Here is a 111987-nt window from a genome sequence, read left to right on the forward strand (position 1 = left end):
CGGGCGCGGGTTCATCCTAACGAGCACGGGACCGCGCCGACCCGGTCGGAGGCGAGGGTTCGGGGGCGTACGGCGCCCGAGGCGCCCGGGCCCTACCGACCGTGGCCCGCCATCCGCTCCAGGCGGGCGATGCGCTCGGCCATCGGCGGGTGGGTGGAGAAGAGCTTCGCGCCGGCCTCGCCGGGGCGGAAGGGGCTGGCGATCATCATGTGGCTCGCGGTCTGGAGCTGCGGCTCGGGCGGGAGCGGCAGCTGCCGGGTGCCGGCGTCGAGCTTCCGCAGGGCGCTCGCGAGGGCGAGCGGGTCGCCGGTGATCCGGGCGCCGTCGGCGTCGGCCTGGTACTCGCGGGAGCGGCTGACCGCCAGCTGGATCAGCCCGGCCGCGAGCGGGCCGAGGATCATGATGGCGAGCATCCCGAACAGCCCCGGGCCGTCGTCGTCCTCGCTGCGCCCGAACGGGATCAGCCAGGCGAAGTTCACCAGGAACATCACCACCGAGGCGAGCGCCCCGGCCACCGAGGAGATCAGGATGTCCCGGTTGTAGACGTGGCTGAGCTCGTGCCCGAGCACGCCCCGCAGTTCGCGTTCGTCCAGGATCCGCAGGATGCCCTCGGTGCAGCAGACCGCCGCGTTGCGCGGGTTGCGGCCGGTGGCGAAGGCGTTCGGGGCCGGGGTCGGGGAGATGTAGAGGCGGGGCATCGGCTGGCGGGCCGAGGTGGAGAGTTCACGGACGATCCGGTACAGCCCGGGTGCCTCGAACTCGCTGACCGGCCGGGCGCGCATGGCCCGCAGCGCGAGCTTGTCGCTGTTCCAGTAGGCGTAGGCGTTGGTCCCGAGGGCGACCAGGAGGGCGATCACGAAGCCGGTCCGGCCGAAGAGGCTGCCGATCACCAGGATCAGCGCCGAGAGGCCTCCGAGCAGGACGGCGGTCCTCAGTCCGTTGTGCCTGCTGTGCACGTCAGGCCCTCCAATGGTGCGGTGGGGAAGCCCTTTCTGCCTCGTCCCTCTTGCCCGGTCAACGGGTGGGGCCGGGGACCTTGTTCCCTTGTGACCGACGCGACACCGCCGGGCCGCGCCCCCGACACCGCCGGACCGCACCCCCGACGGCGCCCCGGGACCGCCCCGCGGCACCGCGGCCCGGTCCCGGCCGGGGCTCAGAACAGCGAGCCGCCCGCCACCTGGAGGACCAGCTGCGGCGCCACCGAGAGGACCACGGCCGCCGAGGCGGTCAGCCCCAGGGTCGCGGTGAGGCTCACCGGCAGGCGGTACCCGGCGGCGGCCTCCCCGAGGGGCGCGTCACCCGCCGGGGCGAACAGCCGGGCCGTCCACAGCAGGTAGTAGTACAGGGCGACGACCACGTTGACGGCCATCACCACGGCCAGCCAGCCCAGCCCGGCGTCGACCGCCGCGCGGAACACCACGACCTTGCCGAACAGGCCGACCACGCCCGGCGGCAGCCCGGCCAGGCAGAGCAGGAAGAAGGCGAGCGCCAGCGCCGTCCAGCGGTTGCGGGAGAACAGGCCGCGGAAGTCGTCCACGCTGGTCCCGGCGCGGCGGCCGACGGCGGCGACCACCCCGAAGGCGCCGAGGTTCACCACGCCGTAGATCAGCGCGTACGCGGCGGTGGCGCCGAGCGGATCGACGCCGGTGGGCGCGTAGCCGGCGGCGGCGAGCGGCACCAGCAGGTACCCGGCCTGGCCGACCGAGGACCAGGCGAGCAGCCGCACCGCGCTGTACCGGGTGTCGAAGCGCTGCCGCAGTGCGCCGACGTTGCCGACGGTCATGGTGACGGCGGCCAGCACGGCGAGCACCAGGCCCCAGGTGTGGGCGTACGGGCGGAACGCGACGGTGGTGGCGAGGGCGAGCCCGGACAGGCCGGCCGCCTTGCCGACCACCGAGAGGTAGCCGGCCACCGGCAGCGGGGCGCCGGTGTAGGTGTCGGGCACCCAGAAGTGGAACGGGACGGCGGCGACCTTGAAGGCGAAGCCGACCAGGGTCAGCACCGCGCCCGCCTCGGCCAGCGGCTTGAGCTGCCCGGGGGCGTGCTCCAGGCCCTGGGCGACGGCGCCGAGGTGCAGGCTGCCGCTCGCCGCGTAGACGAAGCCGACGCCGAGCAGCATCACGGCGGTCGCGGTCACCGAGGAGACGAAGAACTTGAGGGCGGCCTCCGCGCCCCGGCCGTCCCGGCGCAGCGCCACCAGGGCGAAGGCGGGCAGCGAGGCGACCTCCAGGGCGATCACCATGGTGGCGAGGTCCCGGGAGGCGGGCAGCAGGGCGGCGCCGGTGGCGCTGGAGAGCAGCAGGAACCAGTACTCGCCGCGCGGCAGCTTCTCGGTCTCCACCGTGTGTGCCGACAGCAGCGCCGCGATCAGCGCGCCGCCGAGGGCGAGCAGCTGGAACACCAGGGCGAAGTGGTCGGCGACGTACGAGCAACCGCCGTTGTCAGACCCACCTGCTACGTTCTGCACACAGAAGGTCGCTCGGGGTGATCCACCGGTGAGGGGAAGGAGCGCGATGAGGGCGAGGGCGAGTCCGGCCGCGGTGAGGCGGCCGAGCCACCGCTTGTGCCGCTCGGGCAGGAACAGGTCCGTGAGCAGCACGGCGAGGGCGGCCACGGCGGCGATCAGCGGGGGCGCGATCGCCACCCAGTCCACGGACTGGATCAGGCTGCCCGGGTTGGCTACGGCGAGGGAGGTCACAGTGTGCTGCCCCGTGGAGTGAGGTCCGAGTGCGGCGGTCTGGGCTGCGAGCACGGTCAGCCACCCCCGAGGAGGTGCTTGACGGCGGGATCGGAGAGGCCGAGCAGCAGCGCGGGCCAGAGGCCGGCGAGCAGGGTGAGCGCGGCCAGGGGCGTCCAGCTGACGGCCTCGTACGGGCGCAGGTCGGCGAGCTCGGCCACCGGTGCGGGCTGCTCGGGGTCCCCCATGCAGACGCGCTTGACCACGATCAGGAGGTACGCGGCGGTGAGGAGGGTGCCGAGGCCGGCCAGGACCATGTAGGTGACGAACGCGGGGCGCGACAGGCCGTCGGCCGGGTCGAACGCGCCGAACATGGCGAGCAGCTCGCCCCAGAAGCCGGCCAGGCCGGGCAGGCCGAGGCTGGCGACGGCGGCGAAGGCGAGCAGCACGCCGAGCCGCGGGGCCCGGCCGTACAGGGCGGCGCCGGTGGCGCCGGCGAGGGTGTCGAGGTCGGCGGTGCCGTAGCGGTCCTTGAGCGCGCCGACGACGAAGAACAGCAGACCGGTGATCAGACCGTGGGCGATGTTGGCGAACAGCGCGCCGTTGACGCCCACCGGGGTGAGGGAGGCGATACCGAGCAGCACGAAGCCCATGTGGCCGACGGAGGAGTACGCGATCAGGCGCTTGAGGTCGCCCTTGGCGCCGGAATCAGAGGGCGCGGAGCGCTTCGAAAGAAGGGTGGTGGTGGGCGACGGGAGGGCAAGCGCCAGGCAGGCCAGTGAGCCGTAGACGATGCCGACGGCCGCGAAGGCGCCCAGGTAGGGGGCCAGCGTGGCGGCGCCGTCCGGCACGACCGGGAGGAGGACGCGGACCAGGCCGTAGGTGCCCATCTTCAGCAGCACGCCGGCGAGCAGCACCGAGCCCACCGTCGGGGCGGCGGTGTGGGCGTCGGGCAGCCAGCTGTGCAGCGGCCAGGCCGGGGCCTTGACCGCGAGCCCGACCAGGATGGCCAGCGCGGCGATCACCTGGGTGGTGTGGCTCAGGCCGCTGCCGTGCGCGGCGGCCAGGGCCTGCATGTCGAAGGTGCCCGCCTTGCTGCCGATCAGCAGGAAGCCGAGCAGCATCACGGCCGAGCCGAGCAGCGTGTAGAGGATGAAGCGGTTGGCGGCCGGCACCTTCGCCCCGCTCCCCCAGCGGGCGATCAGGAAGTACATCGGGATCAGCACGATCTCGAAGGCCACGAAGAAGAGCAGGAGGTCCAGCACCGCGAAGGTGGCGAGCATGCCGACTTCGAGCAGCAGGAACAGCCCGACGAAGGCCTGCGCCGACGGGACGCCCTCCCCGTTCGGCAGCCTCTTCTCCGAGTACAGCGCGCAGAGGAAGGTGAGCAGCGCGGTCAGCACGACCAGCGGCAGCGAGACGCCGTCCACCCCGAGGTGGAGGCGCACGTGCAGGGCCGGGATCCAGGACACGTCGGTGGCGGCCTGCATCCGGGCGGGTTCGTCGTGGTCGAAGCCGGCCGCGAGGGCGACGGTGAGCAGGAACACCGCGCCGGTGACGACGGTGTTCAGCCGCAGTGCCCGCCGGTCGGCCACGGCCCGGTCCCGCCCGAACACCGGCGCCAGGGTGAGTGCGGCACCGAGCAGCGGCAGCACCAGGAGGGCGATGAGGACTGCGTTCATCGGGGGCTCCCAGCAGCGGTCGAGGGGACGGAGGTGGAGGACAGCAGCACCGGCTACACCGCCACCAGGACGGTCAGCAGGACGACGGCGGCCAGCAGGGCGCTGAGGTACGTCTGGGCGTTGCCGGTCTGCGCGAGCCGGACGGCCCGGCCGAGCAGGTTGGCGCCCACCGCACTGCCGCGCACGTAGGTCTCGACGACCTCACGGTCGAGGAAGCGGACCAGCTTGGCGGCGGCGCCCACCGGGCGGACGAACAGCGCGTGGTACAGCCGGTCGACGCCGAAGCCGTGCCGGGCCGGGCCGAACAGCGGGCCGAGCAGGGTGCGCCCGGGGTCGGCGACGATCACCTCGGCGGCCGGGGCGGCGCCCTGCTCGGGTACCCGGCCGGTGACGGCCGGGGCCGGGCGGCCGGTGCCCAGTCGGGCGGTCGCCGAACGCCAGGCGCCGTACGCGGCGAGCGCGCCGACGACGGCGAGCCCGGTCCCGGTGACGGCGGTGACGGCGGAGGGCCGCAGCGAGCCGCCGTCCAGCAGCGCGGGCAGCCAGTCCGAGCGCAGGCCGGCGATGCCGAAGCCCATGGTCGGCACGGCCAGCACCCACAGCGGCCAGCGCATCGCAGGCGGCTCGGCGGCGGCCGGGTCGGCCTCGTCGAGCTCGGGCGAGTACGGCGCGTCGGCCTCGTGCTCGGCCGCGACGGTGCCCCGGTCGGCGGCGGACAGCACCCGCGGGGCGGCCGCGACGGCCCCGGCCGGGCTGTGGAACGCGACCAGGAAGAGCCTGGCCGCGTACGCGGCGGTGAGCAGCGCGGTGAGCCCGGCGGAGATCAGCACGATCCACCCGGCAGCCTGCGGCACCGCCGAGGCCGGGCCGAGCCCGTTGGTCAGCGCTTCGCCCTTGGCGGCGTGCTCGGCGGCGGTCAGCACCGCCTCCTTGCTGAAGAAGCCGGAGAACGGCGGCAGCCCGACCAGGGCGACCAGCGCGATGCCCATCGTCCAGTAGGCGTCCGGCACCCGTTTGCGCAGCCCCGGGATGCGGGACATCGCGGAGATCGAGTTGGTGTGCGCGGCGTGGATCACCACACCGGCGGCCAGGAAGAGCAGCGCCTTGAACGCGCCGTGGCTGACCAGGTGGAAGACCGAGGCCTCGCGGTCCCCGGTGGCCAGCGCGCCGGCCATGTAGCCGAGCTGGCCGACGGTGGAGTAGGCGAGCACCCGCTTGAGGTCGTCCTGGGCGAGCGCGCAGAGCGCCGAGCCGATCATCGTCACGGCGGCCATCACCGCGAGCACGACCAGCGCCGCACCCGACAGCAGGAACACCGGCAGCAGCCGGGCGACCAGGTAGATGCCGGCCGCGACCATGGTGGCGGCGTGGATCAGCGCGGAGACCGGGGTCGGGCCGGCCATCGCGTCCGGGAGCCAGGTGTGCAGCGGGAACTGCGCGCTCTTGCCGGCCACGCCGGCGAGCAGCAGCAGAGCGGTCAGCGTGGGGTGCCCGAGCCGGCCCTCCGTCGCGGCCGCCAGCACGTCCGGGACGCGGAAGCTGCCGGCGTCCGCGCCGAGCAGGAAGATCCCGAACAGGAACGGCACGTCACCGAGCTTGGTGACCAGGAAGGCCTTCAGCGAGGCCGAGCGGGCGTCCGCGGTCTCCCAGTGGTGGCCGATCAGGAAGTACGAGCACAGGCCCATGACCTCCCAGCCGACCAGCAGCACGATCAGGTCGCCCGAGTAGACCACCAGGAACATCGCCGCGGTGAACAGCGAGACCAGCGCCGCGTACGAGGGGTAGCGCGGGTCCTTCTTGAGGTACGCGGTCGAGTAGACCTGGACGCAGGTGGCGACCAGGCCGACCAGCACCGAGATCAGCGAGCTGAAGCCGTCCAGGTGGAGCGCGAGCGCGATGTCCGGGCCGCCGGTCGGGGTGAGCCGGGTGGCGGCGTCCAGCGTCTGGCCGGTGCCGAGCTGGAGGGCGACCACCAGAGCGAGCACCGCGGAGACGGCGACCGGGACGATCGCCAGCGGCCGGGCCAGCCCGGGCGCCTTCTTGCCGACGGCCAGGGTCGCGGCGGCGCCGAGCGCGGGCAGCGCCGGGACGAGTACGGGCAGGGCGAGGTTCATGCGGCGGCCTGGCCCTTCAGTGCCTCGGCTCCGACCGGCGCCTCGGCGTCGACCGGCGTCTCCTCGACGGCGAGCGCCTCGGCCGGGTCGCCGAGCGCGGTGGCCCGGTCGATGTCCGCGGTGCCCCGGGCCCGGAACAGCAGCAGGACGATGGCGAGCCCCAGCCCGATCTCGGCGGCGGCGACGGTGATGGTGAACAGGGTGAGCGCCTGCCCGGCGTGCAGCGAGTCCCGCAGCCAGGCGTCGAAGGCGACCAGGTTGAGGTTGACGGCGTTGAGCATCAGCTCGACGGACATCAGCACCAGGACGGCGTTGCGCCGGGCGAGCACGCCGTACACGCCGACGCTGAACAGCAGCGCGGCGAGGACGGCGGGGTAGGCGAGGTGCATCAGCCCTCCTGCTCAGAGGTCGACGGCTCGGCGGTCGGCTGCTCGGCGGTCGACGGCTCGGCGGCCGCCGGAACCGGCTTCGGCGCCGTCGCGGCGACCGTCCCGTTGGACCCGACCGGCCGCCCGGCACGCAGCTTGCCCGCCCGGGGCGCCGGCACCCGCCGCTTGGCGCCGCAGGACAGCACGATCGCGCCGACCAGCGCCGCCAGCAGCAGCACGGACAGCGCCTCGAAGGGCAGCACCCAGTGCCGGAACAGGCTGGCCCCGGTGACGGCGGCCGAGCCGCCGCCCTGGCCGAGGTCGATCCAGGAGGTCCGGAAGGCGTCGACCACCAGCGTGACCAGCGTCCCGGCCGAGGCCAGTGCCACGACCAGCGCCACCCAGCGGTTCTTGGAGTCGGCGTCCGGCGAGCGCCCGATCGGCGCCTTGGTGAGCATCAGCCCGAACAGCACCAGGACGACCACCGAGCCGAGGTAGATCAGCACCTGCACCCAGGCGATGAACTCGGCCGTGAGCAGCAGGAACTCCACCGCCAGCCCGCCGAGCGCGACCACCAGCCAGAGCGCGGCGTGCACCAGCTGCCTGGTGGTCACCGAGACCACGGCCGAGCCGAGCACGGCGATGCCGACCAGCAGGAAGACGATCTCCTGGCCGGTCGGGGACAGGAACGAACGGGCGGCCGGCTCCAGGGAGCCGGTCGCCGCGAGAAGCGTGGTGGCACCGATCACGCGTCGTCACCCTTCTCCTCGGTAGCCGCTGCCGCGGCAGCGGCAGCGGCAGCGGCCGCCAGCTTGTCCGCCGCCTTGCGCGCGGTGGCGATCTCCTTGGGCTCCTCGGCCGCCGGGTCCAGCGCCGGCGGCGCGGGGACGGTCCACATCCACTCGCGGAGCTTCTCCCGCTCGTGGGTCAGCTCGTGGATGTCGGTCTCCGCGTACTCGAACTCCGGCGACCAGAACAGCGCGTCGAACGGGCAGACCTCGATGCAGATCCCGCAGTACATGCAGAGCGAGAAGTCGATGGCGAACCGGTCCAGCACGTTGCGGGTGCGGGCCCGGGCGTTCGGCTCGGCGGCCGGCAGCGTCTCCTTGTGGGAGTCGATGTAGATGCACCAGTCCGGGCACTCGCGCGCGCAGAGCATGCAGACCGTGCAGTTCTCCTCCAGCAGCGCGATGACGCCGCGCGAACGCGGCGGCAGCACCGGCTGCACGTCGGGGTACTGCGCGGTGACGCTCTTCCTCGTCATCGTCCGCAGCGTCACGGCCAGGCCCTTCGCGAGCCCGACACCGGGAAAACTCATGCGCCCACCTCGCTACGCTCGGCAGGGGCATTCGCCCATACGCACCTTACGATGATTCGCTCGCTTCGCTCGCTCATGAGATCGCCACCTTGATGATGCCGGTGAGGGCCAGCTGGACCAGCGCGAGCGGGATCAGCACCGTCCACGCGAAGCGCATCAGCTGGTCCTCGCGCAGACGCGGGTAGGTGACCCGCAGCCAGATGACCACGAAGGCCAGCGCGAAGGTCTTGAGGATCATCCAGAGCCAGCCGAGCTGGTCCGGCAGCGGTCCGTGCCAGCCGCCCAGGAAGAGCACCGCGGTCAGCGCGGACACCACCAGGATGCCCACGTACTCGGACAGCAGGAACAGGGCGAACCGCAGGCCGGTGTACTCGGTGTACGCGCCGAAGATGATCTCCGAGTCGGCGATCGGCATGTCGAACGGCGGCCGCTGGAGTTCGGCCAGACCGGCCGTGAAGAAGACGAACGCGCCGATGATCTGCCAGGGCAGCCAGTACCACTCCCAGGCGTCCACGATCCCGGGCAGCGACAGCGTGCCGGCGGCCATCGCCACCGAGGCCGCCGCCAGCACCATCGGCAGCTCGTACGACATCAGCTGGGCGGCCGTGCGCAGCGCGCCGAGCAGCGAGAACTTGTTCGCCGAGGCCCAGCCGGCCATCAGCTTGCCGATCACGCCGACGCCCATCACGGCCAGCACGAAGAACAGGCCGGCGTCGACCGCCTGGCCGACGAAGCCGTTCGGGCCGACCGGGATCGCCAGCAGCACGAAGAGGTACGGCAGCAGCGAGACGGCGGGAGCCAGCTGGAAGATCCGGCGGTCCGCCCCGGCCGGGACGATGTCCTCCTTCTGCGCGAACTTCACGCCGTCGGCGACGAGCTGCGCCCAGCCGTGGAAGCCGCCCGCGTACATCGGGCCGAGCCGGCCCTGCATGTGCGCCATGACCTTGTGCTCGGTCTGGCCGATCACCAGCGGGAAGACCAGGAAGACGACGAGGGTGGCGACGCAGCGCAGCACCGTGTCGAGCAGGTTCACGCGCCGTCTCCGTCCTGGTCGGCCGCTCCGGCCGAGGTCTCGTCCTGCTGCCCGGCCTGCTCGCCCGACGGCTTCTCCTCGGACGGCTTCCCGTCCGAAGGCTTCTCGTCGTGGGCGGGCACCGGGTTGTGCCAGGGCGCGTCCGCGGACCGGGGCGCGTCGGAGGACCGGGGCCGTACCGGAGCCGCGGGCTCGGCCGTCGGCTCGGCGGCCGGCTGGTCGGTCCCCTGGCCCGCCGCCTGGCTGGCCGATCCCTCGGACACCGACCTGGTCCGCCGCGGCCGGTCCGCCCGCACCGGCGGGGCGCCCTCGGCCGGAACCGCCGCAGGGGCCTCGGCGGCCGCCTGGCTCGCCGACCCCTCCGACACCGACCTGGTCCGCCGCGGCCGGTCCGCCCGCACCGGCGGGGCGCCCTCGGCGGCGGCACCGGCAGCACCGGCAGCGGCACCGGCAGCACCGGCACCCGCGGCCGCCCGGGGCGTCCGCGCCGCCGCACCCGCCGCCCGCGCACCGCGCGCGGGCCGCTCGGCGACCGGCGGCAGGGTGCCCTTGAGCGGCCCCCACTCGTTCGGGTCCGGCACACCGGCCGGCTGCATCTTGCGCCGGGCCGGCCCGCCGCCGTGGTCGGACTCGCCCGGCTCCTTGGCGCCCGGCCAGTCCTTGGCGACCCGGGCCGCGAGCACGAACTCCTTGCGCAGCGGGTGCCCCTCGAAGCCGTCCGGCAGCAGCAGGGTGACCAGGTGGGGGTGCCCTGGGAAGTCGATGCCGAACATCTCGTGGGTCTCGCGCTCGTGCCAGGCGGCACCCGCGTACACCCCGACGGCGGTCGGCAGCGCCGCCCCGTCGCGCGGCAGCCGGGTGCGCAGCGCGAGGTGCCGCACGCCAGGAGCCTCGACGGCGGCCAGGTGCGCGACCACGCAGAAGCCGTCGGCGAGCTCGTCGACGGCGCTCAGCCAGTCGAAGAAGCCCAGGCCCAGGACGTCGCGGGCGTTGGTGAGCGCCTCGATCCAGTGCTCGGCCGGGACGTCGACGGTGGTCAGCCCGTACGCCTCGGCGCCGGTCGCCCACTCCCCGACCGACGCCGCGTACTGCTCGGCGGAAGTCACGAGGCCCCTCCCTCGGTCGAAGGGCCGGCGCCCGCGGTCGGAGTGCCGGCCCCGGAACCGGCCTGCGGCCCGGCCACCAGCGGGCGGCGCAGCGCCGCCGCGGGCGTGGTGTAGCGGTCCGGCAGGGACTCGGCGGCGATCTTCTCCTGGAGCTTGAGGATGCCCTGGAGCAGCGCCTCCGGCCGCGGCGGGCAGCCGGGCACGTAGACGTCCACCGGGATGATCTGGTCCACGCCCTTGGTGACCGAGTACGAGTCCCAGTAGGGGCCGCCGGAGTTGGAGCAGGCGCCGAAGGAGATGACGTACTTCGGCTCGGGCATCTGCTCGTAGAGGCGCTTGACGGCGGGCGCCATCTTGTCGGTGACGGTCCCGGAGACGATCATCAGATCAGCCTGACGGGGGCCGGGTGCAAACGGGATGACACCCATCCGGATGAAGTCGTGCTTGGCCATGGACGCGGCGATGAACTCGATCGCGCAGCAGGCCAGCCCGAAGTTGAAGCACCAGAGGCTGTAGCGGCGCCCCCAGTTGAGCACCACCTTGACCGGGTCCGGCGCGAGCCGGGCCAGCGGGCCTATGCCGCGGCGCTCGACGGCGCCGGGGCGCGCCGGGTCCGGCAGACCGAGCGGGACGGGACCGCCCTGCGCGCCGCCGTGGGAGTGGGAGTGCGTCACGTCCATTCCAGAACACCCTTCTTCCAGGCGTACAGCAGCCCGACCGCGAGGAAGCCGATGAACAGGAACATCTCGATCAGCGTTCCGGCGCCGTACCCGGCGGAGGCGAAGACCGTCGCCCAGGGGAACAGGTAGATCGCGTCCACCGCGAAGATCACGTACAGGAAGGCGTACACGTAGTAGCGGATCTGGGTGTGCGCCCAGTCCTCGCCCACCGGGTCCACCCCGCACTCGTAGGCGAGGAGCTTCTCGGGCGAGTACACCACGGGTCGCAGCAGCCGGTTGGCGGTGAACGCCACGGCGACGAAGAGCACCCCGACGACGGCCAGCAGGCCCATCGCGGCGTACGCGTCGAAGTAGCCGCTGCCGACCGCCGGGTCGGCCGCGACGGCAGCCGCGTGCTTCCCCTCCATGCCTTCGCCTCCACCTCGGCCGTGAATCCGCCCTCAGGACAGTTCTACGACGTTTGCTCTCACGGACCCAACCATGGCCAAAGCGTGAGTCTAAGGGGACCGCCGCGCTCCGCCCGAACCCTGCCCGCTTGGCAAGACGACCGCTGGACACCCCGGCGGACCTCCGGCACCCCCGCCCGGGGTGGGGTTAACCCCCGGCCGGGAAGATGTATCACCCCCATGGCCTCCGCCGCCCGGCGTTCGGGAAGCTTGGTCCACCCGCACGACGAAGAGGGACGGTAGATCCGGATGAAGCCGCTGCACCGCGCCGTGGACGCCATCAAGGAGCAGGACGCTCGGATGGAGCGCCCGCCGCTGTACGGCACGAGGATGTGGCACCAGGTCGGCCGGCTGCTGCTGAACCTGCCGCTCGGCATCTTCGGCTTCGTGCTGGCGGTGACCACCCTGTCGGTCGGCCTGGGGCTGTCGATCACCGTGATCGGCCTGCCGCTGCTGGCCGGCGGCCTGGCCGTCTCCCGCTCCCTGGGCGCGTTGGGCCGGCAGCGGGCCCGGGTGGCGTACGGCTCCGGGATCGACGAGCCGGAGCCGGTGAAGCCGCGCCGCCCGGGGATGGTCGGTTACACCATCGCCCAGCTCACCGACCTGCTGAACTGGCGCTCGGCGCTCTACAACGTGCTGATGCTGCCGTGGGGCGTGCTCAGCTTCGCGCTGACCCTGGTCTCGGTGATCGCGCTCTGGCCGGTGCTGCCCTGGGTGGTCCGCGGGCTGGCGGCGGTCGACCGCATCCTGATCGAGTCGCTGCTCTTCCCGGGCGCCCTGGCCGAGCGGGTGCGCGAGCTGGAGGACGACCGCGGCACCGTGGTCGACACCGCCGCCGCCGACCTGCGCCGGATCGAGCGCGACCTGCACGACGGCGCCCAGGCCCGGCTGGTCGCGCTGGCGATGGACCTCGGCATGGCCAAGGAGCGGCTGCGCGAGGTGGAGAGCGAGGACGACATGGCGGCCGCCACCAGGATGGTCGACAACGCCCACGGCGAGGTGAAGCTGGCCCTCCAGGAGCTGCGCGACCTGGCCCGCGGCATCCACCCGGCGGTGCTCACCGACCGCGGCCTGGACGCCGCGCTGTCCTCGGTCGCCGCCCGCTGCACCGTCCCCGGCGGGGTCCGGGTGAACGTCGACCTGACCGGCGCGGACGGGCAGCCCGAGCGCCCGGACTCGGCGGTCGAGGGCATCGCCTACTTCACCGTCAGCGAGCTGCTGACCAACGTCTCCAAGCACGCCGGCGCCCGCTCCGCCTCGGTCGAGGTCTGGCGCTCGGACGACCAGCTGATGGTGCTGGTCCAGGACGACGGCAAGGGCGGCGCGGCCCCCTACCCGGGCAGCGGACTGGCAGGACTGGCCGAGCGGATCCGCGCGGTGGACGGGGTCTTCCTGGTGGAGAGCCCGGAGGGCGGGCCGACCACCGCCACCGTCGAGCTCCCCTGGCGCACCCGCACCGCCCGCCGCTGACCGCCCCTCCCCCGGAACACGGCAAGGCGCCGGGACCCCGTCGTGGCAGAGACGGGGTCCCGGCGCCGGTCCGGTACGGCACCCGGCCCGCTGAACCCTTGCGCGGCGTGCGGCCCGGCGTCCCCGCACCGGGGCTCAGGGCGAGGTCTGGGCGGGTGCCAGTTCGCCGAGGGTGACGTCGGCGGTCCTGGTCTCGCCGTTCCGGATGTACGTGACGGTGGTCTTGCTGCCCGGGCTGAGCGCGGCGAGCGCGGTGGTGAGCGCGTTCAGCGAGTCCACCTGGGTGTCGCCGATCTTGGTGATGACGTCCCCGACCTGGAGCCCCGCCGAGGCGGCCGCGCCGCCCGGGGTGACCGCCACGATGACCGCGCCGGTGGGCTGGAACTGCTGGTTGAAGCTGGTCCGGGCGGTGATGCCGAGCGCGGCCCGGCCGGAGTTGGTGACCTTGCCCTGCTTGATCAGCTGGTCGGCGATGTTGGTGATGGTGCTCGCCGGGATGGCGAAGCCGATGCCGGGGGCGGCCGCGCCGTTGGTCTGCGGCTCGGTCGCGGCGAGCGTGTTGATCCCGATCACCTTGCTGTCCAGGTCGGCCAGCGCGCCGCCGCTGTTGCCCGGGTTGATCGCCGCCGAGGTCTGCACCATGTTGCTGATCGTGGAGCCTGGCGACCCCGGCCCCTGCGGCTCGGAGACGGTCCGCCCGATGGCCGAGACGATGCCCTGGGTGACGCTGCTGGACAGGCCCAGCGGGCTGCCCATGGCGAGGGTGATCTGGCCGATCTGGACCTTGCTCGAATCGCCGAAGCTGGCCGGTTTGAGACCGCTCGGCGGGTTCTTCAGCCGGATCACCGCGAGGTCGGAGTCGGGGTAGCTGGCGACCAGGCCGGCGTCCAGCGCCGTGGTGCTGTTGGCGAGGGTCACCGTGAAGCCGGTCGCGGTGCCGACCACGTGGGCGTTGGTGACGATGTCGCCCTTGTCGTCGTAGACGATCCCGGACCCGAGGCTGTCGCCGGTGGTGATCTGCACCACGGAGGGCAGCACGTTGGCGATCACCGCCTGGTAGGCCTCCTGCAACTGGATCCCGCCGTTCGTCGAGGCGGTCTGCGGGGAGCCGGTGGCCGGGGGCGAGGCGGTGGCCGGGGGCGAGGCGGTGGCGGCGAGGGTGGACGAGGAGGACGAGCCGCTGCTGCACCCGGCCGGCGCCAGCACGGCCACCAGCGCCACCGCGACGACCCCCGGCAGCCGCCGGCCCCGCGCCCACGGCCCGATCGACCGCGGTCCGGCGGGCACGGGGCTGGCGTGTTCCTTGTGACGGCGCACCTGGCTGCCTCCGATTCGTCACCGCGCCGAGCGGGCGCAGTCATGAACGCACGGAAATCCTTGTCAGCTTTTCACCGTTTTGTCCGCTTTGTTGCCCCGACTCGCCCGAACGTGGCGATCGAATCCGAGCGCCTAGGATTCGGGCCATGACTTGGTTGATCACCGGCGGTGCCGGATACATCGGCGGACACGTCGTCCGACAGCTGCTCGACGCCGGGGAGCGCGTCGCGGTCCTGGACGACCTCAGCACCGGCGACGCCTCCCGGCTCCCGGCCGGCGTCCCCCTGATCGAGGGCTCCACCCTGGACCGCGCCGCCCTGGACGCCGCGATCCGCGAGCACGGCGTCGAGGGCATCCTGCACTTCGCCGCCAAGAAGCAGGTCGGCGAGTCCGTCGAGCAGCCGTTCCTGTACTACCGCGAGAACATGATCGGCCTCCAGACCGTCCTGGAGGCCGCCGCCGAGGGCGGGGTGAAGCGTTTCCTCTTCTCCTCCTCCGCCGCGGTCTACGGCATGCCGGACGTCGACCTGGTCACCGAGTCCACGCCCTGCGCCCCGATGAGCCCGTACGGCGAGACCAAGCTGGCCGGCGAGTGGCTGGTCGCCGCGGCCGGCAAGGCCCACGGCATGTCCACCGTGGCCCTGCGCTACTTCAACGTGGCCGGCGCCGCCTCCCCCGAGCTCTCCGACGCCGGGGTGTTCAACCTGATCCCGATGGTCTTCGAGCGGCTCACCGCCGGCGAGGCCCCGCGGATCTTCGGCGACGACTACCGGACCCCGGACGGCACCTGCGTCCGCGACTTCATCCACGTCTCCGACATCGCCTCGGCGCACGTGGCGGCCGCCAAGCGGATGGCCGCCGACCCGGCCGGCGCGACCTCCCTGGTGCTGAACATCGGCCGCGGCGAGGGCGTCAGCGTCAAGGAGATGCTGGCGGTGATCGGCAAGGTCACCGGCTACGACACCGCCGCCGAGGTGACCCCGCGCCGCCCCGGCGACCCGGCCCGGGTGGTGGCCTCCGCCGACCTGATCCACCGCGAGCTGGGCTGGACCGCCCGTCACGACGTGACGGAGATGGTCTCCTCCGCGTGGGACGGCTGGTGCAGCCGCCACCCCGGGGCCCGCAAGGCCTGATCCGGCCCGACCCGGCCGACCGGCGGTGTCCGCCCCGCGCTTCAGCGGGCGGGCACCGCCGTGCCGTAGAAGGCGTCCAGCGCGTACACGCAGCGGTCCTTGGAGCCGACGAAGACCCGGCCGCCGACCGCCACCGGCGAGCCGGTGAGCTCGCCCTTGGTGCCGAGCTCCCAGCGCAGCTGACCGCTCGCCAGGTCCAGGGTGTGCAGCGAGTGGTCCCGGCTGCCCAGGTGGACCAGGCCGTCGGCCACCGCCGGGGAGCCGACGATCTCGCCGCGGGCGGTGTAGCGCCAGCGCTCACGGCCGGTGGCCGCCTCGAAGGCGTACAGCACCTCGCCGTTGCCGACCAGCACCATGCCGTCCGAGACCACCACCGGGTCGGCGCCCTGGCGGCGGCCGGTGACCCCGCGCCAGCGGTCCAGGCCGGTGGCCGCGTCCAGCGCGTAGACCGTGCCCAGGTAGTCGGCCACGTAGACCGCGTCGGCGTCCAGGGCGGGCGGGGTGAACAGCACCACCGGGGCCTCGAAGCGCCAGCGCTCGGCCCCGCTGGCCGCGTCCAGCGCGTACACCCGGGTGCCGGCCGACACGTACAGCACGCCGCCGCGCTCGACCGGGTGCGAGGGCACGTCCTCGCCGACCTGGAAGGACCAGCGCAGGCCCGCGCCCCGCGGGTCGACGCAGCGCAGCCGACCGCCGCCGTAGTAGTAGGCGGCGCCGCCCACCAGGACCGGTCCCGACTGGGGGTTCTCGTAGTCCTGCTGGGCGTCGTCGGCGCGCCACAGCTCGGCGCCGTTGGCGGCCGAGCGGAGCTGGACGCCGCCGCCCCTGATCCCGCAGCAGAGCACGCCCTCGGCGGCGGAGAGCGAGTACACCCAGCCGTCCAGCGAGGTGCGCCAGCGCTCGGTGCCGTCCGCGGCGTCCACCGTGTACAGGTGCGGGCCGTCCGCGGCGTGCACCCGACCGGCGTCCACCGCGAGCGCCCAGGCGACGTCCCGGGTCTTGTAGCGGCGCTCGCCGGAGGCGATGTCCAGCGCGTGCACCTCGAAGCTGGAGACGAAGAGCGTGCCGTCGGCGACCACCGGGGTGCCCCAGACGTCGTTGGACATCCGGAACCGCCAGGGACGCCAGCGGGCGACCGGCGGGGGCGGCGGGGTGGGGGCCCGGCGGACCCAGTCCGTCGTGGCCGGGGCGGTGTTCGGGCCCGGCTGCTCGTACTCGGCCCGGGGCCCCGGACCTATCCGCACCGAGGCGCCGGACAGCTGCACCTCGACGGAGCCGCCGGTCGGCGCCCGGTGCCGGTTCGGGTAGGCGACCTTCGCGGTCGGGATCTCGGCCTCGGAGGCCTGGCCCGGCCGCGGCGGGCTGTGCACCGGCCCGGCCGGCGGCTGCGCGTGCCGCCCGCCCGGGTTGGTGCGCGGGTCGGCCGGTGCCGGGTGCTGCGGCGGGACGTGCGGGGGCGGCACCTGCGGGTGCGGGGGCGGCTGGGGCGGCGCGGCCGGCGGGCGCGGCGGCGGGGCGGCCGGGCGGCGGCCCCGCTTGCGCTCGATCAGCTCCAGCGCGTCGACCGGCAGCCAGTCCCCGGCCTCGCCGGAGGCGTCGTCCCGGGAGAAGAGGTGCGGGGCCAGCTCGGTCTGGATCTGCGCCGGCGTGGGCCGGCGCTCGGGGGCCTGCTGCATGCACGCGCGGACCAGGTCCATCAGCTCGGGCGGCATGCCGGTCAGGTCCGGCTCCTCGCGCAGCAGCTGGAACACCGTCTCGACCGGGTTGGTGCCCCGGAAGGGCGGGTGCCCGGTGGCGCAGAAGACCATCAGCGAGCCCAGCGAGAAGACGTCGCTGGCGCCCCGGACGGTCCGGCTGTCCCTGGCCTGCTCGGGGGACATGTAGGCGGGCGTGCCGACCGCGACGTTGGTCATGGTGAGCCGGGTGCTGGACACGCCGGCGGCGATGCCGAAGTCGATCACCTTCGGGCCGTCCTCGACCACCAGGACGTTGGAGGGCTTGAGGTCGCGGTGGATCAGCCCGGCCGCGTGGATGGACTGGAGGGCCTCCGCGATGCCGGCGACCAGCCAGCGGGTGGCCTCCACCGGCAGCGGGCCGCACTCCTCGACCAGGTCCTCCAGCGAGGGGGCCGGGATGTACGCGGTGGCCAGCCAGGGCACCCGGGCGTCCGCGTCGGCGTCCACCACGGCCGCGGTGTAGAAGCCGCCGACCGTCTTGGCCGCCTCGATCTCACGGGCGAAGCGGACCCGGAACAGCTCGTCCTCGGCCAGCTCACCCCGCACGGTCTTGATGGCGACCCGCCGCCCCGACGCGGAACGCGCCAGGTAGACCAGCCCCATCCCACCCGCGCCGAGCCGCCCCAGCACCTCGAAGGGCCCGATCCGCCTCGGATCGTGCGCCGTCAGCTGGTCCACTCCGCTGCCACCTCCCCGTTGTCCGCACCCGCCGCGTGGTGCCGGACCCGATTCTCCAATGCCGCCCCACGCATATCCAACCTCCCCCACCCGCCGGAACGCGCCGTTCGGGCCCGGACGGCGCCCCGGACAGGCCCCTGACCAGCGAGGACGGAACGGCCGGATCCTGACGCCCGCTCCGGGGCGGCTTGCGCGCGGAGCCGCGGACCGTCCACTTCCGGACGACACCGCGATCCTCGGCCATCGTCACGCTCTGTCACCCGACCACCCCTCAGCGGACTCGCCGTCACGCTGTGAGGTCAAAAGCACACGGGGGGGCTTCAAGAGGGGCTTCGAGGCCCGGTGAATATCCGTCCGAAGCGGTTCATGACGCTATAACCGACCCCCCGTGCGGAGTAATAGTCGCATCACCGAATCGCGCCAAGATCTTGCCACGGTAAGCTGACGGCATGACAGGACAAGTTCGCACCGTCGACGGTCGCGTCGCCGGGCGACGCGGACAGGAGACGCGGCAGAAGCTGCTCGATTGCCTCCGCGAGATGCTCAGCACGTCGCCCTATCGGGACGTCAAGGTCATCGACGTCGCCCGTATGGCGGGTACCTCCCCCGCGACCTTCTACCAGTACTTCCCGGATGTCGAGGGCGCTGTCCTCGAAATCGCCGAGGAAATGGCCAAGGACGCCGACCAGCTCAAAGAGCTCGTGGCCGGAAAGTCCTGGGCAGGGAAGTCCGGACCGACCACTTCGGAAGAACTGGTCGACGGATTCCTCGCCTTCTGGCGCAAGAACGACGCCATTCTCCGAGTGGTCACGCTCGGTGCCGCCGAAGGGGACAAGCGGTTCTTCAAGATCCGCATGACGGTCCTCAACGCGGTCGCCAAGCCACTCGCCGAGGCCGTCAGGGAACTCCAGGCGAAGGGCCAGGCCGACAAGTCGCTCGACCCGAACGCCGTGGCCGGGGCCCTGGTCTCGCTGCTCGCCTCGGCGGCCGAGCACCAGAAGGCCTTCACCTCCTGGGGCGTCAAGGTCAAGGATCTCAAGCCCAACCTCGCTCCCCTGGTGTACCTGGGCGTCACCGGCAAGAAGGCGCCCAAGTAGGACCGTCCTCCGATCCACCATCCGCTCCGCGCGCAGCCCCGGCCTCCTGTCCGGGGTACGGCGGACGACGGCCGTGTCCTCGGGGGAGGTCCGCCGACGTACCGCACGCGCGCCAGACATGCCGGTGGGCGGGCACCCTCGACAGGGTGCCCGCCCACGGCGTGTTCGGGTCCGGACGGCGCCGCGGCGCCTCCGGGCGGCCTCACGGGGCCGCCCGGGGCCATGGCGTCAGGGGCAGCGCACCACCTGGCCGGCGTAGGCCAGGCCGCCGCCGAAGCCGAAGAGCAGGACCGGGTCGCCGGGCGAGAGCTCGCCACGCTCGACCAGCTTGGAGAAGGCGAGCGGGATCGAGGCGGCCGAGGTGTTGCCGGAGTGGACCACGTCCCGGGCCACCACCGCGTCCTCGCCGAGGCCCAGCTTGCCGGCGATCGCGTCGATGATCCGCAGGTTGGCCTGGTGCGGGACGAAGCCCTTCAGCTCGGACGGGGCGATCCCGGCCCGCTCGCAGGCCTGGCGGGCCAGCGGGGCGAGCTGCGTGGTGGCCCAGCGGAAGACCGACTGGCCCTGCTGGCTGATCACCGGGTCCCAGCCGGTGATCACCACGGCGTCGCCCCGCTCCGGCTCCGAGCCCCAGACCACCGGCCCGATGCCGGGCTCGGCACCGTCCTCCTGGGCCTCGACCACCGCGGCGCCCGCGCCGTCGCCGAAGATCACGCAGGTGGAGCGGTCGGTCCAGTCGAGGGTGTCGGACATCCGCTCGGCGCCGATCACCACGGCGCGGCGGGCCGCGCCGGCCCGGATCGCGTGGTCGGCGGTGGCCAGGGCGTACGAGAAGCCGGAGCAGACCGTGTTGATGTCGTACGCGGCGGGCGAGCGCACGCCCAGCCGGGCGGCGACGGCCGCGGCGGTGTTGGGGCTGCGCTCGATCGCGGTGCAGGTGGCGACCACGACGAGGTCGATCTCCGCCGCCGTCCGGCCGCTGTTGGCGAGCGCCTTCTGGGCGGCCTCGGTGGCGAGGTCGACCAGGGTCTCGTCCTCGGCGACGTGCCGGGTGCGGATGCCCACGCGGGTGCGGATCCACTCGTCGTCCGTGTCGACCAGCGCCGCCAGGTCGTCGTTGGTGAGGACCTTGGGGGGCTGGTAGTGGCCGAGTGCCACAATGCGCGAACCGCTCATACTGCCATGGAACCGGGTTACCCGCTGGTCAGCGGGGCATGACCGGTGACAGGATCCGCCCTCTCGATCTGTAGGAGGTCGACAAGGGCCCTTGCGGCGCCCGGGTTCCGCGTACTCCGAGGTCAGGCGGCCAGAGTGGGTGCGTCGCCCATCACGATGACCGGGTGGGCCGCCGGGTCCAGGGTGCGGATCAACTGGGCCATCTTGTCCTCGGGGATCGACACGCAGCCGTGGGTCGGGCCGTCGTGGTCCACGTGGAGCCAGATGCCGCCGCCCTTCTTGGGGCCCATCGGGCGGCGCGGGTCGAGCGGGGACTTGCCGGCGACGCGGTTGTAGTTGATCGCGACCACGTAGTCGAAGGAGCCCTCCAGCTGGTCGCCGAAGAAGCCCGTGCCGGAGACCACGAAGCTCGGGTCCTTGTCGTACGGGATCTTGCTGCCCGGGTCCGCCTTGCGGCCGCCCGCGTCGGTGAGGCCGAAGACTCCGATCGGGCTGCGCAGGTCGCCCTCGTTGTGGTCGGCGGTCCAGCCGTTCTTGCCGTTGTGGCCCTGCCAGGTCTCGCCGGCCAGCCAGCGGCCCTCGGGGGTGCGGGTCCAGAGGGTGACGGTGTTCTTGTCGGTGTTCTTGTCCTGGCCGGAGGCGACCACGACCTGGGTGGTCTCGGCGGGGATCTTCGCGGTGAAGGTCGCGCCGAGGCCGGGTATCGCGGCGACCGAGCCGTCCGCGCGGGTCTGGCTGCGGTCCGCGGCCGGGGCGGCGGCCTGCCGGTCGGAGGCGGCCTGGACGGCCGCGGGGGCCGGGGCGGGCTGGTCGGGCTTGCTGACGCCCTCCGGTCCCGGGCCGTCGGCGGCGGCGATGCCGGGCTTGGCGTCGTCCTGGCCGACGGCGTACCAGCCGGCGGTGGCGGCGACCAGCAGCGCGGTGCCGGCCATCATGGCCTTGCCGTGACGTTTCTGCTTGGCCTTGCGCCGCCGTCCCCGGGCGGCCGCCCGGGCACCCGGCGCGGGCGCGACGGGCGCGGCGGCGAGCACGACGGGCTCGGGCTCGTAGGCGAGCGGCTCGTAGGCGACGGGCTCGTGGTGGACGGGCTCGTAGGCGACGGGCTCGTGGTGAACGGGCTCCTGGTGGACGGGCGCGGCAGCGGGCTCCGCCTCGTAGTACACGGACTCGGAGAGCGGCTCGGCGACGGGCTCGAGCTGGTACGGCTGGTACTGCGGGTACGGCTGGTCGTACGTCTCGTAGTACCCGTCGGACGCCTGGCCGTACGGCTGGTACCGGCCGTGGTCCTCCTGCCGGACCGGCTGCTGGTACGGCTGGAAGCCCTCGTACTGCTGGTGTGGCATCAGGTCGACCGGCTCCTGCGACGGCTGGTGCGGCGGGTACGCGGTGGCACGATCAGAACCGGACATGCCTTCGATCCTGCCAAACGCCGTACCCGTTGGTAAACCCGGGCCCCGTGCGGAGGCCGTGAAGACAACCGCCGCCCCGGCCTTCGATCGGCCGGGGCGGCGGGTGGATCCGCGCGGGTGGGGCGGGTCAGAGGCGCATCGCCTGCGGGGACTCACGGCGCATCGGGTCCGGGCCGTCGTACTCGCGGATGACCTCGTAGCGGGTGTTGCGCTCCACCGGGCGGAAGCCGGCGTCGCGGATCAGCCCGAGCAGGTCGTCACGGCCGAGCTTGTTCGGCGTGCCGAAGTTGTCCGCGTCGTGGGTGATCTTGTACTCGACCACCGAGCCGTCCATGTCGTCCGCGCCGTGGCTGAGCGCCAGCTGGGCGGTGGTGACGCCGTGCATCACCCAGAAGACCTTGACGTGCGGGACGTTGTCGAAGAGCAGCCGGGACACCGCGAAGGTCTTCAGCGCCTCGGCGCCGGTGGCCATCTCGGTACGGGCCATCAGCCTGTTGCGCACGACGCCGTCCTTGGAGTCGTGGAAGTCGTGCTGGTAGCGCAGCGGGATGAAGACCTGGAAGCCGCCGGTCTCGTCCTGGAGCTCGCGCAGCCGCAGCACGTGGTCCACCCGGTGGCGGGGCTCCTCGATGTGGCCGTACAGCATGGTGGCGGGCGTCTTGAGGCCCTTGCTGTGCGCGAGGCGGTGGATCCGCGACCAGTCCTCCCAGTGGGTGTCGTGGTCGACGATGTGCTGGCGGACCTCCCAGTCGAAGATCTCCGCGCCGCCGCCGGTCAGCGACTCCAGGCCGGCGTCGATCAGCTCGTCCATGATCTCGTCGGCGGACAGGCCGCTGATCTTCTCGAACCAGTGGATCTCGGTGGCGGTGAAGGCCTTCAGCGAGACGTTCGGCAGTGCCGCCTTCAGCTCCCGCAGCGAGCGCGGGTAGTAGCGCCACGGCAGGGTCGGGTGCAGGCCGTTCACGATGTGCAGCTCGGTGAGGGACTCGCTCTCCATCGCCTTGGCGAGGCGGACGGCCTCCTCGATGCGCATCGTGTACGCGTCCTTCTCGCCCGGCTTGCGCTGGAACGAGCAGTACGCGCAGGACGCGTTGCACACGTTGGTCATGTTGAGGTGGCGGTTGACGTTGAAGTGGACGACGTCGCCGTTCTTCCGCGTCCGCACGTGGTGGGCCAGCCCGCCCAGCCAGGCCAGGTCGTCGCTCTCGTAGAGCGCGATCCCGTCCTCGCGGGTCAGCCGCTCACCCGCGTAGACCTTCGCCTCCAGCTCGCGCTTGAGCCCTGCGTCCATGCGGTGCCCCGCCTCCTCCGACATTCGGTTCCTTGCCGGAACGAGGTTACGCCTATGCCCGGAGCAGTTCGGCGAGCAGTGTCGGGTCGACGTTGCCGCCGCTGACCACGGCCGCCACCACCTGGCCCCCGGTCTCGGCGGCGCGGTGGAAGTAGGCGGCCGGGGCGACCGCCCCGGAGGGCTCGGCGACCAGCCGGCCGCGGCGGGCCAGCACGGCCACGGTGGCGCGGATCTCGTCCTCGGTGACGGTGACGATGTCGTCCACGTAGGCGGTGACGTGCTCGAACGGCAGCACGCCGAGCGACGGGGTGCGCAGCCCGTCCGCGATGGTCCGGTAGGTGTCGGCGACCGGCCACTCGACCAGGCGGCCGGCCCGCAGGCTGGCCCGGGCGTCGGCGGCCAGCTCGGGCTCCACGCCGATCACCCGGATGCCGGGGCGGGTGAGCTTGAGCGCGGCCGCCGTGCCGCCGATCAGGCCGCCGCCGCTGACCGGCACCAGGACGGTGTCCAGCTCGGCGGGGGCGTCCTCGGCGATCTCCAGGCCGACCGTGCCCTGCCCCGCGATGATGAACGGGTCGTCGTACGGGGGGACCCAGACGTAGCCGTGCCGCTCGGCCAACTCGGCGGGCAGGGTGTCCCGCTCCTGCGGCGCGACCAGGATCACCTCGGCGCCGAACGAGCGAGTGGCCTCGACCTTCACCGCGGGCGAGGTGTCCGGCATCACGATCACGGCCTTGATGCCGAGCGTCCGGGCCGCGTACGCCACCGCCTGCGCGTGGTTGCCGCTGGACTGGGCGACCACGCCCCGGGCACGCTCGTCCTCGGTGAGCGCGGCGAGCCGGTTGTAGGCGCCGCGGGTCTTGAAGGCCCCGGTCGGCTGGAGGTTCTCGGGCTTCAGCCAGAGCCGCCGCTCCCCCTCGGCCGCCCAGGGGGCGGGAACCAGCGGGGTGCGCACGGCGACCCCCGCGATCCGCTGCCGAGCCGCACGCAGCTCCTCCAGTCCGACCAGTGCCATGCGTCACTCTCCTACAGGAGGAAGTTCACTCACCCGGTTCTCCCACTTCGTGGAGAGTACGACGGTGGTGCGGGTTCTGGCCACGCCCTTCGTGCCCGAGATCCGCTTGACCACCGACTCCAGGCCGGCCACGTCGGCCACCCTGACCTTGAGCATGTAGGAGTCGTCGCCGGCGATGAACCAGCAGTCCTCGACCTCGTTGAGGTCCTTCAGCCGGAACGCGACGTCCTCGTGGTCCGCCGCGTCGGTGAGTTGAAGGCCGATCAGGGCCGTGACACCGAAGCCGAGCGAGGCCGGGTTGACCGTCGCCCGGTAGCCGGTGATGACCCCGGCCTGCTCCAGGCGGTTGATCCGGTCCGTGACGCTCGGGCCGGAGAGCCCGACCAGGCGGCCCAACTCGGCGTAGGACGCGCGGCCGTTCTCCCGGAGCGCCTGGATGAGCTGTCTGTCCACCGTGTCCATATACCGTCCGCGTCCTTCCGAACCTCTCCAGACCCACAGATCATTATCCGGATTCAAAGGCGCCTCGCGCCGAACGACCCGGATATCGCAGAGAAGATACTCTCCCGCCCTCGGTCTCCTTACTCCCCCTCAGCCGCAGCGCCCTCGCCGTCGGCCGTCTTGCGGGCGGCCGCCCCCAACTCCCCTTCCCAGCGCAGGTACAGGGAATGCGGCACGTCGACGGCGTCCAGCACCCGTCCGGCCACGAAATCCACGAGTTCGCGCACGGTGGAGCCGCCGGCGTAGAAACCGGGTGCGGCGGGCAGCACGACCGCCCCCTGTGCGTCGAGCTCCACCAAGTGCTTCAACGTCACCCCGTTGAGTGGTGTCTCGCGCACGCAGACGACGAGCGGGCGGCGCTCCTTGAGGGTGACGCTGGCGACGCGCTGCAGCAGGTCCTTGCTCAGGCCGAGCGCGATCCCGGCCACCGCGCCGGTGGTCGCGGGCACCACGAGCATGCCCTTGGCCGGGTACGAGCCGCTGGACGGGCCGGCCGCGAAGTCCCCGGCGGGCCAGTAGCGGACGTCGTCCAGCCCCCGGTCGCTCCCGAGCCAGGCGGCGAGGTCGGCGCGCCAGTGGGCGTCCCGGAAGGAGATGCCGGTCTCGTCCAGGATGGTGAGCCGGGCGGCGCGGCTGACGATCAGGTCCACCGCCTCGCCGGCGGCCAGCAGCGCGCGGATCACCGAGGCCGCGTACGGCGTTCCCGACGCCCCCGAGACCCCGACCACCCACGGCTGACGTTTCGCAGTTCCCATGGGGCATTTCTATCCGGCTCCGTCCGCTCCGCTCACCAGGGCCCTCGCGGCGGGCCGGGTGGCGCCGGGAACCGGGGGGGTCCACGGGGTGGACGGGGGCTGGGAGGATGGGCGCATGGCAGCGACCCTCGTCGACCTCACCCATCAGGTGACCACCGCGATGCCGGTCTACCCCGGCGATCCGGCCGTCCTGCTGGAGCCCGCGCTCACCACGGCCACCGCCGGGGTGAACGTGCTGGCCCTGCACCTCGGCTCGCAGTCCGGGACGCACGTGGACGCGCCGTACCACGTGGACGTCACCTGGCCGACCCTGGACGGGCTGCCGCTGGAGCGGTTCACCGGCCCGGCCGTGGTCGCCGACCTGCGCGGGCTGGAGCCCCGGACGGCCGTCACCCCCGAGCTGCTGGCGCCCGCGCTGGAGCGGGCCGCCGAGGGCACCGTCCTGCTGCTGGCCACCGGCTGGGCCCGGCACTGGGGCACCGACACCTACCTCGCCCACCCGAGCCTGACCCCGGCCGCCGCCGAGGCGATCGTCGCCGCCGGGGTGCGGACGGTCGGGGTGGACGCGCTCAGCGTCGACCCGACCCCCGACCCGGGCCCGGGCGATCCCGCGGTGGCCGCCCTGCTCGCCGACCTCACCGACGAGCACGACCACGGCACCGCCGACGAGCCCTCGCTCGCCGCGCACCGGGTGCTGCTGGGGGCGTCCGGCGGCGGGGTGATCGCCGAGAACCTGACCGACCTGCGGCCGCTGCTGGCCGCCCAGGAGGCCGGTCTGCCGGTGGAGGTCTCGCTGTTCCCGCTGCGGCTGGTCGCGGCGGACGGCGCGCCGGTGCGGGCGGTGGCCCGGCTGGGCTGACCGGGCGGTAACCCTTGCGGTACTTGGTCTAGACCATCCCCCGTCAACGCCAGTACGCTGTCCGGCCATGGCTGAGATCATCGGAGTGATCGAGCGACTCTGGCGCTACCCCGTGAAATCCGCCGGCGGCGAGCGGCTCGACTCCGTCGAGGTGGACGAGCGCGGCCTGGCCGGCGACCGCCTCTACGCCGTCCGCGACGCGGCCGGCAAGCTCGGCTCGGGCAAGAACACCCGCCGCTTCCGCCGGATGGACGGACTGCTCCGCCTCTCCGCCCGGCTTGGCCACCGGATCGACGGACCCGAACTGTTCGACCCGCTCGGCCGCCCGGTCGACCGTCCGAACGCCTTCCTGCGCGCCTACCTCCAGCGCGAGGACGTCGAACTCGCCCGCGAGGACGCCGTCTCCCACTTCGACCGGCTGCCGGTCAGCGTGCTCAGCACCGCCACCCTGGACTGGGTCCGCGAGGCCGTCCCGTTCGCCGTGATCGACGAGCGCCGGTTCCGCCCCAACATCGTGCTGCGCACCCCACCCGGCACCCCGCCGTTCGTCGAGGACGCCTGGCTCGGCCGCCAGGCCTCCGGCGAGGCCCCCGGCAGCGCCCGGCTCTCCTTCGTCGCGTCCAGCGAGCGCTGCGCGATGACCGGCGCCCCGCAGCCCGGGCTGCCGCACGCGCCGGAGATCCTCAAGGCCGTCGTGCACGCCCACGACGGCCTGCTCGACGCCCTCGCCGAGGTCGCCGCCCCGGGCCGCCTGCGGGTCGGCGACCGGCTGCTCCTGATGGGCTGACGGGCGCCGGCCGACCCGTCGTCGCGTCCCCTTCCGGAGTCAGCCCCGAGGGGAGCGGACCAGGCAGAGGAAGTGCCCGGCCGGGTCGGCGTAGACCCGCCACCCGCCGGCGTCGTGCAGCCGGACGGCGCCGAGGGCGAGCACCTGCCGCTCGGCGGCGTCGAGGTCCGCCACGTCGACGTCCAGGTGCGCCTGCTGGGGGTGCTCGGGGTCGCCCCAGCGCGGCGGCCGGTGGTCGGCGGCGCGCTGGAAGCAGAGCACCGAGCCGTCGTCGAGGTGCAGCGTGGACCAGTCCCGGTCCAGCTCCCAGCGCCGGTCCGGGCGGTCCACCTCACCGCCGAGCACACCGGCGTAGAAGCGGGCCAGCACCGCCGGGTCCGGGCAGTCGAGCACCAGGCACTGCAGTCTGCCGATCACGGTCCTCCTCGGGGCGCGTTGCCGTCGCCCCCGGATTCTGCCGCTCCCGCCTCCGGGAGGGCGACCGCGCGCAGGTAGGCGCCGACGAAGATCTCGACGGTCTCGTCCGTCGAGGGCAGCCCGGCGCCCGGCAGGGGCTCCAGCACCGGCCGGATCAGGACGTGGTTGAGCAGCGGGCCGAGCAGCAGCTGGACCAGCACCGCAGTGGGCAGCGGCCTCAGTCGGCCGGCCCGGACGTGCGGCTGCAGCAGCCGGTCGAGGCCGGCGAGCAGCCGCGGCAGGTTGGCGGCCATCACCCGGGCGGCGGGGCCGTCCGGCCGTCCGAGCAGGTCGGCGAAGACCGCCGGGACGATCCGCGGCTGGTGCGTGAAGGCGGCGGCGAAGACGGCGTGCAGCGCCCGGACGGTACCCTCCAGGTCCTCCGGCGGGTCCGCGGCGAGGGCTTCCAGGTCGGGCAGCGCGGAGTGCCGCTCGAAGACGGCGGCGAGCAGGCCGTCGCGGCCCTCGAAGACGGTGTGGAGGCTGGGCAGCGAGCAGTCGGCCCGGTCCGCCACCGCGTCCAGGGTGACCCCGGCCAGGCCGCGCTCGGCGACCAGCAGCGCCGCCGCCTCGATCGCGCGCTCGCGCACCGGCGGCCGCCCGCCCGGATCGGTCCCCGACTCCCGGACCGCCTCGTCCAGCGCCGCCCGGGAGCCGCCGAGCCTGCGCAGCAGCGTGCTGCGGGAGATCCCGGCCGTCGCGGCGATCGCCGTCAGCGGGACGTCGGCGACGTCCTGGCCCCGTTCCTTCGCCGCCGTGAGGGCGGCCGCCACCAGCTCCTTCATGTGAGGCATCGTACTACTTGACACCTGGGACGGTTCCAGAGATTCTATATATACAGGTTCCACGCGGACAGTGATCATTCGAGCACTGAAAGGGGAGAGCCATGAGCGTCGTGATCTCCGGAGGCGGGCCCGCCGGAATGATGCTGGGCCTGATGCTGGCGCGCGCCGGCGTCGAGGTGACCGTGCTGGAGAAGCACGGGGACTTCCTGCGCGACTTCCGCGGCGACACCGTCCACGCCTCCACCGTGCGGCTGATGGACGAGCTCGGCCTCGGCGAGAAGTTCGCCGCCCTGCCGCAGAGCCGCCTCGGCAACCTGGTGGTGCAACCCCGCGGCGGCGCCCCCGTCGCACTGAGCGCCTACGAACGGCTGCGGCCCCCGTACAACTACATCGCCATGATCCCGCAGTGGGACCTGCTGAACTTCCTGGTCGCCGAGGCCCGGCAGGAACCCACCTTCACCCTGCGGATGAACACCGAGGCGACCGGACTGCTCAAGGACGGCGCCCGGGTGGTCGGCGTCCGGTACCGCACCCGGGACGGCGAGGAGGGCGAGCTGCGCGCCGACCTCACCGTCGCCGCCGACGGCCGGCACTCCACCCTGCGCCGGGCGGCCGGCCTGACGCCCCGGGAGTTCCCGGTGCCCTTCGACGTCTGGTGGTTCCGGCTGCCCCGGCACCCCCACGAGCGCTCCGCGCCGCCCAACCTCGTCCCCGGCTTCGGACACGGCGACATCGCCCTGAGCCTCACCCGGGACGACTACTTCCAGATCGGCTACTTCCGGGCCAAGGGCTCCGACCCGCAGCTGCGCGCCGAGGGCATCGAGCGCTTCCGCGCCCGGATCGCCGACCTGCTGCCCCAGTACGCCGACCGGGTCGACCAGCTCGCCGACCTGGACGACGTCCACATGCTCGACGCCCGGCTCAACCGGCTGCACCGCTGGTACGCCGACGGGCTGCTGCTGATCGGCGACGCCGCCCACGCGATGTCCCCGGCCGGCGGGGTGGGCATCAACCTCGCCATCCAGGACGCCGTCGCCACCGCCACCCTGCTCGCCGAACCGCTGCGCCACGGCCGCCCGACCACCGCCGCGCTCGCCCGGGTGCAGCGGCGCCGGTGGCGGCCGACGGTGATCATGCAGCGGATGCAGCGGGTCCTGCACGGCATCATGTTCGAGCCGGTGCTCAGCGGGCGCCGGATCGGCCCGCCGCAGCGGCTGGTGCTGCTGGCCCGCTTCGCCCCCGGCTTCCGACAGGCGCTGTCCCGCCTGATCGCCCTCGGCCCGCTCCCCGAGCACGCCCCGGCCTTCGCCCGGCGCGACGCCTGATTTCACTCGATCGGGTGAGCTTGGCGGCGCAGGGGCGGCGCCTGTAGCAGGCTCCTCCTCGGACCTGGCGACCCGTCAGCTCCGATGCCGACTCCCCGGAGGCCGCCATGAGCACCATCCCGACGAACCTCAAGTACACCGACGACCACGAGTGGGTGGAGACGGTGGGGAAGGACCGGGCCCGCGTCGGCATCACCGACTACGCCCAGAAGCAGCTCGGCGACATCGTCTTCGTCGAACTCCCCAAGGTGGGCGACAAGCTCGAAGCCCGCCAGGCGTTCGGCACGGTGGAATCCGTCAAGTCGGTGAGCGAGCTCTACGCGCCGCTGTCCGGGACGGTCGCCGCGATCAACACGGACCTGAGCGACGATCCCGAGTCGATCAACTCCGACCCGTACGGCGACGGCTGGATCATCGAGCTCGCCGTGACCAAGGCCGACGAGCTGAAGGGCCTGCTCTCGGCCACCCAGTACCAGGCCGTCATCGACGAGCAGTAGCCGCCGCCCGCTCCCCGCGAACCGTCCGTTCGGGCGGGCGGATCGCGGGGAACGACCGTTGGCATGACGATCCCTCACCACCTGGTCGGCACCGGCGACCACCACGTCCTGGTCCTGCACGACTGGTTCGGCACCAGCGCGGGCTGGGGCCCGTTCCTCGACTACCTCGACGGCGACGCGTTCGGCTACGCGTTCCTCGACTACCGCGGCTACGGGCGGCGCAAGGACGTCCCCGGCGCGTACACGCTCGCCGAGATCGCCGCCGACGCGCTCGCCCTGGCCGACCAGCTCGGCTGGGACCGCTTCTCGCTGGTCGGCCACTCGATGGGCGGCAAGGCGGCCCAGCAGGTGCTCGCCGAGGCGCCGCTGCGGGTGCGCAAGCTCGTCGGCCTGGCCCCGGTGCCCGCCGGGCCGTACCAGCTGGACGAGGCCGGCGAGGCGCTGTTCCACGGCGCCGCCGAGGACCGGGAGAAGCGCTTCGCGATCCTGGACCTGGTGACCGGCCAGCGGGCCGGCCGGGTCTGGCTCGACCGCATGGTCGACCAGTCCCTGCGGCTGTCCACCCCCGAGGCCTTCGGCGGCTACGTCCGCGACTGGACGACGGCCGACCTGCGGCCCCGGATCGACGGCAACCCGGTGCCGGTCAAGGTGATCGTCGGCGAGCACGACCTCGCCCTCACCGCCGAGGTGATGCGCGGCACCTTCCTCGACCACTACCCCAACGCCGAGTTGGAGGAGCTCGCCGGCAGCGGGCACTACCCGATGTACGAGGCCCCGGTGGCCCTGGCGGTGTCGCTGGAGGGCTTCCTGCACGGCTGAGGCCGCCCCGGACGGGACGCGCGCCGCCCCGGACGACCGAGCGGCCTCCGGGATCAGATCCCGAGCCCGCGGACGACCAGGTCCACCAGGGCGAAGAAGAAGAGCGAGATCCCCACGAAGCCGTTCGTCTGGAAGAACGCCCGGTTGAGCTTCGAGAGGTCGTTCGGCTTCACGATGGTGTGCTCGTAGACGAACGCGCCCGCGACGACCGCCAGGCCGATCCAGAACGCCGCCCCGGCGTCCGTCAGGACCGCGAACCAGCCCAGCAGGAGCGTCGTCAGGACGTGGCACACGCGCGCGCCCCGGATCGCCGCCGGCACTCCGAACCGCGCCGGCACCGAGCGCACGCTGTGCTCGCGGTCGGACTCGACGTCCTGGCAGGCGTAGATCAGGTCGAACCCGCCGATCCAGATGCCGACGGCCACGCCCAGCACCACCGCGTCCCAGGACCAGCTGCCCGTCACCGCGAGCCAGGCGCCGACCGGGCCCATCGCCTGGGCCAGGCCGAGGATCGCCTGCGGGAAGTCGGTGAACCGCTTGCCGTACGGGTAGACGACCATCGGCACCACGGCCACCGGCGCGAGCGCCAGGCAGAGCGGGTTGAGCATCGCGGCCGCGCCGAGGAAGACCACCAGCGCGACGGCCGAGCCGACGTACGCGGTCCTCAACGAGACCGCACCGGTGACGAGTTCGCGCGTGGCGGTCCGCGCGTTCCGGGCGTCGATCTCGCGGTCGATGATCCGGTTCGCGGCCATCGCGAAGGTGCGCAGCCCGACCATGCAGACCGTGACGACGAACAGTTCGCCCCAGTGCACCCGCCTGTCCGCGAGGAACATCGCCGTCAGCGCGGCGATGTAGGCGAAGGGCAGGGCGAAGACCGAGTGCTCGATCATCACCAGGCGCAGGAAGGCCTTCGTGCGCCCGGGGGTCTCGACGGCGGCCGTGCTCACAGTCCGTACTCCTTCCAGCGGCGCGACACCAGGGCGGCCGTGGCCGGGTCCGAGGACACCATCTCGGGCCAGCCGCCGTCCCGGGTGTAGCCCTCCTCGGGCAGCTTGCGGGTCGCGTCGATGCCGGCCTTGCCGCCCCAGAACTGCTGGTACGAGGCGTGGTCGAGGTGGTCGACCGGGCCCTCTACGACGGTGAGGTCGCGGCTGTAGTCGACGTTGCCGAAGGCCCGCCAGGCGACTTCCTGGTAGTCGTGCACGTCGCAGTCGGAGTCCACCACGATGATCAGCTTGGTCAGCGACATCATGTGCGCGCCCCAGATCGCGTGCATCGTCTTCTGGGCGTGCTTGGGGTACTTCTTGTCGATCGAGACGATCACGCAGTTGTGGAAGCCGCCGGCCTCGGGCAGGTCGTAGTCGACGATGTCCGGGATGATGATCTTCAGCAGCGGCAGGAAGAAGCGCTCGGTGAACTTGCCCAGCGGGCCGTCCTCCGTCGGCGGGCGGCCGACCACGATGGACTGGAGGATCGGCCGGCGGCGCATCGTCACGCAGTCGATCTTCAGCGCCGGGAACGGCTCCTGCGGGGTGTAGAAGCCGGTGTGGTCGCCGAACGGGCCCTCGGGCAGCATCTCGCCGGGCTCCAGCCAGCCCTCCAGGACCACCTCGGCGTCGGCCGGGACCTGGAGCGGCACGGTCTTGCAGTCGACCATCCGGACCCGCTCCCCGGCGATGAAGCCGGCGAAGAGGTACTCGTCGATGTCCCCGGGCAGCGGAGCGGTGGCCGCGTAGGTGACGGCGGGCGGGCAGCCGAAGGCGATCGCGACCGGGAGGCGCTCGCCGCGCCTGGCCGCGACGGCGTAGTGGTTGCGGCTGTCCTTGTGGATCTGCCAGTGCATGCCGATGGTGCGGCGGTCGTGCCGCTGGAGCCGGTAGAGGCCCAGGTTGCGGATGCCGCTGTCCGGGTCCTTGGTGTGGGTCAGGCCCAGGTTGAAGAAGGAGCCGCCGTCCAGCGGCCAGGTGAAGAGGGCGGGCAGCTCGTCCAGGTTGACGTCGTCACCGGTGAGCACGACCTCCTGCACGGGGGCGTCGCCGGACTTCACGTGCCGGGGTGGGACGTGCGCCATCGAGGCGAGCTTGCCGAAGGCGTCCCTGAAGCCGGTGAAGCCCTGCGGCAGCTCGGGCTTGAGCAGGCCGGCGATCTTCTCGGAGATGTCGTCCGGGCCCTTGAGGCCGAGCGCCTTGGCCAGCCGCCGCTCGGTGCCGAAGACGTTCATCGCCAGCGGCATCGACGAACCCTTGACGTTCTCGAAGAGCAGCGCCGGGCCCTTGGCCTTCTGCACCCGGTCGACGATCTCGCCGATCTCCAGGTGCGGGTCCACCTCGGCCTTGATGCGCTTGAGGTCACCCTCGCGGTCGAGGGCGCGGAGAAACGAGCGGAGATCGTCGTATGCCATGCCTGTCAGTATCCGCCACCCGATAGCCTGGCCCGGTCAAGGGCCCCTGGTAGGCGCCCGCCGCCGTCGTCGCCCGGGGGGAGATCCCAGCCGTGCCGAGGATTCTTCTGACCATCATCCTTCCGCTCGCGCTCTGGGTCTGGGCGTTCGTGGACTGCCTGACCACCCCCGAGGACGAGGTGAAGCACCTGCCCAAGGTGGTCTGGGTGCTGATCGTGCTGCTCTTCCCGCCGCTGGGCCCGATCGCCTGGCTGATCGCCGGCAAGCAGCGCGGCTTCCTGCGGGCCGCGTCCGCCGGGGCCCGCAGCGGATACCCGGCCGACGACCGCCCCGGCCGCCCCGGCGGACGCCCGCCGGCCCCCGACGACGACCCCGAGTTCCTCGCCTCGTTGAAGAAGAACGACAAAGACCACGAGGACATGCTCAAGCAGTGGGAGGCCGATCTCCGTCGCCGCGAGCGGGATCTGCGCGACCGCGACGAACCCGAGGACGGCAGGAAGAGCTGATCACGGCAGGTCCGCACGCTCGCCCGGACAGCCCACCCCCAGCACACGGGGTGGGCTGCGGTGTTTTTGGCGCTTCCCTACGACTCGCGACCCCCTCACCCCGGCGGCGGGCCCCCGGCAGCCGGGCTTGAGCGGACCTTGAGCGCGCCACAAGAGGACCGGCTTACAGTACCGGGAGACGGCCCTGACCTGCGCTTTTATTCATGCTCAGATCATCGGACCATCATCTGTTCGACAACCCCCGGTATCCAAGCGAACACCGAGCGCTCAGTGACCGAACCGACCGCTTCTGTGCAGGCCTGACAGCTAAACGAACCCGACCTTGTACGGAATCGACGCCGAAACCAGCGCACGGCCCCTCGTACAGTCATAAGTGAAGAAAGTGATTCGCAGCCGGGGGCACAGCAGACGTTGGCTGTCGGACAGTTCCCTCACCCTTGGAGTGGTTCGAGATGACGGTTGTGCATGAGGCGCCGGTCGACGGCGAGGTTCCCGAGATTCCGGCCGACGCCCGCGGACGGGTCGCCGAGCTGCACGAGCTGCGCGAGAAGGTCCGCCGCGGCCCCAGCGAGAAGGCCACCGAGGCCCAGCACGCCAAGGGCAAGCTGACCGCCCGCGAGCGCATCGAGCTGCTGCTGGACGAGGGCTCCTTCCAGGAGGTCGAGCCGCTGCGCCGGCACCGCGCCCAGGGCTTCGGCCTGGAGGCCAAGAAGCCGCACACCGACGGCGTGATCGTCGGCTGGGGCACCGTGCACGGGCGCACCGTGTTCACCTACGCGCACGACTTCCGGATCTTCGGCGGCGCGCTGGGCGAGGCCCACGCGCAGAAGATCCACAAGATCATGGACATGGCCATCGCGGCCGGCGCCCCGCTGGTCTCGCTGAACGACGGCGCCGGCGCCCGCATCCAGGAGGGCGTCACCGCCCTGGCCGGTTACGGCGGCATCTTCCAGCGCAACACCAAGGCCTCCGGCGTCATCCCGCAGATCTCGGTGATGCTCGGCCCGTGCGCCGGCGGCGCCGCGTACTCCCCCGCGCTGACCGACTTCGTCTTCATGGTCCGCGAGACCTCGCAGATGTTCATCACCGGCCCCGACGTCGTCCAGGCCGTGACCGGCGAGAAGATCACCCAGAACGGCCTCGGCGGCGCGGACGTCCACGCCGGCGTCTCCGGCGTCTCCCACTTCGTCTACGACGACGAGCAGTCCTGCATCGAGGAGGTCCGCTACCTCCTGTCGCTGCTCCCGCAGAACAACCGCGAGATGCCGCCCTCCGTCGTCACCGACGACCCGGTCGAGCGCCGCAACGACGGCCTGCTGGACCTGGTGCCCGCCGACGGCAACCGCCCGTACGACATGCGCAAGGTCATCGAGGAGATCGTCGACCACGGCGAGTACCTGGAGGTCCACGAGCGCTGGGCCACCAACGTCCTGTGCGTGCTCGCCCGCGTCGACGGCCACGTCGTCGGCATCATCGCCAACCAGCCGCAGTCGCTGGCCGGCGTCCTGGACATCAACGCCAGCGAGAAGGCCGCCCGCTTCGTGCAGATGTGCGACGCCTTCAACATCCCGCTGGTCACCCTCCTCGACGTCCCCGGCTTCCTGCCCGGCGTCGACCAGGAGCACGGCGGCATCATCCGCCACGGCGCCAAGCTGCTCTACGCGTACTGCAACGCCACCGTGCCGCGCATCTCGCTCATCCTGCGCAAGGCCTACGGCGGCGCCTACATCGTGATGGACTCCCGCTCCATCGGCGCCGACCTGTCCTACGCCTGGCCGACCAACGAGATCGCCGTGATGGGTGCCGAGGGCGCCGCCAACGTCATCTTCCGCCGCGAGATCAACGCCGCCGAGGACCCGGACGCCATGCGCGCCCAGAAGATCAAGGAATACAAGAACGAGCTGATGCACCCGTACTACGCGGCCGAGCGCGGCCTCGTGGACGACGTCATCGACCCCGCCGAGACCCGCCAGGTGATCGCCTCCGCCCTGGCCATGCTCCGCACCAAGCACGCCGACCTGCCCAGCCGCAAGCACGGCAACCCGCCGATGTAGCGGCGCGCTCCACCGAACGCGCACCGCAGCCTTCCGTACCGGCACCCACCTCAGACCACAGCAACCGGGGGAGAAACCAGGACATGACCGCTTCCGCCGAACCCCTCGTCCGCATCGTCCGCGGCAGTCTCACCGACGAGGAACTCGCCGCCCTGACCGCCGTCCTCGCCGCGCGCGCGGCCGTCGCGCAGCAGGCCGCAGCCGCCGCGCCGGTCGAGCCGATCGCCAGCTGGCAGCGCCTGGAGCGCCGCCCGGCGTACTACTCGCCGTTCAGCTGGCAGCAGGCCGCCTGACGGCCCACGGCCCGAGCCGACGGCCGGTCACCCCACCCGGGTGGCCGGCCGTCGGCGTTCGCCCGGGCCGGACCGGCGGCGCCACCGCGTGGCCGGCCGGGGCCGGAAGGGCCCGCGGCGGGCTCGGTAGGATGCGTACTGGACGGTATGCGTCCGCCACCAGGTCCGCCCCCGTAGGATCGGCCGCTGCCGAGATCAGAACTTTCCAGGGAGGCTGCGATGGCCAGGCAGGCCCGCGCGCTGGCGACCCGCCAGGCGGTACTCCTCGCGGCGGCCGAGGTGTTCGACGAGCGGGGCTACGCCGCCGCCACCATGTCCGAGATCCTGGACCGCGCCGGCGTCACCAAGGGCGCGCTGTACTTCCACTTCCGCTCCAAGGAGGAGCTGGCGCTCGCCGTCATCGAGGGACAGGGCATCTTCATCTCCGGCTGGTCACCGGCCTCGGACAGCCCGGTGCAGAACCTGATCGACCTCGCGTACGCCTTCGCCCGCGCGCTCCAGACCGACCCGCTGGTGCGCGGCAGCATCCGGCTGACCATCGAGCACGGCAGCTTCACCCAGCCGCAGCTCGCGGCCTACCAGGGCTGGATGGACATGGTCCGCGAGCTGCTGGCGCGCGCCCAGGAGGCCGGCGAGCTCCACCCGGGGATCGACCTGACCGCGGCCTCCGGGGTGGTCACCGGGGCTGTCACCGGCATCCAGCTGAGCTCCCAGGTGCTGACCGACCGGCAGGACCTGATCCAGCGGCTGGCCGACCTCTGGACGCTGCTGCTGCCCGGCCTGGTCCAGCCGCACGCGCTCGCCCGGCTGAGCATCGCCGAGCGCGGCTGAGCATCGCCGGGCTACCGGCTCCGATCGTCGGCCCGGGCCGGCGATCGGAGCCGGTAGCCCGCCCGCCGTTCCGACGGCACCAGGGCCGGCAGCGCGGCCGTCCAGAGCCGGCTCACGTCCTCCGGCCCGGGCCGACCGGCCTCCTCGCCCGCGAGCAGCACCTGGCCCGCCGCCACCGCGGTGAGCAGTTCCGCGGCGGTCCGCCGGTCCACCCCGGGGCACAGCTCCCCGGCGTCCGCGGCGCGGTCCAGCAGCCGGTGGACGACGGCGGCGAGGCCGCGCCAGGCGACCTCCGGGGCCACCGGAGCGGACCCGTCCGCCCCCTCCTGGGCGCCGCCCCGGCTCGCGCCCGAGCGGCCCAGCCGGACGCCGGCCCGCACCACCACGTCCTCGCGCAGCAGCCGGGCCAGCTCGTGCGAGAAGTCGATCAGGCCCTGGAGCGCCGGGCCGTCGGCCCGCAGCGCGCGCAGCGCGGCCGAGCCGACCTCCCGCCCGGAGGCGCGCCGCACCCCGTCGGCGAGCGCCTGCTTGGAGACGAAGTGGAAGTACAGGGCGCCCTTGCTCACCCCGGCCCGGCGGCTGATGTCGACCAGGCTGGCGGCCTCGAAGCCCACCCGCGCGAAGGTCTCGGCGGCGGCGAGCAGTACGGCCTGCCGGGTCCGCCCAGCCCGTTCCTGCTTGACCACTGGCCCCCTCCGGACTCGACCGGGCGCGATCCCCGCCCCACCCGGCAGCTGTCGGCGCGGCCCCTGCGGGAGCGGCGCTCGCATGCGGACGGCATCTTCCGAAACCGCATGGTTGGTATCTAATCTAGCGCCTGCAGCGCGCTCGCCGTCCCCGCCGTCCAGCGGGTACGGGCCCCCACCGATGGTCCGAGACCCTCCGAACGGGCATTCCCCCAGTCCACGGGGCGGGTAGCGTGATCAGGCCGGCGAGTGCGGCCCGGGCACCCCCAGTCGCCGAACACAAACCGGGTGGTATGTATGTTTTGCTCGGACGGCCGTAGCGGCCGCTCCGACCGACACCCTGAAGCGGGGGCCCGTCATGCCATCGATCGTAGAGCCGGACCCGCTCGGCCCGTGCGCCCACCCCGGCCCGGGCAGCGGCGGCGGCTTCGACCTCTTCCACGACGGCCCCGCGACCGGCTACGACTTCCACGACCGGACCGTCTCCCGGCACCTGGTGCACCGCGCCTCGGTGTCCGAGGTCTTCCTCACCGGCTGGCAGGCCACCGGCCCGTACGACTTCCTGCTCGGCGCCCAGTGGCCCCGGCTGCACGGCTTCTACCGGCTGCCCGGGGACCGCTACCACGACCCGGTGCTGCTGGCCGAAACGATCCGCCAGGCGGGGCTGCTGATCGGCCACGCCGGGTTCGGGGTGCCGCGCGGCCACCACTTCGTGCTGGAGGACCTCTCCTACGCGCTCGACGGGCCCGGGCTGCCGGGCCTGGCCGTCAGCGCCGGCCCCGCCTCGCTGATGCTGGCCGTCGGCTGCGAGGACGTCCGGATCCGGCACGGCGAACTGGCCTCGCTGCGGGTGTGCGTCGACGTCACCCGGGACGGCCGGCCGGTCGGCCACGGCAGCGGCCGGCTGCGGGTGCTCTCCCCCGCCGCGTACGCCCGGCTGCGCGGCCCCGAGCGGCGCGCCGCCCCGCCGCGGCCGCCGGCGCCGGCCGCACCCCAGCTGGTCGGCCGCGCGCAGCCCGAGGACGTGGTGCTCAGCCCGACCCTCGCCCCGGACACCTGGCTGCTGCGGGCCGACGCCACCCACCCGGTGCTGTTCGACCACGAGCTGGACCACGTGCCCGGGATGCTGGTGCTGGAGGCCGCCCGGCAGGCCGCCCAGCGGCTGCGCCACCCCGAGCCGGTGGTGCCGGTCGAGCTGGTGACCTCCTTCGAGCACCACATCGAACTGGACCGGCCCTGCTTCGTCCGGGCGGTCCCCGAGCCGGCCTCCGGGGCGACCGGGGCGGGCGGACGGCTGCCGGTACGGGTCCTGCTGGTCCAGGACGGCCGGACGGCGGCCGAGTGCGTGCTGCTCACCGCGCCGTTGGACGGGCCGGCCGAGAGCCCGACGGCACCGGCCCGGCGGGACGCCTGCGAGGGCCGCCCCGCCGCTCCGGACCTCGACGGCACCCGGCTGCCGCTCGCGAGCTGACCCCCGTCAGGCGGCCACCAGGGCCGCCGGCCGGCCCGCGTGCATCACGCTGAGGTTGGTCGCCAGCCGGACCGGGTCCTGGGCCAGCCAGAGCCGCAGCGCCGCGCCCAGGGCGGCACTGGCGGACTCGATCCGGACGTCGGTGATCTGGGCGATCCGGGCCGCGCCGGGCACCAGCAGGTCGGCCAGCGGGGTCGGCAGCCAGACCGTCAGGGCGCACGGCGCGGGCACCACCAGCGCCCCCAGCAGCCGGTAGGCGTCCCCCGGCGCGCTGAGCGTGGGGATGATGTCCAGCAGCGCGTCGGACACCACCTCGGACACGTCGCTCCGGTGCCCCTGGGCGAGCCTGCGGAGCAGCATGCGCTCGGCGGCGGTGATTCGGACGGTCAGCATGACCTCGTCGCACTCCATTGCGCGATTTCCTCCTCAATTCCCTCTCGCGCCGACCGGCGGCCGGCACGCACTACCCCTGTCGCACCTCGGCCCGGCTACCTGTGGGAGAGAGCCGGGCCGGTGGGTGATCGTGTGCCCCGGTCAGATCCCCGCGTAGGAGTGCTTTCCGGTGACGAAGATGTTCACGCCGTAGTAGTTGAAGAGCCAGCAGGCGAACGCCGCCAGCGCCAGGTAGGCGGCCTTGCGGCCCTTCCAGCCGGCCGTCGCACGGGCGTGCAGGTAGCAGGCGTAGGCGACCCAGGTGATGAACGACCAGGTCTCCTTCGGGTCCCACTCCCAGTACTTGCCCCAGGCCGCCTCGGCCCAGATCGCGCCCGCGATGATGGTGAAGGTCCACAGCGGGAAGACCAGGGCGTTGATCCGGTAGGACAGCTTGTCGAAGGTGGACGCGGCGGGCAGCCGGCGCCAGATCGAGGCCGAGGTGCCCAGCGGACCGGTGGTGAGGCCGGCCGCCATGCGCTTGTCGAAGGAGTCCTTGCCGAGGTACAGCAGCGTCGCGATGAACGCCGCGTAGAAGGCACCGCCGCAGAAGATCGCGGTGGAGACGTGGATCGCCAGCCACGGCGAGTGCAGCGCCGGGACGAGCTGCTCGGAGTCCGTGTACAGCACCGTGGTGGCGATGCCGAGGGTCAGCAGCCCCGCGAGGACGACCGGCAGGCCGAGCCAGCGGACGTTCTTCTTCGTGGCCAGCAGCACCAGGTACGCCGCCGTCATGGCGAAGGCGAACGCGCACGAGAACTCGTACATGTTGCCCCACGGCCAGCGGGAGACCGACAGGCCGCGGGTGACGATCCCACCCACGTGCAGCAGGGCCGCGAGCACGGTGAGCGAGATGGCGATCCGGCCGGCCAGGTCGGCCTTCTCGTTGGTGCCGGCCGCGCCCGGGCCGTCCACCTCGTCGGCGCCGCGCCCGCTGGTGACCACCGTCGCGCCCTCGCCCGCGACCGCGGTGCGGGTGAGCGTGGTGGTGCCGCCGCCGGCTCCCGCCACGGTGACCGTGACCTTCTTCGCGGCCTTGTCCGCGGCCTGCTGCCCGGCCGCGGCGACGGTCTCGGCGAGGCTGCCCGCCTGCTCCTTCGAGCGGACGGCGACGCCGCCCCTGCTGCCGAAGGTCCACTCGATCATGTGGGCGAACATGGCGAGGGTGTAGACCACCATCGCCGAATAGATCAGCTTGTTGGAGAGGTCGGCCAGCTGTGGGTCGACCGCCGAGGCGAGGTGCACCGTCTACTCCTTGGAGTTCTGGTCGGCAGGGGCTGCGGGGTCCGGGGAGGCCTTCGGGGCGGTGGGGTCCCCGGGCTCCTCGGGTACGTCCGTTTCGGTGGTGTCGTCCTCGTCCTCGTCCTCGGAGGCCGGGGCGTCGTCCTGGAGGTCGACCGCGAGCTCCGCCAGCTCCTCGGCGATCTTCGCCGACTCGCTGCGGGCCAGGCCGGCCAGCTCCACCTGGGTGCCGCCGCCGGGCAGGGCGACCGCCCGCACCCAGATCCGGCGGCGCTGGATGAACAGCGAGCCGATCAGGCCGAGGATCGCGAGCACTCCGCCGGCCAGGGCGATCTCGTTGCCCGGGCGGTGCGTGATGTTGAAGCTGGCCCACTGCTTGTAGCCCTCGAAGGTCACCGAGCCGTAGCCGTCGGGCAGCGCCCAGGCCTGGCCGGGCTTGAGCCTGGCCTTGGCCGGCTGGCCGTCCTGGGTCAGCTGGGTGAGCTTGCGGGTGTTGAGCTGGTAGACGTTCTGCGGCAGGCCGGAGTCGGTGCCGAGGTCGCCCGCGAAGGCGTTCAGCACCAGCTCGGGGGCGGCGTCGCCGGGGAACAGCGAGACCGGGCCGGTGCCCTCGAAGCTCAGCGGGGCGGTCGGCAGGAAGAAGCCGGAGAAGCCCATCTGGGTCTTGTTGCCGTCGGGGCCCGCGCCGTAGTCGGAGACCTTCACGACGCCGGTGGAGGTCAGGTTGCCGTCCTGCGGCAGGAACGGGACGGCGCCCTGGTAGACGACCTCGCCCTTGCCGTTCTTGACGGTGACGAACGGGGCGTAGCCGTGGCCGATCAGGTAGACCTTGCTGCCGCCGACCTCCAGCGGGTGGTTGACCTCGATGGTCGACTTCTTCAGCTTGGACTCGTCGCTGCCCTCGTAGTACTCGACGTTCGCGGTGAACTGCCGGGCGGCGCCGATCTGGTCGCCCTTCTCCTGGAACTTCGAGGTGAAGCCGTTCAGCTTCAGGTAGAAGGGGTCGAGGTCCTGGCTGCCGTAGAAGCGGGTGCCGGTGAAGTCGTCGAGCTGGGTGATGGTGTTGGAGTAACCCTCGCCCTCGATCATCAGCTTGCCGCCGGTGCCGGCGGCCAGGCTGGACCAGGCGAAGCCGCCGAGCAGCGCGAACAGCGACAGGTGGAACAGCAGGTTGCCGACCTCGCGCAGGTACCCCTTCTCGGCGGACACCGCGCCGCCGGACAGGTGGGCGCGGAAGCCGCGCTTGCGCAGCAGCCGGTGCGCGGCGGCGTTCACCTTCTCGGCGTCCGCCGAGGTGCGCCAGGCCGCGTGCACCGGCATCCGGGTCAGGTTGCGCGGGGCGGCCGGCGGCTGGGCGCGCAGCACGCCGACGAACTGCCAGGTGCGCGGGACGATGCAGCCGGCCAGCGAGACGAACAGCAGGATGTAGATCGCGGAGAACCAGACCGAGCTGTAGACGTCGAACAGCTGGAGCTTCTCGTAGATCGGCGCGACCGTGGTGTGCTGCGCCTTCCAGGTCTGCACCTTGAACTGGTTCTGCCCGTTCTGCGGGATCAGCGAGCCGGGGATGGCGGCCAGCGACAGCAGGAAGAGCAGGATCAGGGCGACCCGCATCGAGGTCAGCTGGCGCCACATCCAGCGCGCCCAGCCGAACGCCCCCATGCCGGTCGGGCCCTCGGACTCGACCGGTGCGGTGCTGAGCCGCTCGGCGGCGCTGTCGTCCGGCGCCGGGGGCTGCTCGGTCTCGGTCGTGGTGTCGCTCACGGTCAGATTCCGATCTGGAAGTCGGCGGTCCAGGACTGCAGCTGGCTCATCATCGAGTCCCAGATCCCGGTGACGAGCAGCAGACCGACCGCGACGAGCATGCCGCCGCCGATCCTCATGACGAGCGGGTAGTGCCGCTTGACCCAGCCGAAGGCGCCCAGCGCCCGGCGGAACGCCACGGCGGCCAGGATGAACGGTACGCCGAGGCCCAGGCAGTAGAAGGTGGTCAGTAGCGCGCCACGCTGGGCGTCGGCCTGGTTGAGCGCCAGGTTCTGGACGGCGGTCAGGGTCGGGCCCATGCACGGGGTCCAGCCGACGCCGAAGACCACCCCGAGCATCGGGGCGCCCAGCAGGCCGACGGCCGGACGGCGGTGCGAGCGGACCTCGCGCATGCTCAGCCCGGGCACCAGGCCCATGAACGCCAGGCCCATCACCACGGTGAGCGAGCCCAGCACGATGCTGATGATCCGCTTGTAGTCCTGGAGCTCCTGGCCGAAGTAGCCGAACAGGGCGCCGGTGGAGACGAACACCGCGGTGAAGCCGAGGATGAACAGCACGACGCCGAGCAGCATCCGGCCGCGCCGCGAGCCGCGGGCGTCCGCGAGGTCGGCGGCGGAGAAGCCGGTCACGTACGACAGGTAGCCCGGGACCAGCGGCAGCACGCACGGCGAGAAGAACGACGCCAGCCCCGCCACCAGCGCGACCGGGGCGGCGGCCAGCAGCGCGCCGCTCTGGACGGTCGAGGTGGCGTCGGCGAGGTGCAGCGGCGGCAGGCTCACTGCTTCTGCTCCGCGACCACCGGCTGGAGGATCGACTCCAGCGCGTCCTCGGTGGTGCCGCCGACGGCGCGGGCGGCCAGCTTGCCGTCCCGGTCGACGACCAGGGTGGTCGGGATGGACTGGGGGTTGAGGCTGCCCTTGGGGAACTTGAGCAGCTGGGTGCCGGCCGGGTCGAACAGGCTCGGGTAGGTGACGCCCTGCTCCTGCTCGAAGCGGAGGGCGTTCTGCTTCTCGGTGTCCCGGGTGTTGATGCCGAGGAACTGGACGCCCTGGTCCTTGTACTTCTCCGAGACGGTCTGGAGGCTCTTGGCCTCGGCCCGGCACGGGCCGCACCAGGAGCCCCAGACGTTCAGCACGACGACCTTGCCCCGGTAGTCGGAGAGCTTGGCCGCGGTGCCCTCCAGGGTCTCCCCGGTGATGTCCGGCGCGTCCCCGCGCTTGCCCGCCTCCGCCTTCGACAGGTTGGTGCCCTTGACCGTGACGAAGCCGACCTGGCCCTCGCCGCTGCCCGACGAGCCCGAGGAGGTACAGCCGGTGAGGGCGAGCGCAGCGGCGGCGACGGTGGCGGCGGCTGCTGCGGCGACACGGGGACGGGGGCGCGTCATGGCAGACATGTGAAAAGTTTCGCATGGAGTTCCGGGCGGGTTCGCCGGGGTCCTGCCTTGCGCGTCGCACCCCCTCTGACCTGCGACGAAATCGGGTCACCCGGCGTTCGCCAGGTGACCCGAAGTCATACTTACACGCCGCTTACGGAGGCTAGGCGCCGAAGCTCTTGCCCACCGGCTTGTCGCCCTTGCGGCCCTTGCCCACCAGGTGCGCGGGCAGCAGGTCGCGGGCCGGCTCGCGGTAGCCGACCGAGACGATCTTGTCGCCCTCGAAGGTGAAGCTGGTCAGCGAGGCCAGCGAGCACTGCCGGTTGCGCGGGTCGTGCCACAGCCGGCGGCGCTCGACGAAGGAGCGCAGGATCCAGATCGGCAGCTGGTGGCTGACGCAGACCGCCTCGTGCCCGCGGGCGGCGTCCCGGGCGGCGCCGAGCGCACCCATCATCCGCACCACCTGGTCGAGGTACGGCTCGCCCCAGGAGGGCTTGAACGGGTTGGTGAGGTACTTCCAGTAGCCCGGGTTCCGCAGCGAACCGTCGCCGACCCCGAAGGTCTTGCCCTCGAAGACGTTCTCCGCCTCGATCAGCCGCTCGTCCACCGCGACGGCCAGGCCGTGCGCCTCGGCGATCGGCGCGGCGGTCTCCTGGGCCCGCTCCAGCGGGGAGGCCACCACGTGGGTGACGTCCCGGTCGGCCAGGTCCTCGGCGACCCGCTCGGCCATCTTCCGGCCCAGCTCGGACAGGTGGTAGTCCGGCAGGCGCCCGTACAGGACGCCCTCCGGGTTGTGCACCTCGCCGTGCCGCATCACGTGGACGACGGTGATCTCTTTGGCGCTCACTTCTCGACTACTCCTGGGAATCGGGTACGGGCCGCGGCGGTCAGGCCGTGGCGGCGGCAGCGGCGCGCGCGGCGGCCGGCAGGGCGGCGGCGATCCGCTCGATCGCCCGCTCGTCGTGGGACGCCGAGACGAACCAGGACTCGAAGGCGGACGGCGGCAGGTAGACGCCCTCGGCCAGCATGGCGTGGAAGAAGGCGGTGAAACGGTACGCCTCCTGGGTCTTCGCCTCGTCGTAGTTCGTGACGGCGGCCTCGGTGAAGAACACCGAGAACATGTTCCCGGCGGTCTGCAGCCGGTGCGCCACGCCCTCCTTGGTGAGCGCGTCGGCGACCAGGCCGGAGACCTCGGCGGCGACCTTGTCCACCGTCGCGTACACCTCGTCGGTGCAGCCGCGCAGCTGGGCCAGGCCGGCCGCGGTGGCGATCGGGTTCCCGGACAGGGTGCCCGCCTGGTAGACCGGGCCGGCCGGGGCCAGGTGCGCCATCACGTCGGCGCGCCCGCCGAAGGCCGCGGCCGGGAAGCCGCCGCCCATGACCTTGCCGAAGGTCAGCAGGTCCGGTGCCCAGCCCTCGTTCGCCGCCTCCAGGCCGTACCAGCCGGCCTTGGAGACGCGGAAGCCGGTCATCACCTCGTCGGAGATGAACAGCGCGCCGTTCTCCCGGCAGAGCCGGGCCAGGCCGCCGTTGAAGCCGGGCAGCGGCGGGACGACGCCCATGTTGCCGGGCGAGGCCTCGGTGATCACGCAGGCGATCTCGCCCGGGTGGGCGGCGAAGGCCCGCTCGACGGCGGCGAGGTCGTTGTAGGGCAGCACGATGGTGTCGCCGGCCTGGGCGCCGGTGACGCCCGGGGTGTCCGGCAGGCCGAAGGTGGCGACGCCGGAACCGGCGGCGGCCAGCAGCGCGTCCACGTGACCGTGGTAGCAGCCGGCGAACTTGACCACCTTCGCCCGGCCGGTGAAGCCGCGGGCCAGCCGGATCGCGGACATGGTGGCCTCGGTGCCGGAGGAGACCAGCCGGACCTGCTCGACCGGGGCGACCCGGGCGACGATCTCCTCGGCCAGCTCGACCTCGCCCTGGCCGGGGGTGCCGAAGGAGGTGCCCTTGGAGACGGCCTGCCGGACGGCGTCGATCACCGCGGGGTGCGCGTGGCCGAGGATCATCGGACCCCACGAGCACACCAGGTCGACGTACTCGCGGCCGTCGGCGTCGGTGAGGTAGGGGCCGGTGCCGGACACCATGAAGCGCGGCGTGCCGCCGACCGCGCGGAAGGCGCGCACCGGGGAGTTGACGCCGCCGGGCGTCACCACGGAGGCGCGGTCGAACAGCGACTGGGACTGGGGGGCTTCGTAGGGGTAGCTCACAAAAGACATGGTCTCAAATCGTGTCCTCACGCTCTGCATGTCCGACCCGATCATCTGGAACGATGATCCGGGCACCGTTGTCTGTACGGTTGTCCGTACAGCAGGGGCCGCTGACTGCACCGGACCGGGGACCAGTCAGACTGTGTACACAGAGTGCGCAGGGGCTCCGGTTTGTGTGCAGGGGTGTGGAGAGGACTGCCGCGTACCGCGAATGGGTACGGCGGCGCATGACGGGTAAGGAGCACGTCCGGTGGGCGCCGGATGTGCGGGGGTCTGTCGATTCCGGCGAATTCCGGTGAGGATGGTCCGAGTGTCCGAGGCGCAGGACGGCTACGACGAGGCCGCGGGGGGCTCCCGACGGCCCGCCGAGGCCGCACGCGGGGGTACGGGTCGCGGTCGGCGCGGGGGTGAGAGGCGGAGTGAGGGACGCGTGGGGGTGACCTACAAGTACTTCGGAGCCCCGGACCGCGCGACCGCCGCCAGGGTTCCCACCGCCCTCGGCCCGGGCGGGCTCGGCCTGGACGCCGGCGAGCTCGGCGCGCTGGGGCGGCTCGGCGACCTGATGGAGACCAGCGGCTCCCCCACCGGCCACCTCTCCACCAAGATCAAGCCGGAGACGATGAGCGCCATGGTGCTCACCGGTATCCAGGGCGTCCCGCTGCACCAGGTGCCGCCGCTGGAGCTGGTCGTGCTGCACCCCGACTACGCCGTCGTCCAGCTCCCCCACAACGTCGTCGAACCGCTGCGCAAGGCCGACGAGACCGAACTCGGCGCCGCCGCCTTCATCTGGTCCACCGTGCCGGACCGGCGCGGGCCGCGGGACGCCTTCGTGATCTACAGCATGCTGCACGAGTGGCAGGACTTCGCCAACCGCCTCCACGAGGCCGGGCACCAGCTGTACTGCCTGGTCTGGCCGTGACGTCCCGCCTCGACCCGCCGCTCGAACACGGGTCGGGGCCAGGCGAGTTGACCGCTCGCCAGTTCTGACGCCCGGTAGGCCCCGCTCGGGGGCCTACCCCCGGGCGCGACGGGCGCGGCGGACGGTGCGTTCGACCTCGACCGGCTCCGCGAGGTGGCCGTCCACCAGGTGGGCCAGGGCCGAGACGAACACCTCGCGCTCGGGCGCCGGCAGCGACTCCAGCAGCTCGCGGTGCACCCGGTCGGCGATCGCGGTGCCCCGCGCCACGGCCCGCTCGCCCGCCTCGGTGACGGACACGATCCGGGCCCGCCGGTCGGTCGCGGACGGGTGGCGCTCGGCCAGGCCCGCCTTCTCCAGCTCGTCGACGGTGACCACCATGGTCGTCTTGTCCAGGTCCGCCAGCTCGGCCAGCTGGATCTGGGTGCGCTCGGCCTCCCGCGCGTGGAACAGCACGCAGTAGGCGCGCGGGGTGATCCCGAGCTCGGTGAAGGCGGCCGCCATCCGGGTGGCCAGCACGTGGCTCGCGTGGTCCATCAGCCCGGAGATGTCGCGGATCTGGCGCACGGGCGGCGGGGTCGTCGTCATGCGTCCGAGGTTAGCAACGGCCCATCTGCTGCCGGATGATCCCGTTGCCAACCAACGCCGGGTCTACGGGATGCCCAACTCGAACAGCGCATACCCGGCGTACCAGCCCGCCGCGAGGACCGGCATCGCGAGCAGCCCGGCCAGCGAGGAGGTCCGCACCCGGCGCAGCGCCACCGCCAGGCCGATGCAGAGCGGGAAGGCGGGCAGCAGGTAGCGCGAGATGTTGCCGAAGATCTGGTTGCTGCTCAGCGCGGTGGCGATGGTGAGCGCGGTGTAGACCCACAGCACCAGCGGCGGCCGGGTGCGCCAGAGCAGCACCAGCAGTCCGGGCAGGGCCATCAGCAGGGCGATCGCGATCAGGTCCGGGACGGGGTTGGACTGCCAGAAGGTCCAGTGGCCGGTGATCACGTCCATGATCGTGCGCAGGGTGGAGGCGCCGCCGTCGAAGTAGCGGTTCCAGGCGCCCTGCTGGAGCTTGAAGTAGCCTCCCCAGTCGCCCATCCGCCAGCCGACCCAGGCGATGTAGCCGATCAGGCCCCAGGGGGTGATCAGCATCGCGGTCAGCGGGCGGGCCACCCCGTCGGTGCGGCGGACCAGCGCGACCAGCGCGGCGATCGAGACGGCGGCGATCAGCGCGGCGGCGGTCGGCCGGTTGAGGCCCGCCACCAGCGCCAGCAGGCCGGCCGCGAGCCAGCGGCGGGTCATCACGCAGTAGCAGGCCCAGGCGGACAGCGCCACGAACAGCGAGTCCGAGTAGACCGCCCACTCCACGCCGGAGCCCGGGAACAGGCCCCAGAGCACCGCGGCGATCACGCCCGCCCGGCGGCCGCCGAGCCGCTCGGCGACCGCGAAGATCCCGGCCGCGGCGACCAGCGAGGCGAGCACCGAGACCACGATCCCGGAGCCGTACGGGCCGAGCCCGGTGACGGCTCCGACCAGCCGCATCAGCCAGGGGTAGAGCGGGAAGAAGGCGGCGGAGTTCTCGTAGTAGGTGGCCAGCGGGAAGCCGTGCAGCGGGATCAGCTGCGGGTCGTACCCGTTCTCGGCGATCCGCTGGTACCAGACGCCGTCCCAGGTGCCCAGCACGTCCCAGGCGTTGGCGCCGCCGCCGCGGCCCGGCTGCTTCTTCAGGTAGTCGCCGGTGTGCGAGAGCAGCAGCATGAAGACGGTCAGGCCGATGGCCTTGACCACCGCGTACGCGCCCAGCGCGGGCGCGAAGCGGTCCACCAGCGCCCCGAACCGCCCGGGCGCCCGGCCCGCGCGCTCCTCGGAGGCCTCCGCGCGCGCCGTCTCGGACGCCGTCTCGGGCACGTCGGGCTGGGTGCTGGACGACTCGGTGCTCGATGCCGTGCTCATCTGGTCTGGGTACTCCCCGCCCCGCTCGTGGTCCGCGCGGCTCCGGCGCAACGATTTTCCCGTGAGCCTACGGCACGCCTCCGGACCGGGAACCCCCTGGAGCCCCGGACCCGGGCGGGAACGGGGCCGCCGCCGCCCCGGGCGGGGACGGCGGCGGCCGGAGGACCCGGGGTGGATCAGCCGTGGACGTAGACGATGCCGAGCTTGGTCAGCTGCCAGAGCTGGCCGGCGGCGCCGGTGTCGGTGGCGAGCTCGACGTAGGGGTTGCCCTTGGCGTCGAGGGTGCTGCCGACCGCCAGGACCTTGCCCTGGTCCTGGGAGTCGGCGATCTTGTAGCGGCCGTCGCCGGCCGGCTTGAACACCCAGCGCTGGTTGCCGCCGCCGTTGCAGCCCCACTGCTGGATCCGGGTGCCGGGGGCGGTGGAGGCGGCGTTGGCGTCCAGGCACATGTCGCGGTTGCCGCTGAAGTCGACCTCGTAGCTGCCGCCGGCCTTGGCCTCCAGGACGAAGGACTGGTTGAGCCCGCCGGTGGCCGGGTAGCTGATCGCGGCCCGCCCGTTGGTGGAGTCGCCGTAGCTGCCGCCGCCGGTGAGGTCGAGCGCGTTGCCGGTGGCCGCGTTGGTCAGCTGGTACCAGGAGCCGTCCTCGGGGACGTCGCCGAACGGCTGTCCGGGGCTGAGCGGCTGGATCGAGGTGGCGTTCTGTTGGTTGAGCGTGCAGTACGTCTGCGCCAGCTCGGGGCGGGAGTAGAACTGGCCGAGGCAGACGCCCTCACCGCGGTAGCCCGCCACCCGCAGGTGGTACGACTGGCGGATCATGTTCATGCACAGCCCGGGGATGCCGATCTGCGAGTCGCAGCCGTTGCGCACCCACTCGGAGAGGTTGATGACGTCCCCGTTGGTGTACTCGTACGGGGAGCTCGTCCACTCCGCGCAGACCTCGTGCCCGAAGGCGACCCGCCGCTGGTCCAGGTAGCGGACGCCGGGCACCTGCTCGGCCGCGCCGCGCAGCGCGTCGCTGAGGGTCGGCACCACCCAGTTGTGGCCCCAGGCGAGGTCCTCGGGGAAGGCCGGGCAGCCGTCGGCGACCTTGCCGACGTAGTCGTTGCGCCGGATGTCCGGGGTGATCGGGTTGAAGTACGACTGGTAGACCAGCTGGTACGAGGAGTCGGCGTAGCCGGCCCTGCGCATGGTCTGACGGATGTTCTGGAGCGCCGCGATCACCTTGGGCTGGACGCCCTTGGCGCGCCGGCGGATCTCGTCGCTGCCGATGGTGTCCCGGCAGCCCTGGTCCTTGGGGATCGGGAAGTACTGCGCCAGGCAGTGCATCATGATGCCGCTGAAGTCGAAGTCGTCGTTGGCGCCGATGGTGACGACGACCATCTTGACGTCGTACTTCGCCGCCGTGTCGGCCAGCTTGACGTCCTGCTTGGGCTCGCCGAAGTCGCCGCTGCCCTGGCCGGTGATCTTCGCCAGCTCCGGGTCGCTGACCAGGTCGCCGGTCTGGGCGCCGGAGCAGGCGAGGTCGATCGGGGTGACCCCGGGGATGTCGGTGACGAAGATCTCCGACTTGGGGTGGCGGTGGCAGTAGTTGGTGGGGCTGTCCGTCTCCGGGAAGTAGCCGTCGTTGGTGTCGGTGCCGGCGCCCTCCCCGGAGATGGCGCTGTCGCCGAGGGCGACGATCGCGGCCGGACGGGTGGCCTCGGGCGCGGCCGGGGCGGGGTCGGCCAGGGCGGCGGGGGCGCCGGCCAGGCCGAGGGTGGCGAGGAGGGCTCCGGTGGCGAGCAGCGCGGCGCACCGGGACGCGCCCGTGCGCGTTCGCCGCGCCGCCGACAGTGGGGACCTGGTCACACGCGACTCCTTGCGGGGGTGGGGGACCGCCCTGGCGGGGAGCCGAGCGGTGCGGAGCAAGAGAGGAGCAGGAAAGGTGAGCAGGTCTCGCATTCTAGGAACTGACAAGTAACACAACAAGACTCGCGACATCGCCGGGAACTGACGGACCGCCGGATTCCGGGCAAGCGAAGAGCCGCCGCCCCGCGCCCCAGGAGGGAGGCGCGGAACGGCGGCTCGTACCGGCCGAACCGGGTGCGGGCTCAGCCCACGTTGGCGCACTTGTTGCCGAACGCCGGGTTCAGCAGGCCGACGACGTCGATGGTGTTGCCGCACAGGTTCACCGGGAGGTGCACCGGGACCTGGATCTGGTTGCCGGAGACGACACCGGGGGAACCGGCGGCGACACCCTGCGCGCCGGAGCTGGCCATCGCGGTACCGGCGCCGGTGGCCACGATGCCCACCACGGCCGCGCCGACGGCGGCGGTCTTCTTGATGCTCATACGAGCCTCCTGACTGTTCGACAGATATGCACGGGGAGTGCGACATCAAGAACGAGACCCCACCAGACCGGTTGCGACGGGCCCCGCACTGTCACCCATCCGGCGCAATCGGGTCGCCGGCAGCGGCATTCGGGTGATGGGCGGATCGGACCGTTTCCCCTCGGGCGGCGTCTCGTTCTCCCTCACGGAACCCGGTCTCCACGGCCCCCACGCGGCGGGCCTCCCAAACCCGGCGTCCGGCAACCCGTGCCGGAACGCCCGACCGGAATTCCACCTGGTCGCGCCTTTATCCGAGCTTTTCCCGGCCGTGCGGGAATCGTTTCGGGAGGCAATGCGACCGCGCAGCCGCGGCCGCGCCCGAGCCATGGGCGAAACACGCCGGCGTGCGCCGACCGAGTGACAATCACGGCAATCCCTGAAGCCTTCGGGTGAGTATTCGTGCTCGCCCGGCTCCCGACATTCCCCTTCCGTCGGGCAGAAATCGGAGGAATGACATGCGTAACCTCAGGAAGGCCGCGGCCCTGTCGCTGGCCGTCGGCGGCCTGGTGCTCGGTGGCGCCGGTGGCGCGGTCGCCAGCTCGGGCGCCGAGGGCGTCGCCGCCGGCTCCCCGGGTGTGCTCTCGGGCAACCAGATCCAGGTGCCGATCCACCTGCCGATCAACCTGTGCGGCAACAGCATCGACATCATCGCCCTGCTGAACCCGGCCTTCGGCACCGAGTGCGCCAACATCGGCTGAACCCGCGGTCGCCGCACCGGCGACAGCTGATTCACCCGAGCCCGTGCCGCGCCCCGCAGCGCCGGGGCGCGGCACGCTCAACCCGTGTGTGATCGAGGAGATCAACCCCCATGCAGAACATGAAGAAGGCCGCCGTCCTCTCCGCCGCCGCCGCCGGCCTGGTGCTGGGCGTGGCCGGATCCGCCGCCGCCAACTCGTCCGCCGAGGGCGTCGCCGCCGGCTCCCCCGGTGTCGTCTCCGGCAACCAGATCCAGGTGCCGCTCGACGTCCCGATCAACCTGTGCGGCAACACCATCGACATCGTCGGCCTGCTGAACCCGGCGTTCGGCGGCAAGTGCGCCAACGTGGAGCTGCCGCCGCACGCCGACGACGACTGCTGATCCCCGATCGGCACGCGTTCCGGCCGTCCTGCCCCCCGACCAGCCGGCCGGGGGGCAGTTCGGCATCCCCGGACAGCCGTCCGGGCTCCCCGATCCACCGAAGGGTGATCACGATGGTTTCGAAGAAGAGCGCGGCCGCCCTGGCCGCCGCCGCGGGTGCCGCGGTGCTGCTCGGCGCCGGTTCGGCGCAGGCCGCCACCGCGCCGGGCGAGGCCACCCCCGGCTCGGCCACGCTGGCCAAGACCGACGTCGGCCAGGCCCTGAACGGAACGACCACCGGCCTCGGCTACGGCATCGCGCCGATCAAGAGTCTGCGGCTGGACCCGTGGGCGAACTCCGCGGCCGACTTCCTCAACAACGGCGCGGCCCTCCAGCCGGACCAGGGCCTGCCCTCGGTCGGCACCGGGACGCTGACCGGCCCGCTGAGCGCCGGCGGCGGCGTCAAGGACCTCCCGCTGGTCGGCGGGCTGACCGGCCTCCTCCCCGGCTGAGCCCCCTCCCGGGCGTACGAGAAGCCCGGCATCCCGCCGCGCGGTCGGGGTGCCGGGCTCCCGTACGCCCGCGGGCTAGGACCGGGTGAGGTCGGTCAGGCCGGTCTGCTCCACCACGCCGCCGGTCATCACGGTGGTGGTCCCGGCCAGGGCGCCCGCCGCGTCGGTGAGGGAGAGCCGGCTGTCCTCGCCGCCCAGGCTGGCCTTGGCCCCGGGGACCACCTGCACCGCGCCGGCGATCAGGCGGGGGTCGATCTCGTCCACCTTCAGCCGGCCGTCGGCGAGCTGTCCGGCGCCGTCCTGGGCGAGGGCGAGCGGCTGGCCGAGGGTGAGCCCGGGGGTCTTGGCGTGCAGCGGCGCGGCCGGGGCGTCCAGCAGCACCTTGCCGAGGTCGGCGCTCTGGTCGACCAGCGGGAGCGGCAGCTCGGCGTCGGCGCTCGGGCCGACCTTGCCGGTGCCCAGCTGGGGGACGATCTGCTCCGGGAGCAGTTGGCCGCCGGTGCTGGTGGTCGGGCCCGGCACCGGCGGCATCAGCAGCGAGGTCGGGATGCCGGCCGTGAGGTGACTGCCCAGCGGGGCGAGCGGGACGTCCGCCGGGACCTGCTGGGTGGCCAGCGCGTCCTCCAGCGCGCCGACCTGGTCGAGAGCGGCGGGGGCGGCGGCGGAAGCCGCTCCCTGGGAGGCGAGCACACCGGCACCGACCGCCAGCAGCATCGCGCCGGCCCGCTTGGAGAACTTCATGCTTTTCACCGTTCTGCTGTCCGTACTGGAGATCACTGGAACGGCTGCGGGGGGCCGCAGCCGGAAAGCGATCTGCTCAACGAGTGAGCGGGAGCACGGATTGCACCGGTTAACCGGTTCGGGTTAATAATCCGACCGGATTCCCGTCGGCGCCGCGCCTCCGGGACTCTTTTCAAGAATCCCCGTAACCTTCCGTGCCGTCGTTCTTTGATCTGGACGTCAGTGACTGCAGACCGGGTCTGAGCGTTCTCAGCGTTGTACGCACGGAATCCAAAGAGCATTTTCAGAGAGGGATCTCGCCATGATCCAGAAGTCCTTCGCCGCCGCCGGCCTGGCCGTCGCCGCGCTGGCCGGTGCCGCCGCGCCCGCCTACGCCATCGGCGACGCGGACGGCGCCGCCGCCTCGATCGAGGGCAACGGCGGCACCAACTTCACCGGCACGGTCGGGAACAACAGCCCGAACTTCCACTTCCTGGACAACCCGAACATCTGCCTGCCGGAGATCCACAACATCGCCGTCGGCGTGCTCGGCGTGGCCGTCCCGGTCGAGGTCCCGGTCGCCAACACCGGTGGCAAGCAGTACTGCACCATCGGCCAGGGCACCCAGAGCCAGGGCGACGGCGGCGTGTCCCACCTGATCGGCTGACGGCTCCCCGCTCTGCTCTCCCTGTACCACCCCACGAATCGCTCCCCGATTCACCCCGAGAGGAAAACCGGAAATGATCAAGAAGACCCTCACCGCGGCCGGCCTGGCCGCCGCCGCGCTCGCGATGTCCGCGGGCTCGGCCTCCGCCATCGTCGACTCGGACGGCGCCGCCACCTCCGTCCAGGGCAACGGCGGCACCAACCACACCGGCACCACGGGCAACGGCAGCCCGAACAGCCACGTTCTGGACAACCCGAACATCTGCCTGCCGGAGATCCACAACATCGCCGTCGCCGTCGTCGGCGTCGCGGTCCCGGTCGAGGTGCCGATCCTGAACAGCACCCCGAAGCAGATCTGCGACGTGGGCCAGAACACCCAGTCCTCGGGCGACGCGGGTGTCTCGCACCTGATCGGCTGATCACGGGGCATGGCACGGACGGAGGGCCCGGGGAGGAACGTCTCCCCGGGCCCTCCGGGCTGTGCGGACGAAGTGTCCGGCCGGCCGCGGCAGCGCGGTCCGGACGGGTGAACGCGTCCCGGCCCGGCGCACGGGGCGCCGGGCCGGGACGCCGGATGTGATCACGTGTCAGAGCGCCCGCGGGGGCGCTCCGAGAGAGAGGGCAGTTCCATGAAGAGCAAGCTGGCCAAGGCCGCCCTGACCGCCGCCGCCGCTCTGGCGCTCGCGGGTGCCGCCACCCCGGCCTTCGCCCACGTCGGCCTGGCCGGTGGCGGCGAGTTCGTCGCCTCCGCCGACCAGCCGTTCGCGGCCGCCGAGGGCTTCGGTGTCGCCCACGCCGGCGACGTCGTGGCCGGCGGCTTCGGTGGTGGCGCGGCCACCGCCACCGACCTGATCGGCGGCGGCGCGGGCTTCGCGCACGCCGGAGACGTCGGCATCTAGGCGACGCCGGCATTCGGCCGGAGACCCGGAAGGCCGGGCCGCTCCCCCACGGGGGCGACCCGGCCTTCCGTCGTGCGGAGTCCGCTACTTCAGCATCGCGGCGGCTTCGAGGGCCCAGTAGGTGAGGATCTGCTCGGCGCCCGCGCGGCGGATCGAGGTGAGCGTCTCCATGATCATCCGCTCCCGGTCGATCCAGCCGTTCGCGGCGGCCGCCTCGACCATCGCGTACTCGCCGGACACCTGGTACGCGGAGACCGGCACCGGGGAGGCGTCGGCGATCTGGCGCACGATGTCCAGGTAGGACATGGCCGGCTTGACCATCACCATGTCCGCGCCCTCGGCGATGTCCTGCGCCAGCTCGCGCAGCGACTCGCGGGCGTTGGCCGGGTCCTGCTGGTAGGCCTTGCGGTCGCCCTTGAGCGAGGAGCCGACGGCCTCGCGGAACGGGCCGAAGAAGGCCGAGGCGTACTTGGCGGTGTAGGCGAGGATACCCACGTCCTGGTGCCCGGCCTCGTCCAGCGCCCGCCGGATCACGCCGATCTGGCCGTCCATCATGCCGGACGGGCCGACCAGGTGGACGCCGGCGTCGGCCTGCACCCGGGCCATCTCGGCGTAGCGCTCCAGGGTGGCGTCGTTGTCGACGCTGCCGTCGGCGGCCAGCACGCCGCAGTGGCCGTGGTCGGTGTACTCGTCCAGGCAGAGGTCCGACATGATCACCAGGGAGTCGCCGACCTCGGAGACCACGTCCCGGATCGCCTGCTGGAGGATGCCGTCCGGGTTGGTGCCCTCGCTGCCGATCGCGTCCTGCACCTCGGGGACGCCGAACAGCATGAGGCCGCCCAGACCCGCCTCGGCCGCGTCCACCGCGGCCTTGCGCAGGGTGTCGCGGGTGTGCTGGACCACGCCCGGCATCGAGGTCACCGGGACGGGCTCGCTGACGCCCTCGCGGACGAACAGCGGCAGGATCAGCTCCGCCGGGTGCAGCCGGGTCTCGGCCACCAGGCGGCGCATCGCCGGGCTCTGTCGCAGCCGGCGCGGACGTACGTACGGGAATTCAGCGGACACGGCTTCTCTCTCCGAACGGTTGTGCAGTACCGGGGGCGACGGTCGGCCGCCCCCGGCCGTGAGGGATGTCAGCGGGCCTTGCGGCGGGAGCCGGGACGGCGCTCGCTGGGCCGGTAGACCGGCTCACCTGCGGCCGTCGCGGTGTCGCGCCGCTTGGCCCCGAAGTCTGCCAGCGCCTGGGCCAGCGCGGCCGCCGACGGCGCCGGGGCCATCACGTCGACCCGCAGGCCGTGCTCCTCGGCGGTCTTGGCGGTGGCCGGGCCGATGCAGGCGATGACGGTGACGTTGTGCGGCTTGCCCGCGATGCCGACCAGGTTCCGGACGGTCGAGGACGAGGTGAACAGCACCGCGTCGAAGCCGCCGCCCTTGATCGCCTCGCGGGTCTCGGCCGGCGGCGGCGAGGCGCGCACCGTCCGGTACGCCGTCACGTCGTCGACCTCCCAGCCCAGCTCGACCAGGCCGGCCACCAGGGTCTCGGTGGCGATGTCGGCGCGCGGCAGCAGCACCCGGTCGATCGGGTCGAAGACCGGGTCGTACGGCGGCCAGTCCTCCAGCAGGCCGGCCGCGGACTGCTCGCCGGAGGGCACCAGGTCCGGCTTCACGCCGAAGTCCACCAGCGCCTGCGCGGTGGTCTCGCCGACCGCCGCGACCTTGATCCCGGCGAACGCGCGGGCGTCCAGGCCGTACTCCTCGAACTTCTCCCGGACGGCGCGCACCGCGTTCACCGAGGTGAAGGCGATCCACTCGTAGCGGCCGGTGACCAGGCCCTTGATGGCCCGCTCCATCTGCTGCGGGGTGCGCGGCGGCTCGACCGCGATGGTCGGCACCTCCTGCGGCACCGCGCCGTACGAGCGCAGCTGCTCCGACAGGCCGGTGGCCTGCTCCTTGGTGCGCGGCACGAGGACGTTCCAGCCGAACAGCGGCTTGGTCTCGAACCACGAGTGCGAGGCCCGGTGGGCGACCTGCTCGCCCACCACGGCTATCACCGAGGTGGCCGGGTCGACCGGGGCGGAGACCGGCGAGGGCAGCACCCGGGCGGCCTTCAGGTCGGCCGCGATGCCGGACAGCGTGGAGGTGAAGGTCCGCTGGCGGGTGGTGGTGCCGGAGAGCGTGGCGCTCAGCGCCGACTCCGGCTTGCGGCCGCCCGCAACCAGGGCCGCGGCGGTGGCGGGCAGCTGACCCAGGGTGGTGCGGACCACCAGGGTGGTCTCCGGCACCCCCAGGTCCACCGGGCCGCCGGCCAGCAGCGCGGCGCCGTCCACGAAGCGCACGTCGGTGCCGGAGCCGGCCCGCAGCGGGACGCCCGCGTACGCCGGGACGCCGACCGACTGGGCGACGCCCGGGATCACCTCGAACGGGATCCCGTCGCCCGCACAGCTGAGCATCTCCTCGGCGGCGCAGCCGTCCAGGCCGGGGTCGCCGTCGACGGTGCGGACCACGTGCTTGCCGGAGCGGACGGCCTCGGCGACCAGCTTGGCCAGGTCGAAGTCGGCGCCCTCGGCGACCGGGGCGTGCACCAGCACGCCGGCCGGACAGTGGCTGCGTACGGCGGCGGCGGTCAGCGGGTCCGCGACCAGCACGTCGGCGGTGGACAGCACCTCGACCGCGCGCAGGGTCAGCAGGCCCGGGTCCCCGGGGCCCGCGCCCAGGAAGGTGCACCGTCCGGTGGCGGGCTGTCCCGCCGGGAACAGGGCGTCGGTGGCGGCGGTGGGGCTCATCGGGCTCGCTCCCCCATCAGGGCGGCCGCGCCCGCGGCGAGCAGCCGGTCAGCCAGCGCGCGGCCGAGGGCCGCCGCCTGCTGCTCGGCGTTCTCGTCGAGGACGATCGGACCGTTGGCGGACATCTTCAGCAGGGCGGTTCCGTCGGGGTCGCCGACCACGCCGTCCAGCCGCAGTTCGTTCTCCCGGCCCCAGGTGGCCAGCGCGGCCACCGGTGCCGAGCAGCCGGCCTCCAGGGTGGCCAGCAGGGCGCGCTCGGCGGCCACGGCGACCCGAGTGGGGGCGTGGTCCAGCGCCGCGAGCGCGGCGGTCAGCGCGGTGTCGGCGGCGGTGCACTCGATCGCGAGCGCGCCCTGGCCGGGAGCCGGGATCATCACCTCGGTGTCGAGGTGCTGGGATATCTCGGCGCTGCGGCCGAGCCGGTTCAGGCCGGCCGTGGCCAGCACCACCGCGTCCAGCTCGCCGTTGGTCACGAAGCCGATCCGGGTGTCCACGTTGCCGCGGATCGCGACGGTCTCCAGCTGGACGCCGCGGGCGGCGGCCCAGGCGTTCAGCTGCGCCATCCGGCGGGGCGAGCCGGTGCCGATCCGGGCCGGACGGCCGGCGCCGGCCAGCTTCTCCACCAGCTCGTCCAGGGCCAGGCCCTCGACCGCGACCAGGGCGTCCCGGACGTCCTCCCGCTCGGGGACGGCGGCCAGCGCCAGGCCCTCGGGGGCGGCGGTGGGCAGGTCCTTGAGCGAGTGCACGGCGAAGTCGATCCGGCCCTCCAGCAGCGCGTCGCGCAGCGCGGAGACGAACACCCCGGTGCCGCCGATCTGCGCCAGCGACTCCCGGGAGGTGTCGCCGTAGGTGGTGATCTCGACCAGCTCGACGGGGCGCCCGGTGACCCTGGTCACCTCGCGGGCCACCATGCCCGACTGCGCCATGGCGAGGGCGCTGCGCCGGGTGCCGAGCCGCAGGGCCGCGGTGGCCGAGGGCTGCTCCGTGATCGGTTGACCATTCATGAGGTGATCGTCCCGGTGGTACTCGTGGGATGGCTGACGGTTCATCTGGTGCCCCCGGCCGAGGGCTGGGGCGCGCCGCCGACGGGCGTGCCCGACACGGCGTGCACGGCCGCCGGGTCGAGGTCGAACAGTTCCCGCAGCGCCTCCGCGTAGGAGGCGCCGCCGGGCTCGGCGGCCAGCTGCTTCACCCGGACGGTCGGGGCGTGCAGCAGCTTGTCGACGACGCGGCGGACGGTCTGGGTGATCTCGGCGCGCGAGCGCTCGTCCAGGTCGGGCAGCCGGGAGTCCAGCCGGCCCAGCTCGGCGGCGACCACGTCGGAGGCCATCGAGCGCAGCGCGACCACGGTCGGCGCGATCCGGGCGGCCCGCTGGGCGGCGCCGAAGGCGGTCACCTCGTCGGAGACGATCCGGGTGACCTGGTCGACGTCGCCGGCGCCGGGGCTGGCGGCGTGCGCGTGGGAGAGGCTCTCCAGGTCGACCAGCAGGGCGCCGGGCAGCTCGTGCACGGTGTGGTCGACGTCGCGCGGCATGGCCAGGTCGAGCAGGGCGAGCGGCTCGGGCGACCGGCGGGAGGCGACCGCGGCGGCCACGTCCTCGGCCCTGATCACCACGCCGGCCGCGCCGGTGCAGGAGATCACCAGGTCCACGTCGGCGAGCGCCTCCGGCACCTTGGCGAGGTCCAGCACCCGGGCCACGTCCGGGCCGAGGATCTCGACCAGCCGCTCGGCGCGGGCCGGGGTCCGGTTGGCGATCAGCAGGTCGGTCACGCCGGAGCGGACCAGGGTGGCGGCGGCCAGCGAGCTCATCGAGCCGGCGCCGACCACCAGCGCGCGCTTGCCGGCGATCTCGCCCGCGCCCGCCGCGACCTGCTCCAGGCCGAAGGTGACCAGCGACTGGCCGGCCTTGTCGATGCCGGTCTCGCTGTGCGCCCGCTTGCCGACCCGCAGCGCCTGCTGGAACAGCTCGTTCAGGCCGCGCCCGGCGGTGTGCTCGTCCTGGGCCTTGGCCAGCGCGTCGCGCAGCTGGCCGAGGATCTGGCCCTCGCCGACCACCATCGAGTCCAGGCCGCAGGCCACCGAGAACAGGTGGTGGACGGCGCGGTCCTCGTAGTGGACGTACAGGTGGGAGGTCAGCTCCTCCAGGTCCACCCCGCTGTGGTGGGCCAGCAGCAGCGACAGTTCGGCGACGCCGGCGTGGAACTTGTCCACGTCCGCGTACAGCTCGATCCGGTTGCAGGTGTTCAGCAGCGCGGCCTCGCCCACCGTCGCGGTGGCGGCCGCGTCGTGCAGCAGCCGGGTCGGTACGTCACCCGTCAGCGCGGCGCGCTCCAGCACCCCGACCGGGGCCGTGCGATGGCTCAGCCCTACGACGAGAAGGCTCATGCCCGCCCCCCACAGCTCTCGGTGTTCATGCGGGCATCACCGCGGAGAGATCCCCGTCGCCGCCCTTGGCGGACTTTCCCTCGGCCTGCTCGGCCTGGTCCTTGGCCGTCGGCTCGGCGGCACCCCGGGCCTTGCCGCTGCCGCCGGCCGCGCGGCGCAGCTTGGCGGCGGCCGCCCGGACCGGACCGGGGGCGCGGTCCAGCACCGACTCGGCGCGGTCGTCCGGCTCCTCGCCGGCCTTGCGCTGCTCGTGGAAGGCGAGGATCTGGAGCTCGATGGAGAGGTCCACCTTGCGCACGTCCACGCCGTCCGGGACGGTCAGCACGGTCGGGGCGAAGTTCAGGATGCTGGTGACGCCGGCCTCCACCAGCCGGTCGCACACCTGCTGGGCGGCGCCGGGCGGGGTGGTGATCACGCCGATGGAGACGTGCTGGCTCTCGACGATCGACTCCAGCTCGTCCATGTGCCGCACCGGAAGTCCGGCCGCGGTGGAACCGACCACGTGGGGATCGGCGTCCAACAGGGCGGCCACCCGGAAACCGCGGGAGGCGAACCCGCCGTAGTTGGCGAGCGCGTGGCCGAGGTTCCCGATGCCGACGATGACGACCGGCCAGTCCTGGGTCAGGCCGAGTTCGCGGGAGATCTGGTAGACGAGGTACTCGACGTCGTAGCCGACGCCGCGGGTGCCGTAGGAGCCGAGGTAGGAGAAGTCCTTGCGCAGCTTGGCCGAGTTCACGCCGGCCGCGGCGGCCAGCTCCTCGGAGGAGACGGTCGGCACCGAGCGCTCGGAGAGCGCGGTGAGGGCCCGCAGATAGAGGGGCAGGCGGGCGACCGTCGCCTCCGGGATTCCCCGGGCACGCGAGGGTCGGCGCGCGGCGCCCTGGTCGGGCGTCTGCGAACTGCTCTGTGGTGATCGGCCGATTGCCACGGTGCTCCTGTGGGTGAAGCTGGGCTTTGACAGCCAGGCTATGCGTTTGTGAACGTGTGCACAAAGATGGTGTCCGTTTTGTCCCCGCACAGTGATGCGCATCACGCCATCGAACCCATAGCACCGGAGTGGGTCAGCAGCACCTCCGGGGCCTCGGAATCCGGCAGCCAGGGGCCGTACGGAGCCTCCCGGCGCAGCAGCGGGACAGCGGCCGCGGACGGGCGGGAGCGGGCCCGTCCCAGCCGGGGCCAGGGCACCCGGGCGGCCTCGCGCAGCGGGCCGGTCCAGTCGTCCGGCGGGCAGGACGGCGCGTCCAGGCAGTGCAGCAGCAGCTCGGCGGTCACCCGGGCGTCGCCCAGCGCGGTGTGCGCCGGGTACCAGCCGAGGCCGGCCGCCTCCGCGCAGGCCGCCAGGCCGTGGCCGCGGGCCTGAGGCAGGTGGGCGCGGGCCAGCCGCATCGTGCACAGCAGCGGGACGGGCGGCAGCGGCACCCCGATCCGGGCGAACTCGCGATCGAGGAAGGCGTGGTCACAGCTGACGTGGTGGCCGACCAGCACCCGGCCGGCCAGCAGCTCCAGCAGCCGCGGGGCGATCTCGCGGAACCGCGGGGCGCCCTCGACGTCGCACTGCCTTATCCGGTGCACATGGGTCGGGCCGACCGGGCCCAGCGGATCCAGCAGGGTGGCGAACTCCCCCTCGGGGCGCAGCCGCTCGTCGAGCAGCACCACCGCGACCTCGACCACCCGGTGCCGCCACGGGCTGCGGCCGGTCGCCTCCACGTCCACCACGGCGAAGCCCCGGGGGCTCCCGGACGGGACTCCGGGCGTGCCTGGGACAGGGCCGGGAAGCATGGCGCACTCCTCGTGTGCTCAGCCCCCCACGGGCGCAAACGCGTTCGATCGTAAGCCGACCAACCCGCCCCGCCCCAGGCCGCAGCGGCGTGTCATCGGCAACGATTCGGCGAACCGACCCCGCCGTCCGGCGGGGGTCGGCGTACGGACGAACGCCGGGTCAGAAGCCGCTCAGCCACCCAGCGCGGTGCGCAGCCGGCGCTCGTCGACCCGCCAGAAGTCGTGCTGGCGACCGTCGATCAGGGTGACCGGAATCTGCTCCCAGTAGCGGCGGTACAGCTCCTCGTCCTGGGTGATGTCCCGCTCCTCGAAGGACGCGCCCAGCTCCCCCGTCACCCGGAGGATCACCTCGCGCGCCTCGTCGCACAGGTGGCAGCCGGGCTTGCCGACCAGGGTCACGGTCCGGTCCGCGGGCCGGGGGCTCTTACGTCTCAGCAGTGGGCTCACCGTCCCATTCTCCGCCATCGCCCCCACCCGCCCCGGGGGCCGGCACCCGGTGGAGCTGTTCACCTCGCGGGCACGGCTCCGTCACGGTCGCCAGGCGGCCGGCTGGCTATCCTCGATGACATGGCCGTGCTCAGAAGGCTCACCCAGGCAAGGCGTTCCAGCAGCGAGCGGAGCGCCCTGGCCGGCGAAGCCGCGGCCGAGGCGGCCGAGGCCGCGCTGCGGGCCGAGCCCGGGCCGGCACCCGCCCCGGGGCCGGAGGGCGACGCCGGAACGGCCGGCGCCGGGACGGAAGACACCGGGACGGAAGGCGCCGGGACGGAAGCGCCGACCGCGGGCAAGTCCGGCAAGGCCCCCAAGGCCCCGGCCGGGAACCACACCCCGGACCAGGACGACCCCCGCGCCGCCGCCTTCTTCGACTGCGACAACACCATCCTGCGCGGCGCCGCGATCTTCTACCTCGGCGTCGGCCTCTACCGCCGCGGCTTCCTCACCCACCGCGACATCGCCCGCTTCGCCTGGCAGCAGGCCTGGTTCCGGCTGCACGGCGCCGAGGACCCGGAGCACATCTCGGACGCCAAGCAGTCCGCCCTCGGCATCGTGGCCGGCAAGCCCACCGCCGACCTGGAGGCGATCTGCGAGGAGATCTTCGAGGACGTCGTGGCGGACAAGATCTGGCCGGGCACCCGCGCCCTGGTCCAGATGCACCTGGACGCCGGCCAGCGGGTCTGGCTGGTCACCGCCGCCCCGCTGGAGGTGGCCCGGATCATCGCCCGGCGGCTCGGCATGACCGGCGCGCTGGGCACCGTCGCCGAGGCCACGGACGGCCACTACACCGGCCGGCTGGTCGGCGACCTGCTGCACGGTCCGGCCAAGGCCGCCGCCGTCCGCGCGCTGGCCCGGCGCGAGCGCCTCGACCTCGACCGCTGCGCCGCCTACAGCGACTCGGCCAACGACATCCCGATGCTCTCGCTGGTCGGCCACCCGTACGTGGTGAACCCGGACGGCGCGCTGCGGCGCCACGCCCGCGCCCAGGGGTGGCGGGTGCGGGACTTCCGGACCGGGCGCAAGGCGGCCCGGGTGGGGCTGCCGGCGGCGGCCGCGCTCGGGGTGCTGGCCGGCGCGGCGGCGGCCGGGGTGGCGCTGAACCGACGGCGACGGCGCGGCTGAGACCGCCCGGGAGGCCATCCGAAGGCCGCCCAGGAGCTGTCCGGGCGGCCTCGCCCTGACGAGTGAGCGGGCGTCAACAGGGCCTCTGACCTGGCCCCTCTTACGGGCGAACTCCCCCGCACCGCACGGCAGTCCGGGCCGCCTGCACGAACCTGTCGCCGGGTGACCGGTTCTGATCGTTCGCCAGTCCGGGAAAGTCGGGGATTGCCGAGCCCCAAGGCTGGGAAACCGCCCCCCAGGCCGCCGAATTGGTCACCCTGGGCGCCCGTTCGATCACGTTGAGCCGGATGAACGATGACAGCTCCGGTCGGTATCAGCCGAATATGCACAACAAATGGATCCCAAACGACCACTTCGACCACACGGTGTAGCTGTCATTGCACAAAGCGTTATTCTCTCCTGGATGCACGCCACCACGCGTCCCGCTCGAACGGACGCCGCGGGGGTGCTCTCCGCGCAGGCGGAGGTGATCCGTCCACAGTTCTGCCTCTGGGAGTCCCGTGTACCCACCCGTCCGGAACGACGCGCCTGCACCCTCCCGCCCGTCGTCCGCGCCCCTGCGCCCCCGCACCGGCCTGCGCGGCCGGCCGACCGTCGAGCGGCAGATCTCCACCGGCCTGGACCTGTTGCGCACCCTGCTCCGCACCCAGCTCCCCACCTCGCCCCAACTGGCGCTCGCCGGAGGATCGTTCGGCCAGCCCGCGGCATCCGGCCCGGCGCTGCGCACCACCGCCGCCGGCTCGGCCGGCACCGGCTCACGCGGCCGCACCGGCAGCGCGGGCACCGGCCGGGGCCGCACCCGGACCGCGCCCAGCCCCGGCTACGAGACCGAGCACAACCCGATCATGGAGCTGGTCGAGCGGGCCCAGGCCGGCGAGAGCGAGGCCTTCGGCCGGCTCTACGACCACTACGCGGACACCGTCTACCGGTACATCTACTACCGGGTCGGCAGCCGGGCCACCGCCGAGGACCTCACCAGCGAGACCTTCCTGCGCGCCCTGCGCCGGATCGGCACCTTCACCTGGCAGGGCCGGGACTTCGGCGCCTGGTTGGTCACCATCGCCCGCAACCTGGTCGCCGACCACTTCAAGTCCAGCCGCTTCCGGCTGGAGGTCACCACCGGCGAGATGCTCGACTCCAACGAGTGCGAGCGCAGCCCGGAGGAGTCGGTGCTGGAGTCGCTCTCCAACGCCGCCCTGCTGGACGCGGTGCGCCGGCTCAACCCGCAGCAGCAGGAGTGCGTCACCCTGCGCTTCCTGCAGGGGCTCTCGGTGGCCGAGACGGCCCGGATCATGGGCAAGAACGAGGGTGCCATCAAGACCCTCCAGTACCGCGCCGTCCGCACCCTGGCCCGGTTGCTCCCGCCCGACGCGCGATGAGCCGCGCCGAGGACGGCACCGGCGCCATACGCCCTACCGGGCCGTCATCGTTCGCGCCCGGCCGACACGTCAGGGTGAACGGTCGATCCGATGATCAGCCGTGCGTAACCGACCGCCCGCACCGCTCGTTTTCCAGCGTGCAAGCCCCCACCAGGCGGACGGTCAAGTCGAATTGCGGCCTATCACCCGATGGAGTGGCTTTGGCCAGCCGGGGCAACCGTCCGGCAGGCCGGGGTGTCGACAACGACGAAGGGAGGTGTGGCCCGTGACGGCAAACGTGCTTGAGCACCGGCGGGCGAAGGCCTTCGCCGAGGCGCTGGAGGCCCACCAGGCGGAGCAACGCGCTGCGGCCAACACCGAATCGGACAGCGCCGCTGTCACCGGCGCCGGTCCGGTCGCGATGGCCGAACTGGTCGGTCTGACCGATGCGCTGGGGGCGCTGCCCGGGCCGGTGCTGGACCGGGAGGTCCGCACGGTCCAACGCGCCCAGCTGATGGCCGCGTTCGAGCAGGCCTTCGCCGGCGGGACGGGCACCGCGGTGCCCCGCCAGCGCCGCCACCGGGCGATCCGGACGGCGCCGCGCGGCCGCTGGAGCCGCCGGTTCGCGATCGGCGGGCTGGTCGCCGGGCTCGCCGTCGGCAGCCTGGCCGGCGCCGCCGCGGCCAGCTCCAACGCCCTCCCCGGGGACACGCTGTACGGCCTCAAACGCGGACTGGAAGGGCTCCGGCTCGACCTCGCGGGCTCCGACTCCGAACGCGGCGAACTGCTGCTCGACAACGCGGCCACCCGGCTCGGCGAGGCCAAGACGCTGGTCGGCCGCACCGGCCCGGCCGGCGCCCTCAGCCCGGCCACCGTCGAACAGGTCCGCCGCGCCCTGGACGACATGCACGCCGACGCCCTCAAGGGCCGCGAGCTGCTGCGCTCGGTCTACCGCAGCAACGGCTCCCTCGACCCGATGCGGGCCCTGGCCGGCTTCGCCCACGACGAGGACGGCCGGTGGAGCGAGCTGCAGGGCAAGCTGCCCGTCCAGCTCACCCGGCAGGCCGACCTGGTGAACCGGCTCTTCGACGACATAAGCGAGGACGTCGCGCCCCTGCGCCTGGTCCTGCCCCCCGCCCAGGGCGGCGGCGCGACCGGCACCGGAGCGGGCGACGGCTCGGCCCACTCGACCGGTGGCTCCCCGGCCGGCTCCCCGGCGGCCGGCTCCGGCACCACGGCCGGCACCGACCAGGCCCCGGGCTCCGGCGCCGCCGGCAACCGCCCCGGCGCCACCGAGCACCCCCCGGCCTACCCCGGCTCCGGAGCCTCCGGCAACGGCGGCAAGGGCGGCGTCCTGCCGGACACCCTGCCCAGCAGCGCCCCGGACGCCGTCAACGGCCTGGTCGGCGGCCTCACCAACGGCCTCACCGGCACCAGGCCCTCACCGAGCGCCGACGCGGCCCCGCCGCAGGCGCCGCAGCAGGCCACGCCCAGCGCCCCGAACGCGGCCCAGCCGCAGGGCGTCGAGGTGCCGCCGCTGCTCCCCGACCTGCTGCCCGGTCTGCGGATCCTGGGCGGCTGACAGCAGGGCGGTGGGGGCCCGGCGGAGTGCGATATCCGCCGGGCCCTCGCCGTGTCCGGGGCCGGTCCGGGCGACGCCGCTCGGCGGGGTCCGTCAGAAGAACACCGAGCGCCGCTGCACCAGCAGCTGGTAGAGGCTGTGCTGGATGGTCTCGCGCACCTCGTCGGCCAGGTCGAAGACCAGCATCGGGTCGTCCGCCGCCTCCGCCGGGTAGGCGTCGGTGGCGATCGGCTCGCCGAAGCGGATCGTCCACTTGGCCGGCAGCGGCAGCATCCCGAGCGGGCCCAGCCAGGGGAAGGTCGGGGTGATCGGCACGTACGGCAGGCCCAGCAGCCGGGCCAGCGTCTTCACGTTGCCGATCATCGGGTAGGTCTCCTCGGCCCCGACGATCGAGCAGGGCACGATCGGCACCCGCGCCCGCAGCGCGGAGGCGACGAAACCGCCGCGGCCGAACCTCTGGAGCTTGTAGCGCTCGGAGAACGGCTTGCCGATCCCCTTGAAGCCCTCCGGCCAGACCCCGACCACCTCGCCGCGCTCCAGCAGGGCCTGGGCGTCCTCGTTGCAGGCCAGCGTGTGGCCGGCCTTGCGGGCCAGCTCGTTGATGCCGGGCAGTACGAAGACCAGGTCGGCGGCGAGCATCCGCAGGTGCCGCCGGGCGGGGTGGTGGTCGTGGATGACCACCTGGGTCATCAGGGCGTCCAGCGGGATCGTCCCGGAGTGGTTGGCGACGACCAGCGCACCGCCCTCGGCCGGGATGTTCTCCACGCCCTGGACGTCGATCCGGAAGTACTTCTCGGCCAGCGGGCGCAGCAGCGAGAGCAGCACCTCCTCGGTGAGCTCCCGGTCGAAGCCGAACTCGTCCACCTCGTAGTCGCCGGTCACCCGGCGGCGCAGGAAGGCCAGCCCCTCGGCGGCGCGGCCCTCCCAGCCCTTGCCGAACAGCCGGGTGGCGGCCTGGCCGAGCGGCCCGGACAGCGCCCCGCCGACGGCCTCGGCGAGCCGGTCGGCCGGTTTCGGCCCCTCGGGTGAGGTCCAGCTGGGGGCGGACTCGATCGGGATGACCCTGGCCTCGCCCGGCGCGTTCTCGGCTGCGGCACTCATCGCGGGTTCAGCTCCTCGGTCGGCGGGGGCGGTTCGGCAGGGCGTCCGGTCCGGTGGCGGGCCCAGCGGCGCGCTCCGGGCCGAGCAGGGCGGTCAGCCGGTCGGCGACGGCGGCCAGCCGCTCGGGCGGCAGCAGGCCCGGGCCGCGGGCGGCGGCGAAGTCGGCGAAGGCCTCCGGCGTGCTGAACGCCGGACGGTAGCCGAAGGTGTCGCGCAGCCGCGCGGTGTCCACCACCCGGCCGTGGGTGAGCAGCCGCAGCTGCTCGGGCGAGACGTCCACCAGCCGGCTCTGCCGGGCGAGCACGGCCATCCAGCTGACGGCGGGCAGCAGCAGCGGCAGGGTGGGCCGGCCGAGCCGGCGGGCGCACTGGGAGAGCAGCAGGACGCCCTCCCCCGCCACGTTGAAGGTCCCGGTGTTGACGGTGCCCGGCGCGGGTTCGTCGGCGGCCCGGCAGAGCACCGCGACGGCGTCGTCCTCGTGGACGAACTGCAGCCGCGGGTCGTAGCCGAGGACGGTCGGCAGCACGGGCAGGGCGAAGTACTCGCTGAGCGGGGTGTCCGCGTCGGGGCCGACGATGTTGGCGAAGCGCAGCACCGTCACCGCGACGTCCGGGCGGCGGCGGGCGAAGCCGCGCACGTAGCCCTCGACCTCCGACGCGTCCTTGGCGAAGCCGCCGCCGGGCGGGTCCTTGGGCTGCATCCGCTCGCTGAACACCGCCGGGTCGCGGGGCGCGGAGCCGTAGACCCCGGTGGTGGACTTCACCACCAGCCGGCGCACCCCGGGGGCCTTCTGGCAGGCGCCGAGCAGCTGCATGGTGCCGATCACGTTGGACTCCTTCACCGCGGAGCGGTTGGTGGAGCCCAGGCCGGTGGCGCTGACGCTGAGGTGCACCACGGTGTCCACCCGGTGCTCGGCGAGCACCCGGGAGAGCGCCGGACGGCGCAGGTCGAGCTGGTGGAAGCGGTACGGGGCGGCCGGGCCGACCGGCTCCCCGGGCGGCAGCCGGGGCGGCTGCACGTCCACGCCGACCACCAGGTCGACGCCAGGACGGCGGCGGACCTCGGCGGCGAAGCGGGCACCGAGATGGCGTGCCACGCCGGTGACGAGCACGACCACGCCCACGGTGCTGCCCCCATTTCCCGGCCCCGGCGGCCTGCGTGCACCGTACCGCGCCGCCCCACCGGGCCGTGAAACGACACCGCCCGCCCAGGCCGTGACGGCCTGGGCGGGCGGTGGAAGCGCTGGGCGCGCCAGGCGCGGCCGGGGGCGCTTACTTCTTGTTGCGACGCTGAACGCGAGTCCTCTTCAGAAGCTTGCGGTGCTTCTTCTTGGCCATACGCTTGCGACGCTTCTTGATGACAGAGCCCACGGAACAACCCTCGCTCACTGAGACTCTCGCCCGTGAGAGACGGAGTCCATACGACTGACGTGAGGGCCTAGCCTACCTTCCGGTTGCCCGGGGCTGTAAATCGCGCCCCCGGCAGCCGGAGAACTCGGGGGAAATCCCCGGCGAACGGGTGCGGGGCCCACCGGTGTGGACCCCGCTCCCGCGCGCCCGCGCTACGCGCTCTCGAGCCGCACGTAGGACTCCTTGAGGTACTCGTGCACCGCCTGCTGGGGCACCCGGAAGGACCGTCCGACCCGGATGGCCGGCAGCTCTCCGCTGTGCACCAGCCGGTACACCGTCATCTTGGACACCCGCATGACCGCGGCGACCTCCGCCACGGTCAGGAAGACGACTTCCTGAAGGGGGCGCTCGACGGAACTCATGACCATCACCCGACCCTTACCCGTGTGCAAGGCACCGGCTTCCCCTCCGGTGACTCCACCGGCACACGTGTATCCCCAGAGTAGTTATGGGTGGTACCAGTGGGAAGAGGGGAAGTGCAGTCCTCGTACGGTGAGAGATAGGACTGTTGCAGTACGTAGCCGACCGGCGGATGGCACCGCTCGGCGTACGCACGGCCCCGCCGGGACGCGGCCCGGGCGCGGCCGGGAAGGCGGATTCAGGCCAGCAGTCCGTGCAGCGGGAACACCGCTCGCCGGGTGGCGAGGATGGCCTGATCGAGCCGGTCGGCCGGATCGTAACCCGCGTCGAAGTCGCGCCAGACCGGGCGGGCGCCGTCGGTCATCCGCAGCGGGGCCGGGCGGCGGGTGCGGCGGTAGACCTCGGCGCGCCAGGACTCCGGGGTCTCGGTGGCCGGGTCGACGGGCCGGGCGGCGGCGGTGGCGACCAGGTGGGTCCAGGTGCGCGGGACGACGTCCACCACCGCGTAGCCGCCCCCGCCGGTGGCCACCCAGCGGCCGCCGGCGTACTGGTGGGCGAGGTCGTGCAGCGTCTCGGCGATCAGCCGCTGGGCGTCCACGGTGACGGCGAGGTGGGCGAGCGGGTCCTCCAAGTGGGTGTCGGCCCCGTGCTGGGTGACCAGGACCTGCGGCCGGAAGGCGTCGAGCAGTTCGGGCACCACCGCGTGGAAGGCGCGCAGCCAGCCGGCGTCGCCGGTGCCGGCGGGCAGCGGGAGGTTGGCGGCGGAGCCGGGGGCGTCCTCGCCGCCGGTCTCGATCGACCAGCCGGTCTGCGGGAAGAGCGTGGCGGGGTGTTCGTGCAGTGAGACGGTGAGCACCCGGGGGTCGTTCCAGAAGGCCGCCTGGACGCCGTCGCCGTGGTGCACGTCCACGTCCACGTAGGCGACCCGCTCGGCGCCGAGTTCCAGCAGCCGGGCGATGGCCAGCGCCGGGTCGTTGTAGACGCAGAAGCCGGAGGCCTTGCCGGGCATCGCGTGGTGCAGCCCGCCGGTGAAGTTGACGGCGTGCGGGGTCTCGCCGCGCCAGACCGCCTCGGCGGCGGCCACGGACTGGCCGGCGATCAGCGCGGAGGCCGAGTGGATCGCCGGGAAGGACCAGTTGTCGTCGGTGCCGAGTCCGTGCAGCGGGTCGGATCGTTCGGGGTGGGCGGCGGCGTTGCGGACCGCCTCGACGTACTCCCGGGTGTGCACCAGCCGGAGGGTGGACTCGCCGGCGGGCGGCGCGGCCCGGACGGTCACCCCGGGCCCGCTGCTCAGCCCGAGGTCCTCGACCAGGCGCATGGTGAGGGCCAGCCGGGTCGGGTCCATCGGGTGGCCGGGGCCGAAGTCGTAGGCGGTGACGGCCTCGTCCCAGAAGAGGTGCAGGCCGCAGGGGGTGTCACGCTCGGCTTCGGGCATGGCCTCCACCGTAGCGGGTGGCGGTGGCCGGACCGCTGCCAGGGCACGCCGGGCCGGTGCCCGAGGGGCGGCCGGGCAGACGGGTGCGCGATGAAACTACGGAAGTTGTGGGGCAGCTGTGGAGGCGGGTGTTGAGGCGGTACAGACAAAAGCCTTGCGACTCCATATCCTCTCCGCCATGAAGCCATTCAGCGTGCAACGCCTTGGGGTAATTCTCGCTGCAATACTGGGATTTGGCGTCTTCTTTGCCGCCCAGCCGGCCTCCGCCGCGGTCAGCGGCGCCACCTTCGCGGTCGACAAGTCGGCGGCCAAGGCGGGAGACCAGCTGACCCTGACGCTGTCGCTCACCAACAGTGAGAACAGCCCCATCTACTTCGCCTACGAGGCCGTCCAGCCGACCTGGCCGGCCAACACCCAGGCCGGAGCGTTCACCATCACCGGTTGCACCGGCGACACCTCCGACTGCGTGACCAACGGGAACAGCGCCAACTTCCACTTCAACGCGCCGATCGCGCCCGGGGCGACGAAGAGCGTCACACTCACCGTCAAGATCACCGACACCCCGGCGTGGGGCAGCGCCCCGTACACGCTGAACTGGGCGCCGTACGTCTACTACGAGTTCGGCCAGGTCGGCGGCACCACCACGGCCAAGGACCAGGGCTGGACCTTCGGGGTGCCCGAGCTCCAGACCGTGATCAGCTGACCCCACGTCCCGTCGACCGCCCCCGCCGTCACCCGACGGCGGGGGCCAGGGCGTGTCGGCGACAGTTGAAGACGGTGTGCGGGGATGCAGACAAGCCCTTCACCGCTCCCTATCCTCTCCGCCATGAAGCCATTCAGCGTGCAACGCCTTGCGGTAATTCTCGCTGCGATACTGGGACTTGGCGTGATCTTCGCCACCCAGCCGGCCTCCGCCGTCTCCCAGATCGGCGGCACCGCGTTCTCCGTCGACAAGAAGACGGCGGCGCCGGGCGATCAGCTGACCTTGACCCTGTCGCTCACCAACACCGAGCCCAACGCCATCTCCTTCGCCTACGTGTACGTCCAGCCGACCTGGCCGACCAACCAGCGGACCGACGTGGTCACCCCCACCGGCTGCGGCGGCGAGAGCGTCGACTGCTCGTACGGCGGCTTCAACAGCGCCGCCGCCTTCCACCTCACGACGCCGATCCCGCCGGGCGCCACCCGCACCGTCACGGTCACCGCGCGGATCACCTCCACACCGGCCTGGACCGGGTCGTACACACTGAACTGGGCCCCGTACGTCTACGCCGAGTACGGCTCGACCGCCCCGGACTTCACCAAGGACGGCCTCTGGGCAGGGGGACTGCCCGAGCTCCAGACCGTGATCAGCTGACCGCACGTCCCGTCCCCCGCCCCCGACGTCACCCGACGGCGGGGGCCGGGGCCGGAACCGGCACCGGGGCGAAGCGCTCGGCCAGCGGCAGGACGGCGAGCACCAGCAGCATCGGGGCGAGCAGCGCCCAGCGGTACGAGCTCGCGTCCGCGATCGCCCCGACCAGCGGCGAACCGAGCAGGAAACCCACGTAGTTGAAGAGGTTGAGCCGGGCCACCGCGGCGTCCGAGTCGGCCGGGAAGAGCCGGCCGCCGGCCGCGAACACCTGCGGGATGATCGCGCAGATGCCGAAGCCCAGCACGGTGAAGGCGGCGATGCCCGCCCAGGCGGCGGGCGCGACCACGGCCAGCCCGAAGCCGAGGGCGGCCAACGCGGCGCCGGCGCGGACCACCGGGACGGCGCCGAAACGCTGCACCGCGCGGTCGCCCAGGGCCCGGCCGAGCAGCATCGCGACCATGTAGCCCAGGTAGGAGAGCTTGGCGAGGTCCTCCCGGCTGCCCAGCCCGTCGGTCAGGTACTTGACGCTGTAGTTGGAGACCGAGGCGTCCGCGATGTACGCGAAGGCCATCGCCAGGCAGAGCGGCAGCAGCGGACGCCAGGGGACGGACCGGGCGGCGGCCTCGGCGGCCTCCCGGACGGCGTCGCCGAGTTCGGCCGGTCCCGCGAACCGCGTGCCGGTCAGCAGGGCGAGCGGGGCGATCACCGCGGCAGCCGTGCCGAACAGCACCGGCAGCCCCAGGTCGTAGTGCGAGCCGAGGCCCGCCAGGGCCGCGCCGAGAATGCCGCCGAGGCTGAACGCGGCATGGAAGCCGATCATGATCGAACGGCCGTAGCGGTGCTGGAGCCCCACCCCGAGCATGTTCATGCTGGCGTCCAGCGCACCCACCAGCAGCCCGAACGCGCCCAGCGCCAGCGCGAGTTGCCACAGCGTGCCGCCCAGCCCGGCGGCCGCCAGGCTGAGACAGACGGCGGGCTGGACCACCCGCAGCACGGCCCGCGCGCCGGTGCGCTTCACCAACTGCTCGGAGGCGATCGACCCGACTCCGGCGAGCACCGGCACCGCGGCCAGGAAGACCGGCAGCAGCCCGTCGCTCAGCCCGTACCGGTGCTGGATCTCCGGGATGCAGGTGACCAGCAGGGCGAAGACGGTGCCCTGGAGCAGGAAGCTGACGGCGAGTGCGGCCCGCCCGGCCCGCAGGCCAGGCGCCACGGGGGACGGGACGGGCCGTGCGGACGGTGCGGCACTCACGCGGACCTCCAGGCGGACTCCACACGGACCTCGCTGACGTCGCCGGCCCCACTACCGACCGGTAGGACGATGTTGGCGAGAGCGTAGGGGGTGCGCCGCGATTACGGGAGGGGTCGCGCAGCGGTCATTTTCCGCCCGAGGCCAGCTCCCGGGAGCGGTCCCTGGCCGCCTCCAGGGCGCCGAGCAGCGCGGCCCGCACCCCGTGGTTCTCCAGCTCGCGGATCGCCGCGATGGTGGTGCCGGCCGGCGAGGTGACCGCCTCGCGCAGCTTCACCGGGTGCTCGCCGGAGTCGCGCAGCATCACCGAGGCCCCGATCGCGGACTGCACGATCAGGTCGTGCGCCACCTGCCGGGGCAGGCCGAGCAGGATGCCTGCGTCGGTCATCGCCTCGACCAGGAAGTAGAAGTAGGCCGGACCGGAGCCGGACAGCGCGGTGGCCGCGTCCTGCTGGGACTCGGGCAGCCGCAGCGCCTTGCCGACCGAGCTGAAGATCTCCTCGGCGCGCGCCAGGTGCTCCTCGCCCGCGTGCGAGCCGGCCGAGATGACGCTCATCCCCTCGTCCACCAGGACCGGGGTGTTGGGCATCACCCGGACCACCGGGGTGCCGGCCGCCAGCCGCTCCTCGAACCAGGCGGTGGGGACGCCGGCCGCGGCCGAGATCACCAGCCGGTCCGCGCCGACGTGCGGGGCCAGCTCGTCCAGCAGGCTGCCCATGTCCTGCGGCTTGACCGCGAGGATCAGGGTGTCGGCGAGCTTGGCGGCCTCGGCGTTGGAGACGGCCACCACGCCGTAGCGGGCGGCGAGTTCGACCGCGCGCTCGGGGCGGCGGGCGGTCACCAGGACGTCGGCCGGGTCCTTGCCGGCCCGCAGCAGACCGGAGAGCAGGGCCTCGCCGATCTTGCCGGTGCCCAGGAAGGCGATCTTCTGTCCGTGTGCTGCGCTGCTGCCCATGGTCCGCTCCTTGCCTCGGTGCTGCGGCCTTGCCTCGGTGCTGCGGCCATCCTCGCACCGCCCGGCGGCGCACGCGGGGACCGTCCGCTCCGTGGTCGCCACGGACCGCAACGGCCCTGCCCCTAGGGTGAAAACTCCGGGGTTTCCCCTATGGCCTCCGCGCTCCGGCAGGCGCACCGTGGAGCCATGGCACACGACGAAATGTCCCGACGTGAGAACCGGCAACTCGCCGTCGCCTCGGCGACCGTGGGACCGTGGCGGACCGCCGCGGGGGTCGGTGCGGTGGTGGGGGCGACGGCCCTGGGGATCGAGGCGATCTCCGGGAACTGGTCGCTGAGCATGCTGGCCTCACCGGCCGGCTGGGGTCTGTTCTTCTTCTTCCTGGTCGGCACCGTCGGCGGCCGGCTGCGGCACGACACCACCGACCGGCGGCTGCGCCGCTGGGCGGACGAGCACCCGTGGCGGTCGGCGCTCCCGGCGGCCGGCGGACTGCTGGCGCTCAACACGCTCGCCCAGCTGTTCCTCGGTGACGAGGGGCTGTTCGGCGCCTTCTTCGTCTCGCTGCTGCCGGCCGGCCTGCTGCTGGCGATCGCCGGGGTGGTCGGCTCGGTCAAGCAGGCCCGCGGCAAGGGCTGAGCGGGACGGACCCGGGCAACGGACCGGCCCCGAGCGGCGAACGGCCCCGGGCGGCGGCGCGGTTCCGGACGAACCGGGGTGAACTGTCACCCGATCCGCACGAGTTCACCACGTGGTGTGCCCCCGATCGGCGCACCGTCACCCCCCGTCGTCATACTGGCGCGATGCCGATAGCCGAAGATCCGGAACCGCGCCCCTCCGGGGGCGACGAGCCGGGCGGGTCCGACCCGTCCGGGACGGGCAAGAAGGACCCGTTCGCCGACCTCGTCCTGGACGAGGAGTTCATCAGGGGCGCCGCCGTCCAGGAGCAGAGCGGGCGCACCCGCATGCTGTCCGCCCGGTGGAAGCACACCCCGCCGGTCGACCCGGGCGGCCGCCGCTCGGTCAACGACGGCCCGCGGGCGTCCAAGCGCCGGTTCGGCCGCAAGCCGAAGTCCGCCGCGCCCGACCCGTGGGGCAACCCGCGCCCGCGCCGCCGGCTGGAGTGGCGCGCGCCGCTGTTCGTCGCGCTGGCCGTCGCCGTGGTGCTCGCGGCGCTGAACGTCGACGCGCTGCGCGACTGGTACTCGTTCCGTTGGGGTGCGGGCGCCTCGGCCCCGCACTCGCCGGTGCCCACCGTCGCCCCGGAGACGGCCAAGCCGACGACCGCGCCGCCGAAGGCCCCCGAGGAGCAGCCGACCGTGGACCACCCGTGGGCCGGCTCCCCGGCCGAGGGCTGGCCGAACGGCGCGGAGGCCTTCGTGCTCCCCGAGGCCAAGGCCACCGGCGTCTTCTCCGCCGACCAGGTCGCCGCCCAGCTGCAGCTGGTCAAGGACTACCTGACCGCCGCCGACCTGGACCCGAAGACGGTCGGGGGCGGCCGGCCGGACGCCGCGCTCGCGCTGCTGCTGCGGGAGGAGCGCGACGGAGCGGTGGCCGCTCTGGACAACCCGTCCGAGAAGAACGACCCGACCTCCTGGTTCAGCCGCTTCGACCCGCGCGACGCCATTCCGGTGGGCGACGTGGTCAAGGTGCAGGGCCGGATGACGTACGAGGGCGACGGCGACAAGGGCGTCCTCGTCCACACCGACTTCAGCTTCGTGTACGCGCTGCGCCCCGGTCCGGACGCCGCCAAGCGGGCCATGTCGCCCAAGCCGCCGACCGGCGCCCCGCAGCCGACGAAGCCGGCCGCGCCCCAGGACGGCGCGGCCAAGCCGGCGGGCCTGCTCACGCCGAGCGGCGACGTGTCCGGGGACACCTGGACCACCCGCACCATCGTGCGCCGGGTGGAGACGTTCCGTTTCTACGACCCGGGCCGCTACCCCGTCGATCCCAGGAAGATCGCCTTCGGCGGGAGCCAGACGGACCCCGCCAACTCGGCCTGTGGCGTCTACGACGGCTACTTCCACCCGCAGTTCGACCAGTTCGCCGAGCTGCAGTCGGACGCTCCGGGCTCCCGGCCGACCGGCCCCGAGATCGACCCGTACGACCGCAGCAAGGACATCCAGCCGGCCGACGAGTGCGGATCCGTCAGCCGGACCTGACGATCAGCCCTTGCGCTTCCCGCCGGGTCGGCCACTGCGGCCGGCCCGGCGCTTCTCGTACTGCTCGACGGCCCGCTGGTGGGCGGCCCGCCGGACCGCCTCGCCCGGGGCCTCGACCAGGCTGCGGGCGAAGTAGGCGAGGAGCGAGCCGGCCCCGCCGATCATCCACACCGCGCCGAGCGACTTGTCCTCGGCCATCCAGCCGGTCAGCTTGTCCTTGCCCTCGGTGAGCACCTTCCAGGTGCGCCGCACGGCCATCATCGAACAGACCACGATGGCGGCGGTCAGCAGCCCGTTGAGGAAGCCGCCGTTGTCGGAGAGCGCGACGCCCTCGACGCCGAAGCGCAGCAGCAGCACCGCGGCGGCGGCCGCGGCCAGGGAGCCGACCGACACGGCGACCCGGCGCAGCCAGTAGCCGTTGTCCCGGTTCAGCCAGGTGGTGCCGAACCAGCGGATGGGCGCCGGCTCGGGGGCGCCGGCGGGAGTGGGGGCGGGGGTGGGGGGCTGCTCGCTCACACCGTCGATTATCACCCGGCCGCCGCACACGGCGGAGGAGCCGTCCCGGCCGGTGGGACGGCTCCTCCTCGTTGCGTGCTCCTCGTTCCGTACGAGGTGCCCCGTACGGGGCCCGTACGGGCTCAGCCCAGCTTGGAGACGTCGCGGACGGCGCCCTTGTCGGCGGAGGTGGCCATCGCGGCGTAGGCGCGCAGGGCCTGGCTGACCTGGCGGTCGCGGTTCTTCGGCCGGTAGCCGCCCGCGGCCTCCAGGGCGCTGCGGCGCTCGGCCAGGACCTCGTCCGGGACCTCCAGGGAGATCCGGCGACCCGGGATGTCGATGGCGATGGTGTCGCCGTCCTCGACCAGCGCGATGGTGCCGCCGGAGGCCGCCTCCGGGGAGGCGTGGCCGATGGACAGGCCCGAGGTGCCGCCGGAGAAGCGGCCGTCGGTGACCAGCGCGCAGGCCTTGCCCAGGCCCCGGCCCTTCAGGAAGGAGGTCGGGTAGAGCATCTCCTGCATGCCCGGGCCGCCCTTGGGGCCCTCGTAGCGGATGACGACGACGTCGCCCTCCTTGACGCGCTTGGCCAGGATCGCCTCGACCGCGTCCTCCTGGGACTCGACCACGACGGCCGGGCCGCTGAAGGTCCAGATCGACTCGTCCACGCCGGCGGTCTTCACGATGCAGCCGTCCTCGGCGAGGTTGCCGTACAGCACGGCCAGGCCGCCCTCGACCGAGTAGGCGTGCTCGACGCTGCGGATGCAGCCCCCGGCGGCGTCGGTGTCCAGCGACTCCCAGCGCTCGGACTGCGAGAAGGCCTCGGCGGAGCGGACGCAGCCGGGGGCGGCGTGCCACAGCTCGACGGCCTCGGCGGAGGACGAACCGCCGCGCACGTCCCAGGTCTTGAGCCACTCGGCGAGCGAGTCGGCGTGCACGGTGTGGACGTCCTCGTTGAGCAGCCCGCCGCGGTACAGCTCGCCGAGGATGGCCGGGATGCCGCCGGCCCGGTGCACATCCTCCATGTAGTACGAGCCGTTCGGCGCGACCTTGGACAGGCAGGGCACCTTGCGGGAGATGGCGTCGATCGCCCGCATGTCGAAGTCCAGCTCGGCCTCCTGGGCGGCGGCCAGCAGGTGCAGGATGGTGTTGGTCGAGCCGCCCATGGCGATGTCCAGGGCCATGGCGTTCTCGAAGGCGGCGCGGGTGGCGATCGCCCGGGGCAGGACGGAGGCGTCGTCCTGGCCGTAGTGGCGGTTCGCGATCTCGACCACCGTCCGCCCGGCCCGCTCGTACAGGTCCTTGCGGGCGGTGTGGGTGGCGAGCACCGAGCCGTTGCCGGGCAGCGAGAGGCCGATCGCCTCGGTCAGGCAGTTCATCGAGTTGGCGGTGAACATGCCGGAGCACGAGCCGCAGGTCGGGCAGGCGTTCTCCTCGATGATCGCGATGTCCTCGTCGGAGACGTTCTCGTTGACCGCCTGGGAGATCGCGTCGACCAGGTCGAGCTTGCGCACGGTGCCGTCGACCAGGGTGGCCTTGCCGGCCTCCATCGGGCCGCCGGAGACGAACACGGTCGGGATGTTCAGGCGCAGCGCGGCCATCAGCATGCCCGGGGTGATCTTGTCGCAGTTGGAGATGCAGATCAGGGCGTCCGCGCAGTGCGCGTTGACCATGTACTCGACCGAGTCGGCGATCAGGTCGCGCGAGGGCAGCGAGTAGAGCATGCCGCCGTGGCCCATCGCGATGCCGTCGTCCACGGCGATGGTGTTGAACTCGCGCGGGATACCACCCGCCTGCTTGATCGCCTCGGAGACGATCCGGCCGACCGGCTGGAGGTGGGTGTGGCCGGGGACGAACTCGGTGAAGGAGTTGGCGACCGCGATGATCGGCTTGCCGAAGTCCTCGCGGGCTACGCCGGCCGCCCGGAGAAGCGCCCGGGCGCCTGCCATGTTGCGACCGTGGGTGACCGTACGGGACCTCAGCTCGGGCACTGTGCTCCACTCCTTCGGGGCTCTCGCGGGCACCCCGCTGCTGGGAGGGTTCGGGGGCCGCTGTGGGTACCGAGCCTACGCCCGCCGTCCGGCCGGCGGACGGTCCGTCCGCGATGCGGGCAGGCGGCGCGGGGCGGGCCGGACAGCGGGAGCGGGCGGGCGTCGGGGCGGCGGCTCAGTGCCGCGCGACGGCCACGGTGAGGTCGAGGACGTACGGCTCGACCACCTGTCCGTCCGGGAACTCGGCCAGCAGCGCCGCGCGCTCGGCGGCGAGCAGCGGCTCGCGCCGCTCCGGGGCCAACGAGGCGAAGTAGGAGCGCGAGGTGAGGTTGTCGACCACCTGCTCGACGGACACCCGCCGCTGCCAGCGCAGCTGGGTGCGGCGGACCTCCAGCCCGGCGGCGGCGAAGGGGGCGGTCAGGTCGGCCACCCGGCCGTAGCCGTGGTAGCGGCCGGACAGCTCGGCGGACAGCCGCTCGTCCCGGGCGCGCACCCACGGGACGGTCTCGTCGAAGAGGTTCCACCAGGCGGCGAGGGCCCCGCCGGGCCGCAGCACCCGGACCGCCTCGGGGACGGACCGCCCGGGTTGCGTCCAGTGGAAGGCCTGGGCGTAGGTGATCAGGTCGGCGCAGTGGTCGTGGAAGGGCAGGTCGTCACCGCCGCCGCGAACCAGCGGGAGCTGCGGGGAGACGGCCTGGAACTGCGCGGCCATCCCGGCGGACGGCTCGACGGCGACGACGTCCGCGCCACGGGCGGCCAGCAGGCGGGTGGCGATGCCGGTGCCGGCGCCGACGTCCAGGACCCTGGCCCCCTTGAGCCCCCGGCCCCAGAACCGCTCCAGCTCGTCGAACAGTTCCTCCGGGTAGCCGGGGCGGCCGCGGTCGTACTCGGCGGCCACCGCGCCGAAGCTCCCGGCCAGCTCGCGGAAGTTGCGGAGTCCGCTGAACTCCTGGCTCCCCTTGCTCTCTTGGCCGTTCGTCACTTCTCCCCCTCGGTAGGGCGGTTGGCGGTTCGCACCCGCTCCGGCCGGACGGCTCAGCGTACGTGCGACGGGGTGGCCAGGTGCAGGCGGGTGAAGGCGAGGGCCTCGGCCAGGTCGGCCTCGCGTTCGGCGGGGGAGGCCGAGCGGCGGGTGTTGACCTCCAGCACCACGTGGCCGTCGAAGCCGGTGCGGGCGAGGTGCTCCAGCAGCTCGGCGCAGGGCTGCTTGCCGCGGCCGGGGATCAGGTGCTCGTCCTTGCCGGAGCCACTGCCGTCGGCCAGGTGGACGTGGGCGAGCCGGTCGCCCATCCGCTCGACCATGGCGAAGGTGTCGATCCGGGAGGTGGCGGCGTGCGAGAGGTCGATCGTGAAGTGCCGGTACTCCTCGTCGGTGACGTCCCAGCCGGGGGCGTAGGCGAGCATCTCGCGGTCGCGGTAGCGCCACGGGTACATGTTCTCGACGGCGAAGCGGATGTCGGTCTCGCCCGCCATCCGGTTGATGCCCTCGACGAACTCCCGGGCGTACTGGCGCTGCCAGCGGAACGGCGGGTGGACGACCACGGCGCTCGCGCCGAGCTTCTCGGCGGCCGCCCGGGCCCGGACCAGCTTGGTCCACGGGTCGGTGCTCCACACCCGCTGGGTGATCAGCAGGCAGGGCGCGTGCACGGCCAGGATGGGCAGCCGGTGGGCGTCGGAGAGCCGGCGCAGGGCGTCGATGTCCTGGCTGACCGGGTCGTTCCAGACCATCACCTCGACCCCGTCGTAGCCGAGCTTGGCGGCCAGCTCGAAGGCGACGGCGGTGCTCGCCGGGTACACGGAGGCGGTGGACAGCACCACCTTGGTGTCGGGGATGTGCAGGGCCGGGTGCCGGGGCAGCACCAGCCGGTCGGTGGTGCGCAGCAGCGGCGGTCGGGCGGCGTCGCGCTTGGCGGCCTTGACCGAGCGGACGGACTGGACGGCGGCCTTGGCGGCGCCGGTGGCCCGGGCGGTGCGGGTCTTCTTCGGGGCGGACTGCTGCGCGGCGGGGGTCCCGGCGGTGGGCTGGTGCCCGGGGGCCCGCTTCGGCCTCTTCGCGGCCTTCGCCGTCTTGGCCGCCTTCGCCGTCTTGGCCGCCTTCGCCGTCTTGGTCGTCTTCGCCTTGGCTGCGGCGGTCGTGGCGGCGGTCGTCTTCGCCGCTGCGGTCTTCGCGGTGCGCTGGGCGGCCTTGACGGCCTTCGCGGCCTGCTTGGCGGCCTGGGCGGCGGTGGCGCCCGTGACCGCCTTGCCGAGCCGGCGGCGCGGACCGTCCGGCCGCGACTGCCCGTTCCCGGGAGTGCGGCCCTCCTGCGTTCCGTCCTCGCCCGCTGGTTGCACCACGGGAGACAGCGTAAGCGGAGCACGCTGCGAACGGGACGGGATGACCGGCGCAGTGACCATCGGCACGTTGCCCCGGGCCCGGTCGGTCGGCGGCCCTCCGGGGCGCTCCCGGCCCCGGGGCGGGGCGTACGGGGGCCGGGTGGCCGCCCGGCGCGGCCGGGGGCGCGGACTACGGGGCCGCGCGCCCGGCTTACGAGGTGAGCGCCGGGCGGCGGCGGTCGGCCGAGCCGTCCATCGCGTCCAGGCGGCGCAGGATGATGCCCTCGCGCAGCGCCCACGGGCAGACGTCCAGCTCCTCCAGCCCGAACAGGTCCATCGCGGCGTCGGCGACCAACGCGCCGGCCAGCAGCTGCTTGGCCCGGCCCTCGGAGACGCCGGGGATCCGGGCGCGCTCGGCGACGGTCATCGCGGACAGCCGGGGCAGCCAGGAGGCCAGCCCGCTGCGGGTGAGCCGGCGGTCGGCGTACGGCCCGGCGTCGGCGGGGGCGGCGCCGGTCATCCGGGCCAGCTGCTTGAAGGTCTTGGAGGTGGCGACGGCGTGCCGCGGCGGGCCGAGCCGGGTGATCTCGCCGACCACCGTGGCGAGCTCGGCCCGGATGTGGCGTCTCAGCTCGCGCAGCCCGTCCGGGTCGGCGACGTCCCCGGGCAGCCAGCGGGCGGTCAGCCGGCCGGCGCCCAGCGGCAGCGAGCAGGCGACGTCCGGCTGCTCGTCCAGGCCGCAGGCGATCTCCAGCGAGCCGCCGCCGATGTCCAGGTTGAGCAGCCGGCCCGAGGACCAGCCGAACCAGCGGCGGACGGCCAGGAAGGTGAGCCGGGCCTCGTCCTGACCGGAGAGCACGCGCAGCTCGACGCCGGTCTCGGCGGTCACCCGGCGCAACACCTCCTCACCGTTGGCGGCCTCGCGCACGGCGGAGGTGGCGAACGGGAGGATGTCGACGACGCCCTTGTCCTCGGCGACCCGCAGCGAGGAGGCGACGTGGCCCACCAGCCGCTCGATGCCGGCCTCGCTTATCGCGCCGTCCGCGTCCAGCAGCTCGGCCAGGCGCAGCTCGGCCTTGTGCGAGTACGCGGGCAACGGAGCAGCGCCCGGATGGGCGTCCACCACGAGGAAGTGGACCGTGTTGGAACCTACGTCGAGCACACCGAGTCGCATAACTCTCCACGCTACGCGATCCGGGAGCCGCCGAGCGGGGGTGTGACGGTATTCGCGCTGGTCCGGGACCGGTCGGCGGGCGGCGGAGCGGGGGTCCGGCGGCCCCGGGCGTCCCTCACCGCGGGCCGCCCCTCACAGCAGGCCGTCCCACAGCTGCTCCACGATGACGGCCCACCAGTTCTCCGGGTCCGCGAAGACCGTGCCGTCCACCGCCGCCAGCGCCCGCTGCAGGGCGTCCACCGCCCCGCCGGCGGCCACCGGGTCGAGCCCGCGCAGAGCGGGCCACCAGTCGGCGAACACCTCCAGGCAGCGGACGAAGGCGCGCAGGTCGGCGTTGCAGTGGCGGGCGGTCGCGTAGTCCGGGTCCACCGCCCGGACGGCTCCGGCCACCGGGTCGAGGGCCAGCAGCGCCCAGCCGTCCGTCCCCAGCAGCAGCTGCCCGGCGAGCGCCAGGCGCTCCCGCTCGGCCACCCTGGTGCCGCGGCCCAGCTCGGCCAGGTACCCGGCGAGCGGGGGCAGGACGCCGCCCTGGCGGGTGCCGTCGGCGATCGCGTCCGGCCCGGGGTGGTGCAGGGCAAAGAACCCCGGCACGGCCACCGGGACGCCCACCGTCAGCAGCAGCGCGGCCGCGTCCCCGGGCAGCTCGGCGCGGGCGACGTCGGCCGGCTCGAAGCGCTGGACGCCCGCCGGGCCGAACCGCTCCGCGAGCCGGGCGGCGAGCGCCGCGTCGGGCTCGTCGGGTGCGGGGCGCACCGCGCGGGGGAAGGGCACCCGGTTGCGGGCCGGACCGTCCGGCGACGCGGGCAGCGCCCGTACGGCGGCGGCCCGGTGGTCGAAGCGCGGGCCGTACGGGAGCTCGAAGTCGATCCGGACGTGCGGCAGTTCGGCGGCCAGCGCGTACGACCAGTAGCCGCCGGGCAGGGCGCTCGGCCGCAGGTCGGTCCGGACGGCCAGCACGTCCCCGGCGGCGACGCCCTGCTCGCGCAGCCACCACCAGCCGCGCAGTGCCGGGTGCGGCAGACCCGCCGCGGAACGCAGCGCCAGCGACCGCTCCTCGCCGGTGCCGTCCCGGTAGGTCAGCTCGGCCCGGGCACCCCGGCCGGTCGCGGGCGGGAGGGTCGGGTCGTAGCCGCCCGCGCCGACGAAGTCCCGGTACAGCCCGACCACTTCGTCCACCGGCACCGAGGGCCACACCGTGAACCGTCCGCTCTCCCGGTCCACCACGGCGCAGGCCGCCCCCACCTCCTCGGGCGCCCGCCGCTCCCCCGTCCGCGGATCCACCACCACCCGGGCGGGCTCGGCCCACACCACCCAGCCGAGCTCGAACTCATGGGTGCACACCCGCCGCACCGCCCCGGCCCCCTGCGGCAGATCCCCGTTGATCCACCGGTGCCCCGCCTCCACCGCCTGCGCCCGCGCAATCACCCGACCACCCCGTCCGTCCACTCCCAGCCCCATCCCGACCTGACCCGCGACCCTACGCCCCCATCACCACCCCCTGCGCGAGAAGTCGGACGGGCCGACTTCCTGTGGGGGCCTCGTGGTTTCCGCCGGGGTGGGTGGCCCGGGGAGTCGGGGGGCGGCTTCCGGTGGGGGCGGGTCAGGGGGTGGGGGTGAGGGGGCGGCCTTCGGGGGTGAGGGCGATGGCCCAGAGGCCGTGGGTGGCGGGGTGGAGGGGGGTGGGGGCCTGGCGGGCGAGTTGGTGGTCGAGGTAGGTGACGGTGTCCTGGTGGTTGACGGCGTTCCAGGTGTGCGGGCGGCCGTAGGCGTCAAGGGTGAGCAGTACGGCCTGGGAGCCGTGGCCGGCGCGGCGGAGGTCGTCGGCGAGGCGGTCGAAGGCCGGGCCGCCGTCGCCCAGGTCCCGGAAGGGGGCGCCGAGTTCGCGTTCCGCGCGGTCGCGGCCGCCGCGTTCGCCGGCGTCGCCCTCGGTGGGGATGCGCGGGGCCGCGCAGGTCGGGCGGCCGGTGTAGCACTCGACCGCCGAGAGGGCGATCTCCAGGCTGTTGTTGGCCCGGCCCGGTTCGCGGTGGCCGCCGTCGTTGACGACCTCCGCCCAGCCGCCGACCGCCGGGTCGGGGTGGCGGACGGGCAGGCCGTCCTCGTCCCGGGGCACGCGGCGTTCGACCTCGGCCTGGTGCTCCGGGTCGACCGGCCCGAGCCCGCCCGGCAGGCCGTACGGTCGGCTGTCGGTGATGCTGCGCGGCCGGACCGTCGGGTCCTCCGGCTGGGCTCCGTGCCGTGCCCGCAGGGCGAGTTGGAGGGCCATCGCGTGGGCGGTCGCGACCGGGACCGCACCCCAGGCGAGGGTGGGGTCGGCGAGGCCCGCCGCGTTCTCCCGCCGCCGGGCCTCCCCCGGGTGCGGCTCGGGCCGGCCGATCACCGGGGTGGTCCCGACGATCGGGGGTGCGGCCGGAGGCGGCGGGGCGGCGTGGACCGGCGGTCCGACGACCGGGTTCGGCGCGGCGCCGGCCGGGGTCCTGGCCCCCGGAGTGCCGGGCTGCGGCCCGCCGACGGCCGTACCGCCGCCCACCACACCACCCACCACACCACCGGGGCTGCCGGACGCGCCCGCCCCGACGCCGCTGCCGAACGGAGCCGCCACGTTCACGGGCCCGCCGCCGCTGCCCGCCAGCGGCCCGGGCCCGACGGTGCCGACCGGCCCGGGCGCCGGGTACCCGCCGTGCCCGCCATACCCGCCGCCGTACGCCGGGGCCGCGAACTGCCCGGGCACCGCGACCGGCCGGACCGTCGGCGGGGCCTCCGGCGCCGGGCCGTGCGAGGGACCGCCGACGGACGGCGCCGTGACGGGCGCGACCGGCGCACTCACCGAGTCCGTCCGTACGGTCACCGGCCCGCCGCCACCGCCCCCGACCGCACTGCCATGCGAGGAGGCCGCGGGCGCCTGGAGCGGGTAGTCCCCGTCCGACCAGCCCGCCGACCCGCCGCCCTGCCGGACCGGAGCGGCACCGGACGGCACCGACGGCGCCGAGTCACCGCCACCCCCGCCGCCACCGCCACCCGCCGCCCGGTGCTGCCCCGCCGAGCCCCAGAGGCCACCCCCGCCCCCGGCCGCCACCGCACCCGAGCCCGCACCCGCACCCGCACCCGCCGAAGCGCCCGCCGCCACCGCCACATCCGGGCCGCCGACCACCGCCCCCGGGTCCGCCACCGCGACCGAGGCCACCTTCACGGCCCCCGGCACCTTCGGATCCGCCGGCCCGTCGGGCGTCCCACCCGCCGACGGCCTGTCGGCGCCGGGCTTGTCGCCACCCGGCCCGTCCGCCCCCGGCGTGAGCCCGGCGATCGGCACCCCGCGGACCGCCTTGCCGTCCTCGTCGGTGAGCACCGGCTGCCCGTGCTCGTCCAGCCGGACGGCCAGGTCCGCGACCCCGACCACCGGCTTCCCGTCCGGCCCCGGGACGACCAGCAGCCCGGCGGCGTCGGCCACCGGCGTGCCGTCGGCGCGCAGGATGACGGGCTGCCCGTCCGGGCCGAGGACCGGCTTGCCGTGCTCGTCCACCTTGACCGTCAGCCCGGGCACGCCGACCAGCGGCTTGCCGTCCTTCCCGGCGAGCAGGACCAGCCCGGAACCGTCCGCGCCGAGCACGCCGGGTTCGCCGAGGGCGGCGGGCAGTCCGGCGGCGAGCGGGTCGAACGCGCCGGCGCGGTACGAGGCGGCGGTGATCCCCGTGCCCTGCGCGGTGCCGAGCTTCAGCAGGGCGACGGCGGCGGGCTCCTTGAGCGCGCCGGACAGGCCGTCCTTCATGGCGCGGCCGAGTTCGGCGAGCAGCCCGCCGATCTTCAGCGCGGCGGCCTCGACGGCGACGGCCGCCACCCCCGCCGCGACCTGCTCGGCGGCGGCGTTCTTCAGCTTGGTGGCGAGGCCGCCGACGGCGGTCTCCAGTCCGCCGACCACCCCGCTCTTCGTCGGGTCGCCGTCGGCCGCCGCGGCTGCCCGGCCGGCCGCCTCCTTGGCCTTGGCCGCCTGCTCCTCGGCCTGCTTGAGCTCGGCGGCGAGCTGCCGCAGGGTCGCGATGATCTCGGCCTTGCAGGTGTCCACGGCCCGCGCGGCGGTGTCGAAGGCCCCGGCGACCAGCCCGACCGCGCTGTGCGCGTCGTCCAGGTGGCCCCTGCCGCCGCCGCTGAAGCCCTGCCAGTACGCGCCGAAGGCCTCGACCGCGTGGCCGGAGTTGTCGGCGGTGACCCGCCGGACGGACTCGCCGCAGCGCCGGGTGAGCCGGTCGGCCTCCTTGCCGAACTCGCGCCAGACCCCGGCGGCCTTGCGCAGGCCCTCCTCGTCGGCCTGCGGCCACTGCTGGCCGGTCCTGGCCAGCACCGGGGCCAGTTCCTCGGGCAGTTTCCTGGACACGCGCTTTCCCCCTTCGAGCCGGTCCGCCTCGAACCGGTCCGTCTCGAACCGCTCCGCCCCGGAGCCGGTCCCCCTTCGAGCCGCTCCGTCCTGGAGCCGGATCGGTCAGACCGACTTGTCCCCGGGGACGACGGGAACGGCCCCCGGGGTTGCCTCGGGCGCCGTCGAGTACACCGCGGACGTCACCACCGGCACCCCCGAACCCGCCGCCGCCCCCGAGCCAGCCGTGGCCCCGAACCCGCTCGCCGCCGAGCTGTCCGTGTCCGCCGTCCGCGCGGCCATGGTGTGCAGCCCGGCCCCGACCCCGGCCACCCGCCCGGCCAACCCCCGCAGCCCGCCGACGAGTTCGCCGCGCGCCTGCCCGTACACGGTGGCGAAGCCGCTGCCCGGCTGGTCCGCGCCCCAGGGCGCGCCGATCGCGGCGAGACCCTCCTCCAGGGCGGTGACGGCCTTCGCCAGCTCGCCGCCGAGCTTCTCGAACTCCCGCCCCTCGCCGTGCAGTTCCCACGGCCTGAGGACGAACTCCCCACCCGCGCGGCCGGACGCCCCGGTGCTGCCGCCTGCCATCCCCGTACCTCCCCGTAGCGGACCCGTAGCGGACCGGCCGCCATCCTAGGCACGCCGCCGGGCCCGCCCGCACGCCCCGCCGGACCTCTTCACCCCGCCTTCACCCCGGCGTCCCCGCGGCCGGGAGCCGCCATCCCTCCCGCCCGCGGAACCACCCCCGGAACCACCCCCGGAACCACCCGCGGAACCGCCACCGGCACCGCCATCGGCACCGCCATCGGTCCCGCCACCGCGCCACCACCCCCGAAAGCTCTACCCTTGCCGGGTGGCACCAGCAGAAACGTCCAAGAAGAAGGCCAAGGCGAAGCCCAAGGCCTCCCCCGCCCCCGTCGACCTCGCGATGCCGACCCTGCGCCGCGAGATCCCGCGCGACGAGGTCCCGCTCGACTTCCCCCGCGCCTGGGTCGAGTTCGCCGACCCCGCCGACGAGGAGCAGGTCTTCCGCTGCGACCTCACCTGGCTGACCTCCCGCTGGTCCTGCGTCTTCGGCCAGGGCTGCCACGGCATCCGCGAGGGCCGGGGCGAGTCGGACGGCTGCTGCACGCTGGGCGCGCACTACTCGGACGAGGACGACGAGCAGCGCGTCCTGGGACACGCGGCCCGGCTGACCCCCGAGCTGTGGGAGAACTTCGCCGAGGGCACCGACGCCAAGGGCCGGATCAGGTCCGACGGCGGCATCACCATGCTGGACGAGGACGGCGACCGCCAGACCCGCCGGGTCGGCGGCGCCTGCATCTTCGTGAACAGCCCGGACTTCGCGGGCGGCGCCGGCTGCGCCCTGCACGCGCTCGCGCTCAAGGAGGGCCGCGAGCCGCTGGAGACCAAGCCGGACGTCTGCTGGCAGCTGCCGATCCGCCGCACCTACGACTGGATCGACCGCCCCGACGACACCCGCTACCTCCAGGTGTCGATCGGCGAGTACGACCGCCGCGGCTGGGGCCCGGGCGGCCACGACCTGCACTGGTGGTGCACCGGCGCCCCGGCGGCCCACCAGGGCGCGGAGCCGGTGTACGTCAGCTACCGCCCCGAGCTCACCGAGCTGATGGGCAGGGCCGGCTACGAGGTGCTGGCCCGGCTGTGCGAGGAGCGGATCGCCACCAAGGGCGACCGCAAGGTGGCCCCGCACCCGGCCGACCCGGTCAAGAAGCCCAAGAAGGCCTGACCGGGGCACCAGGACGTCCGGCCCACCGGGCGTCCTGGTGGGCCGGAGCCCGGAAACCCGAGGCCGGGCCCGGGACCCTACTTGTCGATGTCCCCGACCACGAAGAACATCGACCCCAGGATCGCCACCATGTCCGCGACCAGCGTCCCCGGCAGCAGCTCGGTCAGCGCCTGGATGTTGTTGAAGGACGCCGAGCGCAGCTTGAGCCGCCACGGCGTCTTGTCGCCGCGCGAGACCAGGTAGTAGCCGTTGATCCCGAGCGGGTTCTCGGTCCACGCGTAGGTGCTGCCCTCGGGTGCCTTGAGCACCTTGGGCAGCCGCTGGTTGACCGGGCCGGGCGGCAGTGCGACGAGCTTGTCGAGGCAGGCGTCGGCGAGGGCCAGCGAGTTGAGGGTCTGCTCCAGCAGGCACTCGAAGCGGGCCAGGCAGTCGCCCTCCTCGCGGGTGACCACGGTGAGCACCTGCCGCAGTTCCTCGGAGCCGTACGCGAGGTACGGCTCGTCGCGGCGCAGGTCGAGGTCCAGGCCGCTGGCCCGGGCGATCGGGCCGCTGACGCCGTACGCCTCGGCCTGCGCCCGGGTGAGGACGCCGACGCCGGCGGTGCGGGCGCGGAAGATCTCGTTGCCGAGGACGAGGTCCTCGAAGACCGGCAGCTGCGAGCGCACGGTGGCGACGGCGGTGCGGACCCGGCCGAGCCAGCCGGCCGGCAGGTCCTCCTTGAGGCCGCCGACCCGGTTGAACATGTAGTGCATCCGGCCGCCGGAGGCCTCCTCCAGCACGTGCTGGAGGTCCTCGCGGCCGTTGAAGGCGTGGAAGACCGGGGTGATCCCGCCCAGCTCCAGCGGGTACGAGCCGAGGAACATCAGGTGGTTGAGCACCCGGTTGAGTTCGGCGAGCAGGGTGCGGATCCACACCGCCCGCTCGGGGACCTCCATGCCGAGCATCCGCTCGACGGCCATGACGACGCCGAGTTCGTTGGAGAAGGCGGAGAGCCAGTCGTGCCGGTTGGCCAGCATGATGATCTGCCGGTAGTCGCGGGCCTCGAACAGCTTCTCGGCGCCCCGGTGCATGTAGCCGATCACCGGCTCGGCGCTCACGATGCGCTCGCCGTCGAGCAGCATCCGCAGCCGCAGCACGCCGTGGGTGGCCGGGTGCTGCGGGCCGATGTTGAGCACCATGTCGGTGGTGCCCGCCGCGCCGGTGAAGTTCTCGGCTCCCGCCCCGATGCCGACCGTGGTCTCCCTCATGCTCCCAGAGTCTGCCATCCCGGCAGGCCCGCCAAGCTCACCGGTTCCGGCATGCGGACGGCCTGCACCAGCCACCCGAAGGCGCCGAGGCCGCCCGGGTCGGTCAGCTCGGCCCCCTCCCCCGCCCCACCGAGCGCCCGCAGGTAGCCGGCCGGGTCGCTGGAGGCCAGCGCGAGCGCCGGGCGCTCGCCACTCACGCCGAGCGCGCGCAACGCCTCCCGCTGGGTTGTCCACAGGCTGTGGAGACCGGGCACGGCGGCGGAGTCCAGCGCGACGTGCGCGGTGACGTCGCAGGAGCCGTCCGGCACCGGGGCCACCTCCCGGCCGTCCCGGAAGCCCGCGTACGTGCCGAACGGCGGCCGCCGCCCGGCAGTGTGCCCGTAGTCGACGGCGACGGCCAGCCCGCGCTCCAGCCCGGCCACGGCCCGCGCCCAGGCGGCGTCGCGGGGGGCGCCGAACTCCACCACCTCGCCGGGCTCCGCGGCCGGCCACCAGCGGCTGGCCCAGGCCGCGTCGGCCGCCGAGACCGGCTCGCCGAGGCGCTGCTCGCCGGTCGCGGTGTCCACCTCGAGGTAGCGCAGCACCCCGTCCTCGTCCACCTCGCCGGCGTCCAGCGGGACGTTGTCCAGCCACTCGTTGGCGAACAGCAGCCCGGTCACCCCGCGCGGCGGCTCGTCCGTCCACAGGGCTGTGGACGGCAGGCCGGCCGGACGCCCGGCGATCTCCACGCCGTACGGGCGCAGCCGCGCCAGCACCGGCGCGGGCAGTTCGGCCAGGACCCCGGTGAGCAGTTCGCCCCGCCCGGCCCCCATGTCGACCAGGGCCAGCTCCTCCGGACGGCCGAGGGCCTCGTCAACCTCCAGCAGCAGCCGGGCCACCGCACGGGCGAACCTCGGTGAGGCGTGCACGGAGGTGCGGAAGTGCCCGGCCGGGCCCTCCGGCCTGCGGTAGAACCCCTGCCCGGGGTCGTACAGGGCCTGTTCCATGGCGGGCGCCCACCGCATCCAAGTCATGGGGCCGGACGCTACCCGGCGGGGGAAGGACCCTCCCAATCGGATCAGGTGCTTCTCCGACCTACGGAGTAGGGCGGATCGCCCTACCGGCGGACCTGGGCACACCGGGCGACTGCCTACGCTGGACACGTGCATCGACTCAACGCCTGGCTCCGCCGTCACCCCATGGTGGTCGACGCCGCCTGGGCGGCGATCGTGCTGTTCTTCGGCCTGATCCCGAACGAGGCCAACGTCGACGAGGGCTGGCGCTTCGACGCCTCGATCGCGCTCGCGGTGCTACTGCCGCTGCTGATGGTCTTCCGGCGGCGCTTCCCCGACCTCACGGTGGTCGCCGCCACCTGCGTCGGCGTCGGCCAGGTGATCGCGGGCGTCACACCGGGCTTCTCCTCGGTCGCCTACCTGGTCTTCGCCTACACGGGCGCCGCCTTCGGCCACAAGTGGACCTCCCGACTGGCCCTGGCGGCCGGCCTGTCCGCCGGGCCGCTGGTGTTCTGGCAGATGAAGCCGGTGAAGACGGTCTTCGACGGGGCCGGCGACGCCCACACCCGCCCGTACGGCTTCGGCGAGGCGGCGATGATCACGCTGCTGATGAGCACGCCGTTCATCCTCTGCTGGGCCTGGGGCCGGCTGACCAGGGTCCGCCGCGCCTACCTGACCGAGCTGGAGGACCGCGCCGCCCGGCTGGAGCGCGAGCGGGACGCCCAGTCCAAGGTGGCGGTCGCCGCCGAGCGGGCCCGGATCGCCCGCGAGCTGCACGACGTGGTCGCCCACAACGTCTCGGTGATGATCGTCCAGGCCGACGGCGCCGCGTACGTCCTGGACAACTCCCCGCAGCAGGCGAAGGAGGCGCTCGGCACGATCGCCTCCACCGGCCGCCAGGCGCTGGTCGAGATGCGCCGGCTGCTGGGCGTGCTGCGCACCGCCGACACCAAGGCCGAGGAGTACGTGCCGCAGCCGGGCGTCGAGGAGCTGCCGGAGCTGCTGGAGCAGGTCCGCACGGCCGGGCTCGACGTGGACTACGCCACCTCCGGGCAGCCGCGCGAGCTGCCGCGCGGCGTCGAGCTGACCGTCTACCGGATCGTCCAGGAGGCGCTCACCAACGTCCGCAAGCACGGCGGCCCCGACGTGCACGCCCGGGTCGCGGTCGACTTCGGCGAGCGCGAGCTGGCCGTCCTGGTGGAGGACGACGGGCGCGGCAGCACCGACGAGCACCTGACCGCCGGCGGCGCGGACGGCCTCGGCCACGGCCTGATCGGCATGCGCGAACGCGTCGGCATGGTCAGCGGCAGCCTCGACGTGGGCCCCCGCCCCGGCGGCGGCTTCCGGATCCGCGCCGTCCTGCCGCTCAAGGCGGCCCACTAGCCCAGTCCGCCGTCCACCCCTCCAAGGAGTCCCACCTTGACCATCCGCGTGATGCTCGTCGACGACCAGGAACTGCTGCGCACCGGTTTCCGGATGATCCTCCAGTCACAGGGCGACATCGAGATCTCCGCCGAGGCGGGCGACGGCGCGCAGGCCCTGGAGAAGCTGCGTCACACCGAGGTGGACGTGATCCTGATGGACGTCCGGATGCCGCGGCTGGACGGCGTGCAGGCGACCCGCCGGATCTGCCTGGCCGAGGACGGCAGCCCGCTGCCGAACGCCCCGCACGTGCTCATCCTCACCACCTTCGACCTGGACGAGTACGCCTTCGCCGCGCTCAAGGCCGGCGCCAGCGGCTTCCTGCTCAAGGACGTCCCGCCGACCGAGCTGGTGGCCGCGATCCGCGCGGTGCACGGCGGGGACGCGGTGGTCGCCCCGACCACCACCCGCCGGATGATCGACCGCTTCGCCGAGGTGCTGCCCACCCCGCAGAGCGCGCCCGGCTCCGACGCCCTCGGCCCGCTGACCGAGCGCGAGCGGGAGGTGTTCCTGCTGGTCGCCCAGGGGCTGTCGAACGGCGAGATCGCGGCCCGGCTGGTGCTCTCGGAGGCCACCGTGAAGACCCACGTCGGCCGGATCCTGGCCAAGCTGGGCCTGCGCGACCGGGTCCAGGCCGTGGTCCTGGCGTACGAGGCCGGTCTGATCCGGGCCGGGGCCGCGGACTAGCCGCCTCGGGCCCGGACGGGCCGCGGCGGCGCCCGTACACTGGGGCGGTACGTCCGGTACCCGTCGCGGACTGGAACGGTCATTCAGGACAAGGGTGGACATGAGTTCGTCCGACTTCAGCGAGTTCGCCCCGTTCGGCGACCCCGGTGACCCCGGCAACCGGCCCGCCCGGCTGGCCGTCGGCGTGGTCGGCACCGGCCGGGTGGGCCCCGCGCTGGGCGCGGCGCTCCAGCTCGCCGGGCACACCGTGGTCGCCGCCTCCGGGGTGTCCGCCGTCTCCCGCCGCCGCGCCGAGGCGCTGCTGCCGGGCGTGCGGATCGTCACCCCGCCGCAGGTCCTGGCCGCCGCCGACCTGGTACTGCTGACCGTCCCGGACGACGCGCTGGCCGACCTGGTGGGCGGCCTCGCCGCCACCGGCGCCGTCCGCCCCGGGCAGCTGCTGGTGCACACCTCCGGCGCGCACGGCGTCGGCATCCTGGAGCCCGCCACCCGGGCCGGGGCGCTGCCGCTGGCCCTGCACCCGGCGATGACCTTCACCGGCACCTCGGTGGACCTGGCCAGGCTGGCCGGCTGCCCGTTCGGCGTGACCGCGCCCGAGGAGCTGCGGCCGGTCGCCGAGGCCCTGGTGGTGGAGATGGGCGGCGAGCCCGAGTGGGTGCCCGAGGAGGTCCGCCCGCTCTACCACACCGCCCTCGCCCACGGCTCGAACCACCTGGTCACCCTGGTCGCCCAGGCGATGGACCTGCTGCGCACGGCCGGCGTCGCCGAGCCGGGCCGGATGCTCGGCCCGCTGCTGGGCGCCGCCCTGGACAACAGCCTGCGCTCCGGCGACGCGGCCCTCACCGGTCCGGTCGCCCGGGGCGACTCGGGCACCGTACGGCGCCACCTGGCGCAGCTCAGTACGGTGTCCCCGGACATCCCGGCGGCCTACCGTGCGATGGCCCGCGCCACCGCACAGCGGGCGCTCGCCAACGGGACGATCGACGAAACGTCGGCGGCGGCGCTGCTGGACGTACTGAACGAGGAGAAGCCCTAGATGGCACGCGGTAAGCAGTCGAACAAGCCCCAGCGGACGCCGAAGGTCCACCGGGCCGTCGTCACCCGCACCGTGGACGAATTCGAGGCCGCGTTCTGGCCGGACGAGCAGCCGGTGGACAACGCCGTCGTGATGACCATGGGCGCGCTGCACGAGGGCCACGCCGCGCTGGTCCGGGCCGCCCGCAAGCAGGTCGGCCGGGACGGCCGGGTCGCGGTGACGGTCTTCGTCAACCCGCTCCAGTTCGGCGCGGGCGAGGACCTGGAGCGCTACCCGCGCAGCCTCGACGAGGACGTGCGGCTGGCCGAGGAGAACGGCGCCGACGTGGTCTTCGCGCCGTCCGTCGAGGAGGTCTACCCGAACGGCGAGCCGCAGGTGCGCCTGGTGGCCGGCCCGATGGGCGAGCGCTACGAGGGCGCCACCCGGCCCGGCCACTTCGACGGTGTGCTGACCGTGGTCGCCAAGCTGCTCCACATCAGCGACCCGGACTTCGCGTTCTTCGGCGAGAAGGACGCCCAGCAGCTGGCGATCATCCAGCGGATGGTCGCCGACCTGGACTTCGACGTCGAGATCGTCGGCGTGCCGACCGTCCGCGAGGAGGACGGCCTGGCGCTGTCCTCGCGCAACCGCTACCTCTCGGCGGAGGAGCGCGCCCACGCGCTCGCCCTGTCCAAGGCCCTGTTCGCCGGCCGGGACGCCGCCGCGCAGGGCCCGAAGGCCGTCCGCGAGGCCGCCTCCGCCGCCCTGGACGGCGCCGAGGGCGTCACCCTGGACTACCTCGCCCTGATCGACCCGCACGACTTCTCGGAGGCGGCGGAGGACTTCCAGGGCGAGGCGGTGCTGGCCGTCGCCGCGAAGGTGGGCCCGACCCGCCTGATCGACAACGTCCGCATCATCGTTCGCTGAGACACCGGCAGCGACACCGGCAGCGACACCCACAGCAACACCCCCCTTCAGGCATGCACTCACAGGAGGCGTGACCCGCAATGCTCCGCACCATGCTCAAGTCCAAGATCCACCGGGCCACCGTGACCCAGGCCGACCTGCACTACGTGGGATCCGTCACGGTGGACGAGGACCTGCTCGACGCCGCCGACCTGCTCCCCGGCGAGCTGGTCCACATCGTCGACATCAACAACGGCGCCCGGCTGGAGACGTACACCATCGCCGGCCCGCGCGGCTCCGGCGTGATCGGCATCAACGGCGCCGCCGCCCGCCTCGTCCACCCGGGCGACCTCGTCATACTCATCGCCTACGGGCAGATGGACACGGCCGAGGCCAAGGGCTACGAACCGAGGATCGTCTTCGTGGACGAGCGGAACCGGATCACCGGCCTGGGCGGGGACGCCGCCGAGGCCCAGGAGGGCACCGGGCTGCTCCGGGGGGACAGGGCGTACGGTGACGGCAACGGCGCGGCCGACGCCGCCTCGCGCTGAAGGAGCCACCCAACCCATGTCCACGCACCGCCTCACCGCTCCGGCCCCCGGCTGGACCGCCACCACCGACGTGGTCGTGGTCGGCTCCGGGGTCGCCGGCCTCACCGTCGCGCTCAACGTCCGCAAGGCCGGCCTGCGGGCCATGGTGGTCACCAAGGCGATGCTGGACGACGGCTCCACCCGCTGGGCCCAGGGCGGCATCGCGGCCGCCCTGGGCGAGGGGGACACCCCCGAACAGCACCTGGACGACACCCTGGTGGCCGGCGCCGGACTCTGCGACGAGGAGGCCGTGCGCACCCTGGTCACCGAGGGCCCGGACGCCGTCCGCCGGCTGATCGCGGTCGGCGCCGCCTTCGACCGCGGCGCGGCCGGCGAGATCCTGCTGACCCGCGAGGGCGGCCACCACCGCAACCGGATCGCGCACGCGGGCGGGGACGCGACCGGCGCCGAGATATCGCGCGCCCTGGTCGCCGCCGTCCGCACCGACCCGGCCATCGAGCTGATCGAGCACGCGCTGGTGCTCGACCTGCTGACCGACGCCGAGGGCCACGCCGCCGGGCTCACCCTGCACGTGATGGGCGAGGGCGCGCGCGACGGCGTCGGCGCCGTCCGGGCCCGCGCGGTGGTGCTCGCCACCGGCGGCATGGGCCAGGTCTTCTCGGCCACCACCAACCCGGCGGTCTCCACCGGCGACGGCGTGGCGCTCGCGCTGCGGGCCGGCGCCGCCGTCACCGACCTGGAGTTCGTCCAGTTCCACCCGACCGTGCTCTGGCTCGGCCCGGAGGCCGAGGGCCAGCAGCCGCTGGTCTCCGAGGCCGTGCGCGGCGAGGGCGCCCACCTGGTGGACGCGGACGGCGTCCGGTTCATGCTCGGGCAGCACGAGCTGGCCGAACTGGCCCCGCGCGACATCGTCGCCAAGGCGATCACCCGGCGCATGCAGGAGCAGGGCGCCGAGCACATGTTCCTGGACGGGCGGCACTTCGGCGCCGAGATGTGGGAGCGGCGCTTCCCGACCATCCTCGCCTCCTGCCGCGCCCACGGCATCGACCCGGTCACCGAGCCGATCCCGGTCGCCCCGGCCGCCCACTACGCCTCCGGCGGCGTGCGCACCGACCCGCACGGCCGCACCAGCGTCCCCGGCCTGTACGCCTGCGGCGAGGTCGCCTGCACCGGGGTGCACGGCGCCAACCGGCTGGCCTCCAACTCGCTGCTGGAGGGCCTGGTCTTCGCCGAGCGGATCGCCGCCGACCTGGCCGCGCGGCACGGGGCCGGCGAACTGCCCGAGCGCACCGTGGACGTCGAGGCCGCCCGGTCGGCGCACGCCGTCCCGCTGCCCGCCTCCGAGGCGCGCGCCGAGATCCAGCGGCTGATGTCGCGCGGCGCGGGCGTGCTGCGCTCGGCCGCCTCGATGGCCGGCGCCGCGGCCGGCCTCACCCTGATCGCCGAGCAGGCGTACGCGCACGTCTCGGAGGAGAAGCCGGCCGACCCCCGGGTGGAGACCTGGGAGGCCGCCAACCTGCTGCTGGTCGCCACCGCTCTGGTCGCGGCCGCCGCGCAGCGCGCGGAGACCCGCGGCTGCCACTGGCGCGAGGACTTCCCCGAGCGCGACGACGCCCACTGGCGGCGCCACCTGATCACCACCCTCGCCGCCGCCGGCGGCCCGGTCAGCACCCCTGAGGAGCAGTAGAACCATGACCCACTCCCACGAGGAACTCCCGATGGCCGGCGGCTGCGGCGACGGCTGCGCCTGCGGGGACGGCGAGGGCTACGAGACCGGTCTGGACCCGCAGCTGGCCGAGCTGCTGGAGCAGGCCGGGCTGGACCCGGTCGAGGTCGAGGACATCGCCACCCTGGCGCTGGCCGAGGACCTGGCCGGCGGCGAGGACGTCACCTCGGTGGCGACCGTGCCCGCCGAGTCCGTCGCGACCGCCGACTTCACCGCCCGCCAGGCCGGCGTGGTGGCCGGCCTGCGGGTCGCCGAGGCGGTCGTCTCGCTGATCTGCGAGGAGGAGTTCGAGGTCGAGCGGCACGTCGAGGACGGCGACCGGGTGGAGGCCGGCCAGGTGCTGCTCTCCGTCCGCTCGCGCACCCGCGACCTGCTGACCGCCGAGCGCAGCGCGCTCAACCTGCTCTGCCACCTGTCCGGCATCGCCACCGCGACCCGCGCCTGGGCGGACGCCCTGGAGGGCACCGGCGCGGTGGTCCGGGACACCCGCAAGACCACCCCGGGCCTGCGCGCGCTGGAGAAGTTCGCGGTGCGCTGCGGCGGCGGCGCCAACCACCGGATGGCGCTCTCGGACGCGGCGCTGGTGAAGGACAACCACGTGGTCGCGGCCGGCGGCGTGGCCGAGGCCTTCCGGGCCGTCCGGGCCGCGTACCCGGAGCTGCCGGTCGAGGTCGAGGTGGACACCCTGGAGCAGATCCCACCGGTGCTCGAGGCCGGGGCGGACCTGATCCTGCTGGACAACTTCACCGTCGGGCAGCTGAAGGAGGCCGTGGCGCTGGTGGCCGGCCGGGCGAAGCTGGAGGCCTCCGGCGGACTGACCCTGGCCAGCGCGCGCGAGGTCGCCCAGACTGGTGTCGACTACCTGGCCGTGGGCGCGCTCACCCACTCCTCGCCGATCCTGGACATCGGCCTGGACCTGCGCGCCTGACCGTCAGCGGTCGAGCACAGACCCGTCCCGACTCGCAGAAAGCGCCCCATGCTCCTCACCATCGACGTCGGCAACACCCAGACCACGCTCGGCCTGTTCGACGGCGAGGACGTGGTGGAACACTGGCGGATCTCCACCGATCCGCGCCGCACGGCCGATGAACTGGCGGTGCTGCTGCAGGGGTTGATGGGCAACCACACCGCGGTCCGGGAGGCCGCGGTGGAGGGCCTGGCGATCTGCTCGTCCGTCCCCGCCGTGCTCCACGAGCTCCGCGAGGTGACCCGCCGCTACTACGGCGACGTCCCCGCGGTGATCGTGGAGCCCGGCGTGAAGACCGGGGTGCACGTCCTGATGGACAACCCCAAGGAGGTCGGCGCCGACCGGATCGTCAACGCACTGGCCGCCAACCACCTGTACGGCGGTCCGTGCATCGTGGTCGACTTCGGCACCGCGACCACCTTCGACGCCGTCAACGCGCGCGGCGACTACGTCGGCGGGGCGATCGCCCCGGGCATCGAGATCTCGGTCGAGGCGCTCGGCGTCCGCGGCGCCCAGCTGCGCAAGATCGAACTGGCCCGTCCGCGCAACGTGATCGGCAAGAACACCGTCGAGGGGATGCAGTCCGGCATCCTCTACGGCTTCGCTGGCCAGGTCGACGGCCTGGTCGAGCGGATGGCCCGGGAGCTCGCCAAGGACCCGGACGACGTCCAGGTGATCGCCACCGGCGGTCTCGCCTCCCTGGTCCTCGGCGAGGCCACCACCATCGACGTGCACGAGCCCTGGCTGACCCTGATCGGCCTGCGCCTGGTGTACGAGCGCAACCGACCCGCCGCCTGAGCCCCTCGGTCGCGGGGCTGCCGAGCGGCGCTCAGCTGCCGGGCTTCGGGAAGGCCGGCAGGGTTTGCGGGCCGGTCGTCACCCCATCCCAGGGATACAAGGTGACTCCCGGGGCCGGAGTGATCGGGAGGGTCCCCGGTGCGGGGGGCGTGGGCGTGGGCGCCGGACCGGTGGGCTTCCCCGCCCGCGGGTCCGGCAGCGCGGCCACCACCTGCTGCCAGCGCGGGGCCTTCACCACCGCGGCGAGCTGGTCCGGTGTCAGTGGCGGGTCGGTGCGGGTGATCGGCGCGCCCTGCTCCAGCGGCTTGCGGTTCCACTCCTGGATCGACACCTGGTAGCCGCTCCCGGACAGCTTGGCGGACCACATCTTGGAGCCGGCCGGCTCGCCGTCGCGCGTCCCGGCCTGGTAGACCCGCAGGTGCTCGCCGCCCGGGAGGTCCGACTCGGTGCAGGTGTCGCCCGGGGTCGTCGTGGCCGGGCAGCCGGTGTCGCCGACGCGGCCCATGATCCAGAACAGGTACTGGACCGCGCCGTTCCCGTCGTCCAGGACCAGCCGCAGCTGCGGGATGTCGCTCTCGGTCCCTCGGGCCTCCCCCACCGTCACCGCCCCCTGCGGCAGCAGTTCGGTGAGCATCTGCTGGAACTCCGGTCCCGAGACCGGGGCCGCGGACGCGCTCGGCGCCCCGCCCGACGCCGGGCCGGCCACCGCCGGGGCGACCTGCCCGGGCAGCAGGCCGCCGAGCGCGGCTCCGCCCACCCCGACCAGGGCCAGGGCGGCGGCGCCCGCCGCGGTGCCGACCCGCCGCCTGCGGCGCAGCCGGCGCCCGTGCGACCAGCCGGTGTCGACCAGCCGGCCGGCCTCGGTCTCGAAGGCCCCGCCGGCCGCGCCGATGGCCTCGGCGAAGGCCCGCTCGAACCGCTCGTCGGGCCCGTCGTGTTCTGCGGACATGCTGAACCAACCTCTCTACCTGGTGAGTTGACGTGATCAGTGGGGGTCGTGAGAGCCGGCTCAGCGTTCGGCCGGCATGTCGAGGCTGTCGCCGAGCACGGTGCGGATCCGGCCGAGCGCCCGGAAGGACTGGGTACGGACGGCGCCCGGGGTGCTCTGCAGGATCGCGGCGGTCTCCTCGACGCTGCGGTCCTCCCAGTAGCGCAGCACCAGCACCGCCCGGTCCCGCGGCGTGAGCCGGCCGAGCGCGTCCACCAGGGTCAGCCGCAGCTCCGGGTCGCCCTGCGGGGCCGCGCCGTCCGGCACCGCGTCGACCGGCCGCTCGCCGCTGGAGCGGCGGCCGCGGTGCGAGAGGAAGGCCCGCACCAGCACGGTGTGGGCGTACCCGGCCGGATTGTCGATCCGCCGCTTGGCCCCGAACCACGAGGTGCGGTGCCACTGGACGTAGATCCGCCCGAGCGCCTCCTGCACCAGGTCCTCGGCGAGGTGGGTGTCCCCGCCGGTGAGCAGGCAGGCCGACCGGTAGAGCGGTCTGGCGCGGCCGGCCGCGAAGGCCTGGAAGTCCTCGTCCCGGCCCCGGCCGCGGGCCGCCTGTTCCTGATCGTCCGGTCGCATCCTGCCCGGCCCCTCCCTCGTTCGTCCCTGACACCTGGATGACCAGGCGGGCCCCGGGCGGCGTTACAGATGGCGGCGAAACGCTTTTTCACCGGGCCGGACGCCGGTGGTTCGGCGCGACGTTACCGACAAATCGGATATTCCTCACGTAGTGTCAGTCCATGCCTACGCCACACGGATCGCGCGGCGGCATGGCCTTCAGCGCCGACGAAGTCCGCGTGCTGCGCCGCGCCCTCGCCCAAGCCCTGCACCCCGCCGTCCCCATCCACCTCCAGGGGCCCGACCGGCCGGCGTTCTCCGGACCGGGCGCCGAACTGTGGGCGGAGGACGTCCAGGACGCCCTGCGCCTGACCGAGGCGATCGACGAGGCCGTCCAGGAGGGCGGGCGGCTGCGCGCCTTCCTGCTCGCCGACCTCGGACGCTACCGCTCCGCCCTGCCCGGCAGCGCCCCCGGCTACCTGCAGCGGCTGGAGGAGGCGGTGACCGACGGATACCTGCCCGGCCCCGAGGACCTCACCGCGCTGCGCGGGCTGACCCGCCAGCCCTGCGGCCAGGGCGAGCGGGCCCGCCGCTCCCGGCTCGCCGGGCGCTGCCACGCGCTGGCCGAGGCCGCCGTCCGCGAGCGGCTCGCCCTCCACACCGGGGCGCCCCGCCACCTGGTGGCCGTACCGAGCCCCGCCGCACCGCCGAACAGTCACCCCACCCCTGTAGGAGGACGGACCCCCATGAGCAGCACCGACTCCCGCCCCGAGCAGCCCGCCGCCGCGACGAACCCGCCGCCCCGTCCGCACCGGATGCCCACCCCCGCCGAACTGTTCGGCCGCCGCCCCAAGCCCCCCACCCGACCGGCCCCGCCGGCCGACCGGACCCCCGAGGACGTGGAGGACGTCGAACTCGCCACCGGCACCGGCTGAGCCTGCCGTACCGCCCCCGGAGGGGAGACCGCCGTCGCGGTCTCCCCTCCGTCCGCATGCCGGTCCATGTGTCGACAATGCCGTCGTCCCGCCGGCCGCCGACGGTCACGTCTTCATAACTTCCCCCCGCTGACCAGGCCGTTCGGTCCCGACCTGGGCGAATTGATGACGGATCAACCGGGTTGACGGCCGCTCGACAATCCCTAGGGTGCGGATCCTCACCACTCCATTCGCGGGGGATTCACATGCACTCGACTCGCACGCGCCGGTTCCTCGGCGCGGGCACGGCCACGGTCGTGGCCGCCCTGGCCGCCGGCACCGCGGCCCTCCCGGCGCACGCCGCCGGCACCCAGCTCAGGATCTTCCCGACCGGCACGATCCAGATCTCGACCCAGCCGGCCGCCCAGCCGCAGTTCGGCGAGAACATCCACCTGCGGATCGGCCGGACCGGCACCGGCGTCGTGAACGGCGTCAAGCTCGCGTTCGACACCACCGGCATCGACGGGCTGGCCACGCTCAGCGTCCCGGGCTGCGCCACCGCGGGCAAGGTGATCACCTGCGACATCTGGCGCCTCGACCTGGAGAACATCAACATCACCAGCCACCCGTGGCTGAGTGCCGTCGCGGGTGTCCGCCCCGGCTCCACCGGGACCGTCCACGCCACCCTCAGCGCGCCCGGCGCCGAGACCGCCGAGGCCGACATCCGGGTGGAGATCGGCGGTGCCGGCTTCCGCACCAAGGCGCCCTCGGAGCAGCTCGGCGTCAAGGTCGGCAGCACGCTCCCGTCGACTCTGGCCTTCGCCAACCACGGCGAGTCCGCGGCCCAGCGGGCGGTCGTCGAGGTCTACCTGACCCCCGGCCTCGACGTGGCCACCTGGCCCTCCAACTGCGAGTACGCGAAGGACAAGGGCGACTGGGCGGGCCACGGCTTCGGATCCCCGATGCCCACCGTGCACGGCATCTGCACCATCGAGGGCGAGATCGCCCCCGGCGAGGCCGTCAAGCTGAACGGCCTCGACCTCACCGTGGGCGCGGACGCCCGCTACGCCTTCGCCGGCTACTCCGTCTTCCCCGCCGAGGGCGTGTACGGCAGCGGCGCCGCGGACCTGCGCCGGCAGCTGTCGTTCCAGCGCGGCACGGGCGCTCCCGCCACCCTGGTGAAGACCTCCGGTGAGGGGATCCCGGACGGCCTCGACATGAACGCCTACAACACCGAGCAGGAGGTCCTCGCCGACAACAGCGCCGACTTCGCGGTGAACGGCTCCTGGGCACCGGACGCCTCCGGCACCACCGGCACCTTCACCCTCGGCGCCGTCAACAACGGCCCGGCCTCGGTCATGGACCGCAGCGGCGGCGAGGCCGCGCCCGACCTCACCGTGCAGTTCCCGGAGGGGGTCACCGTCACCGGCCTCCCCGCGACCTGCCAGCCGAACGACTACGTGCTCGGCCAGAAGTCCGACAAGCCGCTCAACAAGTTCTCCTGCGACGGGCTGGGCTCGTTCTTCATCCCGGCCGGCGCCACCAACTCCCACAAGCTGACCCTCTCGGTCCCCGCGGGCACCGGTGAGCTGACCGCGACGGTCTCCCTGCAGAACACGACCAGCGCGTACGAGCCGGGCCACCCCAGCGCCGTCATGAGCTGGGACCACAACCCCGCCAACGACCTGCTGCAGGTGGACCTGCGGGCCGCCCCGGGCGGCACCCCCGGCAGCGGTGGCACGCCCGCCCCGACCCCCACCGGGACGCCCACCGAAGCGCCCGTCACCGAGCCCTCCCCCGCGCCGACCGGCGCGGTCGTCCCGGCCGGCCTCACCGGCAAGGACTCCACCGGTCCCGACGCGGCGGCCGACCCGGGCACCGGCGGCACGCGCACCGGCTCCACCACGCGCACCGGCTCCGGCACCGACCGGGCCACCGGCGACAGCCTGGCCAGCACCGGCAGCTCCGCCGCCCTCCCGCTGGCCGCGACGAGCGCCGCCGCCGTGCTGCTCGGCACCGCCGGTCTGGTCACCGCCCGCCGGCTCCGGGCCCGCCGCGACGGCTGACCCCGCCGCACCGCCGCCGTGAGGGGGGAGCGCCGTCGCGCTCTCCCCTCACGGCAATCCCGGCGCGGAGCACCACGTGTGGCTGGCTACCCTTGTGGGGTGAGCGATCAGAGCCTTGTTCCCGCGACCGACGACCTCCCCGAGCAGATGCGCGTCCGGCGCGAGAAGCTGGACCGGCTCCGGGCGGCCGGTGTCGACCCGTACCCGGTCGGATTCCCCCGCACCACCACCATCGCGGACCTGCGTACCAAGCACCCCGACCTGGAGCCGGACACCGCCACCGGCGAGCGGGCCGGCGTCACCGGCCGCGTGATCCTCTCCCGCACCGGCGGCAAGCTCTGCTTCGCCACCCTGCGCGACGGCACCGGCGACCTCCAGGTGATGTTCTCCCTGGACAAGCTGGGCGCGGAGCGGCTGGCGGCCTGGAAGGCCGACATCGACCTCGGCGACCAGGTCGGCGTCGAGGGCGAGGTGATCACCTCCAAGCGCGGCGAGCTGTCCGTGATGGTGGACCGCTGGGAACTCACCGCCAAGTGCCTGCGCCCGCTGCCGGACAAGCACAAGGGCCTGACCGACCCGGAGGCCCGGGTCCGCCAGCGCTACGTGGACCTGATCGTCAACCCCGAGGCCCGGGAGATCCTGCACCTGCGCAGCAAGGTCGTCCGCTCGATCCGCCGCACCTACGAGGACCGCGGCTACATCGAGGTCGAGACCCCGATGCTCCAGCCGGTGCACGGCGGCGCCAACGCTCGTCCGTTCAAGACGCACATCAACGCGTACGACATCGACCTCTACATGCGCATCGCCCCCGAGCTGTACCTCAAGCGGCTGGTGGTCGGCGGCGCCGAGAAGGTCTTCGAGATCAACCGCAACTTCCGCAACGAGGGCGCGGACTCCACCCACAACCCGGAGTTCACCTCGCTGGAGTCGTACGAGGCGTACGGCGACTACGACACCCAGGCCGAGCTGATCCGCGAGACGATCGTCAACGCGGCCCGGGACGCGCTGGGCACCACGGTGATCAGGGGCGTGGACGCGCACGGCGTCGAGCACGAGATCGACCTGGCCGAGCCGTGGGAGGAGGTCCGCGTCTACCCGGGCATCTCCGCCCGCCTGGGCGCCGAGGTCACCCCGGAGACCAGTGTCGAGGAGCTGCGCAAGCTGGCCACCGAGCACGGCATCCCGTTCGAGAAGGACTGGGGCCACGGTCAGATCGTCCTGGAGATGGTCGAGCGCCTGCTGGAGGAGAACGCCGTCCGGCCGACCTTCATCAAGGACTACCCGACCGAGGTCTCCCCGCTGACCCGCCAGCACCGCTCGCAGCCCGGCGTGGCCGAGAAGTGGGACCTGGTGATCTTCGGGACCGAGATCGGCACCGCCTACTCCGAGCTGGTCGACCCGGTCGAGCAGCGCGCCCGCCTCACCGCCCAGTCGCTGCTGGCGGCCGGCGGCGACGTCGAGGCCATGCAGGTGGACGAGGACTTCCTGCGCGCCCTGGAGTACGCGATGCCCCCGACCGGTGGCCTCGGCCTCGGCGTGGACCGCCTGATCATGCTGCTGACCGGCAAGAACATCCGGGAGACGGTGCTCTTCCCGCTGGTGAAGCCGGAGCCGAAGGCTTCCGCCGCGACGGCGGAGAAGACCGAGGAGGAGTGACCTGATGGACTACGTCAGCGCGATCGTGCCGCCGCTGGTCATGGCGATCGGCTTCGGATTCCTGGTGCGGGCCATCATCCGCAGCCAGGGCGGGGCCCAGCGGGCCAAGGAAGACCTCGACTGACACCGTCAGCCGCCCGAACGACCGGCGCGCCGCCATTCCCGATTCCCGGGGGTGGCGGCGCGCCGGTTTGGCGCACTTCACAAGATTTGCCCCATTCACTCCCTATCCTGGCCGCACTATGGTCCGGCAACTCGGCGAACTTGAGAACGCCATCATGACCCGGGTGTGGCAGTGGAACCGACCGGTCACGGTTCGCGAGGTTCTCCTGGATCTGCGGTCGGAACGCGAAATCGCGTACACCACGGTGATGACCGTCCTGGACAAGCTCCACAGAAAGGGCTGGCTGCGCCGCGAGCGGGTCGGCCGGGCCTATCGATATGAACCGGTCTCCTCGCGTGAGGCGTACACGGCGGCCCTGATGAACGACGCCTGGGCCACCAGTGACAATCCGGCGGCGGCCCTGGTGCACTTCTTCGGCCTGATGTCCCCCGAGCAACGCGAAGCGCTCCGGGACGCCTTGCGGGTGGCCGCACTGTTCCCGTCCGATCCGACCGGCGCGGATTCCGCGGACGACGGACCGGATACCGGTGGGACGGAACCGGGAGCGGCGCGATAACGTCCCGACCATGGAGGTCACCATCCGCCGGGCGCGGACCACGGACGTGCGGGCAGTGCGCGGGCTCATCGACGCCTACTCCCGCGACGGCATTCTGCTGGACAAGCCCACAGTCACACTGTTCGAATCCGTCCAGGAGTTCTGGGTCGCGGAACGCGACGACAACGGCGCGGTGGTGGCCTGCGGTGCGCTGCACGTGATGTGGGAGGACCTCGCCGAGGTCCGCACGCTCGCCGTGGATCCGGTCGTCCGGGGCCACGGGATCGGGCACCTGCTGCTGGAGAAGCTGGTGCAGACGGCACGCTGGCTGGGCGTCCGTCGGATTTTCTGCTTGACGTTCGAGGTCGCGTTCTTCGCGAAACACGGTTTCGTCGAGATCGGCGAGCTCCAGGAAACCGATGATGGTACGACAGACCCGGCGGCGATCGCTACGGATGTCTATGAAGAACTCCTCCGCTCGTACGATGAAGGCGTCGCCGAGTTCCTCGACCTGGAGCGGGTGAAGCCCAACACACTGGGCAACTCGCGCATGCTGCTGCACCTCTGAGCCGCTCCACCCGGGTCAAGGGTTTGTGTTTTCCGGAGAAAGGCGCTTTCCTTTCCTTAGGCAATGGGTCGTTTAGCGGAAAGGGAAGCCCGTGGCACAGAGGGTGCAGGTCATTCTTGAAGACGATCTCGACGGCGGTTCGGCGGACGAGACGGTGACGTTCGCGCTCGACGGCGTTGCCTACGAGATCGACCTGAAGAGCGCGAACGCGGACAAGCTCCGCGGTCTGCTGGCGCCGTACGTCGAGAAGGGCCGCAAGCAGAGCGGCCGGCTCGCCGGTGCCCGCCGCCCGGGCCGCGGCGGTGCCGCGCGTCCGTCCGGCGGCGGTGCGCCCGACACCGCCAAGATCCGCGCGTGGGCCAAGGAGCAGGGCCTGGAGGTCAACGACCGCGGTCGCGTTCCGAGCAACGTCCGCGAGGCCTACGAGAAGGCCAACGCGTCCTGATCCCGGCGCCGCAGGCCCGCCGGAGCGGGTGCGGGGCCCCGGCGGCCGGGGACGGCACCGCCATCACACGCACGGGGCGCGGAGGATCTCCTCCGCGCCCCGCGGCGCGTGCCCACCGGGGCCGCTCCACCACCGGTACCGAGGGCCGCGCGGGGCGCCGGCTCGGGCGGCGGAACAACGACGGCCTGTGCAACGCTGTAGGGGCGAAGCGGCAACGCGGACACCTCCGGGCGGTGCACCCGGGCCCCGGCCGCCGTCGAACCGCCGTCCCCACGGCCCGACTTCTCGCCAGGCGAACACCGCCACCGCGGAAACTGCGCGAGAAGCGCCCCGATACCGGGTATGAATGCAGGTGGACGGGTTCTTCGGCCCGTCCAGGGGCAGTAAGTGCGACCGGCCGGAGCCGTTCCGGCCGCGCCCCGGCGGCACGTGTTCGCCGATGGCGTAGCGGAATCCGGTGCATCCGGCCCGTCTGCGGGAACACCGTTTCCCAGCATCAGGTTGAGATTGGTGTCGGCTGGTCGCGCAGCATCTCGCTCCTCTACCGGGGAGTGAATCCGTGGGCCGCGCCGCTGAGCGGGACTAGCATGCGGAAGGACAGGGCGGGGACGGACCCCGAACTGCCCGACCGCTCTGAGGAGCGATAAACGATGTTCGAGAGGTTCACCGACCGCGCGCGGCGGGTTGTCGTCCTGGCTCAGGAAGAAGCCCGGATGCTCAACCACAACTACATCGGCACCGAGCACATCCTCCTGGGTCTGATCCACGAGGGCGAGGGCGTCGCCGCCAAGGCCCTGGAGAGCCTCGGGATTTCTCTTGAGGCCGTTCGCCAGCAGGTCGAGGAGATCATCGGCCAGGGCCAGCAGGCCCCGTCCGGCCACATCCCCTTCACGCCCCGGGCGAAGAAGGTCCTGGAGCTGTCGCTCCGCGAGGCGCTTCAGCTCGGCCACAACTACATCGGCACCGAGCACATCCTGCTCGGCCTGATCCGCGAGGGCGAGGGCGTCGCCGCCCAGGTCCTGGTGAAGCTGGGCGCCGACCTCAACCGGGTGCGCCAGCAGGTCATCCAGCTGCTCTCCGGCTACCAGACCGGTGGCGGCGGCAAGGAGTCGGCCACGGCCGGCGGGCCCGCCGAGGGCACCCCGTCGACCTCGCTGGTCCTGGACCAGTTCGGCCGCAACCTCACCCAGGCCGCCCGCGAGGCCAAGCTCGACCCGGTCATCGGGCGCGAGAAGGAGATCGAGCGGGTCATGCAGGTGCTGTCCCGCCGCACCAAGAACAACCCGGTGCTGATCGGTGAGCCCGGCGTCGGCAAGACGGCCGTGGTCGAGGGCCTGGCCCAGGCGATCGTCAAGGGCGAGGTCCCGGAGACGCTCAAGGACAAGCAGCTCTACACGCTGGACCTGGGCGCCCTGGTGGCCGGCTCGCGCTACCGCGGTGACTTCGAGGAGCGCCTGAAGAAGGTGCTCAAGGAGATCCGCACCCGCGGCGACATCATCCTGTTCATCGACGAGCTGCACACCCTGGTCGGCGCGGGCGCCGCCGAGGGCGCCATCGACGCCGCCAGCATCCTCAAGCCGATGCTGGCCCGCGGCGAGCTGCAGACCATCGGTGCCACCACCCTGGACGAGTACCGCAAGCACCTGGAGAAGGACGCCGCGCTGGAGCGCCGCTTCCAGCCGATCCAGGTCGCCGAGCCCTCGCTGCCGCACACCATCGAGATCCTCAAGGGTCTGCGCGACCGCTACGAGGCCCACCACCGGGTCTCCATCACGGACTCCGCCCTGGTCGCCGCCGCCACCCTGGCCGACCGGTACATCTCGGACCGCTTCCTGCCGGACAAGGCGATCGACCTGATCGACGAGGCCGGCTCCCGAATGCGCATCCGCCGGATGACCGCGCCGCCGGACCTGCGCGAGTTCGACGAGAAGATCGCCGACGTGCGCCGCGAGAAGGAGAGCGCGATCGACGCGCAGGACTTCGAGAAGGCCGCGTCCCTGCGCGACGACGAGAAGCAGCTCCTGCAGGCCAAGGCCAAGCGCGAGAAGGAGTGGAAGGCCGGCGACATGGACGTCGTCGCGGAGGTCAACGAGGAGCTCATCGCCGAGGTCCTGGCCACCGCCACCGGCATCCCGGTCTTCAAGCTGACCGAGGAGGAGACGTCCCGCCTGCTGCGCATGGAGGACGAGCTGCACAAGCGCGTCATCGGCCAGAAGGACGCCATCAAGGCGCTCTCCCAGGCCATCCGGCGCACCCGTGCGGGCCTCAAGGACCCGAAGCGCCCCGGCGGTTCGTTCATCTTCGCCGGCCCGTCCGGTGTCGGTAAGACCGAGCTGTCCAAGACGCTGGCGGAGTTCCTGTTCGGCGACGAGGACGCGCTGATCGCGCTCGACATGTCCGAGTTCTCCGAGAAGCACACCGTCTCCCGGCTGTTCGGCTCCCCGCCCGGCTACGTGGGCTACGAGGAGGGCGGCCAGCTGACCGAGAAGGTCCGCCGCAAGCCGTTCTCGGTCGTCCTCTTCGACGAGGTCGAGAAGGCCCACCCGGACATCTTCAACTCGCTGCTGCAGATCCTGGAGGACGGTCGCCTGACCGACTCCCAGGGCCGCGTGGTCGACTTCAAGAACACCGTCATCATCATGACGACCAACCTCGGCACCCGGGACATCTCGAAGGGCTTCAACCTCGGCTTCGCGGCCGCGGGTGACACCCAGACCGGGTACGAGCGGATGAAGGCGAAGGTCGGCGAGGAGCTCAAGCAGCACTTCCGCCCCGAGTTCCTGAACCGTGTCGACGACATCGTGGTGTTCCACCAGCTGTCCGAGGACGACATCATCCAGATCGTCGACCTCATGATCGCCAAGGTGGACGAGCGGCTCAAGGACAAGGACATGGGCCTGGAGCTCAGCGTCGAGGCCAAGAAGCTGCTGGCCAAGCGCGGCTACGACCCGATCCTGGGTGCCCGTCCGCTGCGCCGCACCATCCAGCGCGAGATCGAGGACCACCTCTCCGAGAAGATCCTCTTCGGCGAGCTGCGGGCCGGCCACATCGTCGTCGTCGACGTCGAGGGTGAGGGCAAGGAGGCCAAGTTCACCTTCCGCGGTGAGGAGAAGTCGGCCGTCGCGGACACCCCGGCCGCGGTCGCCTCGTCCGGTCCGGACCTGACGAAGTAACCCAACTTTTAACAGACAACTTCACAGCCATCGAGCCCCCGGCGTTCGCGCCGGGGGCTCGTTGCGTGCGCCTCCCACCAGGGCCGGAGCCGGTGCGGGCCGGGATGGCTGGCTCCCACTCCGGCTGGTGCGGGTGCGCCCGGTTTCTCAGCGAGCTTTAACCAACATACGGTTGACAGACGGTCAGGTGATGGGAAGTCGCGGAGCATAGCGCCGTGGCCATGTCATGGTCAAGGTCTATCTTTTCTGTGCACGCTTGTATCAAATGACGTCCACCTGTCTTTCATTTTGGTTTGCCGGGCTTTGGCCATGTGCTTGGCCCCGGTCGGGGAGGACGTCACAACGTTGAAGAACACCAGGAAAGCCGCTGCGGCCTCGACGGCCGCAGCGGTCATAGTCGCGCTCGGCGCGGGCCTGTTCCCGGGCACCGCCGTCGCCGCCGGCTCGGCCCCGGTCCCGAAGGACCCGGCCGACGCCGTCCAGAACACCGAGCACAACATTCCGGGCCCGCTGACCGCGAAGGTGGAGGCGGAGCAGAAGGCCGCCACCGAGAAGCTGCTCAACGGCACCGCGCAGATCGAGCAGCACAACGGCAGCACCAGTGTGAAGCTCGGCAAGGACAAGTACGTCGAGCTCGCCCGCGAGCGCACGGACAAGATCTTCACCATCCTCGTCGACTTCGGTGACCAGGTGGACAACACCACCAAGACCGCCGACGGCAAGGTCAAGTACGGCGGCGAGGCCGGCCCGAAGCACAACGAGATCGAGGCGCCGGACCCGGCGACCAACAACTCGACCGCCTGGCAGGCCGACTACAACCAGCAGCACTTCCAGGACCTGTACTTCGCCAAGGACAAGCCCTCGCTGAAGACCTACTACGAGAAGCAGTCCTCGGGCCGCTACTCGGTCGACGGCGTGGTCTCGGACTGGGTCCGGGTGCCGTGGAACGAGGCCCGCTACGGGTCCGACTACTGCGGCTCCAACGTCTGCGCCAGCGCGCAGGACCTGATCCGCGACGCCGTGGACATCTGGTACAAGGACCAGCTGGCCAAGGGTCAGACCGAGGCGCAGATCAAGGCGACCCTGGCCCAGTACGACCAGTGGGACCGCTACGGTTCGCACCACGACGGGAACTTCAACCAGCCCGACGGGTACATCGACCACTTCCAGATCGTGCACGCCGGCGAGGACAAGTCGGCCGGTGGCGGCAAGCAGGGCACCAAGGCCCTGTGGGCGCACCGCTCGTACGTCTACGGCAACCTGCAGGGCACGGCCGGCCCCGAGGGCAACAAGCTCGGCGGCGTCCAGGTCGGCAGCAGCGGCCTGTGGATCGGCGACTACACGATGCAGCCGGAGAACGGCGGCCTCGGCGTCTTCGCCCACGAGTACGGCCACGACCTCGGTCTGCCGGACCTCTACGACACCGCCGGCAAGGGCATCGACAACTCGGTCGGCTTCTGGTCGCTGATGTCCTCCGGTTCCTGGCTCGGCGAGGGCAAGAACAGCATCGGCGACATGCCGAACGACCTCGACGGCTGGAGCAAGTACCAGCTCGGCTGGCTGAACGCCGACCGCGCCAAGGCCGGCACCGAGTCGACCCACCACATCGGCCCGGCGGAGTACAACAGCAAGCTGCCGCAGGGTCTGATCGTCGACCTGCCGAAGAAGAGCATCACCACCGACATCAACAAGCCGTTCGGCGGCACCGGTGAGTGGTGGAGCGGCAGCGCCGACAACCTGAACGTCACGCTCACCCGTGACATCGACCTGACCGGCAAGACCAAGGCCAGCATCAACGCCAAGGCCTGGTACGAGCTGGAGCAGGACTTCGACTACGCGTTCGGCGAGGTCTCCACCGACGGCGGCAAGACCTGGACCGTCGTCGACGGCACCTGGAACGGCACCGCGCTGCCGCGCGAGAACGGCCGTCCGGCCATCAGCGGCCAGGTGGCCGCCTGGGGCGACCTGTCGTTCAACCTGGACGCCTACGCCGGCCAGCAGATCAAGTTCCGCTACCACAACACCACCGACGGCGGCCTGCACTACCGCGGCCTGACGCTGGACAACATCGCGGTCGTCGCCGACGGCGCCACCGTGTTCAGCGACGACGTCGAGAAGGCCGACAACAGCTGGGCGGCCGAGGGCTTCACCCGCTTCGGCGGCTCGTACACCAAGGACTA

The 111987-nt window shown here is 73.2% G+C and carries 106 protein-coding genes (1 of these 106 running past the window's edge); 44 read left to right on the forward strand and 62 right to left on the reverse strand.

Going from position 1 to position 111987, the window contains the following annotated elements:
• Positions 1–92: 92 nt before the first annotated feature.
• The 11 genes from htpX to ACGF13_RS01400 all read right to left on the reverse strand — a co-directional run bounded on the left by htpX (position 93) and on the right by ACGF13_RS01400 (position 11385).
• Positions 93–956, reverse strand: coding sequence for a zinc metalloprotease HtpX (htpX, locus tag ACGF13_RS01350; RefSeq protein WP_392867550.1), 864 nt, complete (start codon positions 954–956; stop codon positions 93–95).
• 197 nt (positions 957–1153) lie between these two features.
• Positions 1154–2698 carry an NADH-quinone oxidoreductase subunit N gene (locus tag ACGF13_RS01355; RefSeq protein ID WP_392867552.1) on the reverse strand — a complete coding sequence of 515 codons (1545 nt, stop codon included), beginning with the start codon at positions 2696–2698 and terminating at the stop codon, positions 1154–1156.
• A gap of 56 nt (positions 2699–2754) precedes the next feature.
• Positions 2755–4359 carry a NuoM family protein gene (locus tag ACGF13_RS01360; protein WP_392867555.1) on the reverse strand — a complete coding sequence of 535 codons (1605 nt, stop codon included), beginning with the start codon at positions 4357–4359 and terminating at the stop codon, positions 2755–2757.
• A gap of 53 nt (positions 4360–4412) precedes the next feature.
• A complete protein-coding gene (locus ACGF13_RS01365) occupies positions 4413–6473 on the reverse strand; it encodes an NADH-quinone oxidoreductase subunit L (RefSeq protein WP_392867558.1) in 2061 nt (686 codons plus the stop codon).
• Complete coding sequence (gene nuoK / locus ACGF13_RS01370; RefSeq protein ID WP_392867561.1) at positions 6470–6862, reverse strand: NADH-quinone oxidoreductase subunit NuoK; 393 nt, start codon at positions 6860–6862, stop codon at positions 6470–6472. Before nuoK ends, ACGF13_RS01365 begins: the two co-directional genes overlap by 4 nt.
• Positions 6862–7590 (reverse strand): NADH-quinone oxidoreductase subunit J, encoded by a 729-nt coding sequence (locus ACGF13_RS01375; RefSeq protein ID WP_392867564.1) that lies wholly within the window; start codon positions 7588–7590, stop codon positions 6862–6864. Before ACGF13_RS01375 ends, nuoK begins: the two co-directional genes overlap by 1 nt.
• Positions 7587–8159 carry a NuoI/complex I 23 kDa subunit family protein gene (locus tag ACGF13_RS01380; RefSeq protein ID WP_392867566.1) on the reverse strand — a complete coding sequence of 191 codons (573 nt, stop codon included), beginning with the start codon at positions 8157–8159 and terminating at the stop codon, positions 7587–7589. Before ACGF13_RS01380 ends, ACGF13_RS01375 begins: the two co-directional genes overlap by 4 nt.
• Positions 8160–8232: 73 nt before the next feature.
• Positions 8233–9192 carry an NADH-quinone oxidoreductase subunit NuoH gene (gene nuoH / locus ACGF13_RS01385; protein WP_392867568.1) on the reverse strand — a complete coding sequence of 320 codons (960 nt, stop codon included), beginning with the start codon at positions 9190–9192 and terminating at the stop codon, positions 8233–8235.
• A complete protein-coding gene (locus ACGF13_RS01390) occupies positions 9189–10298 on the reverse strand; it encodes an NADH-quinone oxidoreductase subunit C (protein ID WP_392867571.1) in 1110 nt (369 codons plus the stop codon). The genes nuoH and ACGF13_RS01390 overlap by 4 nt, the downstream gene beginning before the upstream one ends.
• Complete coding sequence (locus tag ACGF13_RS01395) at positions 10295–10978, reverse strand: NADH-quinone oxidoreductase subunit B (protein WP_392867573.1); 684 nt, start codon at positions 10976–10978, stop codon at positions 10295–10297. Before ACGF13_RS01395 ends, ACGF13_RS01390 begins: the two co-directional genes overlap by 4 nt.
• A complete protein-coding gene (locus ACGF13_RS01400) occupies positions 10969–11385 on the reverse strand; it encodes an NADH-quinone oxidoreductase subunit A (protein WP_392867575.1) in 417 nt (138 codons plus the stop codon). Before ACGF13_RS01400 ends, ACGF13_RS01395 begins: the two co-directional genes overlap by 10 nt.
• Positions 11386–11724: 339 nt before the next feature.
• Between ACGF13_RS01400 and ACGF13_RS01405 the strand changes: the two genes are divergently transcribed.
• Positions 11725–12894, forward strand: a complete 1170-nt coding sequence (locus tag ACGF13_RS01405; protein WP_392868753.1) for a sensor histidine kinase — start codon at positions 11725–11727, stop codon at positions 12892–12894.
• Between the two features lie 135 nt (positions 12895–13029).
• On the opposite strand, the gene ACGF13_RS01410 is transcribed toward ACGF13_RS01405, so the two are convergent.
• Positions 13030–14181, reverse strand: a complete 1152-nt coding sequence (locus ACGF13_RS01410) for a S1C family serine protease (RefSeq protein ID WP_392867578.1) — start codon at positions 14179–14181, stop codon at positions 13030–13032.
• A 176-nt stretch (positions 14182–14357) separates the two neighbouring features.
• Here ACGF13_RS01410 and galE point away from each other — a divergent pair, with 176 nt between their 5' ends.
• Entirely contained in the window at positions 14358–15344 is a 987-nt protein-coding gene (galE, locus tag ACGF13_RS01415; RefSeq protein ID WP_392867581.1) for a UDP-glucose 4-epimerase GalE, read from the forward strand.
• A 41-nt stretch (positions 15345–15385) separates the two neighbouring features.
• Here the strand turns inward: galE and ACGF13_RS01420 are convergent, their stop codons facing one another.
• The gene (locus ACGF13_RS01420; protein ID WP_392867583.1) at positions 15386–17758 is read right to left on the reverse strand and encodes a PQQ-binding-like beta-propeller repeat protein; all 2373 of its coding nucleotides are present in this window, start codon (positions 17756–17758) and stop codon (positions 15386–15388) included.
• A gap of 449 nt (positions 17759–18207) precedes the next feature.
• Between ACGF13_RS01420 and ACGF13_RS01425 the strand changes: the two genes are divergently transcribed.
• Complete coding sequence (locus ACGF13_RS01425) at positions 18208–18855, forward strand: TetR family transcriptional regulator (protein WP_049651546.1); 648 nt, start codon at positions 18208–18210, stop codon at positions 18853–18855.
• Positions 18856–19083: 228 nt separating this feature from the next.
• Here ACGF13_RS01425 and ACGF13_RS01430 read toward each other — a convergent pair whose 3' ends face one another.
• The 6 genes from ACGF13_RS01430 to ACGF13_RS01455 all read right to left on the reverse strand — a co-directional run bounded on the left by ACGF13_RS01430 (position 19084) and on the right by ACGF13_RS01455 (position 25002).
• Positions 19084–20031: a beta-ketoacyl-ACP synthase III gene (locus tag ACGF13_RS01430; protein WP_392867586.1), complete on the reverse strand. Its 948-nt coding sequence runs from the start codon at positions 20029–20031 to the stop codon at positions 19084–19086.
• A gap of 122 nt (positions 20032–20153) precedes the next feature.
• Positions 20154–21440, reverse strand: a complete 1287-nt coding sequence (locus ACGF13_RS01435; protein WP_392867589.1) for a L,D-transpeptidase family protein — start codon at positions 21438–21440, stop codon at positions 20154–20156.
• Between the two features lie 127 nt (positions 21441–21567).
• Positions 21568–22731, reverse strand: a complete 1164-nt coding sequence (gene mqnE, locus ACGF13_RS01440; protein WP_392867592.1) for an aminofutalosine synthase MqnE — start codon at positions 22729–22731, stop codon at positions 21568–21570.
• A 52-nt stretch (positions 22732–22783) separates the two neighbouring features.
• Positions 22784–23746 (reverse strand): threonine/serine dehydratase, encoded by a 963-nt coding sequence (locus tag ACGF13_RS01445; protein WP_392867594.1) that lies wholly within the window; start codon positions 23744–23746, stop codon positions 22784–22786.
• A 3-nt stretch (positions 23747–23749) separates the two neighbouring features.
• Entirely contained in the window at positions 23750–24208 is a 459-nt protein-coding gene (locus tag ACGF13_RS01450) for an Lrp/AsnC family transcriptional regulator (protein ID WP_030055719.1), read from the reverse strand.
• A gap of 119 nt (positions 24209–24327) precedes the next feature.
• Positions 24328–25002, reverse strand: coding sequence for a UbiX family flavin prenyltransferase (locus ACGF13_RS01455; protein ID WP_392867597.1), 675 nt, complete (start codon positions 25000–25002; stop codon positions 24328–24330).
• Positions 25003–25117: 115 nt separating this feature from the next.
• On the opposite strand from ACGF13_RS01455, the gene ACGF13_RS01460 reads away from it, so the two are divergent.
• Together ACGF13_RS01460 and ACGF13_RS01465 are read left to right on the forward strand one after the other, a co-directional pair.
• Entirely contained in the window at positions 25118–25861 is a 744-nt protein-coding gene (locus ACGF13_RS01460; RefSeq protein ID WP_392867600.1) for a cyclase family protein, read from the forward strand.
• Between the two features lie 67 nt (positions 25862–25928).
• Complete coding sequence (locus ACGF13_RS01465) at positions 25929–26648, forward strand: MOSC domain-containing protein (protein ID WP_392867603.1); 720 nt, start codon at positions 25929–25931, stop codon at positions 26646–26648.
• Positions 26649–26687: 39 nt separating this feature from the next.
• On the opposite strand, the gene ACGF13_RS01470 is transcribed toward ACGF13_RS01465, so the two are convergent.
• On the reverse strand, positions 26688–27065 hold the full coding sequence (locus ACGF13_RS01470) for a VOC family protein (RefSeq protein ID WP_392867606.1): 378 nt from the start codon (positions 27063–27065) through the stop codon (positions 26688–26690).
• Positions 27062–27889 carry a TetR/AcrR family transcriptional regulator gene (locus ACGF13_RS01475; RefSeq protein WP_392867609.1) on the reverse strand — a complete coding sequence of 276 codons (828 nt, stop codon included), beginning with the start codon at positions 27887–27889 and terminating at the stop codon, positions 27062–27064. The genes ACGF13_RS01470 and ACGF13_RS01475 overlap by 4 nt, the downstream gene beginning before the upstream one ends.
• A 101-nt stretch (positions 27890–27990) precedes the next feature.
• Here ACGF13_RS01475 and ACGF13_RS01480 point away from each other — a divergent pair, with 101 nt between their 5' ends.
• The 3 genes from ACGF13_RS01480 to ACGF13_RS01490 all read left to right on the forward strand — a co-directional run bounded on the left by ACGF13_RS01480 (position 27991) and on the right by ACGF13_RS01490 (position 30530).
• A complete protein-coding gene (locus tag ACGF13_RS01480; RefSeq protein WP_392867612.1) occupies positions 27991–29214 on the forward strand; it encodes an FAD-dependent oxidoreductase in 1224 nt (407 codons plus the stop codon).
• A gap of 107 nt (positions 29215–29321) precedes the next feature.
• Entirely contained in the window at positions 29322–29711 is a 390-nt protein-coding gene (gene gcvH / locus ACGF13_RS01485) for a glycine cleavage system protein GcvH (protein WP_392867615.1), read from the forward strand.
• A gap of 63 nt (positions 29712–29774) precedes the next feature.
• Positions 29775–30530 carry an alpha/beta fold hydrolase gene (locus ACGF13_RS01490; RefSeq protein ID WP_392867618.1) on the forward strand — a complete coding sequence of 252 codons (756 nt, stop codon included), beginning with the start codon at positions 29775–29777 and terminating at the stop codon, positions 30528–30530.
• A 53-nt stretch (positions 30531–30583) separates the two neighbouring features.
• Here the strand turns inward: ACGF13_RS01490 and mqnP are convergent, their stop codons facing one another.
• Both mqnP and ACGF13_RS01500 read right to left on the reverse strand, forming a co-directional pair.
• Positions 30584–31480 (reverse strand): menaquinone biosynthesis prenyltransferase MqnP, encoded by an 897-nt coding sequence (gene mqnP, locus ACGF13_RS01495; RefSeq protein ID WP_392867620.1) that lies wholly within the window; start codon positions 31478–31480, stop codon positions 30584–30586.
• A complete protein-coding gene (locus tag ACGF13_RS01500; RefSeq protein ID WP_392867623.1) occupies positions 31477–32934 on the reverse strand; it encodes a menaquinone biosynthesis decarboxylase in 1458 nt (485 codons plus the stop codon). The genes mqnP and ACGF13_RS01500 overlap by 4 nt, the downstream gene beginning before the upstream one ends.
• A gap of 92 nt (positions 32935–33026) precedes the next feature.
• Here ACGF13_RS01500 and ACGF13_RS01505 point away from each other — a divergent pair, with 92 nt between their 5' ends.
• From ACGF13_RS01505 to ACGF13_RS01520, 4 genes are all read left to right on the forward strand, one after another.
• Entirely contained in the window at positions 33027–33440 is a 414-nt protein-coding gene (locus ACGF13_RS01505) for a PLD nuclease N-terminal domain-containing protein (protein WP_392867625.1), read from the forward strand.
• 452 nt (positions 33441–33892) lie between these two features.
• Entirely contained in the window at positions 33893–35494 is a 1602-nt protein-coding gene (locus ACGF13_RS01510; RefSeq protein WP_392867628.1) for an acyl-CoA carboxylase subunit beta, read from the forward strand.
• An 83-nt stretch (positions 35495–35577) separates the two neighbouring features.
• A complete protein-coding gene (locus ACGF13_RS01515) occupies positions 35578–35787 on the forward strand; it encodes an acyl-CoA carboxylase epsilon subunit (protein ID WP_392867631.1) in 210 nt (69 codons plus the stop codon).
• A gap of 219 nt (positions 35788–36006) precedes the next feature.
• Positions 36007–36618, forward strand: coding sequence for a ScbR family autoregulator-binding transcription factor (locus ACGF13_RS01520; protein WP_392867634.1), 612 nt, complete (start codon positions 36007–36009; stop codon positions 36616–36618).
• An 11-nt stretch (positions 36619–36629) separates the two neighbouring features.
• On the opposite strand, the gene ACGF13_RS01525 is transcribed toward ACGF13_RS01520, so the two are convergent.
• Positions 36630–37304 carry a ScbR family autoregulator-binding transcription factor gene (locus ACGF13_RS01525; protein WP_392867637.1) on the reverse strand — a complete coding sequence of 225 codons (675 nt, stop codon included), beginning with the start codon at positions 37302–37304 and terminating at the stop codon, positions 36630–36632.
• A gap of 358 nt (positions 37305–37662) precedes the next feature.
• Between ACGF13_RS01525 and ACGF13_RS01530 the strand changes: the two genes are divergently transcribed.
• On the forward strand, positions 37663–38775 hold the full coding sequence (locus tag ACGF13_RS01530; RefSeq protein ID WP_392867640.1) for a ScbA/BarX family gamma-butyrolactone biosynthesis protein: 1113 nt from the start codon (positions 37663–37665) through the stop codon (positions 38773–38775).
• Positions 38776–38781: 6 nt separating this feature from the next.
• On the opposite strand, the gene ACGF13_RS01535 is transcribed toward ACGF13_RS01530, so the two are convergent.
• From ACGF13_RS01535 to hemL, 7 genes are all read right to left on the reverse strand, one after another.
• Complete coding sequence (locus ACGF13_RS01535) at positions 38782–39168, reverse strand: hypothetical protein (protein ID WP_392867643.1); 387 nt, start codon at positions 39166–39168, stop codon at positions 38782–38784.
• A gap of 141 nt (positions 39169–39309) precedes the next feature.
• Positions 39310–40452 (reverse strand): c-type cytochrome biogenesis protein CcsB, encoded by a 1143-nt coding sequence (ccsB, locus tag ACGF13_RS01540; RefSeq protein ID WP_392867646.1) that lies wholly within the window; start codon positions 40450–40452, stop codon positions 39310–39312.
• A gap of 3 nt (positions 40453–40455) precedes the next feature.
• Entirely contained in the window at positions 40456–42213 is a 1758-nt protein-coding gene (locus tag ACGF13_RS01545) for a cytochrome c biogenesis protein ResB (RefSeq protein WP_392867649.1), read from the reverse strand.
• 2 nt (positions 42214–42215) lie between these two features.
• Positions 42216–42986: a cytochrome c biogenesis protein CcdA gene (locus ACGF13_RS01550; RefSeq protein ID WP_359902907.1), complete on the reverse strand. Its 771-nt coding sequence runs from the start codon at positions 42984–42986 to the stop codon at positions 42216–42218.
• Positions 42987–42988: 2 nt separating this feature from the next.
• Positions 42989–43606, reverse strand: a complete 618-nt coding sequence (locus ACGF13_RS01555; RefSeq protein ID WP_392867652.1) for a TlpA family protein disulfide reductase — start codon at positions 43604–43606, stop codon at positions 42989–42991.
• 142 nt (positions 43607–43748) lie between these two features.
• Entirely contained in the window at positions 43749–44399 is a 651-nt protein-coding gene (locus ACGF13_RS01560) for a histidine phosphatase family protein (protein WP_392868755.1), read from the reverse strand.
• Positions 44400–44472: 73 nt separating this feature from the next.
• Positions 44473–45801 carry a glutamate-1-semialdehyde 2,1-aminomutase gene (gene hemL, locus ACGF13_RS01565; protein WP_392867655.1) on the reverse strand — a complete coding sequence of 443 codons (1329 nt, stop codon included), beginning with the start codon at positions 45799–45801 and terminating at the stop codon, positions 44473–44475.
• 292 nt (positions 45802–46093) lie between these two features.
• On the opposite strand from hemL, the gene ACGF13_RS01570 reads away from it, so the two are divergent.
• On the forward strand, positions 46094–46711 hold the full coding sequence (locus ACGF13_RS01570) for a hypothetical protein (RefSeq protein WP_392867658.1): 618 nt from the start codon (positions 46094–46096) through the stop codon (positions 46709–46711).
• A 93-nt stretch (positions 46712–46804) separates the two neighbouring features.
• Here ACGF13_RS01570 and ACGF13_RS01575 read toward each other — a convergent pair whose 3' ends face one another.
• The 4 genes from ACGF13_RS01575 to ACGF13_RS01590 form a co-directional block, all read right to left on the reverse strand.
• Positions 46805–47296, reverse strand: coding sequence for a MarR family winged helix-turn-helix transcriptional regulator (locus tag ACGF13_RS01575; protein ID WP_392867661.1), 492 nt, complete (start codon positions 47294–47296; stop codon positions 46805–46807).
• Positions 47297–47359: 63 nt separating this feature from the next.
• On the reverse strand, positions 47360–48652 hold the full coding sequence (locus tag ACGF13_RS01580; protein WP_392867664.1) for a glycosyltransferase family 39 protein: 1293 nt from the start codon (positions 48650–48652) through the stop codon (positions 47360–47362).
• Between the two features lie 176 nt (positions 48653–48828).
• The gene (locus tag ACGF13_RS01585) at positions 48829–50502 is read right to left on the reverse strand and encodes an RICIN domain-containing protein (RefSeq protein ID WP_392867667.1); all 1674 of its coding nucleotides are present in this window, start codon (positions 50500–50502) and stop codon (positions 48829–48831) included.
• A gap of 242 nt (positions 50503–50744) precedes the next feature.
• Complete coding sequence (locus ACGF13_RS01590; RefSeq protein ID WP_392867670.1) at positions 50745–50984, reverse strand: chaplin; 240 nt, start codon at positions 50982–50984, stop codon at positions 50745–50747.
• A 494-nt stretch (positions 50985–51478) separates the two neighbouring features.
• On the opposite strand from ACGF13_RS01590, the gene ACGF13_RS01595 reads away from it, so the two are divergent.
• From ACGF13_RS01595 to ACGF13_RS01605, 3 genes are all read left to right on the forward strand, one after another.
• A complete protein-coding gene (locus ACGF13_RS01595; RefSeq protein ID WP_392867673.1) occupies positions 51479–51721 on the forward strand; it encodes a chaplin in 243 nt (80 codons plus the stop codon).
• Between the two features lie 110 nt (positions 51722–51831).
• Entirely contained in the window at positions 51832–52101 is a 270-nt protein-coding gene (locus tag ACGF13_RS01600; protein ID WP_392867676.1) for a chaplin, read from the forward strand.
• Between the two features lie 113 nt (positions 52102–52214).
• Positions 52215–52592, forward strand: coding sequence for a hypothetical protein (locus ACGF13_RS01605; protein WP_392867679.1), 378 nt, complete (start codon positions 52215–52217; stop codon positions 52590–52592).
• Between the two features lie 75 nt (positions 52593–52667).
• On the opposite strand, the gene ACGF13_RS01610 is transcribed toward ACGF13_RS01605, so the two are convergent.
• Positions 52668–53333: a hypothetical protein gene (locus ACGF13_RS01610; protein ID WP_392867682.1), complete on the reverse strand. Its 666-nt coding sequence runs from the start codon at positions 53331–53333 to the stop codon at positions 52668–52670.
• 301 nt (positions 53334–53634) lie between these two features.
• Between ACGF13_RS01610 and ACGF13_RS01615 the strand changes: the two genes are divergently transcribed.
• The 3 genes from ACGF13_RS01615 to ACGF13_RS01625 all read left to right on the forward strand — a co-directional run bounded on the left by ACGF13_RS01615 (position 53635) and on the right by ACGF13_RS01625 (position 54877).
• Positions 53635–53979, forward strand: a complete 345-nt coding sequence (locus ACGF13_RS01615; RefSeq protein WP_392867685.1) for a rodlet layer protein — start codon at positions 53635–53637, stop codon at positions 53977–53979.
• A gap of 73 nt (positions 53980–54052) precedes the next feature.
• Complete coding sequence (locus tag ACGF13_RS01620; RefSeq protein WP_392867688.1) at positions 54053–54397, forward strand: rodlet layer protein; 345 nt, start codon at positions 54053–54055, stop codon at positions 54395–54397.
• Positions 54398–54607: 210 nt separating this feature from the next.
• The gene (locus ACGF13_RS01625) at positions 54608–54877 is read left to right on the forward strand and encodes a hypothetical protein (protein ID WP_392867691.1); all 270 of its coding nucleotides are present in this window, start codon (positions 54608–54610) and stop codon (positions 54875–54877) included.
• 84 nt (positions 54878–54961) lie between these two features.
• Here ACGF13_RS01625 and hemB read toward each other — a convergent pair whose 3' ends face one another.
• From hemB to ACGF13_RS01660, 7 genes are all read right to left on the reverse strand, one after another.
• Positions 54962–55942 (reverse strand): porphobilinogen synthase, encoded by a 981-nt coding sequence (gene hemB, locus ACGF13_RS01630; RefSeq protein ID WP_392867694.1) that lies wholly within the window; start codon positions 55940–55942, stop codon positions 54962–54964.
• Between the two features lie 68 nt (positions 55943–56010).
• Entirely contained in the window at positions 56011–57660 is a 1650-nt protein-coding gene (locus tag ACGF13_RS01635) for a uroporphyrinogen-III synthase (RefSeq protein ID WP_392867697.1), read from the reverse strand.
• Entirely contained in the window at positions 57657–58664 is a 1008-nt protein-coding gene (gene hemC, locus ACGF13_RS01640; RefSeq protein ID WP_392867700.1) for a hydroxymethylbilane synthase, read from the reverse strand. Before hemC ends, ACGF13_RS01635 begins: the two co-directional genes overlap by 4 nt.
• A 41-nt stretch (positions 58665–58705) precedes the next feature.
• Positions 58706–60046, reverse strand: a complete 1341-nt coding sequence (locus ACGF13_RS01645; protein ID WP_392867703.1) for a glutamyl-tRNA reductase — start codon at positions 60044–60046, stop codon at positions 58706–58708.
• A 25-nt stretch (positions 60047–60071) separates the two neighbouring features.
• Complete coding sequence (locus ACGF13_RS01650) at positions 60072–60968, reverse strand: redox-sensing transcriptional repressor Rex (protein WP_392868756.1); 897 nt, start codon at positions 60966–60968, stop codon at positions 60072–60074.
• A 107-nt stretch (positions 60969–61075) separates the two neighbouring features.
• On the reverse strand, positions 61076–61825 hold the full coding sequence (locus ACGF13_RS01655; RefSeq protein WP_392867706.1) for an exonuclease domain-containing protein: 750 nt from the start codon (positions 61823–61825) through the stop codon (positions 61076–61078).
• A 171-nt stretch (positions 61826–61996) separates the two neighbouring features.
• Positions 61997–62290, reverse strand: coding sequence for a glutaredoxin family protein (locus tag ACGF13_RS01660; protein ID WP_392867709.1), 294 nt, complete (start codon positions 62288–62290; stop codon positions 61997–61999).
• A gap of 102 nt (positions 62291–62392) precedes the next feature.
• On the opposite strand from ACGF13_RS01660, the gene ACGF13_RS01665 reads away from it, so the two are divergent.
• From ACGF13_RS01665 to ACGF13_RS01675, 3 genes are all read left to right on the forward strand, one after another.
• Complete coding sequence (locus ACGF13_RS01665) at positions 62393–63439, forward strand: HAD family hydrolase (RefSeq protein ID WP_392867712.1); 1047 nt, start codon at positions 62393–62395, stop codon at positions 63437–63439.
• Positions 63440–64044: 605 nt separating this feature from the next.
• Positions 64045–64818 (forward strand): ECF subfamily RNA polymerase sigma factor, BldN family, encoded by a 774-nt coding sequence (locus tag ACGF13_RS01670; RefSeq protein WP_392868757.1) that lies wholly within the window; start codon positions 64045–64047, stop codon positions 64816–64818.
• Positions 64819–65083: 265 nt separating this feature from the next.
• Complete coding sequence (locus tag ACGF13_RS01675; protein ID WP_392867715.1) at positions 65084–66379, forward strand: DUF5667 domain-containing protein; 1296 nt, start codon at positions 65084–65086, stop codon at positions 66377–66379.
• 93 nt (positions 66380–66472) lie between these two features.
• On the opposite strand, the gene ACGF13_RS01680 is transcribed toward ACGF13_RS01675, so the two are convergent.
• The 5 genes from ACGF13_RS01680 to ACGF13_RS01700 form a co-directional block, all read right to left on the reverse strand.
• Positions 66473–67480, reverse strand: a complete 1008-nt coding sequence (locus ACGF13_RS01680; protein ID WP_392867718.1) for a lysophospholipid acyltransferase family protein — start codon at positions 67478–67480, stop codon at positions 66473–66475.
• Positions 67481–67487: 7 nt separating this feature from the next.
• Positions 67488–68603 carry an NAD-dependent epimerase/dehydratase family protein gene (locus ACGF13_RS01685; protein ID WP_392867722.1) on the reverse strand — a complete coding sequence of 372 codons (1116 nt, stop codon included), beginning with the start codon at positions 68601–68603 and terminating at the stop codon, positions 67488–67490.
• A gap of 148 nt (positions 68604–68751) precedes the next feature.
• On the reverse strand, positions 68752–68850 hold the full coding sequence (locus tag ACGF13_RS01690; protein WP_003948845.1) for a 30S ribosomal protein bS22: 99 nt from the start codon (positions 68848–68850) through the stop codon (positions 68752–68754).
• Between the two features lie 191 nt (positions 68851–69041).
• The gene (locus tag ACGF13_RS01695; protein ID WP_045699258.1) at positions 69042–69251 is read right to left on the reverse strand and encodes a helix-turn-helix domain-containing protein; all 210 of its coding nucleotides are present in this window, start codon (positions 69249–69251) and stop codon (positions 69042–69044) included.
• A gap of 236 nt (positions 69252–69487) precedes the next feature.
• A complete protein-coding gene (locus tag ACGF13_RS01700; protein WP_392867725.1) occupies positions 69488–70684 on the reverse strand; it encodes an acetoin utilization protein AcuC in 1197 nt (398 codons plus the stop codon).
• Between the two features lie 178 nt (positions 70685–70862).
• Between ACGF13_RS01700 and ACGF13_RS01705 the strand changes: the two genes are divergently transcribed.
• Together ACGF13_RS01705 and ACGF13_RS01710 are read left to right on the forward strand one after the other, a co-directional pair.
• Positions 70863–71387, forward strand: a complete 525-nt coding sequence (locus ACGF13_RS01705) for a hypothetical protein (protein WP_392867728.1) — start codon at positions 70863–70865, stop codon at positions 71385–71387.
• 183 nt (positions 71388–71570) lie between these two features.
• The gene (locus tag ACGF13_RS01710; RefSeq protein WP_392867731.1) at positions 71571–72041 is read left to right on the forward strand and encodes a hypothetical protein; all 471 of its coding nucleotides are present in this window, start codon (positions 71571–71573) and stop codon (positions 72039–72041) included.
• Between the two features lie 28 nt (positions 72042–72069).
• On the opposite strand, the gene ACGF13_RS01715 is transcribed toward ACGF13_RS01710, so the two are convergent.
• Both ACGF13_RS01715 and proC read right to left on the reverse strand, forming a co-directional pair.
• Complete coding sequence (locus tag ACGF13_RS01715) at positions 72070–73290, reverse strand: MFS transporter (RefSeq protein WP_392867734.1); 1221 nt, start codon at positions 73288–73290, stop codon at positions 72070–72072.
• 124 nt (positions 73291–73414) lie between these two features.
• Positions 73415–74242: a pyrroline-5-carboxylate reductase gene (gene proC, locus ACGF13_RS01720; RefSeq protein WP_392867737.1), complete on the reverse strand. Its 828-nt coding sequence runs from the start codon at positions 74240–74242 to the stop codon at positions 73415–73417.
• Between the two features lie 186 nt (positions 74243–74428).
• Here proC and ACGF13_RS01725 point away from each other — a divergent pair, with 186 nt between their 5' ends.
• Together ACGF13_RS01725 and ACGF13_RS01730 are read left to right on the forward strand one after the other, a co-directional pair.
• Complete coding sequence (locus ACGF13_RS01725; RefSeq protein WP_392867740.1) at positions 74429–74878, forward strand: hypothetical protein; 450 nt, start codon at positions 74429–74431, stop codon at positions 74876–74878.
• A 164-nt stretch (positions 74879–75042) separates the two neighbouring features.
• Positions 75043–76401 (forward strand): hypothetical protein, encoded by a 1359-nt coding sequence (locus ACGF13_RS01730; RefSeq protein WP_392867743.1) that lies wholly within the window; start codon positions 75043–75045, stop codon positions 76399–76401.
• 3 nt (positions 76402–76404) lie between these two features.
• Here ACGF13_RS01730 and ACGF13_RS01735 read toward each other — a convergent pair whose 3' ends face one another.
• From ACGF13_RS01735 to ACGF13_RS01770, 8 genes are all read right to left on the reverse strand, one after another.
• Entirely contained in the window at positions 76405–76917 is a 513-nt protein-coding gene (locus ACGF13_RS01735) for a hypothetical protein (RefSeq protein WP_392867746.1), read from the reverse strand.
• Positions 76918–77039: 122 nt separating this feature from the next.
• Positions 77040–78884: a dihydroxy-acid dehydratase gene (gene ilvD, locus ACGF13_RS01740; RefSeq protein ID WP_392867748.1), complete on the reverse strand. Its 1845-nt coding sequence runs from the start codon at positions 78882–78884 to the stop codon at positions 77040–77042.
• A 175-nt stretch (positions 78885–79059) separates the two neighbouring features.
• Positions 79060–79866 (reverse strand): class I SAM-dependent methyltransferase, encoded by an 807-nt coding sequence (locus tag ACGF13_RS01745; RefSeq protein ID WP_392867751.1) that lies wholly within the window; start codon positions 79864–79866, stop codon positions 79060–79062.
• A gap of 53 nt (positions 79867–79919) precedes the next feature.
• Positions 79920–80723, reverse strand: coding sequence for a sugar phosphate isomerase/epimerase family protein (locus ACGF13_RS01750; RefSeq protein ID WP_392868758.1), 804 nt, complete (start codon positions 80721–80723; stop codon positions 79920–79922).
• 688 nt (positions 80724–81411) lie between these two features.
• Complete coding sequence (locus tag ACGF13_RS01755; RefSeq protein WP_392867753.1) at positions 81412–82374, reverse strand: Ppx/GppA family phosphatase; 963 nt, start codon at positions 82372–82374, stop codon at positions 81412–81414.
• A 132-nt stretch (positions 82375–82506) separates the two neighbouring features.
• A complete protein-coding gene (locus tag ACGF13_RS01760; protein WP_392867756.1) occupies positions 82507–83715 on the reverse strand; it encodes an SUKH-4 family immunity protein in 1209 nt (402 codons plus the stop codon).
• Positions 83716–83974: 259 nt separating this feature from the next.
• Positions 83975–86743 (reverse strand): toxin glutamine deamidase domain-containing protein, encoded by a 2769-nt coding sequence (locus ACGF13_RS01765; RefSeq protein WP_392867758.1) that lies wholly within the window; start codon positions 86741–86743, stop codon positions 83975–83977.
• Between the two features lie 105 nt (positions 86744–86848).
• On the reverse strand, positions 86849–87310 hold the full coding sequence (locus ACGF13_RS01770) for a hypothetical protein (RefSeq protein WP_392867760.1): 462 nt from the start codon (positions 87308–87310) through the stop codon (positions 86849–86851).
• Between the two features lie 265 nt (positions 87311–87575).
• Between ACGF13_RS01770 and ACGF13_RS01775 the strand changes: the two genes are divergently transcribed.
• Positions 87576–88472, forward strand: a complete 897-nt coding sequence (locus ACGF13_RS01775; protein ID WP_392867763.1) for a hypothetical protein — start codon at positions 87576–87578, stop codon at positions 88470–88472.
• 77 nt (positions 88473–88549) lie between these two features.
• On the opposite strand, the gene ACGF13_RS01780 is transcribed toward ACGF13_RS01775, so the two are convergent.
• Together ACGF13_RS01780 and ACGF13_RS01785 are read right to left on the reverse strand one after the other, a co-directional pair.
• Positions 88550–89719 carry an NADH-quinone oxidoreductase subunit D gene (locus ACGF13_RS01780; protein ID WP_392867765.1) on the reverse strand — a complete coding sequence of 390 codons (1170 nt, stop codon included), beginning with the start codon at positions 89717–89719 and terminating at the stop codon, positions 88550–88552.
• Positions 89716–90732, reverse strand: coding sequence for an SAM-dependent methyltransferase (locus ACGF13_RS01785; RefSeq protein ID WP_392867768.1), 1017 nt, complete (start codon positions 90730–90732; stop codon positions 89716–89718). Before ACGF13_RS01785 ends, ACGF13_RS01780 begins: the two co-directional genes overlap by 4 nt.
• 165 nt (positions 90733–90897) lie before the next feature.
• On the opposite strand from ACGF13_RS01785, the gene ACGF13_RS01790 reads away from it, so the two are divergent.
• The 8 genes from ACGF13_RS01790 to ACGF13_RS01825 all read left to right on the forward strand — a co-directional run bounded on the left by ACGF13_RS01790 (position 90898) and on the right by ACGF13_RS01825 (position 98783).
• Positions 90898–92094, forward strand: coding sequence for a sensor histidine kinase (locus tag ACGF13_RS01790; protein ID WP_392868760.1), 1197 nt, complete (start codon positions 90898–90900; stop codon positions 92092–92094).
• A gap of 36 nt (positions 92095–92130) precedes the next feature.
• Positions 92131–92820 (forward strand): response regulator, encoded by a 690-nt coding sequence (locus ACGF13_RS01795; protein ID WP_392867770.1) that lies wholly within the window; start codon positions 92131–92133, stop codon positions 92818–92820.
• Between the two features lie 100 nt (positions 92821–92920).
• Positions 92921–93856 carry a Rossmann-like and DUF2520 domain-containing protein gene (locus ACGF13_RS01800; RefSeq protein WP_392867772.1) on the forward strand — a complete coding sequence of 312 codons (936 nt, stop codon included), beginning with the start codon at positions 92921–92923 and terminating at the stop codon, positions 93854–93856.
• A complete protein-coding gene (gene panC / locus ACGF13_RS01805) occupies positions 93857–94762 on the forward strand; it encodes a pantoate--beta-alanine ligase (RefSeq protein WP_392867774.1) in 906 nt (301 codons plus the stop codon). It begins immediately after the preceding gene.
• 80 nt (positions 94763–94842) lie between these two features.
• Complete coding sequence (gene panD / locus ACGF13_RS01810; protein WP_392867777.1) at positions 94843–95292, forward strand: aspartate 1-decarboxylase; 450 nt, start codon at positions 94843–94845, stop codon at positions 95290–95292.
• Between the two features lie 16 nt (positions 95293–95308).
• Positions 95309–96979 carry an L-aspartate oxidase gene (locus ACGF13_RS01815; protein ID WP_392867779.1) on the forward strand — a complete coding sequence of 557 codons (1671 nt, stop codon included), beginning with the start codon at positions 95309–95311 and terminating at the stop codon, positions 96977–96979.
• A gap of 4 nt (positions 96980–96983) precedes the next feature.
• Entirely contained in the window at positions 96984–97946 is a 963-nt protein-coding gene (gene nadC / locus ACGF13_RS01820) for a carboxylating nicotinate-nucleotide diphosphorylase (protein ID WP_392867782.1), read from the forward strand.
• A 48-nt stretch (positions 97947–97994) separates the two neighbouring features.
• On the forward strand, positions 97995–98783 hold the full coding sequence (locus tag ACGF13_RS01825; protein WP_392867785.1) for a type III pantothenate kinase: 789 nt from the start codon (positions 97995–97997) through the stop codon (positions 98781–98783).
• Positions 98784–98814: 31 nt separating this feature from the next.
• Here the strand turns inward: ACGF13_RS01825 and ACGF13_RS01830 are convergent, their stop codons facing one another.
• Together ACGF13_RS01830 and ACGF13_RS01835 are read right to left on the reverse strand one after the other, a co-directional pair.
• Positions 98815–99732 carry a hypothetical protein gene (locus tag ACGF13_RS01830; RefSeq protein ID WP_392867787.1) on the reverse strand — a complete coding sequence of 306 codons (918 nt, stop codon included), beginning with the start codon at positions 99730–99732 and terminating at the stop codon, positions 98815–98817.
• 60 nt (positions 99733–99792) lie between these two features.
• On the reverse strand, positions 99793–100347 hold the full coding sequence (locus ACGF13_RS01835) for a SigE family RNA polymerase sigma factor (protein WP_188297597.1): 555 nt from the start codon (positions 100345–100347) through the stop codon (positions 99793–99795).
• A gap of 161 nt (positions 100348–100508) precedes the next feature.
• On the opposite strand from ACGF13_RS01835, the gene ACGF13_RS01840 reads away from it, so the two are divergent.
• The 8 genes from ACGF13_RS01840 to ACGF13_RS01875 form a co-directional block, all read left to right on the forward strand.
• Positions 100509–101261, forward strand: a complete 753-nt coding sequence (locus ACGF13_RS01840; protein WP_392867789.1) for a hypothetical protein — start codon at positions 100509–100511, stop codon at positions 101259–101261.
• A 245-nt stretch (positions 101262–101506) separates the two neighbouring features.
• Positions 101507–103306: a hypothetical protein gene (locus tag ACGF13_RS01845; protein WP_392867792.1), complete on the forward strand. Its 1800-nt coding sequence runs from the start codon at positions 101507–101509 to the stop codon at positions 103304–103306.
• Between the two features lie 18 nt (positions 103307–103324).
• Positions 103325–104962: a bifunctional lysylphosphatidylglycerol synthetase/lysine--tRNA ligase LysX gene (gene lysX / locus ACGF13_RS01850; RefSeq protein WP_392867795.1), complete on the forward strand. Its 1638-nt coding sequence runs from the start codon at positions 103325–103327 to the stop codon at positions 104960–104962.
• Between the two features lie 242 nt (positions 104963–105204).
• Entirely contained in the window at positions 105205–105642 is a 438-nt protein-coding gene (locus ACGF13_RS01855; RefSeq protein WP_363380547.1) for a BlaI/MecI/CopY family transcriptional regulator, read from the forward strand.
• 10 nt (positions 105643–105652) lie between these two features.
• A complete protein-coding gene (locus tag ACGF13_RS01860) occupies positions 105653–106189 on the forward strand; it encodes an amino-acid N-acetyltransferase (protein ID WP_392867798.1) in 537 nt (178 codons plus the stop codon).
• Positions 106190–106280: 91 nt separating this feature from the next.
• On the forward strand, positions 106281–106634 hold the full coding sequence (locus tag ACGF13_RS01865) for an Lsr2 family protein (RefSeq protein ID WP_363380541.1): 354 nt from the start codon (positions 106281–106283) through the stop codon (positions 106632–106634).
• Between the two features lie 650 nt (positions 106635–107284).
• On the forward strand, positions 107285–109807 hold the full coding sequence (locus ACGF13_RS01870; RefSeq protein WP_392867801.1) for an ATP-dependent Clp protease ATP-binding subunit: 2523 nt from the start codon (positions 107285–107287) through the stop codon (positions 109805–109807).
• Positions 109808–110116: 309 nt separating this feature from the next.
• On the forward strand, positions 110117–111987 hold the 5' portion of the coding sequence (locus ACGF13_RS01875; RefSeq protein ID WP_392867804.1) for an immune inhibitor A domain-containing protein. 511 nt of this gene lie beyond the right edge of the window; 1871 of the gene's 2382 nt are visible here — the first part of the coding sequence; its start codon is at positions 110117–110119; its stop codon lies beyond the right edge, outside the window.

It is taken from the genome of Kitasatospora sp. NPDC048286, assembly GCF_043201735.1.
Classification (GTDB): Bacteria; Actinomycetota; Actinomycetes; order Streptomycetales; family Streptomycetaceae; genus Kitasatospora.

Excerpts from the sequence above, each read along its gene's own strand:
- ACGF13_RS01360 (WP_392867555.1), bottom strand. The coding sequence starts at position 4,359 with ATGAACGCAGTCCTCATCGCCCTCCTGGTGCTGCCGCTGCTCGGTGCC.
- ACGF13_RS01365 (WP_392867558.1), bottom strand. The coding sequence starts at position 6,473 with ATGAACCTCGCCCTGCCCGTACTCGTCCCGGCGCTGCCCGCGCTCGGC.
- nuoK (WP_392867561.1), bottom strand. The coding sequence starts at position 6,862 with ATGCACCTCGCCTACCCCGCCGTCCTCGCCGCGCTGCTGTTCAGCGTC.
- ACGF13_RS01380 (WP_392867566.1), bottom strand. The coding sequence starts at position 8,159 with ATGAGTTTTCCCGGTGTCGGGCTCGCGAAGGGCCTGGCCGTGACGCTG.
- ACGF13_RS01395 (WP_392867573.1), bottom strand. The coding sequence starts at position 10,978 with ATGGACGTGACGCACTCCCACTCCCACGGCGGCGCGCAGGGCGGTCCC.
- ACGF13_RS01400 (WP_392867575.1), bottom strand. The coding sequence starts at position 11,385 with ATGGAGGGGAAGCACGCGGCTGCCGTCGCGGCCGACCCGGCGGTCGGC.
- ACGF13_RS01405 (WP_392868753.1), top strand. The coding sequence starts at position 11,725 with ATGGAGCGCCCGCCGCTGTACGGCACGAGGATGTGGCACCAGGTCGGC.
- galE (WP_392867581.1), top strand. The coding sequence starts at position 14,358 with ATGACTTGGTTGATCACCGGCGGTGCCGGATACATCGGCGGACACGTC.
- ACGF13_RS01425 (WP_049651546.1), top strand. The coding sequence starts at position 18,208 with ATGACAGGACAAGTTCGCACCGTCGACGGTCGCGTCGCCGGGCGACGC.
- ACGF13_RS01430 (WP_392867586.1), bottom strand. The coding sequence starts at position 20,031 with ATGAGCGGTTCGCGCATTGTGGCACTCGGCCACTACCAGCCCCCCAAG.
- ACGF13_RS01435 (WP_392867589.1), bottom strand. The coding sequence starts at position 21,440 with ATGTCCGGTTCTGATCGTGCCACCGCGTACCCGCCGCACCAGCCGTCG.
- mqnE (WP_392867592.1), bottom strand. The coding sequence starts at position 22,731 with ATGGACGCAGGGCTCAAGCGCGAGCTGGAGGCGAAGGTCTACGCGGGT.
- ACGF13_RS01445 (WP_392867594.1), bottom strand. The coding sequence starts at position 23,746 with ATGGCACTGGTCGGACTGGAGGAGCTGCGTGCGGCTCGGCAGCGGATC.
- ACGF13_RS01450 (WP_030055719.1), bottom strand. The coding sequence starts at position 24,208 with ATGGACACGGTGGACAGACAGCTCATCCAGGCGCTCCGGGAGAACGGC.
- ACGF13_RS01455 (WP_392867597.1), bottom strand. The coding sequence starts at position 25,002 with ATGGGAACTGCGAAACGTCAGCCGTGGGTGGTCGGGGTCTCGGGGGCG.
- ACGF13_RS01460 (WP_392867600.1), top strand. The coding sequence starts at position 25,118 with ATGGCAGCGACCCTCGTCGACCTCACCCATCAGGTGACCACCGCGATG.
- ACGF13_RS01465 (WP_392867603.1), top strand. The coding sequence starts at position 25,929 with ATGGCTGAGATCATCGGAGTGATCGAGCGACTCTGGCGCTACCCCGTG.
- ACGF13_RS01475 (WP_392867609.1), bottom strand. The coding sequence starts at position 27,889 with ATGAAGGAGCTGGTGGCGGCCGCCCTCACGGCGGCGAAGGAACGGGGC.
- ACGF13_RS01480 (WP_392867612.1), top strand. The coding sequence starts at position 27,991 with ATGAGCGTCGTGATCTCCGGAGGCGGGCCCGCCGGAATGATGCTGGGC.
- gcvH (WP_392867615.1), top strand. The coding sequence starts at position 29,322 with ATGAGCACCATCCCGACGAACCTCAAGTACACCGACGACCACGAGTGG.
- ACGF13_RS01490 (WP_392867618.1), top strand. The coding sequence starts at position 29,775 with ATGACGATCCCTCACCACCTGGTCGGCACCGGCGACCACCACGTCCTG.
- ACGF13_RS01500 (WP_392867623.1), bottom strand. The coding sequence starts at position 32,934 with ATGGCATACGACGATCTCCGCTCGTTTCTCCGCGCCCTCGACCGCGAG.
- ACGF13_RS01510 (WP_392867628.1), top strand. The coding sequence starts at position 33,893 with ATGACGGTTGTGCATGAGGCGCCGGTCGACGGCGAGGTTCCCGAGATT.
- ACGF13_RS01515 (WP_392867631.1), top strand. The coding sequence starts at position 35,578 with ATGACCGCTTCCGCCGAACCCCTCGTCCGCATCGTCCGCGGCAGTCTC.
- ACGF13_RS01520 (WP_392867634.1), top strand. The coding sequence starts at position 36,007 with ATGGCCAGGCAGGCCCGCGCGCTGGCGACCCGCCAGGCGGTACTCCTC.
- ACGF13_RS01530 (WP_392867640.1), top strand. The coding sequence starts at position 37,663 with ATGCCATCGATCGTAGAGCCGGACCCGCTCGGCCCGTGCGCCCACCCC.
- ACGF13_RS01535 (WP_392867643.1), bottom strand. The coding sequence starts at position 39,168 with ATGCTGACCGTCCGAATCACCGCCGCCGAGCGCATGCTGCTCCGCAGG.
- ACGF13_RS01555 (WP_392867652.1), bottom strand. The coding sequence starts at position 43,606 with ATGTCTGCCATGACGCGCCCCCGTCCCCGTGTCGCCGCAGCAGCCGCC.
- ACGF13_RS01560 (WP_392868755.1), bottom strand. The coding sequence starts at position 44,399 with ATGCGGCACGGCGAGGTGCACAACCCGGAGGGCGTCCTGTACGGGCGC.
- hemL (WP_392867655.1), bottom strand. The coding sequence starts at position 45,801 with ATGTCTTTTGTGAGCTACCCCTACGAAGCCCCCCAGTCCCAGTCGCTG.
- ACGF13_RS01570 (WP_392867658.1), top strand. The coding sequence starts at position 46,094 with ATGGTCCGAGTGTCCGAGGCGCAGGACGGCTACGACGAGGCCGCGGGG.
- ACGF13_RS01575 (WP_392867661.1), bottom strand. The coding sequence starts at position 47,296 with ATGACGACGACCCCGCCGCCCGTGCGCCAGATCCGCGACATCTCCGGG.
- ACGF13_RS01580 (WP_392867664.1), bottom strand. The coding sequence starts at position 48,652 with ATGAGCACGGCATCGAGCACCGAGTCGTCCAGCACCCAGCCCGACGTG.
- ACGF13_RS01590 (WP_392867670.1), bottom strand. The coding sequence starts at position 50,984 with ATGAGCATCAAGAAGACCGCCGCCGTCGGCGCGGCCGTGGTGGGCATC.
- ACGF13_RS01595 (WP_392867673.1), top strand. The coding sequence starts at position 51,479 with ATGCGTAACCTCAGGAAGGCCGCGGCCCTGTCGCTGGCCGTCGGCGGC.
- ACGF13_RS01600 (WP_392867676.1), top strand. The coding sequence starts at position 51,832 with ATGCAGAACATGAAGAAGGCCGCCGTCCTCTCCGCCGCCGCCGCCGGC.
- ACGF13_RS01605 (WP_392867679.1), top strand. The coding sequence starts at position 52,215 with ATGGTTTCGAAGAAGAGCGCGGCCGCCCTGGCCGCCGCCGCGGGTGCC.
- ACGF13_RS01610 (WP_392867682.1), bottom strand. The coding sequence starts at position 53,333 with ATGAAGTTCTCCAAGCGGGCCGGCGCGATGCTGCTGGCGGTCGGTGCC.
- ACGF13_RS01615 (WP_392867685.1), top strand. The coding sequence starts at position 53,635 with ATGATCCAGAAGTCCTTCGCCGCCGCCGGCCTGGCCGTCGCCGCGCTG.
- ACGF13_RS01620 (WP_392867688.1), top strand. The coding sequence starts at position 54,053 with ATGATCAAGAAGACCCTCACCGCGGCCGGCCTGGCCGCCGCCGCGCTC.
- ACGF13_RS01625 (WP_392867691.1), top strand. The coding sequence starts at position 54,608 with ATGAAGAGCAAGCTGGCCAAGGCCGCCCTGACCGCCGCCGCCGCTCTG.
- ACGF13_RS01635 (WP_392867697.1), bottom strand. The coding sequence starts at position 57,660 with ATGAGCCCCACCGCCGCCACCGACGCCCTGTTCCCGGCGGGACAGCCC.
- hemC (WP_392867700.1), bottom strand. The coding sequence starts at position 58,664 with ATGAATGGTCAACCGATCACGGAGCAGCCCTCGGCCACCGCGGCCCTG.
- ACGF13_RS01645 (WP_392867703.1), bottom strand. The coding sequence starts at position 60,046 with ATGAGCCTTCTCGTCGTAGGGCTGAGCCATCGCACGGCCCCGGTCGGG.
- ACGF13_RS01655 (WP_392867706.1), bottom strand. The coding sequence starts at position 61,825 with ATGCTTCCCGGCCCTGTCCCAGGCACGCCCGGAGTCCCGTCCGGGAGC.
- ACGF13_RS01660 (WP_392867709.1), bottom strand. The coding sequence starts at position 62,290 with ATGGCGGAGAATGGGACGGTGAGCCCACTGCTGAGACGTAAGAGCCCC.
- ACGF13_RS01665 (WP_392867712.1), top strand. The coding sequence starts at position 62,393 with ATGGCCGTGCTCAGAAGGCTCACCCAGGCAAGGCGTTCCAGCAGCGAG.
- ACGF13_RS01680 (WP_392867718.1), bottom strand. The coding sequence starts at position 67,480 with ATGAGTGCCGCAGCCGAGAACGCGCCGGGCGAGGCCAGGGTCATCCCG.
- ACGF13_RS01695 (WP_045699258.1), bottom strand. The coding sequence starts at position 69,251 with ATGAGTTCCGTCGAGCGCCCCCTTCAGGAAGTCGTCTTCCTGACCGTG.
- ACGF13_RS01700 (WP_392867725.1), bottom strand. The coding sequence starts at position 70,684 with ATGCCCGAAGCCGAGCGTGACACCCCCTGCGGCCTGCACCTCTTCTGG.
- ACGF13_RS01705 (WP_392867728.1), top strand. The coding sequence starts at position 70,863 with ATGAAGCCATTCAGCGTGCAACGCCTTGGGGTAATTCTCGCTGCAATA.
- proC (WP_392867737.1), bottom strand. The coding sequence starts at position 74,242 with ATGGGCAGCAGCGCAGCACACGGACAGAAGATCGCCTTCCTGGGCACC.
- ACGF13_RS01725 (WP_392867740.1), top strand. The coding sequence starts at position 74,429 with ATGGCACACGACGAAATGTCCCGACGTGAGAACCGGCAACTCGCCGTC.
- ACGF13_RS01730 (WP_392867743.1), top strand. The coding sequence starts at position 75,043 with ATGCCGATAGCCGAAGATCCGGAACCGCGCCCCTCCGGGGGCGACGAG.
- ACGF13_RS01755 (WP_392867753.1), bottom strand. The coding sequence starts at position 82,374 with ATGCGACTCGGTGTGCTCGACGTAGGTTCCAACACGGTCCACTTCCTC.
- ACGF13_RS01770 (WP_392867760.1), bottom strand. The coding sequence starts at position 87,310 with ATGGCAGGCGGCAGCACCGGGGCGTCCGGCCGCGCGGGTGGGGAGTTC.
- ACGF13_RS01780 (WP_392867765.1), bottom strand. The coding sequence starts at position 89,719 with ATGAGGGAGACCACGGTCGGCATCGGGGCGGGAGCCGAGAACTTCACC.
- ACGF13_RS01785 (WP_392867768.1), bottom strand. The coding sequence starts at position 90,732 with ATGACTTGGATGCGGTGGGCGCCCGCCATGGAACAGGCCCTGTACGAC.
- ACGF13_RS01790 (WP_392868760.1), top strand. The coding sequence starts at position 90,898 with ATGGTGGTCGACGCCGCCTGGGCGGCGATCGTGCTGTTCTTCGGCCTG.
- ACGF13_RS01800 (WP_392867772.1), top strand. The coding sequence starts at position 92,921 with ATGAGTTCGTCCGACTTCAGCGAGTTCGCCCCGTTCGGCGACCCCGGT.
- panC (WP_392867774.1), top strand. The coding sequence starts at position 93,857 with ATGGCACGCGGTAAGCAGTCGAACAAGCCCCAGCGGACGCCGAAGGTC.
- panD (WP_392867777.1), top strand. The coding sequence starts at position 94,843 with ATGCTCCGCACCATGCTCAAGTCCAAGATCCACCGGGCCACCGTGACC.
- ACGF13_RS01815 (WP_392867779.1), top strand. The coding sequence starts at position 95,309 with ATGTCCACGCACCGCCTCACCGCTCCGGCCCCCGGCTGGACCGCCACC.
- nadC (WP_392867782.1), top strand. The coding sequence starts at position 96,984 with ATGACCCACTCCCACGAGGAACTCCCGATGGCCGGCGGCTGCGGCGAC.
- ACGF13_RS01825 (WP_392867785.1), top strand. The coding sequence starts at position 97,995 with ATGCTCCTCACCATCGACGTCGGCAACACCCAGACCACGCTCGGCCTG.
- ACGF13_RS01830 (WP_392867787.1), bottom strand. The coding sequence starts at position 99,732 with ATGTCCGCAGAACACGACGGGCCCGACGAGCGGTTCGAGCGGGCCTTC.
- ACGF13_RS01835 (WP_188297597.1), bottom strand. The coding sequence starts at position 100,347 with ATGCGACCGGACGATCAGGAACAGGCGGCCCGCGGCCGGGGCCGGGAC.
- ACGF13_RS01840 (WP_392867789.1), top strand. The coding sequence starts at position 100,509 with ATGCCTACGCCACACGGATCGCGCGGCGGCATGGCCTTCAGCGCCGAC.
- ACGF13_RS01845 (WP_392867792.1), top strand. The coding sequence starts at position 101,507 with ATGCACTCGACTCGCACGCGCCGGTTCCTCGGCGCGGGCACGGCCACG.
- ACGF13_RS01855 (WP_363380547.1), top strand. The coding sequence starts at position 105,205 with ATGGTCCGGCAACTCGGCGAACTTGAGAACGCCATCATGACCCGGGTG.
- ACGF13_RS01860 (WP_392867798.1), top strand. The coding sequence starts at position 105,653 with ATGGAGGTCACCATCCGCCGGGCGCGGACCACGGACGTGCGGGCAGTG.
- ACGF13_RS01870 (WP_392867801.1), top strand. The coding sequence starts at position 107,285 with ATGTTCGAGAGGTTCACCGACCGCGCGCGGCGGGTTGTCGTCCTGGCT.